The 112862-nt window shown below is 72.7% G+C and carries 103 protein-coding genes, 2 tRNA genes, 1 other RNA gene and 3 pseudogenes (2 of these 109 only partly in view); 61 read left to right on the plus strand and 48 right to left on the minus strand.

The annotated features are described in order from the left end of the window. Positions 1-608, minus strand: the 5' portion of a protein-coding gene (locus tag CPE01_RS10280) for an RICIN domain-containing protein (RefSeq protein ID WP_146806561.1). It extends 592 nt beyond the left edge of the window; the window shows 608 of its 1200 coding nt (coding positions 1-608); it begins with the start codon at positions 606-608; its stop codon lies off the left edge, out of view. A 254-nt stretch (positions 609-862) separates the two neighbouring features. Between CPE01_RS10280 and CPE01_RS10285 the strand changes: the two genes are divergently transcribed. Beyond that, a complete protein-coding gene (locus CPE01_RS10285; protein ID WP_146806562.1) occupies positions 863-1531 on the plus strand; it encodes a pyridoxine/pyridoxamine 5'-phosphate oxidase in 669 nt (222 codons plus the stop codon). Positions 1532-1604: 73 nt separating this feature from the next. Here the strand turns inward: CPE01_RS10285 and CPE01_RS17025 are convergent. Beyond that, positions 1605-3105: pseudogene (locus CPE01_RS17025) on the minus strand (non-reducing end alpha-L-arabinofuranosidase family hydrolase). 341 nt (positions 3106-3446) lie between these two features. Further along, positions 3447-3926, minus strand: a complete 480-nt coding sequence (locus tag CPE01_RS10295) for a GNAT family N-acetyltransferase (RefSeq protein ID WP_146806563.1) — start codon at positions 3924-3926, stop codon at positions 3447-3449. A gap of 126 nt (positions 3927-4052) precedes the next feature. Here CPE01_RS10295 and CPE01_RS10300 point away from each other — a divergent pair, with 126 nt between their 5' ends. The 3 genes from CPE01_RS10300 (at position 4053) to CPE01_RS10310 (ending at position 7085) form a co-directional block, all read left to right on the plus strand. Beyond that, positions 4053-4448, plus strand: coding sequence for a VOC family protein (locus tag CPE01_RS10300; protein ID WP_146806564.1), 396 nt, complete (start codon positions 4053-4055; stop codon positions 4446-4448). 145 nt (positions 4449-4593) lie between these two features. After that, positions 4594-6273: an NERD domain-containing protein gene (locus CPE01_RS10305; RefSeq protein ID WP_146806565.1), complete on the plus strand. Its 1680-nt coding sequence runs from the start codon at positions 4594-4596 to the stop codon at positions 6271-6273. Between the two features lie 167 nt (positions 6274-6440). Further along, on the plus strand, positions 6441-7085 hold the full coding sequence (locus CPE01_RS10310; protein ID WP_146806566.1) for a DUF6308 family protein: 645 nt from the start codon (positions 6441-6443) through the stop codon (positions 7083-7085). Between the two features lie 7 nt (positions 7086-7092). On the opposite strand, the gene CPE01_RS10315 is transcribed toward CPE01_RS10310, so the two are convergent. Next, positions 7093-9618 carry a DUF4268 domain-containing protein gene (locus tag CPE01_RS10315; protein WP_146806567.1) on the minus strand — a complete coding sequence of 842 codons (2526 nt, stop codon included), beginning with the start codon at positions 9616-9618 and terminating at the stop codon, positions 7093-7095. Between the two features lie 100 nt (positions 9619-9718). Between CPE01_RS10315 and CPE01_RS10320 the strand changes: the two genes are divergently transcribed. The 5 genes from CPE01_RS10320 to CPE01_RS10340 all read left to right on the plus strand — a co-directional run bounded on the left by CPE01_RS10320 (position 9719) and on the right by CPE01_RS10340 (position 17265). After that, positions 9719-11293: a type I restriction-modification system subunit M gene (locus CPE01_RS10320; protein ID WP_146806568.1), complete on the plus strand. Its 1575-nt coding sequence runs from the start codon at positions 9719-9721 to the stop codon at positions 11291-11293. Further along, positions 11290-12486 carry a restriction endonuclease subunit S gene (locus tag CPE01_RS10325; RefSeq protein ID WP_146806569.1) on the plus strand — a complete coding sequence of 399 codons (1197 nt, stop codon included), beginning with the start codon at positions 11290-11292 and terminating at the stop codon, positions 12484-12486. The genes CPE01_RS10320 and CPE01_RS10325 overlap by 4 nt, the downstream gene beginning before the upstream one ends. Continuing rightward, positions 12483-15530 (plus strand): type I restriction endonuclease subunit R, encoded by a 3048-nt coding sequence (locus CPE01_RS10330; protein ID WP_146806570.1) that lies wholly within the window; start codon positions 12483-12485, stop codon positions 15528-15530. Before CPE01_RS10325 ends, CPE01_RS10330 begins: the two co-directional genes overlap by 4 nt. A 278-nt stretch (positions 15531-15808) precedes the next feature. After that, positions 15809-16822 carry an HNH endonuclease gene (locus CPE01_RS10335; protein WP_146806571.1) on the plus strand — a complete coding sequence of 338 codons (1014 nt, stop codon included), beginning with the start codon at positions 15809-15811 and terminating at the stop codon, positions 16820-16822. 77 nt (positions 16823-16899) lie between these two features. Next, positions 16900-17265: a hypothetical protein gene (locus CPE01_RS10340; protein WP_146806572.1), complete on the plus strand. Its 366-nt coding sequence runs from the start codon at positions 16900-16902 to the stop codon at positions 17263-17265. Positions 17266-17594: 329 nt separating this feature from the next. Here CPE01_RS10340 and CPE01_RS10345 read toward each other — a convergent pair whose 3' ends face one another. The 6 genes and pseudogenes from CPE01_RS10345 to CPE01_RS10365 form a co-directional block, all read right to left on the minus strand. Continuing rightward, the gene (locus CPE01_RS10345; RefSeq protein WP_146806573.1) at positions 17595-18488 is read right to left on the minus strand and encodes an HNH endonuclease; all 894 of its coding nucleotides are present in this window, start codon (positions 18486-18488) and stop codon (positions 17595-17597) included. 134 nt (positions 18489-18622) lie between these two features. Further along, the gene (locus tag CPE01_RS10350) at positions 18623-18964 is read right to left on the minus strand and encodes a HepT-like ribonuclease domain-containing protein (protein WP_222592908.1); all 342 of its coding nucleotides are present in this window, start codon (positions 18962-18964) and stop codon (positions 18623-18625) included. Continuing rightward, on the minus strand, positions 18961-19236 hold the full coding sequence (locus CPE01_RS10355; RefSeq protein ID WP_246783864.1) for a nucleotidyltransferase family protein: 276 nt from the start codon (positions 19234-19236) through the stop codon (positions 18961-18963). The genes CPE01_RS10350 and CPE01_RS10355 overlap by 4 nt, the downstream gene beginning before the upstream one ends. Positions 19237-19254: 18 nt before the next feature. Further along, a pseudogene (locus CPE01_RS17030) lies at positions 19255-19593 on the minus strand (helix-turn-helix domain-containing protein); the annotation flags it as partial. A 97-nt stretch (positions 19594-19690) separates the two neighbouring features. Further along, positions 19691-20389 (minus strand): ABC transporter ATP-binding protein, encoded by a 699-nt coding sequence (locus CPE01_RS10360; protein WP_146806574.1) that lies wholly within the window; start codon positions 20387-20389, stop codon positions 19691-19693. Positions 20390-20405: 16 nt separating this feature from the next. Beyond that, a complete protein-coding gene (locus tag CPE01_RS10365; protein WP_146806575.1) occupies positions 20406-21500 on the minus strand; it encodes an ABC transporter permease in 1095 nt (364 codons plus the stop codon). 151 nt (positions 21501-21651) lie between these two features. On the opposite strand from CPE01_RS10365, the gene CPE01_RS10370 reads away from it, so the two are divergent. From CPE01_RS10370 to CPE01_RS10400, 6 genes are all read left to right on the plus strand, one after another. Next, complete coding sequence (locus CPE01_RS10370; RefSeq protein ID WP_146806576.1) at positions 21652-22962, plus strand: sensor histidine kinase; 1311 nt, start codon at positions 21652-21654, stop codon at positions 22960-22962. Then, positions 22959-23585, plus strand: a complete 627-nt coding sequence (locus CPE01_RS10375; protein ID WP_146806577.1) for a response regulator transcription factor — start codon at positions 22959-22961, stop codon at positions 23583-23585. The genes CPE01_RS10370 and CPE01_RS10375 overlap by 4 nt, the downstream gene beginning before the upstream one ends. A 378-nt stretch (positions 23586-23963) precedes the next feature. Further along, positions 23964-24737: a MerR family transcriptional regulator gene (locus CPE01_RS10385; protein WP_146806578.1), complete on the plus strand. Its 774-nt coding sequence runs from the start codon at positions 23964-23966 to the stop codon at positions 24735-24737. 79 nt (positions 24738-24816) lie between these two features. Then, complete coding sequence (gene merT, locus CPE01_RS10390) at positions 24817-25101, plus strand: mercuric ion transporter MerT (protein WP_146806579.1); 285 nt, start codon at positions 24817-24819, stop codon at positions 25099-25101. Between the two features lie 43 nt (positions 25102-25144). Continuing rightward, entirely contained in the window at positions 25145-25483 is a 339-nt protein-coding gene (locus tag CPE01_RS10395) for a rhodanese-like domain-containing protein (protein ID WP_146806580.1), read from the plus strand. Between the two features lie 22 nt (positions 25484-25505). Further along, positions 25506-25838, plus strand: coding sequence for a YnfA family protein (locus tag CPE01_RS10400; RefSeq protein ID WP_146806581.1), 333 nt, complete (start codon positions 25506-25508; stop codon positions 25836-25838). Positions 25839-25905: 67 nt separating this feature from the next. Here the strand turns inward: CPE01_RS10400 and CPE01_RS10405 are convergent, their stop codons facing one another. From CPE01_RS10405 to CPE01_RS10425, 5 genes are all read right to left on the minus strand, one after another. After that, positions 25906-26817, minus strand: coding sequence for a cation diffusion facilitator family transporter (locus CPE01_RS10405; protein ID WP_146806582.1), 912 nt, complete (start codon positions 26815-26817; stop codon positions 25906-25908). A gap of 52 nt (positions 26818-26869) precedes the next feature. After that, positions 26870-27508: a methyltransferase family protein gene (locus tag CPE01_RS10410; protein ID WP_146806583.1), complete on the minus strand. Its 639-nt coding sequence runs from the start codon at positions 27506-27508 to the stop codon at positions 26870-26872. Next, positions 27505-28221 carry a cation diffusion facilitator family transporter gene (locus CPE01_RS10415; protein WP_146806584.1) on the minus strand — a complete coding sequence of 239 codons (717 nt, stop codon included), beginning with the start codon at positions 28219-28221 and terminating at the stop codon, positions 27505-27507. Before CPE01_RS10415 ends, CPE01_RS10410 begins: the two co-directional genes overlap by 4 nt. After that, positions 28218-28604 carry an ArsR/SmtB family transcription factor gene (locus tag CPE01_RS10420; RefSeq protein WP_146806585.1) on the minus strand — a complete coding sequence of 129 codons (387 nt, stop codon included), beginning with the start codon at positions 28602-28604 and terminating at the stop codon, positions 28218-28220. Before CPE01_RS10420 ends, CPE01_RS10415 begins: the two co-directional genes overlap by 4 nt. Before the next feature lie 106 nt (positions 28605-28710). Next, entirely contained in the window at positions 28711-29265 is a 555-nt protein-coding gene (locus CPE01_RS10425) for a low molecular weight phosphatase family protein (protein WP_246783875.1), read from the minus strand. A 30-nt stretch (positions 29266-29295) separates the two neighbouring features. Here CPE01_RS10425 and dnaK point away from each other — a divergent pair, with 30 nt between their 5' ends. The 5 genes from dnaK (at position 29296) to CPE01_RS10450 (ending at position 35044) form a co-directional block, all read left to right on the plus strand. Further along, the gene (gene dnaK / locus CPE01_RS10430; protein WP_146806586.1) at positions 29296-31152 is read left to right on the plus strand and encodes a molecular chaperone DnaK; all 1857 of its coding nucleotides are present in this window, start codon (positions 29296-29298) and stop codon (positions 31150-31152) included. Continuing rightward, positions 31149-31784, plus strand: a complete 636-nt coding sequence (locus CPE01_RS10435; RefSeq protein WP_146806587.1) for a nucleotide exchange factor GrpE — start codon at positions 31149-31151, stop codon at positions 31782-31784. Before dnaK ends, CPE01_RS10435 begins: the two co-directional genes overlap by 4 nt. 58 nt (positions 31785-31842) lie before the next feature. Further along, a complete protein-coding gene (locus CPE01_RS10440; RefSeq protein WP_146806588.1) occupies positions 31843-32814 on the plus strand; it encodes a DnaJ C-terminal domain-containing protein in 972 nt (323 codons plus the stop codon). Positions 32815-32941: 127 nt separating this feature from the next. Further along, on the plus strand, positions 32942-33379 hold the full coding sequence (locus CPE01_RS10445; RefSeq protein ID WP_146806589.1) for a heat shock protein transcriptional repressor HspR: 438 nt from the start codon (positions 32942-32944) through the stop codon (positions 33377-33379). A 42-nt stretch (positions 33380-33421) separates the two neighbouring features. Then, positions 33422-35044 (plus strand): FGGY-family carbohydrate kinase, encoded by a 1623-nt coding sequence (locus CPE01_RS10450; protein WP_146806590.1) that lies wholly within the window; start codon positions 33422-33424, stop codon positions 35042-35044. 41 nt (positions 35045-35085) lie between these two features. Here CPE01_RS10450 and CPE01_RS10455 read toward each other — a convergent pair whose 3' ends face one another. Further along, complete coding sequence (locus tag CPE01_RS10455) at positions 35086-36096, minus strand: GlxA family transcriptional regulator (protein ID WP_146806591.1); 1011 nt, start codon at positions 36094-36096, stop codon at positions 35086-35088. A gap of 70 nt (positions 36097-36166) precedes the next feature. On the opposite strand from CPE01_RS10455, the gene CPE01_RS10460 reads away from it, so the two are divergent. From CPE01_RS10460 to CPE01_RS10475, 4 genes are all read left to right on the plus strand, one after another. Further along, positions 36167-37429 (plus strand): MFS transporter, encoded by a 1263-nt coding sequence (locus CPE01_RS10460; RefSeq protein ID WP_186811496.1) that lies wholly within the window; start codon positions 36167-36169, stop codon positions 37427-37429. A gap of 39 nt (positions 37430-37468) precedes the next feature. Beyond that, positions 37469-39751 (plus strand): SpoIIE family protein phosphatase, encoded by a 2283-nt coding sequence (locus CPE01_RS10465; protein WP_146806593.1) that lies wholly within the window; start codon positions 37469-37471, stop codon positions 39749-39751. A gap of 99 nt (positions 39752-39850) precedes the next feature. Beyond that, entirely contained in the window at positions 39851-40843 is a 993-nt protein-coding gene (locus CPE01_RS10470) for an ATP-binding cassette domain-containing protein (protein WP_146806594.1), read from the plus strand. Beyond that, positions 40840-41673: an ABC transporter permease gene (locus CPE01_RS10475; protein ID WP_146806595.1), complete on the plus strand. Its 834-nt coding sequence runs from the start codon at positions 40840-40842 to the stop codon at positions 41671-41673. Before CPE01_RS10470 ends, CPE01_RS10475 begins: the two co-directional genes overlap by 4 nt. Positions 41674-41753: 80 nt before the next feature. Here CPE01_RS10475 and CPE01_RS10480 read toward each other — a convergent pair whose 3' ends face one another. Beyond that, complete coding sequence (locus CPE01_RS10480; protein ID WP_246783865.1) at positions 41754-45008, minus strand: AfsR/SARP family transcriptional regulator; 3255 nt, start codon at positions 45006-45008, stop codon at positions 41754-41756. 124 nt (positions 45009-45132) lie between these two features. Between CPE01_RS10480 and CPE01_RS10485 the strand changes: the two are divergent. The 6 genes and pseudogenes from CPE01_RS10485 (at position 45133) to CPE01_RS10510 (ending at position 51851) form a co-directional block, all read left to right on the plus strand. Next, a pseudogene (locus CPE01_RS10485) lies at positions 45133-46003 on the plus strand (SDR family oxidoreductase). A 522-nt stretch (positions 46004-46525) separates the two neighbouring features. Beyond that, on the plus strand, positions 46526-46774 hold the full coding sequence (gene nrdH / locus CPE01_RS10490) for a glutaredoxin-like protein NrdH (protein ID WP_146806596.1): 249 nt from the start codon (positions 46526-46528) through the stop codon (positions 46772-46774). Between the two features lie 77 nt (positions 46775-46851). Next, complete coding sequence (gene nrdI, locus CPE01_RS10495; RefSeq protein WP_146806597.1) at positions 46852-47268, plus strand: class Ib ribonucleoside-diphosphate reductase assembly flavoprotein NrdI; 417 nt, start codon at positions 46852-46854, stop codon at positions 47266-47268. Further along, positions 47238-49385, plus strand: a complete 2148-nt coding sequence (gene nrdE / locus CPE01_RS10500) for a class 1b ribonucleoside-diphosphate reductase subunit alpha (protein WP_146806598.1) — start codon at positions 47238-47240, stop codon at positions 49383-49385. The genes nrdI and nrdE overlap by 31 nt, the downstream gene beginning before the upstream one ends. Before the next feature lie 50 nt (positions 49386-49435). After that, on the plus strand, positions 49436-50416 hold the full coding sequence (gene nrdF, locus CPE01_RS10505) for a class 1b ribonucleoside-diphosphate reductase subunit beta (protein ID WP_146806599.1): 981 nt from the start codon (positions 49436-49438) through the stop codon (positions 50414-50416). Positions 50417-50651: 235 nt separating this feature from the next. Further along, the gene (locus tag CPE01_RS10510) at positions 50652-51851 is read left to right on the plus strand and encodes a hypothetical protein (protein ID WP_146806600.1); all 1200 of its coding nucleotides are present in this window, start codon (positions 50652-50654) and stop codon (positions 51849-51851) included. Between the two features lie 38 nt (positions 51852-51889). Here CPE01_RS10510 and CPE01_RS10515 read toward each other — a convergent pair whose 3' ends face one another. Further along, positions 51890-52951 carry an endo alpha-1,4 polygalactosaminidase gene (locus tag CPE01_RS10515; RefSeq protein WP_246783867.1) on the minus strand — a complete coding sequence of 354 codons (1062 nt, stop codon included), beginning with the start codon at positions 52949-52951 and terminating at the stop codon, positions 51890-51892. Positions 52952-53115: 164 nt separating this feature from the next. Here CPE01_RS10515 and CPE01_RS10520 point away from each other — a divergent pair, with 164 nt between their 5' ends. Then, a complete protein-coding gene (locus CPE01_RS10520) occupies positions 53116-53907 on the plus strand; it encodes a phosphatase PAP2 family protein (protein ID WP_222592909.1) in 792 nt (263 codons plus the stop codon). Positions 53908-53977: 70 nt separating this feature from the next. Here CPE01_RS10520 and CPE01_RS10525 read toward each other — a convergent pair whose 3' ends face one another. The 5 genes from CPE01_RS10525 to CPE01_RS10545 all read right to left on the minus strand — a co-directional run bounded on the left by CPE01_RS10525 (position 53978) and on the right by CPE01_RS10545 (position 59133). Next, positions 53978-54541, minus strand: coding sequence for a TetR-like C-terminal domain-containing protein (locus CPE01_RS10525; protein WP_146806601.1), 564 nt, complete (start codon positions 54539-54541; stop codon positions 53978-53980). Continuing rightward, entirely contained in the window at positions 54534-55367 is an 834-nt protein-coding gene (locus CPE01_RS10530) for an alpha/beta fold hydrolase (protein ID WP_146806602.1), read from the minus strand. The genes CPE01_RS10525 and CPE01_RS10530 overlap by 8 nt, the downstream gene beginning before the upstream one ends. Before the next feature lie 74 nt (positions 55368-55441). Continuing rightward, positions 55442-56200, minus strand: coding sequence for a DinB family protein (locus CPE01_RS10535; RefSeq protein WP_146806603.1), 759 nt, complete (start codon positions 56198-56200; stop codon positions 55442-55444). 116 nt (positions 56201-56316) lie between these two features. Further along, a complete protein-coding gene (helR, locus tag CPE01_RS10540; protein ID WP_146806604.1) occupies positions 56317-58488 on the minus strand; it encodes an RNA polymerase recycling motor ATPase HelR in 2172 nt (723 codons plus the stop codon). A 189-nt stretch (positions 58489-58677) separates the two neighbouring features. Continuing rightward, complete coding sequence (locus CPE01_RS10545; RefSeq protein WP_146806605.1) at positions 58678-59133, minus strand: ScoMcrA-related endonuclease; 456 nt, start codon at positions 59131-59133, stop codon at positions 58678-58680. Between the two features lie 288 nt (positions 59134-59421). Between CPE01_RS10545 and CPE01_RS10550 the strand changes: the two genes are divergently transcribed. Together CPE01_RS10550 and CPE01_RS10555 are read left to right on the plus strand one after the other, a co-directional pair. Beyond that, positions 59422-60030 (plus strand): GNAT family N-acetyltransferase, encoded by a 609-nt coding sequence (locus CPE01_RS10550; protein ID WP_246783876.1) that lies wholly within the window; start codon positions 59422-59424, stop codon positions 60028-60030. 208 nt (positions 60031-60238) lie between these two features. Further along, positions 60239-60538, plus strand: coding sequence for a DUF1540 domain-containing protein (locus tag CPE01_RS10555; protein WP_146806607.1), 300 nt, complete (start codon positions 60239-60241; stop codon positions 60536-60538). 138 nt (positions 60539-60676) lie between these two features. Here CPE01_RS10555 and CPE01_RS10560 read toward each other — a convergent pair whose 3' ends face one another. After that, positions 60677-61549, minus strand: coding sequence for a phosphotransferase family protein (locus CPE01_RS10560; protein WP_146806608.1), 873 nt, complete (start codon positions 61547-61549; stop codon positions 60677-60679). Between the two features lie 112 nt (positions 61550-61661). Beyond that, a complete protein-coding gene (locus tag CPE01_RS10565) occupies positions 61662-62417 on the minus strand; it encodes a hypothetical protein (RefSeq protein ID WP_146806609.1) in 756 nt (251 codons plus the stop codon). A gap of 174 nt (positions 62418-62591) precedes the next feature. Between CPE01_RS10565 and CPE01_RS16905 the strand changes: the two genes are divergently transcribed. Continuing rightward, on the plus strand, positions 62592-66593 hold the full coding sequence (locus CPE01_RS16905; protein WP_186811497.1) for a sigma-70 family RNA polymerase sigma factor: 4002 nt from the start codon (positions 62592-62594) through the stop codon (positions 66591-66593). Positions 66594-66647: 54 nt separating this feature from the next. Here CPE01_RS16905 and CPE01_RS10575 read toward each other — a convergent pair whose 3' ends face one another. Together CPE01_RS10575 and upp are read right to left on the minus strand one after the other, a co-directional pair. Next, on the minus strand, positions 66648-67313 hold the full coding sequence (locus CPE01_RS10575) for an SDR family oxidoreductase (protein WP_146806611.1): 666 nt from the start codon (positions 67311-67313) through the stop codon (positions 66648-66650). Positions 67314-67413: 100 nt separating this feature from the next. Continuing rightward, on the minus strand, positions 67414-68049 hold the full coding sequence (gene upp / locus CPE01_RS10580) for a uracil phosphoribosyltransferase (RefSeq protein WP_146806612.1): 636 nt from the start codon (positions 68047-68049) through the stop codon (positions 67414-67416). A 90-nt stretch (positions 68050-68139) separates the two neighbouring features. Here upp and CPE01_RS10585 point away from each other — a divergent pair, with 90 nt between their 5' ends. After that, complete coding sequence (locus CPE01_RS10585; RefSeq protein WP_246783868.1) at positions 68140-68622, plus strand: nucleoside deaminase; 483 nt, start codon at positions 68140-68142, stop codon at positions 68620-68622. 12 nt (positions 68623-68634) lie between these two features. On the opposite strand, the gene CPE01_RS10590 is transcribed toward CPE01_RS10585, so the two are convergent. Then, complete coding sequence (locus CPE01_RS10590; protein WP_186811498.1) at positions 68635-69501, minus strand: NAD-dependent protein deacetylase; 867 nt, start codon at positions 69499-69501, stop codon at positions 68635-68637. A gap of 127 nt (positions 69502-69628) precedes the next feature. Here CPE01_RS10590 and CPE01_RS10595 point away from each other — a divergent pair. Continuing rightward, positions 69629-69718 (plus strand) — tRNA-Ser (locus CPE01_RS10595). A gap of 310 nt (positions 69719-70028) precedes the next feature. Here the strand turns inward: CPE01_RS10595 and CPE01_RS10600 are convergent. From CPE01_RS10600 to CPE01_RS10615, 4 genes are all read right to left on the minus strand, one after another. Continuing rightward, a complete protein-coding gene (locus CPE01_RS10600) occupies positions 70029-70937 on the minus strand; it encodes a diacylglycerol/lipid kinase family protein (protein ID WP_146806613.1) in 909 nt (302 codons plus the stop codon). Next, positions 70934-71668: a phosphatase PAP2 family protein gene (locus CPE01_RS10605; RefSeq protein WP_146806614.1), complete on the minus strand. Its 735-nt coding sequence runs from the start codon at positions 71666-71668 to the stop codon at positions 70934-70936. The genes CPE01_RS10600 and CPE01_RS10605 overlap by 4 nt, the downstream gene beginning before the upstream one ends. Continuing rightward, a complete protein-coding gene (locus CPE01_RS10610) occupies positions 71665-72429 on the minus strand; it encodes a phosphatase PAP2 family protein (RefSeq protein ID WP_186811499.1) in 765 nt (254 codons plus the stop codon). Before CPE01_RS10610 ends, CPE01_RS10605 begins: the two co-directional genes overlap by 4 nt. 185 nt (positions 72430-72614) lie before the next feature. After that, a complete protein-coding gene (locus tag CPE01_RS10615) occupies positions 72615-74090 on the minus strand; it encodes an MFS transporter (protein ID WP_146806616.1) in 1476 nt (491 codons plus the stop codon). Positions 74091-74198: 108 nt separating this feature from the next. Here CPE01_RS10615 and CPE01_RS10620 point away from each other — a divergent pair, with 108 nt between their 5' ends. After that, a complete protein-coding gene (locus CPE01_RS10620; RefSeq protein ID WP_146806617.1) occupies positions 74199-74831 on the plus strand; it encodes a TetR/AcrR family transcriptional regulator in 633 nt (210 codons plus the stop codon). Between the two features lie 40 nt (positions 74832-74871). Here the strand turns inward: CPE01_RS10620 and CPE01_RS10625 are convergent, their stop codons facing one another. Then, on the minus strand, positions 74872-76371 hold the full coding sequence (locus tag CPE01_RS10625; RefSeq protein ID WP_146806618.1) for an NAD-dependent succinate-semialdehyde dehydrogenase: 1500 nt from the start codon (positions 76369-76371) through the stop codon (positions 74872-74874). 321 nt (positions 76372-76692) lie between these two features. Next, complete coding sequence (gene phoA, locus CPE01_RS10630) at positions 76693-78111, minus strand: alkaline phosphatase (protein ID WP_146806619.1); 1419 nt, start codon at positions 78109-78111, stop codon at positions 76693-76695. Between the two features lie 341 nt (positions 78112-78452). Here phoA and CPE01_RS10635 point away from each other — a divergent pair, with 341 nt between their 5' ends. After that, entirely contained in the window at positions 78453-78902 is a 450-nt protein-coding gene (locus CPE01_RS10635) for a hypothetical protein (protein ID WP_146806620.1), read from the plus strand. 219 nt (positions 78903-79121) lie between these two features. Next, complete coding sequence (locus tag CPE01_RS10640) at positions 79122-79850, plus strand: DsbA family protein (RefSeq protein ID WP_186811500.1); 729 nt, start codon at positions 79122-79124, stop codon at positions 79848-79850. Between the two features lie 309 nt (positions 79851-80159). Here the strand turns inward: CPE01_RS10640 and CPE01_RS10645 are convergent, their stop codons facing one another. Then, positions 80160-81053, minus strand: a complete 894-nt coding sequence (locus CPE01_RS10645) for a L,D-transpeptidase (protein WP_246783869.1) — start codon at positions 81051-81053, stop codon at positions 80160-80162. 299 nt (positions 81054-81352) lie between these two features. On the opposite strand from CPE01_RS10645, the gene CPE01_RS10650 reads away from it, so the two are divergent. The 3 genes from CPE01_RS10650 (at position 81353) to CPE01_RS10660 (ending at position 85351) form a co-directional block, all read left to right on the plus strand. Next, on the plus strand, positions 81353-83242 hold the full coding sequence (locus CPE01_RS10650; RefSeq protein WP_246783870.1) for an AAA family ATPase: 1890 nt from the start codon (positions 81353-81355) through the stop codon (positions 83240-83242). A gap of 35 nt (positions 83243-83277) precedes the next feature. Further along, a complete protein-coding gene (locus tag CPE01_RS10655) occupies positions 83278-84237 on the plus strand; it encodes an Fpg/Nei family DNA glycosylase (protein WP_146806624.1) in 960 nt (319 codons plus the stop codon). A gap of 178 nt (positions 84238-84415) precedes the next feature. Further along, positions 84416-85351 (plus strand): LLM class F420-dependent oxidoreductase, encoded by a 936-nt coding sequence (locus CPE01_RS10660; RefSeq protein WP_146806625.1) that lies wholly within the window; start codon positions 84416-84418, stop codon positions 85349-85351. On the opposite strand, the gene CPE01_RS10665 is transcribed toward CPE01_RS10660, so the two are convergent. Next, positions 85339-86646, minus strand: coding sequence for a glycosyltransferase family protein (locus CPE01_RS10665; RefSeq protein WP_246783871.1), 1308 nt, complete (start codon positions 86644-86646; stop codon positions 85339-85341). The genes CPE01_RS10660 and CPE01_RS10665 overlap by 13 nt on opposite strands. A gap of 479 nt (positions 86647-87125) precedes the next feature. Here CPE01_RS10665 and CPE01_RS10670 point away from each other — a divergent pair, with 479 nt between their 5' ends. After that, positions 87126-88493: a uracil-xanthine permease family protein gene (locus CPE01_RS10670; RefSeq protein ID WP_186811501.1), complete on the plus strand. Its 1368-nt coding sequence runs from the start codon at positions 87126-87128 to the stop codon at positions 88491-88493. 135 nt (positions 88494-88628) lie between these two features. Here the strand turns inward: CPE01_RS10670 and CPE01_RS10675 are convergent, their stop codons facing one another. The 4 genes from CPE01_RS10675 to cspE all read right to left on the minus strand — a co-directional run bounded on the left by CPE01_RS10675 (position 88629) and on the right by cspE (position 90561). Continuing rightward, positions 88629-89246, minus strand: a complete 618-nt coding sequence (locus CPE01_RS10675) for a LytR C-terminal domain-containing protein (RefSeq protein ID WP_146806627.1) — start codon at positions 89244-89246, stop codon at positions 88629-88631. Beyond that, a complete protein-coding gene (locus CPE01_RS10680; RefSeq protein ID WP_146806628.1) occupies positions 89243-89539 on the minus strand; it encodes a type II toxin-antitoxin system VapB family antitoxin in 297 nt (98 codons plus the stop codon). The genes CPE01_RS10675 and CPE01_RS10680 overlap by 4 nt, the downstream gene beginning before the upstream one ends. 94 nt (positions 89540-89633) lie before the next feature. After that, positions 89634-90185 (minus strand): DUF2510 domain-containing protein, encoded by a 552-nt coding sequence (locus CPE01_RS16445; protein ID WP_186811502.1) that lies wholly within the window; start codon positions 90183-90185, stop codon positions 89634-89636. Positions 90186-90357: 172 nt separating this feature from the next. Beyond that, complete coding sequence (gene cspE, locus CPE01_RS10690) at positions 90358-90561, minus strand: transcription antiterminator/RNA stability regulator CspE (protein WP_146806629.1); 204 nt, start codon at positions 90559-90561, stop codon at positions 90358-90360. Between the two features lie 320 nt (positions 90562-90881). On the opposite strand from cspE, the gene CPE01_RS10695 reads away from it, so the two are divergent. Together CPE01_RS10695 and CPE01_RS10700 are read left to right on the plus strand one after the other, a co-directional pair. After that, positions 90882-91808 (plus strand): pseudouridine synthase, encoded by a 927-nt coding sequence (locus CPE01_RS10695; protein WP_146806630.1) that lies wholly within the window; start codon positions 90882-90884, stop codon positions 91806-91808. A 152-nt stretch (positions 91809-91960) separates the two neighbouring features. Next, positions 91961-92317, plus strand: a complete 357-nt coding sequence (locus CPE01_RS10700) for a TraR/DksA family transcriptional regulator (protein ID WP_146806631.1) — start codon at positions 91961-91963, stop codon at positions 92315-92317. A gap of 63 nt (positions 92318-92380) precedes the next feature. Here the strand turns inward: CPE01_RS10700 and CPE01_RS10705 are convergent, their stop codons facing one another. The 4 genes from CPE01_RS10705 to CPE01_RS10720 form a co-directional block, all read right to left on the minus strand. Further along, positions 92381-92893: a mycothiol transferase gene (locus tag CPE01_RS10705; RefSeq protein WP_146806632.1), complete on the minus strand. Its 513-nt coding sequence runs from the start codon at positions 92891-92893 to the stop codon at positions 92381-92383. Further along, positions 92872-93297, minus strand: coding sequence for a hypothetical protein (locus CPE01_RS10710; protein ID WP_146806633.1), 426 nt, complete (start codon positions 93295-93297; stop codon positions 92872-92874). The genes CPE01_RS10705 and CPE01_RS10710 overlap by 22 nt, the downstream gene beginning before the upstream one ends. Further along, complete coding sequence (locus CPE01_RS17035; protein WP_146806634.1) at positions 93294-93611, minus strand: matrixin family metalloprotease; 318 nt, start codon at positions 93609-93611, stop codon at positions 93294-93296. Before CPE01_RS17035 ends, CPE01_RS10710 begins: the two co-directional genes overlap by 4 nt. A 30-nt stretch (positions 93612-93641) precedes the next feature. Continuing rightward, positions 93642-93726, minus strand: a tRNA-Ser gene (locus CPE01_RS10720). Positions 93727-93867: 141 nt separating this feature from the next. Between CPE01_RS10720 and ffs the strand changes: the two genes are divergently transcribed. Then, an RNA gene (gene ffs / locus CPE01_RS10725) (signal recognition particle sRNA small type) lies at positions 93868-93964 on the plus strand. Between the two features lie 33 nt (positions 93965-93997). On the opposite strand, the gene CPE01_RS10730 is transcribed toward ffs, so the two are convergent. Together CPE01_RS10730 and CPE01_RS10735 are read right to left on the minus strand one after the other, a co-directional pair. After that, positions 93998-94669 carry a GNAT family N-acetyltransferase gene (locus CPE01_RS10730; protein WP_146806635.1) on the minus strand — a complete coding sequence of 224 codons (672 nt, stop codon included), beginning with the start codon at positions 94667-94669 and terminating at the stop codon, positions 93998-94000. A gap of 1 nt (position 94670) precedes the next feature. After that, positions 94671-95099 carry an Lrp/AsnC family transcriptional regulator gene (locus tag CPE01_RS10735; RefSeq protein ID WP_146806636.1) on the minus strand — a complete coding sequence of 143 codons (429 nt, stop codon included), beginning with the start codon at positions 95097-95099 and terminating at the stop codon, positions 94671-94673. Between the two features lie 132 nt (positions 95100-95231). On the opposite strand from CPE01_RS10735, the gene CPE01_RS10740 reads away from it, so the two are divergent. The 4 genes from CPE01_RS10740 to CPE01_RS10755 all read left to right on the plus strand — a co-directional run bounded on the left by CPE01_RS10740 (position 95232) and on the right by CPE01_RS10755 (position 100255). Next, positions 95232-95894, plus strand: coding sequence for a LysE family transporter (locus CPE01_RS10740; RefSeq protein WP_146806637.1), 663 nt, complete (start codon positions 95232-95234; stop codon positions 95892-95894). Between the two features lie 68 nt (positions 95895-95962). Next, a complete protein-coding gene (locus tag CPE01_RS10745) occupies positions 95963-98893 on the plus strand; it encodes a DNA polymerase III subunit gamma and tau (RefSeq protein WP_146806638.1) in 2931 nt (976 codons plus the stop codon). 55 nt (positions 98894-98948) lie between these two features. Next, positions 98949-99548, plus strand: coding sequence for a recombination mediator RecR (gene recR / locus CPE01_RS10750; protein WP_146806639.1), 600 nt, complete (start codon positions 98949-98951; stop codon positions 99546-99548). Positions 99549-99673: 125 nt separating this feature from the next. Next, positions 99674-100255, plus strand: coding sequence for a DUF5063 domain-containing protein (locus CPE01_RS10755; RefSeq protein WP_146806640.1), 582 nt, complete (start codon positions 99674-99676; stop codon positions 100253-100255). Between the two features lie 64 nt (positions 100256-100319). Here the strand turns inward: CPE01_RS10755 and CPE01_RS10760 are convergent, their stop codons facing one another. After that, positions 100320-101435 (minus strand): ABC transporter permease, encoded by a 1116-nt coding sequence (locus CPE01_RS10760; RefSeq protein ID WP_246783872.1) that lies wholly within the window; start codon positions 101433-101435, stop codon positions 100320-100322. Then, complete coding sequence (locus CPE01_RS10765; RefSeq protein WP_146806641.1) at positions 101432-102436, minus strand: ABC transporter ATP-binding protein; 1005 nt, start codon at positions 102434-102436, stop codon at positions 101432-101434. Before CPE01_RS10765 ends, CPE01_RS10760 begins: the two co-directional genes overlap by 4 nt. Before the next feature lie 284 nt (positions 102437-102720). On the opposite strand from CPE01_RS10765, the gene CPE01_RS10770 reads away from it, so the two are divergent. The 11 genes from CPE01_RS10770 to CPE01_RS10815 form a co-directional block, all read left to right on the plus strand. After that, positions 102721-103230 carry a hypothetical protein gene (locus CPE01_RS10770; protein ID WP_186811503.1) on the plus strand — a complete coding sequence of 170 codons (510 nt, stop codon included), beginning with the start codon at positions 102721-102723 and terminating at the stop codon, positions 103228-103230. An 88-nt stretch (positions 103231-103318) separates the two neighbouring features. Beyond that, on the plus strand, positions 103319-104266 hold the full coding sequence (locus CPE01_RS16450) for a hypothetical protein (protein WP_186811504.1): 948 nt from the start codon (positions 103319-103321) through the stop codon (positions 104264-104266). Next, the gene (locus CPE01_RS16455) at positions 104263-104916 is read left to right on the plus strand and encodes an ATP-binding cassette domain-containing protein (RefSeq protein ID WP_186811505.1); all 654 of its coding nucleotides are present in this window, start codon (positions 104263-104265) and stop codon (positions 104914-104916) included. The genes CPE01_RS16450 and CPE01_RS16455 overlap by 4 nt, the downstream gene beginning before the upstream one ends. Then, entirely contained in the window at positions 104909-106168 is a 1260-nt protein-coding gene (locus CPE01_RS10780; RefSeq protein ID WP_146806643.1) for a hypothetical protein, read from the plus strand. The genes CPE01_RS16455 and CPE01_RS10780 overlap by 8 nt, the downstream gene beginning before the upstream one ends. A 108-nt stretch (positions 106169-106276) precedes the next feature. After that, the gene (locus CPE01_RS10785; protein WP_146806644.1) at positions 106277-106762 is read left to right on the plus strand and encodes a TlpA family protein disulfide reductase; all 486 of its coding nucleotides are present in this window, start codon (positions 106277-106279) and stop codon (positions 106760-106762) included. Positions 106763-106867: 105 nt separating this feature from the next. Next, positions 106868-107338 (plus strand): DUF4395 domain-containing protein, encoded by a 471-nt coding sequence (locus tag CPE01_RS10790; protein ID WP_146806645.1) that lies wholly within the window; start codon positions 106868-106870, stop codon positions 107336-107338. A gap of 145 nt (positions 107339-107483) precedes the next feature. After that, positions 107484-108755 carry an aspartate kinase gene (locus CPE01_RS10795; protein ID WP_146806646.1) on the plus strand — a complete coding sequence of 424 codons (1272 nt, stop codon included), beginning with the start codon at positions 107484-107486 and terminating at the stop codon, positions 108753-108755. Continuing rightward, the gene (locus tag CPE01_RS10800; protein WP_146806647.1) at positions 108752-109804 is read left to right on the plus strand and encodes an aspartate-semialdehyde dehydrogenase; all 1053 of its coding nucleotides are present in this window, start codon (positions 108752-108754) and stop codon (positions 109802-109804) included. The genes CPE01_RS10795 and CPE01_RS10800 overlap by 4 nt, the downstream gene beginning before the upstream one ends. Positions 109805-109972: 168 nt before the next feature. Further along, on the plus strand, positions 109973-111385 hold the full coding sequence (locus tag CPE01_RS10805) for a sensor histidine kinase (protein WP_146806648.1): 1413 nt from the start codon (positions 109973-109975) through the stop codon (positions 111383-111385). Beyond that, positions 111373-112035, plus strand: a complete 663-nt coding sequence (locus CPE01_RS10810) for a response regulator transcription factor (RefSeq protein WP_146806649.1) — start codon at positions 111373-111375, stop codon at positions 112033-112035. Before CPE01_RS10805 ends, CPE01_RS10810 begins: the two co-directional genes overlap by 13 nt. After that, positions 112032-112862: the 5' portion of a DUF4097 family beta strand repeat-containing protein gene (locus CPE01_RS10815; RefSeq protein WP_146806650.1), read on the plus strand. 90 nt of this gene lie beyond the right edge of the window; 831 of the gene's 921 nt are visible here — the first part of the coding sequence; the start codon lies at positions 112032-112034; the stop codon falls past the right edge of the window. The genes CPE01_RS10810 and CPE01_RS10815 overlap by 4 nt, the downstream gene beginning before the upstream one ends.

The following is a 112862-nucleotide window of genomic DNA, read 5'->3' on the forward strand; positions in this document are numbered from 1 at the left end:
TCACCGGTGTTCAGTGCCCGGTACATGTCGACGAGGTGCACGCGCTTGCCGGCGTTGGCGCGGCTCGACACGATCCCGGGGATCGCGGAGTTGTAGGCCCGCACCTGCGCGTCACCCCACGAGATCGGGATGAGGGTCGCGACGAAGACGTCGGTCTGCGGGGACGTGCTGGTGATCTTGTCGATGACCCCGGCGAGCCGGTTCGGCGCGTTGGCCAGGTCGCGGTTCTGGCTGATGTCGTTGGTGCCGATGTGCAGCAGCACGGTCCGCGGCTGGTAGGTGCGCACCCAGCTGACGACGTTGGCGTCGATCTGGTCGATCCGCCATCCCCCGTGCCCCTCGTGGTCGTGGTCCCCGAGGCTGGCCGGCCCGTTGAAGGCCGACCCGACGAAGTCCGTGGTGTAGCCGCCCTGCGCCAGGCGCTGCCAGAGCCCGACGCGGTAGCCGCCGCCTGACGGGTAGCCCTCGGTGATCGAGTCGCCGAGGGGCATCACGCGCGTGCCCCCGTTGCTCTCGGCGGTCGCGGGCACCGAGGTGGCGACCGCGCCTGCCACCAGCGCGACGCAGAGCGTGACGGTGAGCAGCAGCCGTCGACCGATTCCGTGCATGACCTGCCTCCTGGAGATGGGTGCGCGGCGTCCTTCCGCCCGCCGCAGCGTCGCGGTGGCGCGAGCACGTCCTGCCCGGTGGGCGCCGTGCGGCCGGGATGTGAACGATCACACGACCGGCCCCGCTCACTGTCGCATCGGGTCGTCGCGTCCGCGATCGGTCCAATCGGTTAGGGGTGGGCTCACCAGACCGGTCCGGGCGCGACGTACGCTCGCCGTGGTCCGGCAGGGGCCCGCGAGCGAAGGGTGGCAGGGTGCGCAGCGAGTACTCCGGTGAGGGGCTGAGCGAGGACGGCCTGGCTCCGACACCTCTGCACCAGGTACGGGCATGGGTGGCCGACGCGCAGGCACGGCAGGCGGAGCACGGTGACGTCGTCGAACCCACCGCCCTGTCGGTCGCGACGGTGGACGCCGAGGGGCACGCGAACGTGCGCACCGTGCTCATGCGGTTCCTCGACGAGCGCGGGCCGGGGTTCGTCACCGGCCTCGGGTCCGCCAAGAGCCGGGAGATCGTCGCGACCGGTTCGGTCGCCGCCTCGCTCACCTGGCCGGCGATGTTCCGCGCGGTCCGGTTCCGCGGGCACGCGGTCCCCATCGGTCGCGACGAGATCGCCGCCTACTTCGCGACCCGACCCTGGGGGTCGCGGATCAGCGCGTGGGCGTCGGACCAGTCGCAGCCGGTCGCGGACCGGGCGACGCTCGTCGCCGCCTACGAGCGGTACGCCGCGCTCTACCCGGACACCGGGTCGGCCACCGACGTCCCGGTCCCCGACGACTGGGGCGGCTGGCGCATCGTGTGCGACGAGGTCGAGCTCTGGGCGGGCCGGCGCGACCGGCTCCACGACCGGCTCGTCTTCACGCGCGTGGCCGACGGCGACCTCGGCACCGCACACGCGTGGACGGTCCACCGCCGCCAACCCTGAGTGCTGGCCCGGACCCTCGTCGTCGTGCCGGAGGAGGGTGGGCCGATCGGGTCGACCCACCCTCCCCTGGCTGTCACCGCTGGAGCGTGAGCAGGCCCGGGCGGTAGGGCAGGTTGTTGTAGTCCGCGTTCACGTTCGGGTCACGGCCCTGGTACAGCAGCTGCAGGTTGCACGGGTCGATCGTCTTGGTCTGGTCGGGGTTGGACCGGACCAGATCGCCGTGGCTGATGTCGTTGGTCCACGTCGCGCCGCTGTTGGCCTTACCCGCGAACGGGTTGGACTCGGTGGCCGCCTGCGGCGTCCACGTGCCGTCGAGCCGGGAGGACGTGAACGAGCGGAAGTAGCGGCCCTGCGACCCCATCGCCTCGACGATCATCAGGTACTGGTCCTGACCCGCGACCTTGTAGACCTCCACGCCCTCGAACAGGTTGGCCGTGGTGTCGCTCATGATCGTCGTGTAGCTCGAGCCGAAGCTGCCCGGGAAGTTCCCGATGGGCATGCTCGCCCGGTAGATCTTCCCGTTGTCGCCGGCGAAGAACAGGTACATGTTCTGCCCGTCACCGATGAGCGTCTGGTCGATCGGACCGGTCCCGGATCCGGAGATGCTGCCCGTGAACAGCGGCTGCGGCGACGACCACGAGTTCACGTTCGTCGGGTCTCCGGTAGATGAACGGCCACTGCCCCCACTGGTAGGCCAGCACCCAGATGTTCTTGGGCGCGAAGTAGAACAGCGTGGGAGCGACCGTGCCCGACGGGAGCGCGTTCTGGCTCGCGGAAGCCATGTCCGACCAGTTGGTGAACGGGCTGAACGCCATCGAGCCGTAGCTGCCGTTCTCGACCTTCGACGCGTACACGAGGTGCTTGCCGTTGTGGACGACGTTCGTGAAGTCCTTCAGCGACGTCCAGCCCGACCTGGGCTGCGCGAGGGGTCCCGACGAGGTCCACCGGTAGCTCGACGGCAGCGAGCAGCTGCCCGTCGGCGGCGGCGTCTGGGTCGGGTTGGAGGTCGGCCCGCTGCCGACGCGGACCATCTGCCACTGCTGGTTGCTGCCGTTCCAGTCGGTGTACTGGACGACGTTCGCGCCGTCGGCGGTGGACGCCCCCTGGATCTCGACGGCCTTGCCGCTGTGGCGGGCGATCAGCTGGATGTAACCGTCGACGTCCTGGACGCTGAACTGCTGGTTCGGCGAGTTGTTGTCGGTCCACTGGATGACTGCGGCGCCGTCGGCGGTGGACCGCCCGCTGATGTCGAGGACCTTGCCCGACAGCCGCGACTTGAGCCGGTAGTACCCGCCGCCGGAGTCGACGAACTGCCACTGCTGGTTGGCGCCGTCGTTGCGCGACCACTGCGTGATGCGGGCACCGTCGGCGGTGGACTTGGCGTACACGTCGAGCACCTTGCCGCTGGTGCGGTTGACCAGCACGTACGACGCCGAGGTGTCGATGCTCGCTGCGGTCGCCGACGGTGCTGCGATCACGGCGACCGCACCGGCCGCGGCGACGCCCAGCGCGAGGAGCATCGCGGTCCTGCGTCGCGACGGGCTTCCTGGGGTTCCTCGTGTCACCTTGACCATCTCCCTTGTCCGCTCGCGAGTGGAATGAACCGCCGCCAGGGTGCAGAGCGAGGTGAGGGCAGGTGCCGTCGCGGGTGGGCCGAGCGGAGGCTCCGCTCGAGAGCACTGTCGACATCGTTGTCGCCCATGACCGTCTCCCGGTGACGATGGCAGCCATGTGAGCGCTACCACGACGATCCGGCCACTGTGGCACGCGGGCGACGCGTCCCGACCCCGTGCGAAACGATTGGCGCGCGCTCCGGCGGTGCCCCTCAGGACCTCGGGCAGGGACGGTCACCTGCCCCGACCGCCTGCGGCCTGCGGACCCGCGCGCTCCCAGCGGCCGACGATGCCGCGGCGGCTCAGTACCGCTGAGGCACCATGTCGTACGTGACCCACGGCGTCTGGGCGCCCAGCTCGTCGTACAGCGCGCGAGCGGTGACGTTGTCGGCCGCGGTGATCCAGCGGACGACACTCGCGCCGCGCTGCGCGGCGAGGTCGGACACCGCGCGCAGCAGCGCCGCGCCGACACCCGAGCGCCGGGCCGCCGGGTCGGTGAACAGGTCGTCGAGGAACAGCCCGACACTCCCGATAGACGGGCGCGCGAACGTCCGGACGTGGGCGAGCCCCACCAACGAGCCGTCGCGGGCTTCCGCGACCAGACCCGTCATCCCGTGCTGCTCGCCGACCACCCAGCTCCAGGTGGTGGCGACCGCGGCGGGGTCGTCGGGCAGCTGGTAGAACTCCCGGTACCCGGCGAACAGCGCGGCCCAGCCGTCGTGGTCGTCGGCCGTGACGCGCCGGACCGTCACGGGCGGTGGCGTGCTGGTGTCGCTGGTCATGGCGGACAGGGTGGACCGCAGCCCCCGCCCCCGGGAGACGATCCCGGCATTCGGGACGCGACGAGTCCTCCAGTGCGGTGCCGCGGCGACCTCGACCCCTCGTCGCCCGGGTGACACCATGGCGCGATGACGGCCCCAGCGGAGCCCGGCGACCTGCGGTTCGTGGGCGTGTCCCTGGACTGCGCCGACCCGGCCGAGCTCGCCGAGTTCTACCTGCGACTGCTGGGCGGACGCGTGCTCTGGAGCCGCCCGTCAAGCGTCGGCGTGCTCGTGCAGGGAGTGCTGCTCGTCCCGCAGCGCGTCGAGGGTTACCAGCCACCGTCGTGGCCCGGCTCGTCGATCGTGCACCTCGACCTCACGGCCGGTGACGAGCTGGACGAGCCGGCCGAGCGCGCCGTGGCGCTCGGCGCCAGGCTCGCCGACCCGCAGCCGGACCCGCGGTGGAGGGTCCTGCTGGACCCCGCAGGGCACCCGTTCTGCATCACTACGGTCGCGCCGCGGCCCGAGTTCCTGCAGGCCTGACGCAGCACCGGCGTGGCGTGGTCGACGAGGTATGCGGGAGCCGGCGTGACGAGCCTGCGGACGAGATCCTGCGACCTTCGCCCTCCGGCACCGACCGGTCCATGCCGATAGCAGGGGTGGACACTCACCTCAGGAGGTCACGGCCGTGGCGCGTACCTACCCCGAGTACCCCGCGTTCCCCGAAGACGGCGGGGCGGAGCAGACCGTCTGGCTGGCGTTGCGCGACCACCTGCCTGACGACGCGGTCCTGCTCGCGGGCACCGCGTTGCAGGACGGGGCGAAGGAACGCGAGATCGACCTGCTCGTCGTGTGGCCGGGCCTGGGGCTCGCTGCGGTCGAGGTGAAGGGTGGTCACGTCACGCGCGCTGACGGGCGGTGGTGGCAGGGCTCCGGTGAGGCGCGCCATGCGATCGACCCGGTCGGCCAGGTGCAGGACGCGAAGCACACGCTGCTCGCGCTGCTGCACCGGCACGGTCTCGCGGCGGCGCGGGCACGGGCCGCGCACCTCGTCGCGCTGCCGCACACGTTCGTCGCAGGGGACTGGGACGCACCGGAGCTGCCTCGCGCCATGCTGCTCGACCGGGGCGATGTCACGGACGGCGGGCGGGCCGTCCACCTCGTGCGTCGGGCGATCGACGAGCACGGGGCCGGGCAAGCTCGGCTCGACGAGCCGTCGGCCGAGGCCCTCGTCGAGTGGCTGACGGGCGGGTTCCCCTCGCAGTCCGAGTCGCTCGCGGTGGCAGCCCAGTACGAGGACCACCTCGACCGGCTGACTCGCGATCAGGCGCAGGCCATGCGCTACCTCGACGCGGTGCGCCGGGTGCACGTCGTCGGCGGGGCGGGCACGGGCAAGACGTGGCTGGCGCTCGAGCACGCCCGTCGTCGAGCGAAGGCGGGGGAACGGGTCGCGCTCATGTGCTACTCGCGTGGTCTGGCCCGGTACCTCGAGCGGATCACCGCGCAGTGGCCCGTGCGGGAGCGGCCGGCGTACGTCGGGCTGTTCCACGAGCTGCCGGTGCGCTGGGGTGCCGCGCCCGGCGACGACGCTGACCCGACCGACTGGGAGGAACGCCTGCCGCGCGACCTCGGGGAGCTGGCCGCGCAACGACCGGAGACCGACCTGTTCGACGCGGTCGTCGTCGACGAGGCGCAGGACTTCGGCGACGCGTGGTGGTCGGCGTTGCTGCGGTGCCTGCGCGACCCCGACGGCGGAAGGCTGACGGTGTTCTCAGACGACGGGCAGCGCGTCTTCCCGCGCTCGGGCACCGCACCGGTCGAGCTCACCGTCGTCGAGCTCGACGAGAACCTGCGCTCCACCAAGCAGATCGCCCAGCTGTGCGGTGCGCTGCACGAGGGCGTCACCCGCCCGCGCGGGTGGCCCGGCGCGCCGGTGCGTGTCGTGGACGTGCCGTTCGAGGACGCCGTCAGTGCCGCGGACGACGCCGTCGAGGCGCTGCTCGACGAGGGCTGGGAGCCCGGGCAGATCGCGCTGCTCACCACCGGGCGGCGTCACCCCATGCAGGTCGAGACAGTCGGGATGGCGGGCTACCAGGAGTACTGGGACGGGTTCTTCGCCGGTGAGGACGTGTTCTACGGGCACGTGCTGGGGTTCAAGGGGCTCGAGCGGACCGTCGTGGTGCTGGCGGTCAACGGGGTCCGGGACGCGGCGCGGGCTCGGTCGATGCTCTACACGGGGTTGTCACGAGCGCGTGTGTTGCTCGTGGTGGTGGGGCCGCTCGGGTACGTGGAGGAGATTGGCGGAGAGGCGGTCAGGAGGCGGTTGGGGGATGCCTGGGCGTGGGCGGCGGCGTCCTCGACCGGGTGAGAATCGCCCGGGCGGGCGCGCAGTCTCCTGAACCTCGTGTCCGCCGGCCGTGCCTCTGCGACGATGCGGGCACGGCGGGCGCGCGGAACACGTCGCGCTCGGCGCCGCTTTTCTCGCGTAGGTCCGCGAGGCGGCCTACGCATGGCGCTCAACGACGAGGAGACGGCGTGCAGATCAGCGAGCGACTTGAGGCCCTCCTGGCACCGGGGGACGAGCCGGTAGCGGTGGCGGCTCTCCGGCGCTACTTCGCGCCATTGCCGGCGGGCGGCTTCACGGGTGCCTACTTCGAGCGGCTCGGAGGCGGAGGGGACCGGCCTGACGTGGCCAACACGTTCACCTCTGACGACATCGTGGCCGTGTCGATGCTCTCGGTACCTGTCCCCGCAGCCGCGGCGCTGCAGCTCCTCGAGGCGCGTGGACCGGAGCTGAGCGACCTACTCGCGAAGATTCCGACGGACGTGGCGTTCGCCGAGCTCACGGCCGACGAGGTGGGCGACGTCTGGCCCGTGCGGGACGCCTACCGAGAGCTCCTGGCTGTCCCAGGGATCGGCGAGACCACCGCCACCAAGCTGCTCGCACGCAAGCGACCGCATCTCGTCCCGATCCTCGACGCCGTCGTCACTGCCGAGTTGTCCGTCGTCAAGGGCCGGTATTGGGTGCCGTTGCACGCATGGCTGACCGCGGACGGCCGCGCCCAGCACCGACGTCTCGAGGAGCTCCGTCTGGCGGCGGGGCTCGGGCCGGAGGTGTCGGTGCTGCGTGTGTTCGACGTGCTCGCGTGGATGCTCGGGAGCGGGTACGTGAACTCGTAGAACCCTGTCAGGTGAGCCCTCGCACGTCGCTCGTGTACTTCGGAAAGACCGTGGCGAAGAGCTCGGCAGTGCTCACGAGCCACTGTGCGAGGCGGGGGGCGAGGTTCTCGTCCCGCCAGTCCCCGTCATGCCGCAGCGCAACTCTGCTGGCCTTGTATGTGGGGTTTTCGTGCCACTCGAGCGTGGCTCCAAGTGCCTCCTCGATCTCCTCACGACGTGCGTGCAGTTGTGCGAAGAGCGCCTTGTCGTCCCGGATGTAGAAGGAGCACTGGACGCCCCCAGGGGCACGGGAGGCGAGCGAGAGCACGACGATGCAGCCGGGGACGCCGATATTGACGTCCACGGCGTCCTGGGTCGACGGGCTGGGCCAGTACCCGACGACCGTGCCCGTCGACTCGCCGAGGTCTCGCACCTTCTGGAAGAACGCCTGCCGTTGCGCGAGTAGTGGCCGTGTTCCGGCAGCCCGCCAAGCAGGCGCCTCGTCGGGGACGTCGAGCCCGACGAGGGAGGCGAGCTCGGCGGCGTCGATGAACTGCTCGGTGTCGGCACGTCCTTCAGCGTCGAATCTCAGGCCTTCGGCTTCGAGGAAGGCGCGAGGTTCCTCGCTACGGGCCGGGTCGAGCCACCGGAAACCGGGCGAGATGGTCCCGCCGGTCTGCAGGACGCGCCACGCTCCCTGCATGGGGTGCGTCGTGATGATCGCCGCAACCGGCTGAGGGTAGGAGCCTGCGACGAGCGCGACCTCCCCGTAGGACGTCCACCGGCCGGCGGGGATCTCGGCGACGATCGAGGCGACCAGCCGACGGGTCTCCGAGGGTTCCTCGACGCTCCCGCCTGTGAGGGCCTCGTTCGGTCCCGGCCAGAGCTGGATGATCTGCTCGGCCAGTGCCGCGCCACGCGCGTCGATCTCCGGCACGCTCCAGGTCTCGCTCGCAGAGACTTCGCGGTTCATGCGGAGGCCCGAGTCGGCGAGCATGGACCGCTTGGCGGAGAAGGGTCGGTTGCTCAGCTCGCTGTTGTAGCCGGTGAGCGTGAGGTTCCCCAGTGTGTGGACGACGCGCTCGTGCTCGGCCCTGACATCTGCGTCCTCGGGCAGCCCTGCGGCGAACTCCCGCAGGGCGGCGTCGGTCAGCGCCTGGGGCAGGACGTGCTCGATCGTGAGGTGCGCGGGGTCCACGGCTTCCTTGGAGCCATAGGACTCCTCGATCCACTGGAGGATGAGCTTCTTCTGCGCGGCGCGGCCCTGCCAGTAGAAGGCCACCACTCCGACGGCTCCGCGGATCTGTGCGTCGGTGGCGAAGTGCCGGCGCCCGCGCGACAGGTAGTCGCGTAGCGCGACGTCCACGGCAGGGGCGTCGGTGACCGCGCCGACGGCCTGAAGGAGGCTGCGGTTGAGTCCGGCGGTCGCGCGACCGACGACGATGCGTCGCACGAAGTACGACTCCAACGTCAGCAGGGCGTCGGCGACCTGGGTGGGCGTCGCGGTGCCCCCGGCTCGCCGGGCGAGGAGCGCCATGACGACGGGGTAGGCGGTGGTCGAGCCCCAGTCCCGGATGCGTTCGAGGCGCTGGCGGATCGCCGGGTCGGGCTCGCGTGACGGGTCGAGGATCGTCGCGAGGAGGTCGCCGAGAGCGGCGATGCGTCGCACCTCGGACTCGATCTGCTCCGGCCCCGTGAGCTTCTCCAGGCGCTTCTGCTGTCCCGCGTACGTGTCTGACTGCTTGGCGCGCTCGTCACGTTGGGCCAGGTCGAGCCAGAACAGCAGCTCGAGCTGGTCCGAGGAGAGCCTCTTCTCCAGCGGCAGCCAGACGGTGTCGTAGACGTCCTCGCCGCGCTCGCCGAGGCGCATGAACAGGTAGTTCTTCAGCAGGTCCGACTGGTTGAGCTGCAGGCCGGTGTTGTTGAGCGACTCGAAGATGCGGTGCGCGTTGTCACCGCGTTCGGCAGTCACGACGACGACGGCCAGCCCGTGGACGACGGCGTGCTCGATCTCCTCGAGGTCGTGGGGGTCGTCGGGGTCGTCCGCTGCCGCGATCTTGGCCCGGAAGTGGTTGTACGCGACGCCGATGCGATCGGGGCCGCCGGCATCCGGCGAGCGTGTCAGGACCGCCTTGTACGCCTCGCGGTCGGCCTGCGTGGGCAGCACCTTGGCGGGCTTGCCCTTGTCGTAGACGTTCGCCAGGTACTGGGCGTGGATGCCTTCGGCGCCCTCGGCGTCGCCGGTCTCGGTGAGGTGGTCGCGCAGCGCCGCGAGCAGGAGCGTGAGTGTCGTCAGCCGCTGCTGTCCGTCGACGACGAGCAGCTTCGACATCCCGACCGCGTTGAAGTCCGGACTGGTGGCCAGGACGAGCGAGCCGATGAAGTGGCTCGTCCCTGGCTCGGTGCGCCGGGTCGCGGCCAGCTCGACGACGTCGTCCCAGAGCTGGTTGAGCTGCTTCGTCCCCCAGGAGTACGTCCGCTGGTAGAGCGGCACCTGGTACTGCTTGCGGCCTTCCAGCACTGCGGCGAAGTTCGTCTCGGTCGCCTTGACCACGCGCGCCTCCGGCTCTCACCTCTGGACAAGCTGGCGCCACCGTAGCGCTCCCGGCGCCGTTTCCGCGGGCGTGTCGGCCAGGGGGGCTAAGGTCACCCGCATGAACCGCGAGACCCAGAGGGCAGAGCTGCACAAGACCATCTGGAGGATCGCGAACGACCTCCGCGGCAGCGTCGACGGGTGGGACTTCAAGCAGTACGTGCTCGGGTTCCTCTTCTACCGGTACATCTCGGAGAACCTCACCGACTACCTCAACGCGCTGGAGCACGAGGCGGGCAATTCGGACTTCGACTACGCCAGGCTGGCCAACCGTGACGTCGAGGACCCTGACCTCGCCCGGGACATCGTGGCGGAGAAGGGGTTCTTCATCCGGCCGTCGGAGCTGTTCGCGAACGTCCGAGCACGCGCGCCCCGTGACCCGAACCTCAACGAGACGCTGGACCGGGCCTTCCGCAACATCGAGGGGTCCGCCGTCGGGACGGTCGCGGAGAACGACCTCAAGGGCCTGTTCGACGACATCGACGTCAACTCGAACAAGCTCGGGCCCACGGTGGCCAAGCGCAACGAGCGGCTCGTCAAGCTGCTCGACGCGATCGGGGACCTCAACCTCGGCAACGGGTCGTTCACGGAGAACAAGATCGACGCGTTCGGTGACGCGTACGAGTACCTCATGCAGATGTACGCCTCCTCGGCCGGCAAGTCCGGCGGGGAGTACTACACGCCGCAGGAGGTCTCCGAGCTGCTCGCCCGCATCACCGTGGTCGGCAAGACCAGCGTCAACAAGGTGTACGACCCGGCCTGCGGGTCGGGGTCGCTACTGCTGAAGTACCGCAAGGTCCTCGGCAAGGACGGGGTCCGTCAGGGGTACTACGGCCAGGAGATCAACCTCACGACGTACAACCTGTGCCGGATCAATATGTTCCTGCACGACGTGAACTACGAGCACTTCGACATCGCGCACGGCGACACCCTCATCGACCCTGCCCACTGGGACGACGAGCCGTTCGAGGCGATCGTGTCCAACCCGCCCTACTCCATAAAGTGGGAGGGCGACGCGAATCCGCTGCTCATCAACGACCCGCGCTTCGCCCCGGCCGGCGTGCTCGCGCCGAAGTCCAAGGCGGACCTCGCCTTCACGATGCACATGCTCTCGTGGCTCGCCGTCAACGGGACCGCCGCGATCGTCGAGTTCCCCGGGGTGCTCTACCGCGGTGGGGCAGAGCAGAAGATCCGCAAGTACCTCATCGACAACAACTACGTCGACGCCGTCATCCAGCTCCCGCCCGACCTGTTCTTCGGCACGACGATCGCGACCTGCATCATCGTGCTCAAGAAGTCGAAGAACGACAACGCGGTGCTGTTCATCGACGCGTCCGCCGAGTTCGTGCGCGGCGGGAACAAGAACAAGCTCACGGAGGCGAACCAGGCGAGGATCCTGGAGGCGTTCACGGCGCGGGAGGACGTCGCTCACTTCGCCCGGCTCGTGGAGAACGAGGCGATCGGCGAGAACGGCTACAACATCTCCGTGTCGTCGTGGGTGGAGGCCGAGGACACCCGCGAGGTCGTCGACATCACCGAGCTGAACGCCCGCATCGCCGGCATCGTCGAGCGTCAGGCCGCGCTGCGCGCGCAGATCGACGCCATCGTCGCCGATCTCGAAGGTGCGGACGCATGAGCCGAGTTGATGACCTCATCGAGCGCTATGCGCCGGCCGGCGTTGCGTACAAGACGATTGGCGAAGTCGCGACATGCATCGCGGGCGCAACGCCGGCCAAGGGTGTCCCGGAGTATTGGGATAGTGGCACGATCCCCTGGATGAGCTCCGGCGAGGTGAACAAGGAAACGATCTTCTCAACGGAGCAGAAGATCACTCAGGCGGGCTACGAATCGTGTAGCACAAGGATGGTCCCCGCGAACGTCGTGGTCATCGCCCTTGCCGGGCAGGGAAAGACCCGCGGCCTGGTCGCCAGGACGCGGATCGCGCTCTGCACCAACCAGTCGCTGGCCGCGATAATCCCTGGCGACGAACTAATCGCAGACTTTCTCTGGCACTACCTCCGCACGCAGTACCACAGGTTGCGCGAAATTTCGTCTGGAGAAGGCACTCGGGGCGGCTTGAACCTTCAGATGATCCGCGCTTACTGTGTGCCGGTGCCGCCTCTCGAGGTGCAGCGGGAGATCGTGAGAGTCTTGGATGCCTTCACGGAGCTGGAGGCGGAGCTGGAGGCGGAGCTGGAGGCCCGCAAGCAGCAGTACGCCCACTACCGGGATAAGTTGCTGCTCCAGGGCGGGCATCGCTGGGCGTCATTGGGCGACATTGGTCGCGTTGCTATGTGCAAGCGCATCTTCAAGGCCGAGACTCGGCCTCACGGGCATGTCCCTTTCTTCAAGATCGGAACCTTCGGCGGCGAGGCGGACGCCTTCATTTCGAGGGAACTGTTTGACGACTATAGTGGTCGGTATTCGTTCCCGCGTGTGGGTGATGTGTTAATTTCTGCCGCCGGCACTATTGGGCGAGCCATTCCGTATGATGGACGGGATGCGTACTTCCAGGACTCCAATATCGTCTGGCTCGAACATGACGAGTCGACCGTCCTTAACGCATATCTTCGCCACTGGTACTCGGTCATTACGTGGCCCGTGACGGACGGTGGGACCATAAAGCGACTATACAATGACAGCATCCTGCGTGCGAGAATTGCGGTGCCATCTCTCGATGAACAGCGGCGGATCGTCGCAATCCTCGATCAGTTCGACACTCTCGTGAACGACCTGTCGTCCGGTCTACCCGCAGAGATCGAGGCGCGCCGGCAGCAATACGCGTACTACCGGGATCGTCTGCTGACGTTCAAGGAGGCTGTGGCGTGAGCGAGGGGTCGGGGAGCCGGTTCGAGCCGATCGCGCTGTCGTCGGAGTCGACGGTCGTCGCCCAGTTCGAGGCTGACCCGACCGAGGCGACGCGGTACCAGTCGGAGTCGGCGCTCGAGGCCGAGCTGATCCGGCTGCTGGTGGAGCAGGCGTACGAGTACCTGCCGATCACGTCCGAGGCCGACCTAGTCGCGAACCTCCGCGCCCAGCTCGAGGCGCTGAACCGCATCACGTTCACCGACAGAGAGTGGCAGCGGTTCTTCGCCGAGAAGATCGCGGGCGAGCGGGACGGCATCGTCGAGAAGACGGTCCGGATCCAGGAGGACCACGTCCAGCTGCTCAAGCGGGACGACGGCTCGTCGAAGAACATCGCGCTGCTCGACAAGACCCACATCCACAACAACCGGTTGCAGGTCATCAACCAGTACGAGGTGCCGGGCCGCGCTGCGGGCGCCGACGTGCCGGCGCAGCGCGCGAACCGGTACGACGTGACGATCCTCGTCAACGGGCTGCCGCTCGTGCATGTCGAGCTCAAGCGGCGGGGCGTCGACATCCGCGAGGCGTTCAACCAGATCAACCGCTACCAGCGGGACTCGTTCTGGTCAGGGTCGGGGCTGTTCGAGTACGTCCAGCTCTTCGTCATCTCCAACGGAACGCTGACCAAGTACTACTCGAACACCACCCGCGCCCAGCACCTCGACGAGCAGAGCAAGGGAAAGCGCGGCCGCAAGACGTCGAACTCCTTCGAGTTCACGTCCTGGTGGGCAGACGCCACCAACACGCCGATCACCGATCTCGTCGGGTTCACGCGGACGTTCTTCGCGAAGCACTCGCTGCTCAACGTGCTCACGCGGTACTGCGTGCTCACCGACGACCGCATGCTGCTCGTCATGCGTCCGTACCAGATCGCGGCAACGGAGCGGATCCTCAACCGCATCGAGACGTCCACGAACCTCAAGCAGCTCGGCACACCCGCGGCCGGGGGGTACGTCTGGCACACGACCGGGTCCGGCAAGACGCTGACGTCCTTCAAGGCAGCGCAGCTCGCGTCCAGGCTCGGTGATGTCGACAAGGTTCTGTTCGTCGTCGACCGCAAGGACCTCGACTACCAGACCAAGCGGGAGTACGAGCGGTTCCAGAAGGGCGCCGTCAACTCGAACACCTCGACGGCGATCCTCAAGAAGCAGCTCGAGGACCCGTCGGCCCGGATCATCATCACGACGATCCAGAAGCTGTCGACCTTCATCGCCAAGAACAAGGGCCACGCGGTCTACGACGGGCACGTCGTCATCATCTTCGACGAGTGCCACCGCTCGCAGTTCGGTGACATGCACACCGCTATCACCAAGGCGTTCAAGCGGTACCACCTTTTCGGGTTCACCGGGACGCCGATCTTCGCCGTCAACGCCGGCACCGGTGGGAACCCGGCGCTGCGGACCACCGCTCAGGCGTTCGGCGACAAGCTGCACACCTACACGATCGTCGACGCGATCAACGACAAGAACGTGCTGCCGTTCCGGATCGACTACGTCAACACAGTCAAGGTCGGCGCCGTCGTCGACAAGCAGGTGTCCGCGATCGACACCGAGCGGGCGCTGCTCGACACGTCCCGCGTCCGGCAGGTGACGCAGTACGTGATCGACCACTTCGACCAGAAGACCAAGCGCAACCAGACTTACGCCCTCAAGGACCGGCGCGTCGCCGGCTTCAACGCCCTGTTCGCCACAGCGTCCATCGAGGCCGCGAAGATCTACTACAACATGTTCGGCCGTCTCCAGGCGGACGTGCCCGAGGCGAAGCGGCTCAAGGTCGCTCTCATCTACTCGTACGCGGCCAACGAGGCCGAGGACGAGACCGGCGCCGGGCTGCTCGGCGAGGAGGAGTTCGAGACCGACCTCCTGGACCGCTCCTCGCGCGACTTCCTCGAGGACGCCATCCAGGACTACAACGACATGTTCGGGACGTCGTACGACACGAGCGCGGACGGGTTCCAGAACTACTACCAGGACCTGTCCCTGCGGATGAAGAACCGCCAGGTCGACCTGGTCATCGTCGTCAACATGTTCCTCACCGGGTTCGACGCCACCACGCTGAACACGCTGTGGGTGGACAAGAACCTGCGCGCCCACGGCCTCATCCAGGCCTACTCGCGGACCAACCGCATCCTCAACTCGGTCAAGACGTACGGCAACATCGTCTCCTTCCGGGACCTGGAGACCGAGACCAACGACGCGATCGCGCTGTTCGGCAACAAGGACGCCGCCGGCGTCGTGCTCCTCAAGCCCTTCGGGGAGTACTTCAACGAGTACGCCGACAAGGTCACCGAGCTGCGCGAGAGGTTCCCGGTGGGTCAGCAGATCCTCGGAGAGCAGGAGCAGAAGGCGTTCATCGCCCTGTTCGGTGCGCTGCTGCGGCTGCGCAACATCCTCGTGTCGTTCGACGACTTCGCCGGCAACCAGATCCTCTCGGACCGGGACCTGCAGGACTACCAATCCATCTACCTCGACCTCTATGCGTCCTTCCGCCGTACGGACCGCGCCGATCGCGAGGCCATCAACGACGACGTCGTCTTCGAGATCGAGCTCATCAAGCAGGTCGAGATCAACGTCGACTACATCCTCATGCTCGTCGAGAAGTACCGGGCCGCCAAGGGCAATGGCGAGGACAGGGAGATCAAGGCGGCCATCGACCGCGCCGTCGACTCCAGCCCGTCGCTGCGCAACAAGAAGGACCTCATCGAGGAGTTCGTCGACCGGGTGTCCATCGACGAGGATGTGGCCGAGGAGTGGCGCGCTTACGTCGCGGCCAAGCGCGAGACCGAGCTCCAACGGATCATCGCTGAGGAGAACCTCCGCCCCGAGCCGACCCGCGCCTTCGTCGACACCGCCTTCCGTGACGGACAGGTACGCGGAACGGGCACCGCCATCACCGAGATACTGCCTCCGGTCTCCCGGTTCGCGAAGGGCTCGAACCACGGTGCCAAGAAGCAGACGGTGATCGACAAGCTCACCGCGTTCTTCGACCGGTTCTTCGACCTGGCGTGACGCCCGGCTACCCCCGTCGCTTGGGCACCCTGGCCGTCAGGTGTCTCAGGCGCGGGGCCTCCGATGCCGCGGGGCTCACCTGTTCGAGGCCGAGCGCTCGCCCACAGAGGCCCGCGATCGCTCGACGCGCTACCGCGATCGGCCCGTCACGCCCGTGCCCGTCGCCTTGCCTCGCGCGCTTTCCTTGATCGCTCGAACGAGCGGCGTGGCTCGCCGTCTGTGCCCGGGTGTGTGCCGAATCTGCTCAAGCCCTCATGTGCATCTGACGACGACCAAGCATGTCCCGCGTGCTATATACCTCGGCTGACTACCTCGACCTCACGCCCGAGGACGCCCGCCGACAGTGGCTGTCGATCCTGGATCGCAGGCCGGTCGACCAGGGCAAACGGCAGGAGAACTTCAACCCCGTCGAGACGATCCTCTGCCTCGCGGCGATGTACCTCGTCGACAGCTCGCGGTTCAGCAATAAGGCTGCTGTCAACGCACCACGGCCGGTGCCGGAGCTGGCGCGGCTGTTCCGCCGCCCGCCCACGAGCGTCATCGCCAAGATGGACAACCTCGACGGGGCTCGGCCCAAGGGCAACAAGAACGACGTCCTCGTCGCTGCCGCACTGAGGAGCGACCCCCAGCACCTTGCCGCGGTGTACCGGGCGTGCCTCGCCGGCGCACGGAGCGTCGGCATCGACCCGGCGACTCTCCCGGACTTCCTCGGGATCGAGGACGGCGGGCAGGTCTGGCTGCTCGGGCAGGACGAGCTCGGGCCGAGCGTCCTCGAGCTTGCCGTCGAAGAGGCGCTCGGGACGTTCGCGGACGCCGGTTACGACGAGCGCGAGACCGAGCGGATTACGCTGGGCTCCGTCCGCGTCGGTCAGCACCGGTTCGCGCGCGCCGTCCTCGGTAACTGCGGCCATGCATGCGTCTTCTGCGGGTTTGCGGCACCGAGCGCCGGGCCGTCGCACTTACTGCGGGCCAGCCACGTGAAGCCCTGGCGGGATGCGACAAAGCGTGAGCGCCTGCACGTCGCCAACGGCCTCGCCGCCTGCCCCACGCACGACGCAGCGTTCGACCAGGGGCTGCTCACCATCGAGGACGACCTGCTCATCACCGTGGCACCGAGCCTCGCTCTCGACCGCGACCGCCGGCCGGAGGTGCAGCTGTACTTCGGCGCACCGCACCTGTTCGAGCGGGTGGCTCTGCCGCAGAGAGCGACGGTCATTGACGTGCAGTACGCGCGGTGGCACCGGGACCACGTCTACCGGCCAAGCGATACGACGGTGCCCGTGCGGAGGTGAGCGTCGTTGCATCGCCCGGCCTCGTTTTCACCTGTGTGCCCCGCCGCTCCCTTCTCCGACATCACTAGCCTGAGGTGATGCGTGGCGACGAGGTACGGGTGATCGAGGCGTTCACGGCGTGGCTCACAAGTGACGGCTGGACCGTGGAGCGAGAAGTCGATTTCTGTGACGTCGTCGCCCACCGCGGCACGACGACGCTCTATGCGGAGGCCAAGGGGCGGACGGCGGCCGTCGGTCTCGACGTCGACACCCTTTACGGTCAGCTGCTGCGGCGCGCCGACGTGGGTGCAGAAGGCGTCGTCTTCGGCGTAGTCGTCCCGGTCGAGTCGCGTGCTGCGGCGCTGCGGGTGCCGGAAGCAACGCGGCGCGCACTGCGAGTGACTGTGTACGTCGTGGACGCTCTCGGCCAGGTCGAGGTGGTCGAGCCGAGCCCCCTTACGTGAGGGGTGTTCGACCCCGTTCGTACCTTGCGCCTGGCGTGCCATCATCGTTCGGCGACGGCCTGACCCGTCCGCCGTACCCACCGTGCCGGTGGCGCACCGTGGCGGTGGCGCGTCCGGCAGGCACCGACGGTCCTCTTCCTCGAACGTGCAGTGATCGGACCACCCGCGGGAGTGCGACGCTCTCAGTCGCCCACACCGCCGGCGAAGGACCGGACCATGACCCCGAGCACCGGCTATGCCCGCTCATCCTCGAGGTACCTGGCCACGTCACGATGTCCCGCCACCATGGCGGCGATCCCTGCCGCCCTCCGAGGATCAGCGACTCCGCATCACCGCGTCCCTGCGAACTCCTTCCAGCGCGCCGCCAGCAGCTCCCGGTCGGGCCGGTCCTTCACCCGACCCGGCACCGTCAACGGCCGCCCCTGCATCTCTTGGAGGCCGTGCTTGAGCATCGGCCCGTCGACCTCCTCCATGAGGTCCCGGTCGATGTGCACGACATAGTCGGGCGAGATCCCGAGCATGTTCTGGTCGAATGCCGCGTGGTGAATCTTGCACAGCGCCAGGCCGTTGGGCGTCGTCGGGATGCCGCGCGCCGAGGAGTCGGGCGCGATGTGTGCGGCGTCGAGGAGCGACCCGTGCTTCAACGTGCAGACGGCGCACCGCGTCTCGTAGGCGAGCAGCACCCGGGTGCGGAACGCCGGCTGGTGCAGGCGCTGCTTGGCCAGGCGTAGGGCGTACGCGCGCTGGGGCTCGGAGAGCGAGCGCACGTCGCCCATGTACCGGAACGACTCGTCCAGGGCGATGAGGAAGGCGTTCTCCTCCGGCACGTCGTCGACGACGTAGACCGGGGCGATCGGCGTGTAGTAGTTCGGCGTCTCCTTGCGGAACAGGATCAGCGGCGCGCCCGTCTCGATCGCCGCGCGCAGCTTGCGGTTGTCGCCGCCGAACGGGTCGCCCGAGCGGTAGGCATAGTGCAGCAGGCCGTCGTCCGGGTCCTCAATGTCGTCGTACGGGCCGTGCGCTGACTGCACGATCGCGAGTGTCGAGGCAAAGCCTGCGGGATTGCGGATGCCGCGGGAGAAGTCGATCAGCGGGAGGTCTCGATCGCCCGTGCGGTAGCTCAGCAGCTCATGGCGGTGGAGGAAGCCGCCGTTGCGGTCGGCTCGTTCGTGCAGCCAGGCGATGATCTGCAGACGAAGGGCTGACTCGACGGCGGTGTCCACGGCCCCGAGCTCACCAGGTCGAACGGGTTGCGGCGGGGATCGCCACGCCGGACAGCATGGCGACGGTGCGTTGACGACGACCTGTTACGTGCAGGCAAGGGCTGAGTACGTCGCGCGGGCGGGGTCCGCTGTGCTCAGCGACCCCGCACGCGACGCACGAGTTCAGGGATGCGCCCCCTGAGCGTTGCCCACACGAAGTCCGCCTGGACCTTGTCATAGTGGTGCGCGACGAGGTTCCGCATCCGCTGGATCTTGACCCACTCGATCTCCGGGTACTGCTCCTTGAAGTCCTCCGGGAGGCGCTCCACCACGGTCGACACCTTGATGACGATGCGCTCGCCCGCGTTGCGCAGCAGTCGCCCGTGGGCGTCGTCGGCTAGGTACGCGTCCTCGCCGAGGTCGACGATGTGGGCGGCGTCGTCCGCCATCGTCGCCAGGTCGTCGAGCAGCCGCGCGACCTTGTCGTCACCTGTCACAACGGAACCGCATCGCGCCGAGCGTGGGTGCTCACGGCGCCGTGGACGCGCCCCGAGACCACGTCCACCTTGGCGCCGAGGAGCCGCTCGAGCTCGTCCGTGAGGTCGAGGACGTCCACGAGGTCGGTGCCGTCATCGAAGGTGATCATGAGGTCGATGTCGGACTCAGGGGTGTCGTCGCCGCGTGCTACGGACCCGATGACGTAAGCGTCGTGACCCCGGTGCCGCGCAACCGCGTCACGGACGGCTGCTCGGTGGCGCTGCAGCACCACGGACGGTCGCACACTCAGCGCAGCGTCGAGCCGGGACCGTGTGACAGCGCTCGCGCTGCGTCGACCGGTCTCCATGGCTGCGATCACCGGCTGCGCGACGCCGGACAGGCGAGCGAGCTCACGCTGCGTCAGGCCGAGGCGGAGGCGCCGAGCTCGGAGCTCCGCACCGTATCCAGAGGTCATGTACCGGACGATAGCGCTTCTGCTATCACGGTGCGCGAGTGACCGCTTGACCGGAGCATCCCCGCGACGAGCCACGGCCCCGACGTCGTCGCGGAACTGTCGAACGCCGCAAGGCATGCCGTTCCGCAGCCGCGACGTCGAGGCGGATGGGCACAGGGTCGTCTTCGAGACCATCACGGATGCGCTGGTCCGCGTAGGCCGCAGCGAGGCGGACTCAGCGTCGAGGAGGTGGCCGATCGAGCTGCGGAACGAGCCGGGGCCATCGGGGCACTCACGTCCCGACGGCCGACCGAGATGCTTCTTCCAGTCGTCCGTCGAGCATCCGGACGGTCCGGTCGACCGAGTCGAGTGTCGAGGAGTCGTGCGACACGACGAGTGTGGCCGCGTCGAGCTCGCGGGCAAGGCGCGTGATGAGGTCGATGACCTGGGTGCCGCGGGCGTGGTCGAGCGCCGACGTAGGTTCGTCGACGAGGAGGACCTGCGGGGCACCGATCAGCGCGCGGGCGATCGCCACACGCTGCCGTTGGCCGCCGGACAGCTGAGCGGGTCGCTTGTGCGCGTGGTCGCTCATCCCCACCTCGGCCAGGAGGTCCAGGGCCCGCGCTCGCAGGCCGGCGGGCCGGTCGCCGCGCAGGTGCGCGTGCAGCTCGAGCTGTTCGAGCGCGGTCAGGGATCCCAGCAGCTGGGGCGACTGGAAGACGATGCCGATCCGGCCGAGACGGGCTCGGGTGGCTGCCGCGACGGTGGTTGCCGGGTGGAAGACGACGTCCTGCCCGATCCGGACGGTGCCGGCCGTGGGCCGCGTGAGGCCGCCGGCCACGGCGAGCAGGCTCGACTTGCCGGAACCGGACGGTCCGAGCAGGGCGGTCGTCGTCCCCGACGGGATCGACAGGTCGAGGTCCTCGACGGCGGTGAGGGTCGAGTCGCCGTCGGGGTAGACGAGGGTGATGGCGTCCAGGTGCAGATCCATGGGGTTCCTCCGGTGCTCAGCGCGCGGCGAGAGCGGCGTGGGGGTCGATGGTGGTGATGCGCGCGACGGCCAGGACCGCGCCGACGAGGCCGAGGGCGACCAGGGCCGCACCGGGCAGCAGCGTCGTCGTGGCCGTGACGACCACCGGCACGGCGCCGGCCAGGAAGGTCGCGCCGGCGGCAGCCACCCCGGTACCGAGACCGACGCCGATGACGAGCACGAGGAACGCCTGGCCGATGGCGTCGCGCAGCAGGTAGCGGGTGGACGCGCCGAGCGCCTTGAGGACGGCGATGTCGCCGAAGCGGCTGATGGTCCAGACGGTGTAGAAGGCGCCGACCACCAAGGCCGAGATCCCGATCAGGAACGCCTGCATGGTCACGAGCGATCCGTTCTCGGACGAGAACGAGCTGATCGCGGCTCTCGCCTCGCCGACGCCCAGCGTGGTGGTGCCTGCCCCGGCGTCCGTGCGGTGGAGGGTGTCGTCGTCGACGTCGCCGGTGACCGCGACGACCGTCGCGGTCTGCCCCTCGTCGGACGCAGGTGTTCGCCCGCCGATCGTCTGCCAGTCCGCCAGGGCGACCCAGACGACGGGGGTGTGCGCGTAGGACGCGTCGACGTCCAGGACCGTCCCGATCTGCAGGTCGTGCCCTCCGAGACTCACGGTGTCGCCGACGGCGACCGACAGGCCGTCGGCCGCACCTCGGGACACCGTCGCCGTCCCGGTGATGGGCGCAGGCGTGTCGGCGGGCACCAGGGTCGATCGCGGCTCGACCCCGAAGGCGGTGACGGCGGCGGTCGTCGCCGCGGACTGCGCGCGTGTCGTGGCCACGCCGAGAAGCTCGGCGCCCTCGACCCCGGCCGCCGCGGACCAGGCGTCCCGCTGAGCGGAGGTGACGGTGGACGCGGTGAAGTCCGGGTCGTCGTCCGCCTCCGGCATCGCGAACGCGAGGTGGTCGACCGGCAGGTCCGTGACCGCCGATGTCGACTCCCGGGCCAGGCCCGCGGTCAGCGAGGAGAGGAACGCGACGAGGAACGCGATCAGCGCGATGACGACGAGCATGAGGGCGAAACGGCCACGGGCGTGGCGCAGGTCGCGCAGCGCGACGAACATGGGACCTCCTGGTCTGCGGCGTCCCACCAGCCTGCGCCGATCGACGGTCCGGTCCATCGGGCCCCGGGACGCACGTCGGCCGACGAAGGGTGGCCGCCGGGCTCCACCTTTCGGCCGATGCGGCGCGGCGGAGCCTGGCTACCGTGGCGACATGCGTGCGCAGACCCTGCCGGCGGTGACGCGTCGCCTGCTCGTCGGGCTCGACGTGCTGGTGGCCGGGCTCCTGACCGTGGCCGTCCTGCGCCCCGCCGACTCCGCCCGGCCGTGGGCCACCCTGCTGGCCGCCGCGGCGTTCGCGGCCCTGTACGCGACCGGGCGCGCCACGATCCGGGTCCACGAGGCACCCCTCGACGCAGGTCGCGGCCGGTGGTGGCCGGCGGGTGCGTGGATCGCGGCCCTGATCGTCGTCTGGACGATCCTCCTGCAGGTCAGCGACGGCGCGTTGTGGCTCGCCTTCCCGCTGATGCTGCTGCAGATGCACGTCCTCGGGCCGCGCGCCGGGGTGCTCGCCGTCGTCGTGACGACCCTCGTCGCCGCCGTCGACGGCATGCTGCAGCGCGCCCCCACGGACACCTCCATCGCACCGGCGCTCGGTCCAGCCGTCGGTGCGGCCGTGGCCGTGGCCGTCACCCTGGGGCTCGAAGCACTCGTGCGCGAGTCGCAGGAGCGGCAGCGGATGCTCGAGGAGCTCGCCCGCGCCCGCGACGACGTCGCCGCCGCCGAACGGGAGACCGCGGTCGCGACCGAGCGGGAACGCCTCGCCCGCGAGATCCACGACACCCTCGCGCAGGGCTACTCCGCGATCGAGCTCCTCCTGCGGGCAGCAGCACGGGACGTGGGACACGACGACGCCCGTGCGCACGCCTACATCGACCAGGCGCGCAGCACCGCGCAGGAGAACCTCGCCGAGGCCCGTCGGTTCGTCCGTGCGCTCGCGCCAACGGACCTGGACGGCGCAACCCTCGTCGCCGCGTTGCACCGCATCGCGGACCGGACCCAGGCCGCGGCGGTCGCCGCCCCGGTCGCGGACGACGGACCTGGGGACACGGCACCCGGGTCGCTGGTCGTGCGTGTCCAGACCTCGGGCGAGCCCCGAGCCCTCCCGCTCCAGGTCGAGGCCGCGCTGGTGCGCATCGCCCAGTCGGCCCTGGCCAACGTCGTCCAGCACGCCGCCGCCCGGAACGCCACTCTCAGCCTGACGTTCCTGTCCGACGAGGTCATCCTGGACGTGGTCGACGACGGGCGCGGCTTCGACCCGGACCGACAGCCGCCACCCGACCGGCCCGGCGGGTTCGGCCTCACCGCGATGCGCTCACGTGCACGCGAGCTCGGCGGCTCCCTCACGATCGAGACCAGCCCCGGCGACGGGACCGTCGTCGCCGTGCGCATCCCCGACCACGACGAGGACGAGACGGGGCAGGTCCCGCCCACGAGCGCACCGCAGCACCAGGAGGACCGGTGATCGACGTCGTGCTCACGGACGACCACCCGGTCGTGCGCGCCGGCCTCCGGGCGGTCATCGACAGCGAGCCGGACATGCACGTCGTCGAGGAGTTCAGCACTGCCGAAGCCCTCCTGGCCCACGTCCGCAGCGGCGGACGAGCCGACGTGCTCCTCCTCGACCTCCAGTTCGGCCCCGGCCGCCTGGGTGGCGCGGACGCCACCCGGCAGATCGTCCAGGCCGGTGGCCCACCCGTGCTCATCCTGACGACCTACGGCTCCGACTCCGACATCCTCACGGCCGTCGAAGCCGGAGCGACCGGGTACCTGCTCAAGGACGCCCCCACCGACGAGCTCGCCTCCGCCATCAGGGCCGCAGCGGCCGGATCAGTGACCCTCGGCCCGGCCGTGCAGGCGCGTCTGGTGGACCGCATGCGCCGCCCCGGCATCTCGCTCACGCTGCGCGAGCTCGAGATCCTCCGCATGGTCGCGCTCGGCCGCTCCAACGACGCCATCGCGCGCGAGCTCGTCATCTCCCGCGCCACCGTGAAGTCCCACCTCGCCCACGCCTACGACAAGCTCGGCGTCCAGTCGCGCACCGAAGCGGTCGCCCTCGCACGCGAACGCGGCCTGCTCCCGAGCTGACTCTCCTGTAGGCTCGCGCGCTTCTTGTCGGAGCGGCAGTCGCGTGACCTGCGGGTTCGCAGAGGTCTGTCGGACCCGACTTCGCACGAGAGTGGCGGAGTCTTCAGCGCACGGGAGCGAGAGCGTCCCGAAGGGCCGCCAGGGCGGTGGGTACCGCGGCGTACTAGACGTAGGCGCCCCGCTTCTCGCTGACGACCAGGCCCGCCTCGCGCAGGATCGTCGGGCGGTGGCTCACGGTGGGCTGGCTCCATCAGCAGGCCGCGTGAGCAACACCCGGCTGCGGCACCGTCGTCGCTCTCGGACCGGTTAGCGACCGCGGTGGTCCTCGATCCCGAGGGGTTGACCTTCGAGTCGAGTCGAAGGTCTACCGTCGCTGACATGACGTACCGGATCGCCGAGGTGGCCGAGCTCGTCGGGGTGCCGACCACGACGCTGCGCTACTACGAGGACATCGGCTTGGTGGCGACGCCGACGCGAGGCGCCAACGGCTACCGCACCTACACGGACGAGGACGTGCAGCGGCTGCGGTTCGTCACGGCGACCAAGAACATCGGGATCCCGCTGTCCGACGTCGCCGAGCTGGTGAAGGCCTACGACGTCGAGGACTGCTCCGTGGTCGCGCACCAGGTCGTGGAGATGGTCTCCGAGCGGCTCGCGGAGACCCAGACGCGCATCGGTGAGCTCGTCGCGCTGGCCGCCGACCTGCAGCGGGTCGCGGCCCGACTCGCCGTCGCGCCGGGTGCCGGGCCGTGCGGCCCGAGCTGCCCGTGCGCGACAGCGGCCACGCCGACGTCGACACCCGGTCGCACCTTCGTCGAGCTCACCCGCACGCCGACCCCGCCCGTCGGGTCGCCTGTGGCGTCGATCGCGTGCTCCCTGGACGGTGCGGACGTGCCCGGCCGGGTCGTGGACTGGCAGGCGCTGGTCCCGAGGGCCACGAGCCGGGAGCCGATCACGGGCGGCGTGGCGCTGACCTTTGACGCCTCGCCCGAGCTCGTCGCCGACGTCGCGCGCCTGGCAGCCGCCGAGCAGGACTGCTGCGCCTTCTTCACCTTCACCGTGCGCCTGACCACCGGCCGCGTTCGCCTGGAGGTCCAGGCCCCGCCGGAGGCCGCCGACGTCGTGGCCGCGATGTTCGGCCCGACCGCCTGACCCAGCCCACCGCTCGACAACCCCGGCGAACCCGCCGGGGTTGCGGTACCCCCTGCCCGACAGACCCGAGGAGCACACGATGACCGCACCCGACGACCTGACCACCACCCCGCAGCGCACTCCCGGACGCAAGGGCGTGCTCGCCGGCGCCGGGATCGTGCTGGCCTGCGCGATCGCCTGCTCGCTGCCGCTCATCCTCGCCGGTGGGCTCGCCGCGGGCGTGGGGGCTTTCCTCGCGGGCGGGGAGGGCGTGGCGCTCGGCGTCGTGCTGCTAGTCACCGTGGCCGTGGGTACGGCGATGTGGGTGCGCCGGCGCCGGGCGAAGGCCGCCGCAGCCACGGCCGGCGGTGGGTGCGGGTGCTGACCGACCCCGCGGCCCGATCGCATCGACTCGACAGGAGAACACCGTGCTCACCACGATCACCCGCACCGACCTGCAGGCTGCGCTCGAACGCGACGTCGTCGTGCTCGTCGAGGCGCTGCCCGCCGCGCACTACGACGATGCGCACCTGCCCGGCGCGCTCAATGTCCCCGACCGCCTGACCGCGCAGCTCGCCGAGCACCTCGCGCCCGACCGGGACCGGACCGTCGTCGTGTACTGCTCCGGTCCGGCCTGCGGCCGCTCGAAGGTCACCGCCGCGGCGTTCGCCGCACTCGGCTACACCGACGTGCGGGTCTACCCCGGTGGCAAGGCCGACTGGGCGGGCGCGGGCCTGCGGCTGGACACGGTGCAGCCGGTGCGCTGAGCAGCGAGCCACACTGACCACCATGACACTCGCGCGCTCCCTGCTGCTGTTCGCCGTCGCCGCGCTGGCCGAGATCGGCGGCGCCTGGCTGATCTGGCAGGGCGTACGCGAGCACCGCGGGGTCCTGTGGATCGGCGCCGGCGTCGTCGCCCTCGGCCTCTACGGGTTCGTCGCGACCCTGCAGCCCGACGCGAGCTTCGGGCGCATCCTGGCCGCCTACGGCGGCATCTTCGTCGCCGGGTCCCTGGCCTGGGGCATCCTCGTCGACCGCTTCCAACCCGACCGGTGGGACATCACCGGCGCCGTCATCTGCCTGCTCGGGGTCGCGGTCATCATGTACGCCCCACGTGGATAGACCGGGGCCGGCCGCAGCGTCAGCGTTGCGCAGCCGCCAGTTCGTCAGCGCCCCACGACAGTGCTGTTCAGGCGTGGCTGGCGTGCTCGTGGCGGCGGTGAGCACCTGACTCGAGCTGGAACGTGGAGTGCTCGACAGTGACGGGGAAGTGCTCGGCGATGCACTGCTGCAGGTCGTCGAGCATGCGTGCCGCGTGGCCGTCGCTGAAGCACTCGTCGGCCACGACGACGTGGGCGCTGAGCACCGGCAGCCCGGAGGAGATCAGGGAGGCGTGCAGGTCGTGGACCTCGTCGACGTGGTCGAGTTCGAGCAGGTGGTTGCGCACCTCGTCGAGGTCGAGGCCGGGCGGGGTGGACTCGAGCAGGACGGCGGTGGTCTCGCGCAGCAGCGTGAACGCCCGAGGGACGATCAGCACACCGATGAACAGGCCGGCCACCGCGTCGGCCTGCTGCCAGCCGGTGACGGCGATGACGATCGCGGCGACGATCACGGCGACCGAGCCGAGGGCGTCGTTGAGGACCTCGAGGAACGCGGCGCGCAGGTTGAAGTTCGCGGACCGCTGCCCGGCGAGCACGAGCAGCGAGGCGATGTTGCCGGCGAGGCCGATGACGCCGAAGACCACGAGCTCGGTCGAGGGGATCTGCGGCGGTTCGACCAGGCGTTGGACGCCTTCGATCAGGACGTAGATGCCGACGGCGAGCAGGATCGCGGCCTGGGCGAGGGCGGCCAGGACCTCGGCGCGGCGGTAGCCCCAGGTGCGGCGCGGGGTGGGTGGCCGCAGCGACAGGGACGCGGCGCACAGGGCGAGCAGCAGGCCGCCGGCGTCGGTGAGCATGTGCGCGGTGTCGACGAGCAGCGCGAGGCTGCCGGTGAGCCAGGCTCCGACGGCCTGGGCCAGCAGGATCGTCGCGGTGATCGCGAATGCGATCGCGAGGCGTGCGCGGTGGTCGGGAGCAGCGTGCCCGTGATCGTGTCCCATCAACGACCTTCACCTGGGGTCGGGCGTCGGTGTGGAGCGAGGGTCTGGGGCGTCACGCGGTGCGCTCCTCGGGGACGTGCGGGCGAAGCCGGCCGACAGCGGGCACGAATCGTCCGACCCGCGCGGCGTAGTGGGCGTAGCGCTGGTCGTGGGTGCTCAGCAGGTAGGGCTCTTCGACGGCGCGGACCTGCAGCTGGACCGCCGTGACGAGCGCAACGACGGCGAGGACAGAGAGCGCCGACGGCACCATCAGTGCGAGCCCCGTCAGCGCGGTCACCATCGCGGTGAAGATCGGGTTGCGCACGAGCGCGAACACGCCGCCGGTCACCAGGTCGGTGCGTTCGTGAGCGTCGACGCCGATCCGCCAGGACCGGCCCATCGCGCTCTGGGAGAGCACCACGCCCGCGAAGCTGGCGACGGTAACGGCCAGCCCGACGATCGGGACCCAGGTCGCGACGGCGAGCGTCACGTCGCCGGTGAGCTCGAGCACCGGGGCGAGTGCCGCGAGGACCAGGGCGACGACGAACAGCACGCCGCCCCACCACGGGGCAGATCCTGGTGCCCCGCTGATCCCGCGGAAGCCCGCTGAGCCCGTGCCGCGGCGCTGCTGCCAGCTGCGCCACCCGAAGATCACGGCGCAGCCCACCGCGTAGAGCGGCAGGGCGACTGCCGCCGCGGTGTCCGGGCTCATCGGGAACCGCCGTCCTTGTCGTCCGGGCCGCAGCAGCCGTCGTCACAGTGCGCGTCCTGGTCGCCGGTCAGCTGCGCCAGCGGCGTGCAGCACGCCTCGCCCTTCCACGCCTCGAGCCCTTCACGGACCGCGAAGCCCGCGATCACGACCGCGGCGAGCGGGTCCGCCCACCACCAGCCGAGCGTGCTGTTGAGCACCAGCCCGATCAGGAGCACCGCCGAGAGGTAGGAGCAGATGAGCGTCTGCTTGGAGTCGGCGATCGCGGAGGCTGAGCCGAGCTCGCGGCCGGTGCGGCGCTCGAAAAAGGACAGCGCCGGCATGACCGCAAGGCTCACCGCGGCCAGCACGATCCCGACCGTCGAGTGGTCGGGCTCAGCTCCACCCAGGACCGTGCGCACGGCGTCCACGGTCACGAAGAGCGCCAGGCCGAAGAACGAAAGCGCGATCGCCCGCATCGCGACCTTCTCGCGCGACTCGGGGTTCGGCGCGGCGAACTGCCAGGCGACCGCCGCGGCGGAGAGCACCTCGACGACCGAGTCCAGACCGAAGCCGATCAGCGCAGCGGACGAGGCGGCACGCCCCGCCGCGATCGCGATCACCGCCTCGACGACGTTGTAGGAGATCGTGGCCGCGACCACCCAACGGATGCGCTGCTGCAGCACCGCCCGGCGGGCGGCATCCAGCGGCCGCGGACCGATCGACAGGGTGCTCATGCCCCGCTCCGGTCCGCGGCACCTGTGCCGTATGTCGGGCACAGCGTGACCGCGTCCCCGGTGAGGGCGAGCAGCCGCTCGGCGGCGCTCAGCAGGTCCATCAACGCCTCAGGATGGTTCAGCACGAACATCGACGCCCGCCCCTGCGGTCGCGAGGTGACGAGGCCGCAGTCACGCAGGCACGCCAGATGCTTGGAGACGGTGGACTGTGCGAGCCCGAGGTGCTCGGTGAGGTCGACGACGCGGTGCTCGCCAAGGGCCAGGTGACGAAGGATGGTCAGCCGAGAAGGGTCGCTGAACCCGTGGAACAGACACGCTGCGGCTTCCAGTGCCAGGGCTTCGTCGACACCGTCCACATCGCCAGAGACCGTTGGTATCGTCATGCGGCGATGTTAGCGCTCCTGTCGGCGCGGAGACAACGGGTCCGGCTCGTAGCGCCGTCCGGTCGTGGCGCGGTGGTTCGTACACCGAGGTGAGCGGGCCCGATCGTCAAGCCCGCATCGTGCCGGTCAGCCGAGCTCGCGCTCCGGGTCCGGAAGGCTGGGTCTTCAACTCCGAGCTCGTCGAGAAGGTGGTGGACCTTGCGTTCGATCTCGTCGCGGACCCGGCGTCGTCGAGGTCGAGGTCGGCGGGGTCGTCGAGCTGCCAGTCCTCGTAGCGCTTGCCGGGGAAGCGCGGGCAGGCGTCGTCGCAGCCCACGGTGACCGAGACGTCGGCGGCGCGGACGATCTCGTCGGTCCAGGGCCTGGGGTACTCGCGGGAGATGTCGATGCCGCGCTCGGCCATCGCGGTGACCGCGGTGGGGTGGATCTGCTCGCCGGGTTCGGAGCCACCGGACCACCCCGGCGCCCAGGCGTCGGGCGACGGACGGGTGTGGTGGAGCTTCATCTCCACTGGCGCCCGCGGTGCACCGACGCCCGTGGGAATGTTCGGCGCCGGCGAGAAGTTGAGCCGGACAGACTCAAGTTTGCTGGGTTGAGCTTGCGAGTCCCGGGGGCCCGGGTGCAAGGTTGAGCGCAGCGGACTCAAGAGCGTCCAGAGCATCTGCACCACGATCGAAAGAAGGCACCACACATGGCACGAGCAGTCGGCATCGACCTGGGCACGACGAACTCCGTCGTCGCCGTCCTCGAGGGTGGCGAGCCCACGGTCATCGCCAACGCGGAGGGGTCGCGCACGACTCCGTCGGTCGTGGCGTTCTCCAAGACCGGCGAGGTCCTCGTCGGCGAGATCGCCAAGCGCCAGGCCGTCACCAACGTCGACCGCACCATCACGTCCGTCAAGCGCCACATGGGCACGGACTGGACGGTGGACGTCGACGACAAGAAGTACACGCCGCAGGAGATCTCCGCGCGTGTGCTCGGCAAGCTCAAGCGGGACGCCGAGGCGTACCTGGGTGAGCCCGTCACGGAGGCCGTCATCACGGTCCCGGCGTACTTCAACGACGCCGAGCGTCAGGCGACGAAGGACGCGGGCGCCATCGCGGGCCTCAACGTCCTGCGCATCATCAACGAGCCCACGGCGGCCGCGCTCGCGTACGGCCTGGAGAAGGGCAAGGAGGACGAGCTCATCCTCGTCTTCGACCTCGGTGGTGGCACGTTCGACGTGTCCCTCCTGGAGGTCGGCAAGGACGACGACGGCTTCTCGACGATCGAGGTCCGCGCGACGTCCGGTGACAACCGGCTCGGTGGTGACGACTGGGACAACCGGATCGTCGACTTCCTCGTCGCCGAGGTGAAGAACTCCTCGGGCGTCGACCTGTCGAAGGACAAGATCGCGCTGCAGCGTCTGCGTGAGGCGGCGGAGCAGGCCAAGAAGGAGCTCTCGTCGGCCACCAGCACCAACATCTCGCTGCAGTACCTGTCGATGAGCGAGAACGGCCCGATCCACCTGGACACCAAGCTCACGCGGGCGAAGTTCCAGGAGATGACGAAGGACCTGCTGGACCGCACCAAGGCGCCGTTCCACTCGGTCATCCGCGACGCGGGCATCAAGCTGTCGGACATCGACCACGTGGTGCTCGTCGGCGGCTCGACCCGTATGCCCGCGGTCACCGAGGTCGTCACGGAGCTGACGGGTGGGCGTGAGCCCAACAAGGGCGTGAACCCCGACGAGGTCGTCGCCGTGGGTGCCGCGCTGCAGGCCGGTGTCATGAAGGGCGACCGCAAGGACGTCCTGCTGATCGACGTCACCCCGCTGAGCCTCGGCATCGAGACCAAGGGCGGCGTGATGACCAAGCTCATCGAGCGCAACACGGCCATCCCGACGAAGCGCAGCGAGATCTTCTCGACGGCCGAGGACAACCAGCCGTCGGTGCTGATCCAGGTGTTCCAGGGCGAGCGTGAGTTCGCGCGGGACAACAAGCCGCTGGGCACCTTCGAGCTGACCGGCATCGCGCCGGCGCCGCGCGGCGTCCCGCAGATCGAGGTCACGTTCGACATCGACGCGAACGGCATCGTGCACGTGTCCGCGAAGGACCGTGGCACGGGCAAGGAGCAGTCGATGACGATCACCGGCGGCTCGGCCCTCCCCAAGGAGGACATCGAGCGCATGGTGCGCGAGGCCGAGGAGCACGCCGCCGAGGACAAGAAGCGCCGCGAGGACGCCGAGGCCCGCAACTCCGCCGAGCAGCTCGTCTACTCCACGGAGAAGCTGCTCGTCGACAACGCGGACAAGCTGCCCGAGGACGTCAAGACCGAGGTCCAGGAGAAGGTCGACGACCTCAAGAAGTCGCTCGAGGGCACGGACGCCGACGACGTGAAGGCCAAGACGACCGCGCTGTCGACCGCCGCGCAGAAGATCGGCGAGGCGATCTACAGCCAGGCGCAGGCCGAGACCCCGGCGGACGCCCCCGCGGGTGACTCCGACGCGTCGTCCGACGACGACGTGGTCGACGCCGAGATCGTCGACGACGAGGACGACAAGAAGTGACGGACCAGCCGACGACCCCCGGGCCCGAGCAGGGCCCGGGGGGCGGTTCCGACGAGGAGACGCCCCGCTTCACGGACAAGCGCCGCATCGACCCGGAGACCGGTCAGGTGCGTCAGCCGACGCCCGAGGAGGCCGTGATCGCCGAGGCCGAGGCCGCGGCGGCTGCGGGTTCCGGCGAGCAGTCGGATGCGCAGAGGCTCGCCGAGGAGCGGCTCGAGGAGCTGCAGCGCGCCAACGCGGCGTACTACAACCTCGAGCAGCAGTACTCGGCGTACGTGAAGCGTTCGAAGGCCGACGCGCTGGCCGCGCACGACCGTGGGGTCGCCGCGGTCGCGGAAGCCCTCATCCCGGTGCTCGACGACATCGAGCTGGCCCGCCAGCACGGTGACCTCGCCGAGGGCCCGTTCGCGTCCATCGCGGAGAAGCTCGAGGCCACCCTCGGGCGCTTCGGGGTCGAACGCTACGGGCAGGCGGGCGACGAGTTCGACCCCGCGATGCACGAGGCGCTCATGCACTCGCACTCGGCCGACGTCACGACGTCGACCGTGCAGACGGTGCTGCAGCCGGGCTACCGCACGAAGGACCGCATCCTGCGGGCCACGCGCGTCGCCGTCGTGGACCCGGAGGGGTGACCAGGACGACGACGAGCACGACGACGACGAGCACGACGACGACGAGGAGGGAGGCGCCGTGACCGGGCAGGACTGGCTCGAGAAGGACTTCTACGCGGTTCTCGGCGTCCCCAAGGACGCCGATGCGGCGACGATCAAGAAGGCGTACCGCAAGCTGGCGCGCGAGAAGCACCCGGACCACAACCCGGGGGACGCGAAGGCCGAGTCGGAGTTCAAGGACATCGGCGAGGCGTACTCGGTGCTCTCGGACCCCGAGCAGCGGCAGCAGTACGACCAGATCCGCGCCATGACGGGCGGTGCCCGCTTCACGTCCGGCGGCCGTGGGGCCGGTGGCTTCGAGGACATCCTCGGGGGCATGTTCGGCGCCGGGGCGCCGGGCGGCGGCAGCACCCGCGTCCGGTACTCGACCGGCGGCGGCGGTGGCTTCGAGGACATCCTCGGCGGGATGTTCGGGGGCGGGTTCCAGCGGGGCCCGCAGCCGGGCGTCGACCTGTCCGCGGCGGTCGAGCTGCCGTTCCGGCAGGCCGTCGAGGGGTCGACCGTCTCGCTGCAGGTCGAGAACCGCACGGTCAACGCGCGGATCCCGGCCGGCGTGCGCGACGGGCAGAAGATCCGGCTGCGCGGCAAGGGGCGTCCGGGCGAGCCCGGCGCTCCCGCGGGCGACCTCGTCGTGACCGTGCACGTCAAGCCGCACCCGGTGTTCTCGCTCGACGGGCGCAACCTCAAGATCACCGTCCCGATCGCGTTCGACGAGGCCGCGCTCGGTGCGACCGTCGAGGTCCCGACGCTCAACGGCGACACGGTGAAGGTCAAGGTGCCCGCGGGCACGCCGTCGGGCCGGACGCTGCGCGTCAAGGGCCGCGGGGTGCCGGGCAAGGACGCGAAGTCGAGCGGCGACCTCCTGGTGACCGTGCAGGTCGTGGTCCCGCAGCGGCTGTCCGACGCGGCACGCCAGGCGGTGCAGGCCTTCGGCATCGCGACGAGCGGCGAGGACGTCCGCGCGACCCTGATGGACCAGGCCCGCCGTTGAGTCCCTCCACCGAGCGCGGTAGATCCACCGCGAGCGCGGCGCTGCAGAGCCCGCGTTCGCGGTGGATCTACCGCGCTCGCGTGGTCGGGGACCGTGCGGGCGGAGGGCGCGGGTGCGAGGGGGTGCGATGAACGAGGACACGCCCGTGTTCGTCATCTCGCGGGCCGCCGAGCTCGCGGGCATGCACCCGCAGACCCTGCGCCAGTACGACCGGATCGGGCTCGTGTCGCCGCGGCGCACCGCGGGCCGCGGGCGGCGGTACTCGATGCGTGACGTCGTCACGCTGCGCACCATCCAGCGGCTCTCGCAGGACGAGGGCATCAACCTCGCGGGGATCAAGCGGATCCTCGAGCTCGAGATGCAGGTCGAGCGGCTCGAGCGCCAGGTCGACCACCTGCGCTCGCTCATCGAGCCCGGTCGCCGGGTCTTCACGGCCGACCCGCGCGGTGACGTGGTGGCCACCCGCCGCGCCCCACGCACGCCGCGCGTCGCCCAGCCGCCGCGGGCGATCACCGCGTCGACCGCCGCGGTCGTGCTGTGGCGCCCGACGCAGGGCGACGACTGACGTACCCGGCGGTCGTGCCCTGCGGCACGGCAGGATGCTCGCGTGAGCACCGCGCTGGGCATCGATGTCGGGACGACGCACACCAAGGTCGCGCTCGTCGACGTCGACGCACCGCGCACGCTCGCGTGCGCGTCCGCGCCCACCCCGCCGCCCGCTGACCTGCTCGCGCTCGTCGCGGACCTCACGCGCCGCGTGCTCGCGCAGGTGCCGTCAGCGCCCGTCCCCGGGGCGATCGGCGTCGCGTCGATGGCGGAGACGGGCGTCCCGGTCGGTCCCGACGACGAGCCGCGCGGCGACTGGCTGCGCTGGGACGGCCGACGCGCAGGGCGCCAGGCCGACGAGCTCGCGGCACGACTGGGCCGCGCGGAGCTGTTCGCCGCGACCGGGGTGCGCGCCTCGGCGAAGGTCCCGCTGGCGACGTGGGCGTGGCTGCGCGACGTCGCGTCCGGTCGTGGCGCGGGCGGCCCCGCGGGCGCCCGCGGTCCGACGAGCGCCGTCGACCTGGCGGGTGCCGCGCAGATGCCGAGCGCCCCGGCGGGCGCGATCGGGTCGCTGCACCGGGGTGGTCGTTGGGCGGGCGCGGCGGACCTCGTCGTGCTGGGCCTGGCCGGGCGGCTCGTCACCGACCACACGCTCGCCGGGCGCACCATGGCGTACCGGCTGGGCGACGCGCTGCCGGCCGGCGACGGTCTCCCCGCGGGGCTGCCCGCGGCGTTCGACGCCGATCTGCTGGCCGAGGTGGGCCTCGCGCCGCACCAGGTCCCGCACGTGCTGCGGCCGGGTGAGACGGTCCCGCTGCGCCGCGGTCCGCTCACCGAGGCGGGGCTGCTCGCGGGCACACCCGTGACGGTCGCGGGCCACGACCACGCCGTCGGCGCGTTCGCGGCGGGCGTGCGCGAGCCGGGCGACGCCGCGGACTCCGTCGGGACGACGGAGGTGGTGTGCACGGTGCTGACGTCCGACCCCGATCCGGGTCCGGTCGCGCAGGCTGGGATGAGCCTGGTGCGCACGGTCCGCGGCGACCGACCCGCCCTCGTCGCCGGCTCGTCGAGTGCGGGCGGCGCCGTCGCCGCCTGGCTCGCCCCGCTCGCGCCGGACGACGAGCGCGCCGCACTGCTCGAACGGGCGTCGGGCGTCGACGACGCGCTCGTGGCGCTGCTCGTCGGCGAGGGCCACCCCGCGGGCGGCGGGAGCGGGGCCGACGAGGCGTTCGTCGTGCTGCCCTACGTGCTCGGGCGGCAGACGCCCGCGCCGGACGCGTCCGCGACGCTCCGCGCGGTGGGTGCCGTGCCCGCGGACCCGGTCGACGCGCTGCGGGGCGTGCTGCTCGGCGCGGCGCTGCAGGCGCGCTGGATGCTCGACGCGCAGGCCGCGCTCGCGGGCCGGGTGCCCGCCCAGGTCCGGGCGCTCGGCCGGCCGATGCTCGTGAACCCCGCGTGGGCGGCGCTCAAGCGCTGGTGCTCGCCCGCGCCGCTGGACGTCGTCGCCGACGAGGAGGCGGTCGCCGCGGGTGCCGCGCTGCTCGCGGCCGAGCGCGCAGGGCTCGTCGGCCCGGCCCCGGCGCTCCCGGTCCTGCCGACCCCGCCCGACGACCTCGCGCCCGACCCCGCGGCCGTCGACCGCCGCCTGCAGGCGTTCGTCGCCGCAGCCCGCGCGACGTCCTGACCGGGACGCGCTCGCCCGTGCAGCGTCGCGACCGGCGGGCGTCAGGCGGTGGCGGCGGCCGCGAACGTGCGGCGGTAGTCGGACGGGCTCACGCCGACGAGGCGGTGGAAGTGCAGCCGCATGTTCGCGGCGGTCCCGAGCCCGCACTCCTGCGCGACGCGGTCCGTGCCCCACGCGGTGCGTTCGAGCAGCTCGCGCGCGCGGTCGACGCGCGCCGCGGTGAGCCAGCGCAGCGGTGACGCCCCCGTCTCCGCGGCGAACGCGCGCGCGAGCGTGCGCTGCGACAGGCGCGCGTGCCGGGCCAGGTCGGCGACGGTCAGCGGCTCGTGCAGGTGGTCGAGCGCCCACGCGCGCGTCGCCGCGAGCGAGGTCGCGGTGTGCGGCGAGGTGGTCCGCGCGATGAACTGCGCCTGCCCGCCGTCGCGGTGCGGGGCCGCGACGATCGCGCGCGCGACATGGTTGGCGACGGCCGCGCCGAGGTCGGTGCGGATCAGGTGCAGGCACGCGTCGATGCCGGACGCGACGCCCGCCGAGGTCAGCACGTCGCCCTCGTCGACGAACAGCACGTCGGGGTCGACGCGCACGCGCGGGTACTGCGCCGCGAGGCGGTCGGCGTACGCCCAGTGCGTGGTCGCGCGACGCCCGTCGAGCAGACCCGCGGCGGCGAGCGCGAACGCCCCGACGCAGATCGAGACGATGCGGGCGCCGCGGGCGTGCGCGGTGCGCAGCGCGTCGAGCACGTCGTCGGGCGGGGGCTGCCCGATCGTGTCGTAGGCGGGCACGATCACGGTGTCCGCGGCGACGACGTGCTCGAGCCCCGCCTGCGCGACGACCGGGAAGCCGCCCGTGGTGGCGACGGGTCCGGGCCGGCGGCCGCACAGCGTGACGCGGTAGTGCTCTGCGGTGCGGCTGAGGAGCACCTGGAACGGGATGCCGACCTCCATCGGCAGCGCCTCGGGCAGAGCGAGGACCGCGACGTCCCGCTCGCGCCGGGCCTCGGGCACGGGCGCGGGCAGCGGCGGTTCGACGAGCGGGGCGGTGCTCGGCCTCATGGCAAGAATCTAGCGCACAGTGGCAATCCTGCCGCTCGTCGGTCGGGCGCCAGGCCACCAGGGTGGACGCGTGACCTCGTCAGACGCCCTCGCCCGCCCGCTCGTCGGCCCGCGCGTCGACGGCCCGCGCCTCACCCGCAGGCTCGTCCCCGCGCAGTCGCTCTACACGTTCGGCATCTCGATCGACCTCACCCTCACCGGGATCGTCGGCGCGCACCTCGCCCCCACGCGCGCCCTCGCGACGCTCCCGTTCAGCCTCATGCCGGTGGTCGCGGCGGCCTCGACCTTCGCGCTCTCGCGGTGGATCGGGCGCAGCGGCTACCGGCGCGTGTTCGCGACCGCGCCGCTCGCCGCCGTCGCCGCGGGCCTCGTCTCGGCGTACGCGGTGCACGTCGGCTCGTTCGCGCTGTTCTGCCTCGGCACGGCGCTCGTCGGCGTGTACCAGGCAGGCGCCGGGTACTACCGGTACGCGGTCGCCGAGGCGAACCCGGCCGAGCGGGCGCGCGCGATCACGACGCTGCTCGCGGGCGGTCTGCTCGCGGCGCTCGTCGGACCGTTCCTCGCCACCTCCGTGCGCGACCTGGGACCCACCCCGCACGTCGCGTCGTACCTGCTGGTGGCCGCGTTCGCGGCGCTCGCGGTGGTGTGGAACGCGCGTCTGCCGCGCGACCTCGCGCACCTGACCGGGCCGGGTGCGGCCCACGACGACGCGCCGGCGGCCGCGCCGCGCTCGCGGCGCGAGCTGTGGACGCAGCCGGTCCTCGTGCTCGGCGTGCTGGCCACGGCGCTCGCCGCCGCCGCGATGAGCTCGCTCATGACGGCCGGACCGGTCGCGGGCATGGACATGGGCCACACCGAGAACCAGGCGGCGTTCTCCGTGCAGCTGCACATGATCGGCATGTACGCGCCCGGGCTGCTGGTCGCGCGGTGGATCGGGCGGCTCGGAGAGCGCAGGGTCGCGCTGCTCGGGGCGCTCGTGCTCGGCGCCGCCGGCCTCGCGACGCTGCGACCCGAGACCGTTTCGTTCGTCGTCGCGATGACGCTCGCGGGCGTCGGGTGGAACCTCGCGGGCAGCGGCGGTGCCGCGATGGTCGCGGCCTCCTACCGACCCGCCGAGCGCGGCCGGGTGCAGCCGGTCGCCGAGCTCGTCGCGACCGTCGCGGCGGTGGTCGGGTCGCTCGGCGCGGGCCTCGCGACGACCGCGACGGGCTGGCCGGTGCTCGGGGTCGCCGTGGCGGCCGCGTCGGCGGTCGTCGTGCTGGCGCTGGTCCGGCCCCTGCCCGTGCGGCCTCGTCGGGCCGGGCGTGACTCGGGTGGGGGTGGCGTGGGTTAGGTTGCACGTCGGGGACGGCCGACGAGGAGGTGCAGCCCGATGTCCGACGCTGTGCCGTCGACCGACCTGCTCGCACCCGGTGAGCCCGTCGACCTCGACAACTGCGCGCGTGAGCCCATCCACGTGCCCGGGTCCGTCCAGCCGCACGGAGTGCTGCTCGCGGTCACCGAGCCGGACCTCGTGGTGGAGCACGTGTCCGCGAACGTCGCCGACCTGCTCGGTCGCAGCGTCGACGACGCGCTCGGGTCGGACCTCGACACGCTGCTCGGAGCCGAGCCGGCCGAGCAGGTGCGGGCGCACCTGCGCACGTTCGGCAACCTCCGGCAGCGCAACCCGGTCGTCATCGTCGCCAGCACGCCGGCCGGACCGCTCGAGGTCGACGCGGTGCTGCACCGCGTGGTCGTCGGCGAACGCACCCTGCTCGTCGTCGAGCTCGAGGCGTCCACCGGCCCGCGGCCGTTCTCGTTCCCGAACACCTACCAGGCGGTGCGCGACGCGCTCGAACGCCTCAACGAGAGCCGCACGCTCCCCGAGCTGTACGACGTCGCCGCGCAGGAGGTGCGCGCGCTGACCGGGTTCGACCGCGTGATGATCTACCGGTTCGACGCCGAGTACAACGGTGAGGTCGTCGCCGAGGCGAAGCGCGCCGACCTCAACTCGTTCCTCGGGCTGCACTACCCCGCCTCGGACATCCCGCCGCAGGCCCGCGCGCTGTACGAGAAGAACTGGATCCGGCTCATCGCCGACGTCGGGTACGCCCCGGCGCCGCTCGTGCCCGGGATCGACGGCGCGACCGGGCAGCCGCTCGACCTCACGCACTCGGTGCTGCGCAGCGTCTCGCCGATCCACCTCGAGTACCTCGGCAACATGGGCGTCGCGGCATCCATGTCGATCTCGTTGCTGCGCGACGGCCGGCTGTGGGGACTGGTCGCGTGCCACCACTACTCCGGCCCGCACCACCCGCCGTACGGCGTGCGGGCCGCCGCCGAGTTCCTCGGGTCCTCGCTGTCGCTGCGCCTCGTGGCGCGCGCCGAGGAGGACGAGCTGCAGGCCGCGCTCGCGGCCGAGTCGACGCTCGTGCGCCTGCTCATCGCGTCGCGCGACGCGTCGCGCACGCTCGGGGACACGCTCGTCGGGCGGACCGAGTCCGGGGTGTCGCTGCTCGAGCTCGTGCCCGCACAGGGTGTCGTCGTGCTCGGCGACGACGCGTGGAGCGTCGACGGCGTCGTGCCGGACGACCCCACGCCGCTGCGGGCGTGGCTCGCCGCGCAGCCCGAGGACGTCGTGTCCCGCACCGAGCTCGCCGTGCAGGAGCCCGCGCTCGCCGCCGCGCTGCCCGGAGTCGCGGGGCTGCTCGCGGTCCGGATGCCGGAGGACCGCGCGATCGTGTGGCTGCGGCACGAGGCCGTGCGCGACGTCTCGTGGGGCGGCGACCCGCACAACAAGGCCATCGCGCGCCGCGAGGGCGACGAGGTGCGGCTCAGCCCGCGCAAGTCGTTCGAGAAGTGGACCGAGACGGTGCGCGGCACGAGCGCTCCGTGGACGCCGCAGGAGCTGCGCTCCGTCACCGACCTGCGGCGCCGCCTGCTCGAGACGCTCCTGCTGCGCACCCGCTGGGCGCTCGGTGCGGCCGAGACCGTGCAGCGCTCGCTCCTGCCCGCCGCCCTCCCGCACGTCGACGGGTGGCAGCTGCACGCGCGCTACGCACCGGCGCCCGGCGGCCAGGTCGGCGGCGACTGGTACGACGCGATCGAGCTGCCCGACGGGCGGATCGCGGTCGTCGTCGGCGACGTCGCCGGTCACGGGCTGTCCGCCGCCGCCGCGATGGGTCAGCTGCGCAACTCGCTGCGTGCGTTCCTGCTGCGCGGCGACGGCCCCGCCGACGCGCTGCGCTGGACCGACGTGGTCGCCCGCCGCACCATGGCGACCGACATGGCGACGGTCGTCGTCGCGGCCGTCGACCCCGCCTCGGGCGAGGTCGAGGTCTCGATCGCGGGCCACCCGCGCCCGCTCGTGCTCGACGCCGTGGGGGGTGCCGAGCTGCTGGACGTCACCGTGGACCGGCCGGTCGGCGTCGGGTCGGGTGAGCCGCCCACGCACCACTTCCAGATCGAGCCCGGCGGTGGGGTCGTGCTCTACACGGACGGTCTCGTCGACTCCCGCTCGACGAACCTGCGCGCCGGGCTCGCCCGCCTCGTCGGGGCGTTCACGCGCGAGGACCCCACGGTCCCGGTCGACATCGACGACGTGATCCGCGCGTGCAGCGACCCGTCGTCGGTCGACGACGTCACCCTGCTCCTCCTCTGCCGCGACGCCGACTGACCCCGACGCCTCCTGCCTGACCCGGTCCGTGTCAGCGGCGTGCGGGGCGTGTCGGTGGGGTGTCAGGGGCGTGTCGGCCGAGGCCGTCAGGGTGGCGGCATGACGACAGACCTGGTGATCGAGGCCGAAGGCCTGGTGAAGCACTACGGCGAGACGAAGGCGCTGCAAGGCGTCGACCTCGTCGTCCCCCGGGGCACCGTGCTCGGTGTGCTCGGACCGAACGGCGCCGGCAAGACGACGACCGTGCGCATCCTGTCCACGCTGCTCGACCCGGACGCGGGCACGGCCCGCATCAACGGTCTCGACGTCGTGCGCGACGCCGAGAAGGTCCGGCACATGATCGGTCTGACCGGCCAGTACGCGTCGGTCGACGAGGACCTCACGGGCCGGCAGAACCTCGTGCTGTTCGGCACGCTGCTCGAGCTCGGCCGCGCCGGAGCGCGAGCCCGCGCCGCCGAGCTGCTCGAGTGGTTCGACCTCGCGGACGCCGCCGACCGGCCCGCGAAGACGTACTCCGGCGGCATGCGCCGCCGCCTCGACCTGGCCGCGAGCCTCGTCGGCCGGCCGGACGTGATCTTCCTCGACGAGCCGACCACGGGCCTCGACCCCGCCAAGCGCGAGGCGATGTGGGACGTGGTGCGCTCGCTCGTCACCGACGGCTCGACGGTGCTGCTGACGACGCAGTACCTGGAGGAGGCCGACGCGCTGGCCGACGAGATCACGGTCGTCGACCACGGCCGCGTGATCGCGCACGACACCCCCGACGGGCTCAAGCGGATCGTCGGCGGCCAGACGCTCGAGGTGCGTCCGGCGGACCCGAGCCGCCTGCCGGAGACCGCGCAGATCCTCTCGCAGGTCAGCACGGGTGCCGCGGCCGACGAGATCCGCAAGGGGATGCTCGCGGTCCCGGTGGCCGGTGACGCGGCCCTCACCGAGACGGTCGCGCGGCTGGGTGCCGCGGGCATCGCGGTCACGGAGCTCTCGCTGCACCTGCCGAGCCTCGACGAGGTCTTCTTCAGCCTGACCGGCCACACGGCGGACGACGGGTCCGCCACCGGCCCGGACGCGACCAGCAAGGAGGTGGCGGCATGACCACCACGACGCTCGGACCGACGACCACCGACCGCACCCCGCGCGTGCCGGCCGCCGCAGCTGCGCGCCGACCGTTCCCGCTGGTCCGGCACTCGGCGGCGCTCACCAAGCGCTCGCTCATCAAGACGTGGCGCACGCCCGAGGCGCTGATCGACGTCACGCTGCAGCCGATCATCTTCCTGGCGATCTTCGCGACGATCTTCGGCAACGCGGTCGCGGGGAGCACGGAGGACTACCTGCAGTTCCTGCTGCCGGGCATCCTCGGCCAGACGATCGCGATGGGCGCGATCGCGATCGGCGTGAACCTCAACACCGACATGGAGAAGGGGATCTTCGACCGCTTCAAGTCCCTGCCGATCCCGCGGTCGGCGCCGCTGCTCGGCGCGGTGCTCGGCGACGTGGTGCGGTACGTGATCGTCGCGGTCGTCACGATCGCGACGGGTTACGCGATGGGCTTCCGGATCGCGACGAGCCCGCTCGAGGCGGTCGCGGGCTGCCTGCTCGCCGTGCTGTTCGCGGTGTGCCTGTCGTGGGTCAGCGTGTGGGTCGGGATGGTCGTGCGCACGTCCGGTGCGGTGCAGGGCGTGATGTTCCTGCTGGTCATGCCGCTGTCGTTCGGCTCGAACGTGTTCGTGCAGACCGACGACCTGCCGACGTGGATGCAGGGCTTCGTCGACGTCAACCCGCTGACGCACCTCGTCGACTCCATGCGCGGCCTGTTCCTCGGCCTGCCGGTCGGCGACCACGTGTGGTGGACGCTCGCGTGGTGCGTCGGCCTGGTCGCGGTGTTCATGCCGCTGGCGCTGCGGGCGTACCGCCGCAAGGTCTGACGACGGGACGAGAGCCCGCGCTCACTCGGCGCGGGCTCTCGTCATCCGTGCGCGCGGGCCCGCGTGCTCGACGAACGGCCTCAGCGCGGCGCCGCAAGACCCAGGAGCGGGAGCGACAGGGCGAGGATCGCCCGGCTGACCTCGGACGCCGGCCGCGGGCGCAGCTCGTCGGCGCGGGCCCGCCCGCGAGCCCCCGCGAGCTCGCTCGCGAGCGACCGGCCGTGCCCGACCAGCAGCGCGATGCTCGACACGCTCGCGCCCATCCGGGTGCCGAGCGCCCACAGCTCGATCGCGGTCTCGTCGTCGTCGCCGCGCCACGCGAGCAGCTCGGCGCACCCGAGCGCGAACGCACCCACGACGGGCATGTCGCCCAGGTCGAGCAGGTCGGCGGCCGCGGCGGTCAGCGCGGCGACGACACCGGCGTCGACCCTCGCGCGGCGGCCGGCGTCGGTGTCGTCGAGCGCCGCCTGCAGCAGCACGACGACCGCCGACGTGCGCAGGACGATGCGCGCCTGCGGCGCGGACGACTCGTCGTCGGTGACCATCCGCACGGCGCGCATCGCGTGGTCCACCGCGGTCCCGCGGTCCGCGTCGCCCAGCGCGACCATCGCGAGCCCGAGGTAGGCCTGCGCGCGGTCCATGGGCTCCGCACGAGACGAGGAGACGACGTCGTGCAGGGCCGCGAGCCCGTCGTGATCACCCTCGGCGGCGCGCTGCACATCGAGCAGGACCCGCAGGCTGCGCGCGTCCTGCACGGCGCCGACGAGCTCGAGATGGTGCACGCTGCGCTCGAGCCACATGACGGCGTCGTCGCCACCACCGTGGGCGGCCGACCACTGCGCGACGCCCTGGGCCGCCATGCCCATGCCCCAGTGGTCCCCGAGGTGCTCGAACAGCGCGAACGCCTCATGCGCGTCCTGCACGGACCCGGCCGGCTCGCCGCTGTTCTCCCGCACCGCTGCGCGCAGGAACAGCCCGAGCGCGCGCGTGTGCTCGTCGTCGTGCCCGGCGAGCACCTCGGCGGAGCGCTCGAGGGCCTCGAGGTCGTTCGACGCGAGCGTGGGCACGGCCTGGGCGAGCGCGGCGGCGCCCGGGCTGATCTCGTCGGCCTGCTCACGCATCAGCCGGCGCAGCACCCGCCCGGCGAGCGAGGGCAGGCGCAAGGTCGAGGTGATGCCACCGTTGACCGCGGTCTGCAGCATGACGGACGTGGCGAGGTCGCCGTGCGGGAGCGGCCGCCCGGACGCCGCGCCGACGAACAGCGCGGAGCGCCGGCGGGCGGCGGGGTCGTCCACGTGCACGAGCCGCGACGCCCACGTCACGACCTCCACGTGCATGCCCCGGACCGTCCACCACTGGAACAGCGCGGCCGCGACCTGCACGGCGGAGGGCTCCTCGTCGTGCTCGAGCGCCCAGCGCAGCGCCGCGACCAGCGACTCCTGCTCGTCGGAGCACCGCGCGAGGGCCGCGAGCTGCCCCGGCCCGAACATGCGGTCCGCGAGGTCGACGGCTTCGCGCGTGGCCCACGCGACGAGCCCGGCCATGGCGTCGTCGCGGTGCCCCGAGGCCTCGAGCCGGGCGTCGCCGTACTCCCGGACGGTCTCGAGCATGCGGTACCGCGCGGGGCCGGAGCCGGTGTCGTCGAGCACGAGCAGGGACTGGTCGACGAGGTCCGCGAGCCCGCGGCGCGCGTCCGGCACCCCGGCGATGCTCGCGGCGAGCGCGGCGGTGAACGAGCCCGGCACCACGGCGAGCCGTTCGAGCAGCGCGCGTTCGTCGTCGGGCAGCAGGTCGCGGCTCCAGTCGACGAGCGCCCACAGGCTCGCGTGCCGCTCGGGCAGGCCGCGCAGCGCGTCGTCGAGGAGCGTGAACCGGTCGGTGAGGCCGTCGAGCAGGTCCTGCACGGGCATCGAGCGCAGCCGCGCCGCGGCGAGCTCGAGCGCGAGCGGCAGGTTGTCGAGGCGGTGGCACAGCGCGAGCGCCTGCTCGTCGTCCCACACCATCCCGGGCCGCGCGGCCTGGGCGCGCGCCCGCAGGAGCGCGAGGGCGTCGTCGTCGGGCAGCGCGAGCAGGCGGTGCACGCGTTCGCCGACGAGGCCCAGCGGCGCGCGTGAGGTCGCCAGGACCGTGACGTCGGGCGGGACCACCTCGAGCAGGTCCGCGACGACGCTCGCGGCCTCGGCGAGCACGTGCTCGCAGTTGTCGAGCACGACGAGCCCGCTCAGGTTCTGCGCCGCGGCGCGCAGGCGGTCGCGCCGCGGCAGGACGCGTCGCTCGGCGTTGACCTCGGGGAGCGTGGGGACGGTCTCGGAACCACCGAGCTCACCGAGCACGGCGGGCAGCACGTCGTCGGCGGACCGCAGTCCCGCGAGCTCGACGACGCGCACCTGCTGCCCGGCCTGCGCCACGCCGCGGGCGACCTCGGCCGCGAGCCTGGTCTTGCCCGCGCCTCCCGTCGCGACGACGGTCACGACCGGCGCCTCCTGGAGCGCGGCGGTCACGGCCGCGACGTCCGCGTCGCGTCCGACGAGCGGCGTGGGCGGGCGACGCCACGCGGAGGGCAGGTGGGCGAGGGGCGACGAGGCCGGGCGAGCAGGCGTGTGCCCGGCGGCCAGGGGCGTCGCGGTGGGTGACGACGAGGTCGCGGGCGCGCTCGTCGGGCCGAGCTCGCCGCGCAGCAGGGCGACGTGCGCGTGCGCGACGACGGGCGACGGGTCCGTGCCGTACCGCTCGGCGAGGTCGCGCCGCAGCGACTCGACCACCTCGAGCGCCTCGGCGTCGCGGCCCTGTGCCGCCAGGACGCGCACGAGGAGGGCGACCGACGGCTCGTCGGGCGGCGTGCGGGTCGCGAGCTGCCGCAGGTCGGACTCGTCGTACGGGCCGCCGGCGCGCAGCGCGACGCGCGCGGCGACGTCGGCGGTCTCGGCGAGCAGACGCACGGCGGCGACGTCGTCGGGGGCGGCGGGCAGGAGCGCGCGGGCGCGGCGCGCGTGCTCGGCCGCAGCGGCCAGGTCGTCGGCGTCGAGCGCTGCGCGTGCCGCACCGACGAGCGCGCGCGCCTCGTCGGCGTCCACCGTCAGGTCGTCGGAGGGCAGCCGGTACCCGCCCGGGAGCGTCTCGACACGCAGGCCGAGCCGGCGCACGCGGGAGACGAGCGCCTGCACGGCACCCTGCTCGTCGTCGGGCGGGGCGCCGTCCCAGACGGCCTCGACGAGCGCGCCCACCGAGACGGCGCGCCCGCGCGCGGCGACGAGCTCACGCACCACGGCGGACAGGCGTTCGCCGCGAACGGGCCGACCGTCCAGCGCGAGCGGTCCGAGGGTGGTGACGTGCACGCACCCAGCATCCCTCACGCGTCTGTCACGGCGGGAACGGTGCGGCGGGAAAGGTTCGCAGGGCTGTGGCGTTGACGCTGACGAGCGACCCGGGCCGCGGGTCGCCAGCGCGAGGAGGATCCGCATGTCTGTCGTCGTCACCGGGGCCACCGGCCACCTGGGCCGGCTCGTCGTCGAAGGTCTGCTCGAGGCGGGTGTCGCGCCCGACGAGGTCGTGGCGGGCGGGCGGCGCACCGAACGTCTCGCGGACCTGGCCGGACGCGGCGTGCGGGCCGGTCGTCGACTACGACCGGCCCGAGACGCTGGCCGAGGCGTTCGCGGGAGCGCACACGCTCGTGCTCGTCTCGGGGTCGGACGTCGGCCGGCGGATCGCGCAGCACGGCGCGGCGATCGACGCGGCCAAGGCCGCGGGGGTGCGCCGCGTGGTCTACACGAGCGCGCCGCACGCGGACACCTCGTCGCTCGTCGTCTCGCCCGACCACAAGGCGACCGAGGAGCTGCTCGCGGCCTCGGGCCTGGCGGTGACCGTCCTGCGCGACAACTGGTACACCGAGAACTACCTCCCGGCGCTGCAGCAGGCGGCGGCGACGGGCGAGATCGTCTCGTCGACCGGGGACGGGCGCGTGGCGTCGGCGAGCCGCGCGGACTACGCGGCGGGTGTCGTCGCGGTGGTGACGGGTGAGGGGCACGAGGGCCGGACGTACGAGGTCTCGGGCGATCACGCGTGGACGCACGACGAGCTCGCGCAGGCGGCGGCGCAGGTGCTGGGTCGCCCGGTCGTGCACCGGCGCGTGACGGCCGACGAGCAGCGCGCGGGCCTGCTGGCGGCCGGGCTCGACGAGGGGACCGTGGGCTTCCTCGTGGCGCTCGACCAGAACACCGCCGCGGGCGAGCTCGCGGACGCGACCGACACGCTGCGCACCCTCATCGGGCGCCCGACGACGCCGCTGGTCGACGGCCTGCGCGCGGCGTGGACGGCGGCTCGGTCCGCCTGACCGGTCACCCCGTGTCCGCTCCGTGGACGCGCGTCGGCGTGTCGCGGATCGCCTCTCGGCGTGTCTTCGCAGGTGCCCGGGGCGGTCCGCGGCCGGGGTGGTGCGGGGTGAGCGGACATATCGGGAGGGACCCGGGCGTTCCGCCTGTGGACGGCGCTGGGGACGAACGGGGCCTCGATGTGGACGGCCTGTGGGCCGCCTGTGGGCCGAACCACACCGATGTCGTTCCTGCCCCACGAACATGCAGGCCAGGAGCCGTGTCAGTGCCCGTGGGTACTGTGGACGAGTCATGCACGGGGTGAAAAACGACACGGATGTAACACAACACCTAGTGGTTGGTTGCAGTGTCAGGCACTAGGTGTAGTGTCTTCATCACGCGATCGACCGGGGAGTCGAGCGGCCGGCGGAGGCCCTGAGAAGGGCCCGGCGGAGGCTCGGTCGGGATGGTCCCCGAGGGTCCGGTAGAGGCGTCACCAGCACCAGTTCCACTGAGTTATCTCTGAGTCTCCGGGGAGAGGCACCATGACGATCACGGTCTACAGCAAGCCGGCCTGCGTGCAGTGCAACGCGACCTACCGTGCTCTCGACAAGCTCGGTGCCGAGTACACGGTCGTGGACATCAGCGAGGACGCGGATGCTCGTGACTACGTGATGTCGCTCGGCCACCTGCAGGCTCCCGTGGTCATCGTGGACGGCGATCACTGGTCGGGCTACCGCCCCGACCGCATCAAGGCGCTCGAGCAGCGCCTGCAGGCCGTCACCGTCGCCTGAACAGCCGCCTCCCGGCGGCCACACCGGCCCTCACGGGCCGGCCGGAAGCCAGCGTCCGACCCGCGCAGGAGGCCGTGATGAGCTCGCTCGTCTACTTCTCCTCGGCGTCGAACAACACCCACCGCTTCGTCGAGAAGCTGGGCCTTGCCGCCCAGCGGATCCCCCTGCGCCCGACCGAGCCGTTCCTGCACGTCACCGAGCCGTACGTGCTCGTCGTGCCGACGTACGGGGGCGGGAACGAGGGCGGTGCGGTACCGCGGCAGGTCGTGAAGTTCCTCAACGACGCGACCAACCGCAGCCTGCTGCGCGGCGTCATCGCCGCGGGCAACACGAACTTCGGCGAGGCGTACTGCATCGCGGGGGACATCATCGCGGCCAAGTGCCACGTCCCCTACCTGTACGGCTTCGAGCTCATGGGAACGAACGAGGACGTGCACCGCGTCCGCGAGGGATTGGAACGGTTTTGGCAGCGACAGTCACTGATTTCCGCGTAGACACGTCAGGGCTGGACTACCACGCCCTCAACGCGATGCTGAACCTGTACAGCGCCGACGGGAAGATCCAGTTCGACAAGGACCGCGAGGCCGCGCGCGCGTACTTCCTGCAGCACGTCAACCAGAACACGGTCTTCTTCCACGACCTCGAGGAGAAGCTCGAGTACCTGGTCGAGAACAAGTACTACGACCCGGCCGTGCTCGCGCAGTACGACCGCGCGTTCGTCAAGACGCTGTTCCAGTACGCGTACTCGAAGAAGTTCCGCTTCCAGACGTTCCTCGGCGCGTTCAAGTACTACACGTCGTACACGCTCAAGACGTTCGACGGGAAGCGCTACCTGGAGCGCTTCGAGGACCGCGTGTGCATGGTCGCGCTCGCGCTGGCCGAGGGGGACGAGGACTTCGCGACCTCGCTGGTCGACGAGATCATCTCCGGCCGGTTCCAGCCTGCGACCCCCACGTTCCTCAACCTCGGCAAGGCGCAGCGCGGCGAGCCCGTCTCCTGCTTCCTGCTGCGCATCGAGGACAACATGGAGTCCATCGCGCGCGGCATCAACTCGGCGCTGCAGCTCTCCAAGCGCGGCGGCGGCGTGGCCCTGCTGCTGTCGAACATCCGCGAGCACGGTGCGCCCATCAAGCACATCGAGAACCAGAGCTCGGGCGTCATCCCCGTGATGAAGCTGCTCGAGGACTCGTTCTCGTACGCCAACCAGCTCGGTGCGCGCCAGGGCGCCGGTGCGGTGTACCTGCACGCGCACCACCCGGACATCTACCGGTTCCTCGACACCAAGCGCGAGAACGCCGACGAGAAGATCCGCATCAAGACGCTGTCCCTCGGCGTCGTGATCCCGGACATCACGTTCGAGCTCGCCAAGAAGAACGAGCCGATGTACCTGTTCTCGCCGTACGACGTCGAGCGCGTGTACGGCAAGCCGTTCGCGGACATCGACGTCACCGAGAAGTACTACGAGATGGTCGACAACGCGTCGATCCGCAAGACCAAGATCAGCGCGCGGGAGTTCTTCCAGACGCTCGCGGAGATCCAGTTCGAGTCGGGCTACCCGTACATCATGTTCGAGGACACGGTGAACCGGGCCAACCCGATCGAGGGCAAGGTCACGCACTCGAACCTGTGCTCGGAGATCCTGCAGGTCTCCACGCCGTCGACGTTCAACGAGGACCTCTCGTACGACCACGTCGGCCGCGACATCTCCTGCAACCTCGGTTCGATGAACATCGCGCTGTCGATGGACTCGCCGGACCTCGGCAAGACCGTCGAGACCGCGATCCGCGCGCTGACGGCCGTGTCCGACCAGACCGACATCGAGTCGGTCCCGTCGGTCAAGCGCGCCAACCGCGGCGGCCACGCGATCGGCCTGGGCCAGATGAACCTGCACGGGTACCTGGCGCGCGAGCGGATCTTCTACGGGTCGGACGAGGGCCTCGACTTCACGAACATCTACTTCTACACGGTCGCGTACCACGCGATCCGTGCGTCGAACCTGCTCGCGCAGGAGCGGGGTTCGTCGTTCTACGGCTTCGAGAAGTCGAAGTACGCGACCGGCGAGTACTTCACCAAGTACATCGAGAAGGAGTGGGCGCCCCGCACGCAGCGCGTGGCTCAGCTCTTCGCCGACGCCGGCGTGCACATCCCCACGCAGGACGACTGGCGTGAGCTCGCCGCGCTCGTCCAGGAGCACGGCCTGTACAACCAGAACCTGCAGGCGGTCCCGCCGACCGGCTCGATCTCGTACATCAACCACTCGACGAGCTCGATCCACCCGATCGCGTCGAAGATCGAGATCCGCAAGGAAGGCAAGATCGGCCGCGTGTACTACCCGGCGCCGTTCATGACGAACGACAACCTGGAGTACTACCAGGACGCGTACGAGATCGGCTACGAGAAGATCATCGACACCTACGCCGAGGCCACGCAGCACGTGGACCAGGGCCTGTCGCTGACGCTGTTCTTCAAGGACACCGCGACCACGCGTGACCTGAACAAGGCGCAGATCTACGCCTGGCGCAAGGGCATCAAGACGATCTACTACATCCGCCTCCGCCAGCTCGCTCTGGAGGGGACGGAAGTGGAGGGTTGCGTCAGCTGCATGCTGTGACGCTCTGACCTGCGGTTATTGCCCAATCTTGACGAAGTGTGAGTGAGAACATGACCCCGACGGGGAAGCTGAAGCTGGTCGACCGGGTCTCGGCGATCAACTGGAACCGACTCCAGGACGACAAGGACCTCGAGGTCTGGGACCGCCTGGTCGGCAACTTCTGGCTGCCGGAGAAGGTGCCGGTCTCGAACGACATCCAGTCGTGGGCCACGCTCACCGAGGCCGAGAAGACGATGACGACGCGCGTCTTCACCGGCCTGACGCTCCTGGACACCATCCAGGGCACGGTCGGCGCGGTCAGCCTCATCCCCGACGCGCTCACGCCGCACGAGGAGGCCGTCTACACGAACATCGCGTTCATGGAGTCGGTGCACGCCAAGTCGTACTCCTCGATCTTCTCGACGCTGATCTCCACCAAGGAGATCGACGAGGCGTTCCGCTGGTCGGAGGAGAACCCGAACCTGCAGCGCAAGGCCGAGATCGTCCTGAACTACTACCGGGGCGACGAGCCGCTCAAGCGCAAGGTCGCCTCGACCATGCTCGAGTCGTTCCTGTTCTACTCGGGCTTCTACGCGCCCATGTACTGGGCGTCGCGCGCCAAGCTCACCAACACGGCCGACCTGATCCGCCTGATCATCCGCGACGAGGCCGTGCACGGGTACTACATCGGCTACAAGTTCCAGAAGGGCCTCGAGCTCATCACGGAGGCCGAGCGCGCCGAGCTCAAGGACTACACGTTCGAGCTGCTCTTCGAGCTGTACGACAACGAGGTCGAGTACACGCAGGACCTCTACGACGAGCTCGGGCTGACCGAGGACGTCAAGAAGTTCCTGCGCTACAACGCCAACAAGGCCCTCATGAACCTGGGCTACGAGGCGCTGTTCCCGCGCGACGAGACCGACGTCAACCCGGCGATCCTCTCGGCCCTGTCGCCCAACGCCGACGAGAACCACGACTTCTTCTCCGGCTCTGGCTCGTCCTACGTGATCGGCAAGGCCGTCAACACGGAGGACGACGACTGGGACTTCTGATCCCGGCACTCCCGCACCACACGACGACGGCTCCCGCCGCCCACCCGGGCGGTCGGGAGCCGTCGCCGTTCCCGGGACCGGGGCGCCTCGCCGGCAGACGCGGCACGCTCCGTCGGCCCGTCGTGAGCCGGTACCGCCGAGCGGTTGGACCCTCCGGGCGCGTCCCCTTGTAGCGGCGGGGCCGCGCTGTGGCTACCGTCGAGATGACCAGGTGCCCAGCGAGGGGGTCGGGACCGTGCGTGCTGTCACTCGGGTGTGTGCGGGCGTGGTGCTGGCGGTCGGGCTCGTCGGTGGGGCTTCGGCGGGCGCACCCGCGGCGTGGGCGTCGCCGGTCGTGGACCTCGGCGACGACGACCAGATCGCGCTCACGCGAGAGGACGACTCGTACACCGGGACGCTGACGGTCACGAATCCCGAGAGCTCGGCGATCGAGGTCCTCTTCACGGTGAAGGGCTGCACCGCCGACGCCGAGCCGGGCAAGGTCGGTCCGGGCCGGCAGGAGTCGATCGACCTCAGCGTGAGCGGGTGCGAGCTCGCCGCGACCACGACGGGGACGCTGCAGGTGGGCGAGGAGAAGATCCCCGTCTCGTTCGACGTCACGGAACCGGCGGACCTGTCGGTCCGGGTCGTGGTGTGGCCGTTCGTCGTGGCCGCGGCCCTCGCGGCCCTCGCGCTGCTCGTCGTCGGTGGCCGGTTCGACGACGCCCATCGCGACGAGACGGGCGGACCTACCCTCAGGTCCCCGGTGGCGGGGCTCAGCGCGTCGTGGTCGGCCGACTCGTGGGCGACCAACATCACGCTCGTCTCCACGGCCGTCGTCGCGCTGTTCGGGGTCGCCGAACCCCTCACCGCGCTGCTCGGGAGCGAACCCGAGCAGGCGGTCGCACACGTCCTGGTCGCGGGACTCGTGGCGTCCCTGCTCACCTTCGTCTCGGGCGCGGTCATGAAGGCGGTCAGCGCCGGCGACGACGTGACGGTCGGGGCAGCGATGCTCGGCGGGTGGCTGACGCTCACGGCCGCTGCGGGACTGCTCGGCAGCGTGACGGTCGCGCTCTGGGACACCGACGAGCTGCGGCTGCCCGTGGCCCTCACGTGCGCGGCCCTCGTGGCCGTCGCGATCTGGTACGTCATCTCGACGCTCGGCGGAGCGCTCACCACGCTGACGCCGGCGCCGCCTGTTACGGCGGACGCGACGACCGCGCTCGCTGCCGTGACCGCCGTCCCGACGAACGGCGACCCGGCTGTCTGGGCGCGGACGGTGGTCACCTACGCGGGCGCACTTGCGAAGGAGCTCGCCGCGCCGACCGTCGGGTCTCGGCTCCTCGCGAGTCAGACGGTGGCCGGCGGGACCGACGAGCCCGTTCCGCCTCCGCCCGTTCGCACGGCGCCCGCGTTCCTGTCGCGGGGTGTGCAGCGGCGCTCGGCGGTGCTGTAGAGCCGCGACTCGCGGCCGCGCGGACTCCTCGGCGCGCGTCAGCAGGCGCTGTAGCGGTGGCCGGGCTTGCCCGGTGGGACGAGGTCGCGGTCGCGCAGGATCGTCAGCGGTGCGCGGTCGGGCAGGCCGCACACCTGCGCGAACGTCAGGTCCGCGTCGTCGAGGGCTTCGGGGTACTCGATCTGCAGGACGTGCGTGCCGTAGACGTCGGTGTAGGCGGCGCACTCGTCCCAGGCCGCGCACGACTCGGTGACGGCGAAGTCGAAGCCGAGCCGGTCGTGCGCGAACCGGCTGATCTCGGCGGCGTTCTTCTGCGCGATGGCCAGTCCGGAGGCATGGGCCAGGTCGACGTAGGCGGCGGCGAGCGCGTGAGCGCCGGCCTTGTCGATCGCCGTGAACCGGGTCCAGGTGTCGAGGTTGTCGATCTCGACCGCGTCGAAGCCGTGCCGCGCGCAGCCGGTCACGACCGGACCGAGGATCGCCAGGATGCCCGCGCGTTGCGCTGCCGTGGACGGGTCGAGCACGTACTCGTCGGGCCAGTCCGGGTCCACGACCAGGTCGCCGTGCTTGTCGTGCAGGAGCAGGTCCTGGTGCTTGCGCCACATCGAGGCGTCCCCGGGCTGCGTCTGGAAGCCGTTGACGTAGCAGATGTTGTACGAGCCGGACAGCGGCGTCGCCGTGGCGTCGCGCGCGACGACGTCGATGGCGCGCGTCGTCCCGCCGACGCGGACGGTCGGCGACGTGCCGCCGAGCTGGTAGTCGAACACCCCCGACGTGGGCGGCAACGTGATCTCCGGGGCCGGAGCCGGATCCGGGGCGGGGGCCGGCGCGGGTCCGGGGGCGGGTGCGGCGGTCGGGCGCGCGGCAGGAGCGGACGGTGCGGTGCCCGCGGTCGGTGCGGCCGTGGTCGGAGGCGTGGCGACGGCCGTGGCCGCAGCGGTCGGCGGTGCGCTGGGCGCAGAGGGCGCTGACGGCTCGGCGGTGGTGGTCGTGCCGGCCGTCGGGGCCGAGGGTGACGGCCGGGCCTCGTCGTCCCCGTGCGTGCACGACGCCAGCAGCAGGGCGACGACGACGGGGAGGGCAAGGACTGCGGGCCGCACGAGGCCTCCGGGGTGGTGGCGAGCCCGTCCGACCGACGGGTCCCGGCGAGTGTAGGCACGTCGGTCGGACGACGAACCTGTCGGCGCGCCACGGTCGGGTGGCAGGGTGGCTCCCGGGCGGGTGGTGGCGTCGCGTGCCTGCCGGGTCCGTGCGGAGGGGACGCGTGGCGGAGCAGACAGCACGACGAGACGAGACGCGCACGCCCGCGCACCGCTGGCGTCGGCTCGCGATCGAGGTGCTGCTCCTGCTCGTCGGCGCTGTGCTGTTCTTCCGCGTGCACCACCTGGTCGGGACGGACCTGGCCCGCGCGACGCAGAACGCCGAGCACCTCATGTCCCTCGAGCGTGCGGTGGGCCTCGACATCGAGCTCGGGGCGAACCGGTGGCTCGCGGGCCAGCCGGTGCTCGTCGCCGCGTCGGTCCTCTACTACCGGCTGTACTACGTCCCGCTCGCGGGCGTGCTGGTGTGGCTCCTGCTGCCGCGCGCGGACACGTACCGCGTGCTGCGCGTGACGATCCTCGTCGTCGCCGTCCTGGCGCTGCTGTGCTACTGGCTGCTACCGATGTCCCCGCCACGGTTCGCGATGCCGGGGATCGTCGACATCGTCGCGGAGAACGACCCGGTCGCCGGTGAGGGGACGCGCGACCTCGCGAGCGGCGAGAACCACTTCTCGGCGTTCCCGAGCATGCACGTGGGGTGGTCCTCGGTGGCCGCGTACCTGGTGTGGTTCACGCTGCGGCGCGAGCATCCGCGGGCCGCGTGGCTCGCGTGGCTGTTCCCGGCGGGCATGGTCGTCGTCGTCATCGTGACGGGCAACCACTACGTCCTCGAAGTCGTCGGCACGGCGGTGGTGCTGACGCTCGCGCTGGTGGTCACGCGCCCGTGGGCACGGACGACGAGCACCGCCGACGCACGGGACGGCGGTCGACGGGCCGACGGCGCCGCAGCGCGCTGACCTGCGGCGTCACCGCCGCCCACGCGAGGGCTCGCAGGTGCGGAACCGCGTGGCGTGGCCCGGTCGTAGGTCAGCGCCCGCGCAGCGCGTGGTCGGCGGCGGTGACGATCCAGGCGAAGCTCGCGTCGAGGTCGGTGTCGAGCTGGAACCCGCCCGCGGCCTCGAGGACGGCGAAGCCGTGGAACAGGCTGCGCAGCATCCGCAGCGCGTGGATCCTGTCCTCGGGTGCCACGGGGTAGCCGACGAGCACCGCGGACAACGAGTCGAGCACCCGCGCGCTGGCCGCGACGAGCTGTTCGTCGGGCTCGTCGGCGTCGATGCGGACCGTCGCGGCGTACCGGCCGGGGTGCGCGACGGCGTAGCTGCGGATCGCGCGGGCGGCGGCGTCGAGCGCGTCCTTGCCGGCGCGACCCTGCAGCGCGTCGCGCAGCGCGCCGCCGAGCTCGGTGAGCGCGAGCACGGCGATGCGCCGGCCCAGGTCCGCCTGGCCGTCGACGTGCTTGTAGAGCGACGGGGTGCGGACGCCCAGCCGATCGGCCAGCACGCTCATGGTCACGTTCGGGAGCCCGACCTCGTCGGCCAGCGTGGCGGCGGCCGCGACGACGACCCCGCGGTCCAGCCCGGCCCTAGGCACGCGCGTGCGCCCGCAGGAAGGAGAGCACCAGGGCGGCGGTCTCGTCGGGGAACTGGGCGTGCGGGTAGTGCCCGGCGCCGTCGACGACCTCCAGCCGGGCGAGCCCGGCGGGCATCGCGGCGACGATCGCCTCGCCCTCCGCGCGCGGGTCCGCCCAGTCCGGGTCGAGCGAGCCCTCGACGACGAGCACGGGGCACCGCACCTTCGCGAGCTGCTCGTGGGCGTCCACGGCGGGCGTGGCCATGCGCCGCATCGCGCGCATGCGGCCGGGCTCGCGCAGGTTCTCGGCGTTGCGCCGGAGCTGGTCGTCCCAGTCGGCGGGGCGGCGCCCGGGGTAGGCGACCTCGAGGTACTTGTGCCACCACCTGACGCTGCCGAGCGCGCCGGTCAGGAGCAGCCGCAGCATGCCGGTGCGGTACCGGCCCACTCGCAGGTCGCCCAGGCTCATCGCCTGCTTGCGGGTGAACGGCGCGAGCTCGACGATCCCTGCGACGAGCTCGGGCGCCTGCGCCGCGGCGATCGTCACGGCTCCGCCGGACAGTGAGTGCCCGACGAGGACGGCCTGACCGCCGCCGAGGTGGCGGACGAGTGCGAGCAGGTCGCCGGCGACGGCGGTTCGGCTGTAGGTGGGCCACGTGTCGCTGGACTCGCCGCAGCCGCGCAGGTCGATTGTCGCGACGCGGTAGCCGGCGGTGACCAGCTGGGGTGCCATGAAGCGGTAGGCCGCGCGGTTGTCCCCCATGCCGTGCGCGAGGACGACGAGCGGGCCCGTCCCGGTGACGTCGTAGGCGAGGGTGCCGCCGTCGACGGTGAGGTGCTCGGTCATGCTGGACTCCCTGGCTAATGCGGTTAGCCGTAAAGCTAATAGCGTTAGCCAGCGTCGTCAAGCGCAGCCGCGCGTCAACCGTTCGTCGAGGCCGCGTCCGACTCGATCGCCGCCAGGTCGCGCACCGCGTACCGGTGGTGCTCCCACTCCTCCTCGAGGATCGTGTGCAGGCACGAGAGCGTCGTCTCGGGGTACTCGGGCGCCCATGGGTTCGCCCGGACGGCCTCGAGCTCGTCCGCCGTCACGTTCGCGATGAAGTCACGCACGAGCGCGACGTGCTCCGCGCGTGAGGCCAGCACCTCGTCGTACGTGGGGTGCTCCGACGAGAACACCGACGGGTCGTGGCCGTCGGACTCGTACTCGGAGTTCGGCACGCCGATCGGGTCGTACGGCTGCTCCACCCCGAGCACCGCCTTGCGCAGCCACACGTCGGTCGCCATCACCAGGTGCCGCAGCGTCTGCGCGAACGACCACTCGCCGTCCACCTGGACGTCCACCGATCCGGGCGGCATCGCGGCGGCCCGGTCGAGCGTTGCCGCCCACGTGCGCTCGACCGCGTCCCACGCGAAGCGCAGGCCCTCGGGATCGGCTGCGCGGCGCAGCTCGCGGCCCGGGAACCGCTTGTCGAGCTCGGCGTCGACGAACGCCACGACGTCGACGCCGTTGACCAGGAACGGCTCGCTGAGCCACGGTGCGTCGAGTTCCGCCCCCTGCAGCTCGACGCCGCGCATCACGGCGCCCGACAGGTCGGAGCGGACGAACCGCGCCCCGGACAGGTCGGCGTCCACGAACTGCGCGCCACGGAGCTGAGCGGACCGGTCGAACGTGACCACGGATGCCTCCCTGAGCAGGTGTCGCACCGTCGTCCGGCGGCCCCGCCACTCTCGCGAACCCCCTCACACCCGTCAACCCCGCGCCCCGGCACCACCCCCGACAGGGCTGATCGAGGTCAGGTGAGGAGGACGAGCTGGCGGGTGGCGCGGGTCATCGCGACGTAGCGGTCCACGGCCGCCTCGATCCCCGCGGCCTCGGCCGGTGCGGGGGTGGGCTGGGGGCCGGGCGGGGAGGGTTCGACCAGGACGACGAGGTCGAACTCCAGGCCCTTGGCGAGCTCGGGCGTCAGCGATCGCACGCGCGGCGAGTCCGGGAAGGTGGGGTCACCGATCACGCACGCGACCCCGTCGTCGTGCGCCGCGAGCCAGGACGACACGACCGACGCGAGGTCCCGCACCCGCCCGTGCACCACGGGCCGGCCGGTGCTGCGCACGGACGTCGGGACGTTCGCGTCGGGCAGGACCGCGCGGATCACCGGCTCGGCCTCGCGCATGACCTCGGCGGGCGTGCGGTAGTTGATGCTCAGGGACGTCATCCGCACGTCGGTCAGCCCGACGCGCGCGAGCCGATCGGCCCACGACGAGGCGAACCCGTGCCGGGCTTGCGCGCGGTCGCCCACGATCGTCAGGCTGCGCGACGGGCAGCGCGCGAGCAGCATCTGCCACTGCGCGTCCGTGAGCTCCTGCGCCTCGTCGACGACGACGTGCGCGAACGGCCCGGCGAGCGGGTCCGCCGGCGCGTCGGGGAGCGCGCCCGGGTCGACGAGCGCGTCGCGCAGGTCGCCGCGCCGCAGCATGCTCATGACCTGCAGCTCGGAGTCGTCGGACTCGACGAGCCGGTCGACGACGTCGTCCATGGCGGCGCGCTCGGCCGCCTCGGCCGCCGCTGCCCGGCGCCGCCGCGCGGGTGCGGACGCGTCGCCGAGCCGTCGGCGGGCGGCGTCGAGCAGCGGCAGGTCGTCGAGCGTCCAGGCCCAGGGGTCGTCGCGCTGCAGGAGCGCGACCTCGTCGGGCGTCAGGTGCGGTGCGCACACGCGCAGGTAGGCGGGGACGGACCACAGGTCGGCGACGAGGTCGGTCGCCTCGAGCAGGGGCCACGCGCGGTGCAGCGCGCCGACGAGGTCACGGTCCCGCGCGAGCGCCGCGCGCAGGCGGTCGGCGGGCACCTCGTCGTCGTCCACCTTGGCGACCAGGATCTCGACGAGCTCGTCCCACACCTGCTCGCGGGCCTCGTTGTGCGGCGTGCCGGGCTCGGCGGCGTCGAACGCGTCGGCCCAGTCCGACGGGCTCACCCACAGGTCCGCCCACGGCGTCTCGACGAGCATCCCGTCGCGCGGCGGCCGCTCGGAGAACCGCACCGCGGGCTCGATCGCGCGCACGAGGTCCGCCGACGCCTTGAGCCGGGCGACCGCCGCGTCCCGCTCCGGGACTGCCGTGGCGCCCTCGGGGACCAGGTCGCGCAGCGTGCAGGTGCGCACGCCCTCCTCGCCGAGGCTCGGCAGCACGTCGGAGACGTAGTCGAGGTACGGCTGGTGCGGCCCGACGAACAGCAGTCCGCCGCGCCGGTGCCCGAGCCGCGGGTCGGCGTACAGCAGGTAGGCCGCGCGGTGCAGCGCGACCACGGTCTTGCCGGTCCCGGGACCGCCGTCGACGACGAGCGGGCCGCGCGACCCGGCGCGGATGATGGCGTCCTGGTCCGCCTGGATCGTCCCGAGGACGTCGCGCATCTGCGCGGAACGGGCGCTGCCGAGCGACGCGATGAACGCCGACTGGTCGTCGAGGGCCGCGTGGTGGGCCAGGCCCTCGGGCGTGAACACCTCGTCCCAGTAGTCGGTGACCCGCCCGCGCGTCCACCGGTACCGGCGCCGGCTGGTCAGGCCCATCGGGTTCGCGTGCGTCGCGGCGAAGAACGGCTCCGCGACGGGTGAGCGCCAGTCGACGAGCAGCCTGCGCCCGGAGGCGTCGGTGAGCCCGAGCCGTCCGACGTACACCGTCTCGTCGTCGGCGCCCACGGCGCGCCCGAGGCACAGGTCCAGGCCGAACCGGCGCAGCAGGTGCAGCCGCGCGGTGAGCCGGTGCACCTCCTGGTCGCGCTCGAGCGCGGCGGTCCCGCTGCGGCCGGGTTCGCGGCGCGCGGCCGCCAGGCGGCGGGTCAGGTCGTCGACCTGCTGCTCGAGGCTCGTCGCGATGGCCGCGAAGTGCTGCTCGTCGCGCTCGATCAGCGCGGGGTCGGCCTTGGCGGACAGCCGCTCGGGGAGGTCGAACGCGGTGGTGGGGAGGACGGGCACGTCATCAGCTCCGTGGTCCGCGTGCGCTCGGCGCGCACGGCAGGGGTCGGGGGCCGACGAGTCTGCGCCGTGAGGGGGGCCTTGCCGCAAGACCCCTGTGCCGCTATACCTTGAAAGTGGAGAGCACCGGACGTGCTCTCCTTTCTCGTTCCCCGGGCCTGATCGGGCGTCAGGGTGCGGTCGTCGGGCTCAGCCGCAGTAGTCGCAGATCCCAGTGCCGGGCAGCGTCGTCGAGCACGTCGGGCAGATGGCGGCGACGCGCTCGGGTGCGGCCGTGCTGCGTCGCGTCGAGGTGGCACGTGGGGTGGTCGCGCGGGACGCGGCCTTCGCACGGGCCGACGAGCGGGCCGCGCTGCGCACCGCGGCGGTGGGCTCGGTGACCTCGAAGCCGCGCTTGCGGACCAGGGTGACCGCGGCGGCCAGGCTCGCGGTGATCTCGTGCGCGGGGGCCAGGCGTCCGGTGCCGAAGCGGTGCGCGACGCCGAGCACGGCGGGCAGGTCGTACGAGGTGCCGCCGTGCACGATCGCGTAGTCGTCGTTCGCCGTGAACCCGTAGACCCCGAGGAAGTCGTCACGGCCGCGGGTGTCGTACTCCGCGATCGACTGGAGGATGTGCTGACGCGTCACGCCGGAGAAGGTGGCCACCCCTCGAGCCTACGACTCCCGCAGCCCGTCCCGATCGGGGCGGAGGTCCGCCGTCGGCCCGGGGCAGGTCGGTCGGTGCGTGCTGAGCAGCGGGTTCGGCAGCGCGCCCAACCCGGCCGACGAGCGTCGCGTGAACTGCAGCGACGCATCTCACACAGCCAACTCCTCACCAGCACGCGCACCCGTCGATCCGTAGGGCTGAAGGCCCATGTGCGACAAGGGGGACGCACGGGACGATGTGCGCGAGATGGACGCGCGTCCAAGAGCGGAGAGGGTGTCGTGAGTGTGATGGGGGCGGCCACGGGCGCCGACATGCCCGACGTCGCGAACGTGCTCGGCGAGGCGTTCGAGGACGACCCGGTGATCCTGAGCATGGTCGGCGAGGGCCCGGGCCGCCGGGAGCGCGCGACCCACTTCTTCACCGCCCTCCTGCGCGCCGAGCTCGGCTGCGGGGTCGTCGTGGACGTCGCACGCGACCTCGGTGGCGCGGTGATCGGCGCCGCCGTGTGGGAGCAGCCGCAGGCGCCGAGCGCGACCCTGCCCGCGCTGCTCGGTCAGACCCGCACCTTCGTCCGCGCGTTCGGCGTCACCGGCATCCCGCGCGCTCTCACGACGAGGGCCGCGCTCGCCCGCTGCCGGCCGACGTCCCCGCACTGGTACCTCGGTCAGATCGGCGTCGCGGCGTCCGCGCGCGGGGTCGGCGTGGGCTCGGCGCTGCTCGCGCACCGGCTGCGGCACGTCGACGACGCCCGCAGCGGCTCGTACCTCGAGTCCTCGACCGAGCGGAACCGTGCGCTGTACCTGCGGCACGGGTTCGAGGAGCACGGGGTGATCGCCGGGGTCCGCTCCGCCGAGCCCGTCGCGATGTGGCGCGAGCCTGCGGCCGCGGGCGTCTGACCGCCCGCACGCACGCGGCGCGCTGACCTCGCGAGACGCGCTCGTCGGTCGCATTACGCAACGACCCTGTGCGCAAAAACCGGCTCTGACCTGCGGCATCGCCCCGGTCGGAGTGCTGGCGTGATCTGCGTCACGGGTCTACCGTCGGAAGACGACGAGCCCCGCAGCTCGGCACCGTCCACCTGGACCCGTCCCCCGGAGGCGCACCATGACCGACCTCATGGACATGCCCGCCATCGCCGAGTGCTCGGTGGCCGGCTGCTCCTACAACGACCACTCGCACTGCCACGCCGCGGCGATCACCGTCGGCGGCACGAGCGGCGACGCGCAGTGCACCACGTTCATCCCGCTCACCGTCAAGGGCGGACTCGACAAGGTGCTCAGCCACGTGGGCGCGTGCCAGCGCCCCGAGTGCGCGCACAACTCGCACCTCGAGTGCACCGCGGAGTCCATCCGCGTGGGCGGCGGCCACGACCTCGCCGACTGCCTCACCTTCGCGCCGCGCTGACGGCCCAGCGAGTCGACACCCTGCCGGATCCCCTCCCGCGGGGTGTCGTCGCGTCTGCGTACGACGCGCCGCACGGGACGACGACGAGCGTCACCTGACGGCGGACCTCACCTGACGACGGGCCCCGTCGCGGGACTCCTAGTGCGCGACGCGGATGAGGTCGCGGATCAGCTCGGCCGCGTCCTCCACGAGCTCGCTCTCGCCCGTGACCAGGTTCGGGTCGGCGCGGCGCGTCGACGTCGCCTCCGTGAGCGCGTCGAGCGGGGAGACGGGGCTGCGCACGACGAACGCCGCGAGCAGCGCGCGCGCCGCCTGCGAGTAGTCGCCGCCCGCGTCGACGGCGACCTCGCCCAGGATCAGGGCGGTCAGCGCGACGTCGAGCTCGGCCGAGCCGGCGCGTGCGTTCGCCCAGTCGACGAGCGTCGGGCCGCGCGTGTCCGAGAGCACGACGTTGCCGGGGTGCAGGTCCAGGTGCACGACGACGGGCCCGGACGCGACGAACGGCCACCGCGCCTCGTCGCACGGCTCGTCCGCCGCCGCCGGGACCGCGTGCAGGCGCGTGTGCAGGTCGACCAGGACCTGCGCGGCCTCGCCGATGGGGATCTCGCCGGCGGCGAGCGCCTGCAGCAAGGTCGGGCCGTGCAGCCGCTCCATGAGCAGGTTCGGGCCCTCGCTGAGGAAGACCGTCGGCACCGGGAAGCCGTGCGCGGCGACGTGCTGCAGGATGCGCGCCTCGCGCGCCGCGTCATGACCGTTGCGGTAGCGGCGCAGCACGTACTCCTCGTCGAGCGCGTACACGTCGGCGCTGGCCCCGGTCGCCAGCAGCGGGCCCGGGTCCTCGAGCGTGAGCACGCTCGCGTCGGGTACGGGCCGGTGCGCGCGCGTCGGGGCGAGCGGCGCGGGGTGCGGGTGCGGCATGCCCGCCGGGGCGGGCCCGGCCTCGCCGCCGCGCTGCTGCTCACCCTGCGGTTGGGAGGCAGAGTCGTGCGAGGCGATGCCGGAGGGGGTCATGCATCGAACATAACGCCGATGTCGGCATCTGGCCCGGCCGACGACCGTCCAGGTTCGCGACACGCCGAGCGTGACGCGTGACAGCCGCCGCGACGCTCGCCCGAGCGTCGCGTCAGGGTCGGGCGAGCTGGCTCAGGCGTCGTGTCGCGGCCTCGTGCGTCGCGGCCACCGGCTCCACCCAGCAGCGCAGCGGACGGCGGGTCACCTCCTGGATCCCGAGCCCGACGACGTGCTCGTCGACGAGCACGCGCAGCCGCGCGGTCGGCTCGTCGTGCTCCTCGTCGTCGTCCAGCAGCACGACGAACACCCCGCTGCCGAGACTCGCCATGGCGCGAGCCGGGCCGAACACCTCCCGCAGCGACGCGCCCACGGCCGCGGACCGCGCGAGCCGGCTCAGGCCGTCGGGCGCGCCCGCGGCGACGTCGATGACGAGCAGCCGACCGGTCGGGCCGTCCGGCGGGTAGCACTCGGCGAGCCGCAGCCGCAGGTAGTCCGCGGCGGGCAGCCCCGAGCCCGCATCGAGGCCCAGCGCGAGCGCGACGCCGCCCGCCTGGGCGTCGGCCCAGCCGGTGCACAGCGCGCGCAGCACCTCGAGCGGCGGCTGGGCGCCGGTGGTCGTGCGGTACAGGCACGCGAGGTCGTCGATGGTCTCCGCGACGCCGACGCCCGCGTCGCCACGCGCGTACCCGAGGCGCGCGGCGGCGGGCACCGGGTCGTCGCGCAGCAGCAGGGCCAGCGCGAGGTCGTCGACGGTCGGGTGGTACCAGTCGGAGGGGCGGCGCCACACGGAGGCGACGCTCTCGTCCCGCCATCGCTCGAGCAGACGCGACGGCTGGCTGGGCAGCAGAGGTCCGGTCTCGGTCGTCACGTGCGATGAGAGAGGCCGTCCGACGAGGTGTGACGCCGGTTTGCAACGTTTCACCCGGTCGGAGCAGCGCCCGGCGTGTGCTGAGTGATTCCTGCTCGTCCGTGCGGTATGTCACCCTGGTACCGGTTCGAAGCGGAAGGGCCGCGCGAATGGCGTTCCGAGGACGGGGTACGGGTGGAGGCGCAGGCGGCCGTCGCGCGTAGCGACGCTGAGCTGATCAGTGCTGCCCGCGCGGGCGACGAGAGCGCCTTCGCCGGTCTGTACGAGCGTCACGCCGCCGCCGCGACGATCGTCGCCCGCCGGTACACCGACGACCACGCGGACGCCGACGACGTCGTCGCCGACGCGTTCACCGCCGTGTACTCCGCGCTGCGCCGTGGCAACGGGCCCGACGAGGCGTTCCGCGCCTACCTGTTCACCGTCGTGCGCCGGACCGCGAGCGTGCGCCGCGAGGGCGCGCGGCGCGTGCGACCCACCGACGACCTCGCGACCCTCGAGGCGGGGACCGCGCTCGCGGGCACCGCGGAGGAGCCGGCGCTCGAGGGGTTCGAGCGCGGCGTCGTCGCGCGCGCGTTCCACTCCCTGCCCGAGCGCTGGCAGGCCGTCCTGTGGCACACCGAGGTCGAGGGCCTGACGCCCGCCGAGGTCGCGCCCGTGCTCGGCCTGACCGCCAACGGGGTCGCGGCGCTCGCGTACCGGGCGCGCGAGGGCCTGCGGCAGGCGTACCTGCAGCAGCACCTGCGCGACCCGCTCGACGAGGGCTGTCGCGCGGTCGCGAGCTCGCTCGGCGCGTACGTGCGCGGCGGGCTCGGTGCGCGCGAGAGCGGCAAGGTCGACAAGCACCTCGAGGACTGCGGCGAGTGCCGCGCCCTGCTGCTCGAGGTCGGGGACGTCAACCATGGCATGCGCGCGGTCATCGCGCCGCTCGTGCTGGGCCTCGCGGGGATCGGCGCCCTGTCGTCCGGGCTGCCCATCGGTGGTGGCGCGCTCGTCGGTGCGGGTGCGGCGGCGGGCGCTGGTGCGGGCGCGTCGGGTGACCCGGGCACGGCCGGCGGAGCGACGGGTGGCGGGGGTGCGGGCGCCGGCGGGGGTGCGGCCGCGGGCGGTGCTGCCGGTGGTGCCGCGGTCGCCGCCGGGAGCGGTGGCGCGGCAGGTGCCGGGGGACTGGCGGCGCTCCTGGCGAGCATCCCGGCCGGGGTGGCCGCCGGGGTCGCGGGTGCCGTCGTCGTCGCGGCCGTGGCGGTCGCCGTGGTGCTCGGGCTCGACGACACCCCGCAGCAGATCGTCGAGGCGGACCCGCTGCCGACCGTCACCGTGACGACCACCCCCGCGCCGACCGGCTCCGCGAGCGCCGGCCCGACGCCCGGCCCGACGACGAGCAGCACACCCGCGCCGGCGCCCAGCACGCGCGTCGTCCCGCCGGGCGGCGACCTGACGACCGACCCGACCTCCGCCCCCACCGCGGAGCCGACGGGCGAGCCGACGTCCGAGCCGACGTCCGAGCCGACGAGCCGGCCGACGTCCGAGCCGACGAGCGACCCCGAGCCGACGCAGGAGCCGACGAGCGAACCCACGACCGAGCCGACGACGCCGCCGCGCGCACCCGAGGTCGTCGTCTCGCTGCCCCCCGCGGGGCTGGTGCTGACCGGTGGGCTGTCCGCGCAGGAGCTCGTGATCACGCTGCGCAACGAGGGCGAGCAGGCCGCGCTCGGTCTGGAGGCCGAGCTGACGCTGCCCGACGGTGTGCGCCTCGACGGGATCGAGGGCGCGGCCGTGCGGGTGCTGGACGCGACGAGTGGTGGCGGCACGGCGCTGGGCGCGGCCGACCCGGCAGGCACCGGGCTCGCGGGGACGACGCTCGAGGGCTCGATCTTCGCGCCGGGTGGGTGGCCGCCGGCCGCGGGCGTGCCGGCGGCCGAGGACTGGACGTGCCGGGGCGTGCGGACGCAGGTCGCCACGTGCACGCTCGCCGAGCTGCCCGGCGGCGACGCGGCGCGCCTGGTGGTGCGCGTGAGCATCGACGAGGAGTTCGACGAGGACGACGCCCCGGTCGGGCTCGTCGTGACGGGACCGGGCGTGGACTACCGCCCGCCGCCGATCGACGTGCACGTCACGCCGAGCCCCGCGCGGCTCGCGGTGTCCCGGCTCCAGGAGCCGGTGTCGCTCGTCGCGGGACGCGAGCGTGACGCGACGTTCGCGCTGGTCAACGCGGGACGCTCGGCGGCGACGCGCGTCGAGGCCGACGTGCGGCTGCCCGACGGGGTCTCGTGGACGGGTCGGGTCGCGGCGCCCTGGACGTGCGCGACGCCTGCCAGGGCCGTGCTGTCCTGCGCGGCCGACGGCGTGTCCGGCCGCGCGGCCGTCCCGCTGACGCTCGGGCTCGCGGTCGAGCGCAGCGCGACGCTCGACGCGATCCCGCTCGTGCTGCGCCCCTCGCCGACGTCCGCCGGGGCCGACGAGGTCGTCCCGGCGACCCTCGCGCAGCCCGCGACGCTCGCGCTCGCCGGCACGGACCTGGCCGTCTCCGGCGGTCGGACCAGTGCGCTGACGCTCACGGCGTCGAACACCGGTGACCTGGACTCGGAGCCCGTCTCGCTCGACGTGCGGCTCCCGCAGGGCGTCACGTGGACCGGGGACGACGAGCTGGCGCTGTGGGCGTGCGCCGCGACCGAGGCCGACGAGGTGCGGTGCGACGGCCCCGCGCTCGCGGCGGGCGGCAGCGCGGACCTCGAGCTCACCGTGCGGGCCGCGGCGGGCACGGTCGGCGCGCTGGCGGACGTCGTCGTGACGGCGACGGCACCTGACGCGGATGCCGCCGAGCCGCTCGCGCTCGCCGCGACCGGGCGGGCGCCCGCGCTCGCGGTCCAGGGCGCGTCGGTGGTGCTGCAGTCCGACGACGCCGGTCAGCTCGCGTTCGCGGTCGAGGTCGAACGCCCCGACGAGGGTGCGGCCGACGCCGCGGACGTGCTCGCGCGCGTCGCCCTGCCGGGCAACCTCGTCGTCGACCTGACGCAGGCCGCCCTGCCGGTGCCGGGCGAGTGCACCCCGGACACGGGCGGACGCGCGGTGGAGTGCCGCTGGCCGGGGATCGCGGCCGGTGAGCTCGCCGAGGTGCTGCTCCCGGTGCGCTCGACGTACTCCGCGAGCACCGCGGTGCGCATCGAGGCGACCGCGACCGGTGTCGCGAACCCTGCGACGGCGACGGCGTTCGTCGCCGGGCGGTCGGGCGGGCTGGCGGAGCGGTTCACCACCGGCACGGGCGGCTGGGAGGTCACCGAGGCGGGCGGCGCGGTGCTCTCGTGCGACGCGACCAAGGCCGCGTGCAAGAAGGCGCTCCAGGGCTCGTCGGACAACAACTCGCAGACCATGCTCCCGATCGACGAGGCTCCGGCGAAGGGTGTCCAGCGGGCCTCGGTCCCGGTGTCGTCGAGCACGACCGTGACCGTGCCGGAGGGCCGCGAGATCGCGTTCGCCGGCCTGTACTGGTCCGCGGTGCGCGGCAGGACGGACTCGTGGAGCGGGTCGCTCTCGCACGCGCTGCTGCGCGGCCCGGGCGGCGACTACGTGCCGGTCACGGGCGACCCGACGCAGCGCACCGACAACGTGTCGCGCGCCTACTACTCGGCGTTCGCCGACGTCACGAGCCTGGTGCGCGCGCACGGCGGCGGCACCTGGTCGCTCGCCGACATGGCGGTCAGCGCCACGCGGAACGACAAGGACCCGACGTACTACGGCGGGTGGTCGCTCGTCGTCGTCTACTCCGCCCCCGGCGGCTCGCGCGTGACGGTCTATGACGGCGGGCTGTGGGTCGGCACGTCGACGCCGCCGCCCGCGTTCCGGTTCGCCGCCCCGGCCGGCTCGACCGCCCGCGTGGGCGTGGTCGGCTGGGAGGGCGACCGCTCGCTCACCGGGGACCGCATGCGGCTCGGCGGGCTGTGCACGAGCGCGGTGACGGACCTGGTGCCGCTGCGCGCGGACGGGTCGAAGGGCGACGCGGCCAACGCGTTCGACTCCTCGGCGGTCGGGTGGCGCTCGTCGTCGTCGCTCGGCATCGACGCCAAGGGCTTCGTGCCCGCGAAGCTGCCGTGCGAGGTCTCGTCGCTGACGCCCAGCACGTCGGGCGACCAGTACCTCGTCGGGGCGATCACGCTGCGCTCGGAGCCGGTCGAGCCCTGACACCGCGGCCCGGCGCGTGCGTCGGGTGGTGCGCTCGTCGCCGCGTGCGGGAGGTCAGTCGGTGCGCTCGGTGGCCGCGACGACGGCCGCGTCGACGGGCACGACGCCCGAGACCAGCTCGAGCGTGAGGCCGGCCGTGGCCGGCTGCTCGAGCAGCGACGCGACCACCGCCGCCACGTCCTGCCGCGGGACGGCCCCGCGCGGGACCGACTCCTCGAGCAGCACCTGACCCGTCGGCTCGTCGTCCGTCAGCCGCCCGGGACGCAGGATCGTCCAGTCCAGGTCCCGCTCCCGCAGGTCCCGCTCGCTCGCCGCCTTGGCGCGCAGGTACGCCGCGAACACGTCGTCGGTGCCCGCGGGCGGCTCGGTGTCGACGCCCATCGACGAGATGAGCACGTAGCGGCTGACCCCCGCCTGCTCGGCGGCCTCCGCGAGCAGTGCCGCGGCCGCACGGTCCACCGAGTCCTTGCGACCCGCGCCGCTGCCCGGTCCCGCACCGGCCGCGAACACGACCGCCTCGGCGCCCGTGATGGCGCCCGCGACGTCCGCGACGTTGCACCGCTCGAGGTCCAGGACCACCGCCTCGGCACCGTCCGACGTGACGTCGTCGACCTGGTTGAGCGAGCGGATCAACGCGATGGGCACGTCCCCGCGCGCAGCCAGCACCCGACTGAGGTGTCGGGCCACCTTCCCGTGACCGCCGGCGACCGCGACTCGCATGCGGACCACGGTAAGCAGCGACCGCCAGGACGGCGACCGCAGACTCACGACGACGTTCGTCGGCCTGTGAGGACGACGTCCCGCCGTGGCGGACGGACGGTCAGACGACGCCGTACAGGCGGTCGCCCGCGTCGCCCAGGCCGGGGACGATGTACGCCTTCTCGTTCAGGCGCTCGTCGACCGCCGCGACGACGACCTGCACGTCGGCGCGGTCACCGACGAAGTCCTCGACGACCTTCAGGCCCTCGGGCGCCGCGAGCAGGCACACGGCCGTGACGTCGTGCGCGCCGCGCTGCAGCAGGTAGTCGATCGCGGCCACCAGCGTGCCGCCCGTCGCGAGCATCGGGTCCAGCAGGAAGCACTGGCGGCCCGACAGGTCCTCGGGGAGACGGTTCGCGTACGTGATCGCCTCGAGCGTCTCCTCGTCGCGCTGCATGCCGAGGAAGCCGACCTCCGCCGACGGCAGGAGGCGCGTCATGCCGTCGAGCATCCCGAGCCCGGCGCGCAGGATCGGCACGACCAGCGGGCGCGGCTGCGCGAGCTTGGTGCCCGTGGTGACCGCGACGGGGGTCTGGATCTCGACCTCACGCGTGCGCACGTCCCGCGTCGCCTCGTACGCGAGGAGCGTCACGAGCTCGTCGACGAGGAGCCGGAAGGTGGCTGACGGAGTGCCCTGGTCCCGCAGGACCGTGAGCTTGTGGGCGACGAGCGGGTGGTCCGCGACGTGCAGGCGCATGCCCGCAGGTTACTCGCCGGTCCGCGCGTCCGTGCAGGACGCCCCGTTGTGGGTGTGGTCCGACGAGGGGCGGTGCGCCATAGTGACGCCATGTTCACCAGCGGCCGGCCTGTGGAGCCCGCCGACGCCTGGGCGATGGGGCTCGCGCTCGACGAGGCACGCCGCGCGATCCGCACGGGGGACGTCCCGGTCGGTGCGGTGGTGATCGACCCGACGGGCGTCGTCGTCGGACGCGGTCGCAACGCCCGCGAGGCCGACGACGACCCCACCGGGCACGCCGAGGTGCGCGCCCTGCGCGCGGCGGCCGAGACCCTGCGCCGCTGGCGGCTCGACGACTGCACGCTCGTCGTGACCCTCGAACCGTGCCTCATGTGCGCGGGCGCGACCGTGCTGGCGCGCATCCCGCGGCTCGTCCTGGGCGCGTGGGACCCCAAGGCCGGCGCGTGCGGGTCGCAGTGGGACGTGGTGCGCGACCGGCGGCTCAACCACCGCGTCGAGGTGGTCGGTGGCGTGCGCGAGGACGAGTGCGGGGCGCTGCTGCGGCACTTCTTCGAGCTGCAGCGCGAGGAGTGACCGCCTCGTTGGTCACGCGCCGGTGTGCGGTGACGGCAGCACCTGCGCGAGCTCGTCGAGCGTCTCCGACGTCCCCGCGTTCAGCGTGACCGTCGCGTAGCGGTCGCCGCGCGTCGCGCCACGGTTCACGACGACGACCGGCTTGCCCGCCTGCGCCGCGTGCCGCACGAACCGCAACCCCGACTGCACGGTGAGCGACGACCCCGCGACCAGCAGCGCATCCCCCTCGTCGACCAGCGCGTACGCGCGATCGACCCGCTCCCGTGGCACCGTCTCCCCGAAGTACACGATGTCCGGCTTCAACATCCCGCCGCACACCGCGCAGTCTGCGACCCGGAAGTGGCTCGTCGCCTCGATCACCGCATCCGCGTCCGGCGCGATCTCCACGTCCCCGACCGCGCCGACCTCCTCGACGAAGCCCGGGTTCAGCGCCTCCAACCGGTCCGCGAGCTCACGCCGGCTGATCACCGTGCCGCACTGCAGGCAGATCACGCGGTCGTAGCGGCCGTGCAGGTCGATCACGCGCCGCGACCCCGCCGCCTCGTGCAGCAGGTCCACGTTCTGCGTGATGATCCCCAGCACCACACCCCGCTGCTCCAGCGCGACGAGCGCCTTGTGGCCCGTGTTGGGGAGCGTGCGGTGCACGTGGCGCCAACCCACGTGGTTGCGCGCCCAGTAGTGCCGTCGGAACGCGTCGTCGCCCACGAACTGCTGGAACGTCATCGGTGTGCGCGGCGGTGAGTCCGGGCCGCGGTAGTCCGGAATCCCCGAGTCCGTCGAGACGCCCGCACCCGTCAGCACCGTGAGCCGGTGCCCCGCGAGCGCGTCGACCACGTCGCCGAGCGAAGCGGTCGTCACGGGGCGTGCGTCGGTGCTCACGCCTCCACGGTAGGCCCGGTGCTGCGGGCTCGCCGGTGTGGTGGCGCGCTCGCCGGTGCCGGTCCCTGGCCTCGGCGTGGACCCGGATTCGGTGCATCGGCCCCGACCGGGTACCCTTCTGCACCGAGGTAGCGTGTCCGAGCGGCCTAAGGAGCACGCCTCGAAAGCGTGTGTGGGTGAAAGTCCACCGTGGGTTCAAATCCCACCGCTACCGCCACCCGAAGGGCCCCACCCGCGTGATCGCGCGGCTGTGGGGCCCTTCGTCGTATCCGGGTCATAAGGGCAGGGTCAGCCGGCCTCGGGTGCGAGGGCGTCGAGAGGGGTGAGCTTGTCGCGAGCATCGAGGTATCCGGCCGCACGCGCGTGTTCCAGTCGGTCGAAGACACTCGAGCAGGCCGACGTTGAACGCCGCCGCGTCTGACGCGATGTTCCGATACCGGGCGAGCGCGGCATCCCACGTTTCACTTGCGGCAGCGCTCGGAGCCATGACGGCTACCCAGTCCGCGTGGGGCTGCGCGCAGGCCGTCCTAGGCGTTGGTGGCGAGGACTCGGACCGGCAGGGCGCCCGGGCGGACGTGGAACTCGAGCAGGCGGTGCTCGCCGACGGCGTCGCCGTCGAGCTGGACGGCGGTGGGGTGCCGCGCGGACACCCGGTAGCCGGTCGACTGGTGGCGTTCGAGGTGCTCGTGCGCGCGGCCCCCGGTGAGGACGGTGCGGATCGTGCGGATCCAGCCGGGTAGGCCGCTCGGGGCGATGACGGCGGCGTCGAGCAGCCCGTCGTCGAGCTGGGCCTCCGGCATGAGTTCCATGCCACCGGTGAGCGTCCCGCTGTTGCCGATGACCACGGCGCGGACGGTGCGGGAGGTGGCACGGCCGTCGCGGGGCTGCACGCGTGCGGTGAAGCCGCCGCGCGCAGCGGCCTTGACGCCGGACACCAGGTAGGCGGGCCAGCCGAGGACGCCCTTGAGTCGCTCGTCGGCGTGGGCCATGGTCTCGGCGTCGAGTCCCATGCCCGCCATCACCAGGAAGACGTGCTCGTCGTCCGAGCCGTCGAGCTTCAGCGCGCCGACGTCGATGCGCGACGTGCGGCCGTCGAGCACGACGGCCAGCGCGTCCTCGAGGCTGTCGACGGGCAGGCCCAGCGCGCGGGCGAGCAGGTTCCCGGTGCCGGCCGGCAGCAGGCCGAGCGGGACGTCGCCGCCGGCGAGTGCCTCGGCGACGGCGCGGACCGTGCCGTCCCCGCCGAGCGCGCACACGAGGTCCGCGCCCTGCTCGAGCGCCTCGCGTGTCTGCCCGCTGCCCGGGTCCTCGACGGTCGTCTCGATCCACAGGGGCGGCTCGAGCCCGCGCGCCGCGCAGGCCTCGTCGATCACGGCTCGGATCTTCTCGGCGTCGTCGAGCTTGGACGGGTTGGCGACGACGGCGAGCTGGGTCATCGGGTGCGCTCCTCGAGGCGATCGGTGGCGGGCTCGTCGTCGGGGAGCGGCGTGCGGCGCAGGTAGTTCCACGCGAGCACCGTGCAGACGAGCCCGTTGAGCACGCCGACGACGACGTCGCTGACGTGGTGCATCCCGCGGTACAGACGCGAGTACACGACGAGCATGGGGAGCGCGATCAGGATCACGGTGAGGGTGACCCGCAGCCAGGTGCGTTCGATGCGTTGCGCCATCAGCGCGAACGTCACGTACAGCGCGGTCGAGGCGCCCGAGTGCCCGCTCGGGAAGCTCGAGGTGGGCGGTGCCTCGTCGAGGGCTTCGACGTCTGGTCGTTCCCGGCCGACCACGAGCGCGGAGAGCATGAACACCGAGGCCTGCGTGGCGACGGCGATCGCGGGTACGACCGCGTACCACCACTGTCGGGTGCGCCACCACACGGCCGCGACGACGACCAGGCAGACCCCGATGATGATCTGGGTGTTGCCGATGGTGCTCCCGAACGCGGTCAGCTGGTCGAGCAGCTCGGTGCGACGCGCCACGAACCACTCGTTGACGGCGACCTCACGCTCGCCGAACGTCGCCAGCGGACCGACGAGCAGCAACCCGATCCCGACGACCACCGCCCACAGTCCGACGGCGGGCACGCCCACCCGCAGCCCGAGGTCGCGCCCGAACTCGGTGCCCGTCGGCGCGGACTGGTCGTTCGCGTACCGGTCCAGGTCGAGCCTCATCGTGCCTCCTGGGTCGAGTGGACGGACGAGCCGGTGGGCGCGGAGTCATCCGGGGACCAGCCTCGGTACCCGAGGTAGGACGCCAGCACCAGCCCCACGCCCAGGACGGTGCCCGCGAGCACGTCGGACGGGAAGTGCGCGCCCAGCAGCACGCGGTCGAGCGCGGTGAGCACGACGAGCAGACCCGTCCCGGTGACCGCGAGCGCCTTGGCCGCGCGCGTGCGCAGCAACGGCCACACGAGGACGACGAGCACGGTCGACCAGGCGGCGGTGGTCGAGGCGTGGCCCGAGGGGAAGGAGTAGCCCGAGGCGTGCGAGAGCGGCTCGTCCAGCACGGGCCGGGCCAGCCGGGCGACCTCCTTCGCGAGGTTCGCGAACCCCCAGGCCCCGAGCGCCGTCGCGAGCGCCCACCAGGTCCGGGTCTTCATCCCCGTGCGCCACCACACGAGCAGGCACGCACCGACGACCACGACGACGATCCGACGGCCCTCGAACGCCCACTGCCAGGCGTTCAGCGCGTCGACGAGCGCCGGGTGCTGCGACGCGAACCTCACGGCGGCGTGGACGGTCCGCTCGTCGAACCGCACGAGCGGCTCCCACGCGTCGCGCACGAACAGGCCCACCGCGAGCACCGAGGCCGCCGTCGCAGCCGCGGCCGCGGCGGCACGCAGCAGCCTGCGCGCGCGGCCCGGACCGGACGCCGACGCGCCTGCGGACAGCGGTTCCGGGCGGCGACCGGAGCGCAGGAGGGTGCGGCTCATCTGCGAAAGCGTGCCACGGGAGCCCCGACCCGGCTCGTCGAGCGGGGTCGAGGTCCCCCGGGCCGCTCGGCCGGCCGAGACCGGGCCTGCGTCGAGCATCGCCAGTCGCCCGACCCGGCGAGTGGGAGCAGCGACGCACGACGAAGGCCCCGCTCGGTGAGGCGGAGCCTTCGTCGTGCCGGACGTCAGTCGAGGGCCAGGGCCAGCTCGCGTTCGGCCACGGGCTCGACCACCTGGGGTGCCGGGCGGGCGGGCCGGACGAGCAGCGCGAGCAGGACGACGGTCACGGCCGTCAGACCCGCGCCGACGAGGAACGCGCGCTGCGCCCCGACGACGAACGCGTGCTGCGCGATCTGCGCGACGGTCGACCCGACGGGCCCGGCCGCACGCGCCGCGGACTCCGCGACGGTGACGAGCACCGCGAGCCCGAGCGCGCCGCCGATCTGCTGTGCGGCGTTGAGGAGCCCGGAGGCGGCTCCGGCGTCACGCGGGTCGACGCCCTGCAGCCCCGCTGCGGTGAGCGGGACGAACGCGAGGCCGTTGCCGATCCCGAACAGCAGGAGTGCGACGAGGATCTGCGGGTAGCCGGAGGCGGCGTCCAGACGCGACAGGAGCACGAGGGCGACGGTCGTGATCGTCAGCCCGACGACCATGAGGCCGCGGGTGCCGACCTGCTCCATCAGACGCGCACTGACCTGCGAGAACACCAGGAGCATGACGGTGATCGGCAGGAACGCGATGCCCGTGGCGAGCGGCGTGTAGCCGAGGATGTCCTGCAGGAACTGGGTGAGGAAGAAGAACAGCCCGGTCATCGCGGCCATGAGCAGCAGCCGTCCGACGAGCGCCGCGGAGCGCGTGCGGTCGCCGACGAGCCGCAGCGGCGTGATCGGTGAGGGTGCGCGCAGCTCGGTGAGCACGAACGCGATCAGCAGGACCGCGCCGATGGTGAACGCGGCGACCGTGCGCGGCGCGGACCACCCGTACTCGGCGGCCTCGATGAACCCGTAGACGAGCGCGGTCATGCCGATGGTCGAGGTGAACGCGCCCGTGAGGTCGAACCGGCCGGGGTGGCGGCGCGTCTCGGTGAGGACGGCGCGGGCGAGCAGGACCAGGCCGATGCCGATCGGCACGTTGACGAACATGACCCACCGCCACGAGGCCCACTGCGTGAGCATCCCGCCGGCGATCAGGCCCAGCGCGGACCCGCCGATCGAGACGGCGGAGAAGTAGCCGAGCGCACGGGCCCGCTCACGGCCCTCGGGGAAGCGGCCCATGAGCAGCGCGAGCGCGGACGGTGCCGCGAACGCCGCGCCGACGCCCTGCGCCGCGCGGGCGGCGAGCAGCACGCCCGACGAGCCGGCGAAGCCGCCGACCAGCGAGGCGAGCGTGAACAGCGCGATGCCGGCGACGAGCACGCGGCGCCGGCCGAGCAGGTCGCCCGTGCGGGCGCCGAGCAGGAGCAGCCCGCCGAACGCGAGCGTGTAGGCGTTGAGCACCCACGACAGGCCGGTGGGTGTGAAGTCGAGCGCGCGCTGCATGTCCGGCAGCGCGACGTTCACGATCGTCATGTCCAGCACGAGCATGAGCTGGGTGGTGAGGATGGCGGCCAGGACGAGCACGGGCGATGCGGTGCGGGTTCTGGGGGACGCGGGCGCGATCATGCGGACCTCCGCGGTCTATGATGTCGTTGAAGCGGAGGGAGCCTCCGCTGTCAATGGACTATACGGAGGGTGCCTCCGTTTACGCAAGACGTGTGCGACGATCCCTGCATGCCGACGACCGTGCATGCCGACGACGAGGAGCGACAGGTGAGCCAGGACGGGGCAGCGGTCCGGCCGTTGCGCGCCGACGCCGCGCGCAACCGCGCCAAGATCCTCGACGCCGCCACCGCCGCGTTCGACGAGCAGGGCACCGAGGCCTCGCTCGAGGACATCGCGCGGACCGCCGGAGTCGGCGTCGGCACGCTGTACCGGCACTTCCCGACGAGGCTCGACCTGATCGAGGCCGTCTACCGCTCGAGCCTCGACGCGTTCGTCGCGCGGGCCGACGCGCTGCTCGCCGAGCACCCGGCGGGCGAGGCGCTCGACGCGTGGGTGCTCGGCTTCGTCGGCTACGTGATCCGCAAGCGCGGCATGGCCGACGCGCTCAAGGCCGGGCTCGGACCCGAGGCGATGCAGGTCATGGGCGAAGGCCGCACCAAGCTCGAGGGCGTCGCCGCGCGCCTGATCGCCGCCGCGCAGGCCGAGGGGTCGATCCGCACCGACCTCGAGCCCGCCGACCTCCTGCGCGCCGTCTCCGGCGTGTGCCTCGCGGGTGCCGAGTCGATGGACCGCGAGCGCACCGAGCGCGTGCTGCGCCTGGTCCTCGACGGCCTGCGCTGGACCGCCCCGGCTCCCGCCTGACCCACCGGCCCCGGCCGCCCTCCGCCGGCCCGCAGGCCGGCTACGCGAACGGGTCGGCGGTGAGCGTGTACTTCGTCTCGAGGTACTCCGTGATGCCCTCGGCGCCACCTTCGCGCCCGAGCCCCGAGTACTTCCACCCGCCGAACGGCGCCGCGGCGTTCGACACGACGCCCACGTTGAGCCCGAGCATCCCGGTCTCGAGCCGCTCGATCATGCGCTGCCCGCGCGCCAGGTCCCGCGTGAACACGTAGGAGACCAGGCCGTACTCGGTGTCGTTCGCGAGCCGCACCGCCTCGTCCTCGTCGTCGAACGGGACGATCGCCAGGACCGGCCCGAAGATCTCCTCGCGCATCAGACGCGCGTCGGCCGGGACGTCCGACAGGACCGTCGCGGCGTAGAACGTGCCGGGACCCTCGAGCCGCGAGGCACCCGTGCGCACCGTCGCGCCGCGCTCCACGGCGTCCGTGACGAGCTCGTCGGCCTTGGCGACCGCGTCGTCGTCGATCAGCGGACCGATCGTCACGCCGTCCTGCGTCCCACGCCCCGTCCGGAACGACGAGACCCGGTCGGTGACGCGCCGCGCGAACTCGTCGGCCACCGAGCGGTGCACCAGGAAGCGGTTCGCGGCCGTGCACGCCTGCCCGATGTTGCGGAACTTCGCGGCGATCGCGCCGTCGACCGCGGCGTCCAGGTCGGCGTCGTCGAACACGAGGAACGGCGCGTTCCCGCCGAGCTCCATCGACGTGCGCAGCACCCCGCCCGCCGCGAGCTCGAGCAGGCTCTGCCCCACGGGCGTCGACCCGGTGAACGACAGCTTGCGCAGGCGCGGGTCGCGGATGACCGCCTCCGAGACCGGACCCGTGGCCTTCGTCGTGATCACGTTGACGACGCCGTCCGGGACGCCCGCCTCCTGCAGGAGCTGCGCGACGAACAGCGTGGTCAGCGGCGTGAGCGACGCGGGCTTCACGACGACCGTGCACCCGGCGGCGAGCGCCGGTGCGATCTTGCGCGTGGCCATCGCGAGCGGGAAGTTCCACGGCGTGATGAGGAAGCACGGGCCCACGGGATGCTGGCTGACGATCATCCGCCCGGTGCCCTCGGGGTTCGGGCCGTAACGGCCCTGCACGCGCGGCGCCTGCTCGGAGAACCAGCGCAGGAACTCGCCCCCGTACGTGACCTCCGCGCGCGACTCCGCGACCGGCTTGCCCATCTCGATCGTCATGAGCAGCGCGACGTCGTCGGCGCGGGCCATGAGCAGGTCGAACGCGCGCCGCAGGATCTCGGCGCGCTCGCGGGCGGGCGTGCGGGACCACGCGGGGAACGCCTCGACGGCGGCGTCGAGCGCCGCGGTGCCGTCCTCGACCGTCGCCGAGGCGACCTCCTTGACCACCGACCCGTCCGACGGGTCGTGCACGGTGAACGTCCCGCCGTCGGACGCCGCCCGCCACTGCCCGCCGATCAGCAGCCCGTCCGGGACGCCCGCGAGCAGCCGTGCCTCCCCGCCCGCTGCCTCCCGGTCCGCCGTCGTCTGGTCACTCATGGGACTCCCCCGTCACCGATCGCTGGCCTCCCGATCGTAGGTCGCCCCCCTGCCCGCCGCCCGCGCCGCCGGAACCGAACCCCGCGAGCGCGGTAGATCGAGCCCGAGCGCGGGTCTCCCACGAGCGCGCTCGAACGGGATCACCCGCGCTCGCGGCCGGCTCGGCGCGCCGCCCGGAGCGACGTCCCCGCCACGGGCATCGGTGCCAGGACCAGGCGAGCGCGGGTGATCGGTCACGAGCGCGGGTCGGAAGGGACAGCGCTCGCGCCGGATCACCCGCGCTCGTGCCGGGTCACCCGCGCACGGGGGTGACCCCGTGGGTCAGCGGGGGCGGGCCTTCGGGTCGAGGCGCAGGGCGTCGCGCATCGTGAAGAACAGGTCCGTCTGGTCCGTCAGGCCGACGACGTTGGCGGCCCACGGCCCGTACGCGGCGACGCGGAGCTGGCTGCCGGTGTGCTGCTGCGAGCCGCCCGCCTCCGAGGTGCCGTACGCCACGGTCATGTTCTTGCCGTCTGCCGTGATCAGCGTGCGGGTCAGGCCGGGCGTCGTCGAGCCGCCGGACACGATCTGGCTCGAGTGGGCGTGGTCGGCCGTCACGACGACGAGCGTGTCGCGGTGCTTCTTGGCGAACGCCAGGGCGACCTGCACGGCCTCGTCGAGGTCGACCGTCTCACCGATCTGGCCGCACGGGTTCGCGGCGTGGTCCTGCTTGTCGATGCTCGCGCCCTCGACCTGCAGGAAGAAGCCCTTGCGGGCGCGCGGCTCGTCGAGCAGGTCGATGGCCTTCGCGGTGAGCTCGGCCAGCGTCGGGGCGGAGCCGTAGGCGGGGTTCGGCGTGCAGCGCACCGCCGGCTCGCTGCCCCCGGTGCGGGTCGCGAGCGGCCCGGTCCAGCGCACGGGCAGGTTGCCCGACGCGAACAGCCCGAGCACCGGACGCTGCTGGTCCGCCGAGCGGACCTTCTTCAGGCCCTCCTCGTCGGTCACCACCTGGTACCCCCGCGCCTGGGCCTGCTGCAGGAGCGTCTTGCCCGCCCACGCGCCGGCGACCGCGGTCTCGCCGAACGACTTCGCCCCACCGCCGAGCGTGACGTCCGCGCGGGTGGCCAGGATCTGCTCGGAGATCGAGCCCAGGCCGCCGTTCTCGAGCGCGTTCGTCGGGCAGGTCTTCGTCGTCGCGACCGGGCCGTAGCAGGACCGGCTCGTGACGTGCGACGCGAGGACGGCGGGCGTGGCGTCCTGGATCTCGGCCGTCGTGACGTTGCCCGTCCGCAGGCCGTTCGCGCGCGCGAGCTCGAGGATCGTGCGCTGCGGCGCGCCCGTGACGTCGACGGAGACCGCTCCGTTGTACGACTTCGTGCCCGTGGCCCACGCGGTGCCCGACGCGGCCGAGTCGGTGACGTAGTCCGGCTTGCCGTCCGCCTTGTCGAGCGCGTACGTCGTGTACTGGCCGGTCAGCGGGAGGGCGTCGATGCCGGCGAACCGGCCGGCGGCACCCAGCGCGTAGTTGCGCGCGACGGTGATCTCCGAGTCACCCATCCCGTCGCCGACGAGCAGGATGACGTTGCGGGCATGACCGCCGACGAGCTGCTGGCGCAGCTGGCGCGTCTGGTCGCCCGAGATGCGGCGGGCGTCGCCGTGGCCGGTCAGGTCCGCGGTCGCGGCCCAGCCCGCGGCGCCGCCCGCGGTCAGGGCGAGCGCGATCGTCGCGACGGCTGCGGGGCGCAGCATGCGTGTCCTCATCAGGAGACTCCTCGATGACGTGGTGGCCCGGCGGTGCGCGCGGGCACGACGAGTCCACTGACGCCAGGTGGCGTCCGGGTGACGTGCGCGCGAGCGCGCGACGACGGTCCGACCAACACCCCGAGCCGGCCGCGCGAGCGCGCGTGATCGGCCGCGAGCGCGCGTGATCGGGCGCGAGCGCGCGTGATCGGGCGCGAGCGCGGTCCGGCCCGACCCGCGTTCGCGCCCGTTCGACCGCGCTCGGCCCGGGCTTCCTCGCTCGGGACGTGTCGACGGACCGTCCGTTGCGCGGGTCGTCGGAAGCGCCCGCGGGGCACAGGGTGCGGGTCTACGCTCGCGGCGTGTCCGGCGGTGGCTCGCGTGCTCGCCTCCTGGCGGCGCTCGCCCTGGTGTGGGTGGCGTCGCTCGTGCGGCTGCGCGCGCTCGCCGAGACGTGTCTCCCGCCCGAGACGCTCGAGCGGCTCACGCTGCACCTGACCTCGGTGGCGCGTGCCGTCGGGTGCGCGCAGGACCAGGGCGGGTCGCCGCCGGTGCTGCGGGCCGCCGTGCTGGGTGTCGCGGCGCTCCTGCCGTTGCTGCTGCTGACCGAGCTGCTGCGCGCGGCGCCGGTCGCGCTGCTCGTCGTCCCGTGGCGGGCGTTCGTGCGTCAGCTCGTCGGGATCCTGCCCGAGCCGGTGCTCGTGCCGGCTCTCGCCGACGCGCGTCGGGCTCCCTCGTCGTACGTGTCGGTGCGGTCCGCCGTCGGGCACGTCGACGCCTGGTCGCACCGGGGACCGCCGCGGCTCGTCTGAGCCCGCGCCGTCCATCCCCGTACGTCCGACCACAGGAGCTTCGCCATGCCGTCATCCCCGTCCCAGTCGACCCCGCAGCCGTCCTCGCGTCCGTCCTCTCAGGCGTCCGCGCGTCCCACCCGTGACCAGCGCCGAGAGCTGGCGCGGCAGCAGGCACGTGAAGCACGTCTCCGCCAGGAGCGCGCGGCCCGGCGCACGCGCGTCGTCGTCATCGGCGTCGTGGTCCTCGCGGTCCTCGGGCTCGTCGCCTCGATCGCGTTCGCGGCGGTGCGCGCGCGTGAGGGTCGCGTCAACGCCGCCGACGTGCTCTACCCGGGCGACACCCCGGCGCTCACCGAGGTCACCGTCCCCTCGACCGCCGACCCGACCACGGGCGCCATCCCGGTGAGCGCCGCGGGCGTCGGGGAACGAGGCGACGGAGCCACCGTGGACGTCTACCTCGACCCGATGTGCCCGTGGTGCGGCGTGCTCGAGCGCACGAACGGCGAGGATCTCGCCGAGCTCGTCGCGCAGGACGGCGTCACGGTCGTCTACCACCCGGTCGCGATCCTGGACGACGTGTCGCAGGGCGGCGTGTACTCGACGCGTGCCGTGAACGCGCTCGGCGTGGTCGCCGACCGCGCGCCCGAGGCGTTCCCCGCGTTCCTCACCGCGCTGTTCGCCGAGGGCACGCAGCCGAAGGAGGGCACGACGGGCCTGGACGACGACGCGCTCGCCTCGCTCGCCGGGGACGTGGGCGTGCCCGACGACGTCGTCGAGACGCTCACCGCACGCACCGACTCCGGCCGGACGTTCGCCGGGTGGGCCGCGGCGACGGCTCCGCTCATCCCGCCGAACAGCAGCGGCCGCGCGGTGACCCCGACGGTCCTCATCGACGGCCAGCGCTGGGAGGGCGACTTCACCGTCCCCGGCACGCTCCGCGCCGCCATCGAGTCCGCCCACCGCTGACCCGCCCTCCCACGAGCGCGGGTGGTCGGGCCCGAGCGCGGGTGATCGGGCGCGAGCGCGGTGCTCTCTGACCCGCGCTCGCGTCCGTTCTACCGCGCTCGCGGGTTGGGGCACTGCTCGCGTGGGCTTGATCGCGAGCGCGGGTGTTCGGGCCCGAGCGCGGGTGATCGGGTGCGAGCGCGGTGCTCTCCGACCCGCGCTCGCGCTCGTTCTGCCGCGCTCGTGGGTGGGGGGTCGGCGTGGGTGTGTCGCGCTCGTGACGTGGGGGTCGGTCTGGGTGTGCCGTGGTCGCGGGTGGGCGGGCCCGGGTCAGGTGATGAGGACCAGGGTGCCTGCGGGGACGCGGTGCCACAGGACGTCGAGGACGTCGTCGGAGACGCGGATGCAGCCGTTCGAGACCTCGCCGCGCGAGCGCAGTGTCGTCGTGTGGAACGCGGTCGCGGACGTCCCGGTGCGCTTGTCGTAGTCGTCCATGGTCTCGCTCTGCGTCGAGAGCAGGATGACGCGCGGGGTCGTGGTCCCCGGCTGGTCCCAGAACGTGCCGACGACGAACTGCGGCGCCGTCGGGGTGGGACGTGACGACGAGCCGGTGGCGAGCACGGGGTGGGTCGTGACGTCGCGGCCGTCGTCGATCGTCACGGTCTGCGCGGCCCGGTCGACGGTCACGCGCCAGTCCGTGCCTGCGCGTGCGGTGTCGGACGCGCGGACCCACGCGGTGCGGCCGTTGACGCGCGTCGGGTCCTGGCTGGGGAGCGCGCCGCGCGCGGCGACCATCACGCGCAGCCACCCGTCACGCGCGTCGACCACGGGCACGACCGTGCCGACCCCGAGCGTCCGCGCGGGCAGCACGCCCACGGGCTCGCCGTCCGGTGCGTCGTAGGCCGCGGTGTCCCGCACGACGAGCGCGGTCCGCCACCGGCCGAGCGACGGGTCGTCGTTCTCGAGCTGGGTGAGGCCGTCGAGCCCGAGCAGCCCGGGGACCACGTGCACCGGGTCGATCGTCGTGAGCGTCGACAGGTCCGGGCGCGGTTCGGGGGAGGGGGCCGCGGACTTGGCGACCGTGACGTCGTCGTGCACGACGACGACCGCCGCCTCACCCGACGAGGTCGGCGGCGTGGCCGGGGCAGCGCACCCGGCCATCAGGACGACGAGCAGCGCGGCGGCCCAGGGGTGCGCGCATCGGTGCTGCGTCGTGACCTGCACGGATCCTCCTCGTCGTGCTGGGCCTCGCCCGAGGTGCCCGGGATGTCCTCTCATCGTGCCTCACCGAGCGCGGGCGCACCCGGACGTCCGAGGATGCCGCGGTGCGGTCGGCGAGGCCGGGGACCGCGGGCCTGCGACGGGACGAGGACCGTTGACTAGGCCGTTCGGGTGGTCCGAAATGTCCGATCTTGCGGTCATCCCGACCCGGCCGGACGATGGGCGCACGTGGCGCCGTTGACGTCACCGAGCGCGCGTGCCCGCCGGCGCCCGCGTCCCCGACCGACGACGAGGAGACCGACGTGGCCGAGGAGCTGATCTCTCCGATCCGGCAGGGCGCTCACGACATCGCGGTCGAGCGCGAGCGCATGCGCCGCCGCCGCGTGTACCGGCTCGCGGCGGTGATCCTGCTCGCCGAGGCGTGGGTCATCACCGCGGCGCTGCTGGACCGGCCCGTGCTGCCGCGGCTGCCCGCGATGGACCCGTTCCTCGTGACGATCGTGATCTTCTTCGCGGCGATGCTGCTCATCGTCGTCCTCACGACCGTCGGCACGTCGCGGTCGCCGCACCTGGTGTACCGGCCCGAGCAGGTCGACGTGCGGCTCGACGACGTGATCGGCATCGACCCGGTCAAGGAGGACGTGCGCCGCTCGATCGACCTGTTCCAGACGCACCGCCGGTTCGCCGACCAGATGGGCGGCACGCCGCGGCGCGGGCTGCTGTTCGAAGGGCTGCCCGGCACGGGCAAGACGCTGACCGCCAAGGCGATGGCCGCCGAGGCGGGAGTGCCGTTCCTGTTCGTCTCCGCGACGTCGTTCCAGTCGATGTACTACGGGGCGACGGCCCGCAAGATCCGCGCGTACTTCCGCGCGCTGCGCACCACCGCGCGGCGCGAGGGCGGGGCGATCGGGTTCATCGAGGAGATCGACGCGATCGCGCTGCGGCGCGGCGGGATGCTCGGCGCCGCGCCGTCGGGGGTGCCGTCGGCGGCGTCCGCGTGCGTGTCGTCGTCGTCCGGTCCGCTGCCGGGCCTGCGGGGGACGACGACGAACGCGGTCATCTCGGAGGGCACCGGCGGGGTCGTCAACGAGCTGCTCGTGCAGATGCAGTCGTTCGACGAGCCGACAGGCCTCGACAAGCTCGTCAACCGGATGATCGCGGCCGTGAACCTGCTGCTCCCGGGGCACAAGCAGCTCAAGCAGCGCCGACCGGGCCGTGCGCCGATCCTGCTCATCGCCGCGACGAACCGCGCCGACTCGCTCGACCCGGCACTCCTGCGTCCCGGCCGGTTCGACCGGCACCTGACGTTCTCCGCGCCCGACGCGCACGGTCGTCGGGCGCTCGTCGACCACTTCCTGGCGCGCCGCTCGCACGAGGTCTCGCTCGACGACCCGGTGCTGCGCGACCGCATCGCGGCGGCGACCAACGGCTGGACGCCCGTGATGGTCGAGCACCTGCTCGACGAGGCACTGGTCAACGCGCTGCGCCGCGGCTCGACCACGATGTCGTTCCACGACGTCGAGCAGGCGCGCATCACCGAGATGGTCGGGATCGGCCAGCCCGTGCGGTACACCGAGGCCGAGCAGCGGCTGATCGCGACGCACGAGGCCGGGCACGCGACGGTCGCGTGGCTCGTCGCGCCGAACCGCACGCTCGAGGTGCTGACGATCATCCGCCGCGGCGACGCGCTCGGCCTGCTCGCGCACAACGACTGCGAGGAGGTGTGGACGCACTCGCAGTACGACCTGCAGGCGCTCGTGCAGATCGCGATGGGCGGGTGGGTCGCCGAGGAGCTGTTCTACGGGCACACGTCGACCGGCCCCGCGAGCGACCTGGCCGCCGCGACGCGTACCGCCGCGCAGATGGTCGGCGCCGCGGGGATGACCGGTTCGCTCGTGTCGTTCCTCGCGGTCGACCGCGACCTGGTCTCCGCGGTGCTCGCCGACCACGCCTCGCGCGAGCAGCTCGAGGGCGTGCTCGACGAGGCCCGCTCGAGCGTGCGGCGTCTGCTGTCGCGCAACCGGCACCTCGTCGAGGCGCTGCGCGACGCGCTGCTGGAGCGGCACGAGCTGATCGGGCCGGAGATCACCGACGTGCTCGAGCGTGCGCAGTCGATGGCGGAGGTCCGCGCGGCGCGGCCCGTCCTGGCCCAGGCGGTGGCCGGCCGGATCGGCACCAGCCCGGCCGCCTGACCCTGCCCGGACGGGCGCGCGGTTACCCTGCGGGCGTGCCCGAAGGTCATACGGTCCACCGCATCGCCCGCCAGCTCGACGCCGACCTCGTCGGACGGACCCTGCGCGTGAGCTCGCCGCAGGGCCGGTTCGCGGCCGGCGCCGCGCGGCTCGACGGCCAGACGCTGACCCGCTCGTCGGCGGTCGGCAAGCACCTGTTCCTGGAGTTCGCCGGCGGCGACGTGCTGCGCGTGCACCTGGGCCTGTACGGCGCGTGGGACTTCTACGGGCGGCTGTCGTCGATCGTGCCCGGCGAGTCCGCGTGGGGGTCGCTGGGCGCGCCGCGGCTGCGCCGCGCGGTGCGCATGGGCGAGGACGAGCGTGAGTCACCGGCCGACGAGGGCGGGCTCGTCGCGGGCGTCCCGCACGACGACGCACTGTTCCCGCCCGAGCCCGTCGGCCAGGTGCGGGTGCGGCTCGCGACCGACGAGACCGTGGCCGACCTGCGTGGGCCGTCGGCGTGCGAGGTGCTCGACCCGGCGGAGGCCGAGGCGGTCGTCGCGCGGCTCGGACCGGACCCCGCCACCGAGACCGACCTCGAGGCCGCGGGCGCCGAGATGGTCCGGCGTGTGCGCACGCGCGGCGTCCCGGTCGGCCAGCTGCTCATGGACCAGGCGGTCGTCGCGGGGATCGGCAACATCTACCGCGCCGAGCTGCTGTTCCGTGCACGGCTCGACCCGTGGACGCCCGGCAAGCAGGTGCCGCACGACGTCGCGCTCGGGCTCTGGGAGGACTGGGCGCGGCTGCTGCCCGACGGCATCGCGACAGGCGTGATGATCACGCGCGAGGACCTGAGCCCCGACGAGCGCCGCCTGGCGCTGACCGACAAGATGCTGCGCCACTGGGTCTACGGCCGCGCGGGATTGCCCTGCTACCTGTGCGGCACACCGATCACCGTCGAGGACATGGCGACCCGCAAGCTCTACCACTGCCGCACCTGCCAGACCCGCCCCTGACCCTCGTCGCCCGGGCCCGGCGACCCGCCGGCCGCGCGAAGTCGTCAGAAGCAGGGTGGGTCGTCAGCAACACCTGACGACCCCGAGTTCTTCTGACGACGTCGCGGGGTGCTGACGACCCCGTGCCAGCGGTGAGAGGCGGGGCGGGTCGGGGGCTCGGGCACGGCATGATCGGGGGATGGATCTGCGAGTGTTCACCGAGCCCCAGCAGGGGGCCACCTACGACGACCTGCTCCGCGTCGCGCGCGCCACCGAGGACCTGGGCTTCGACGCCTTCTTCCGCTCCGACCACTACCTCGGCATGGGCACCGACGGCCTGCCCGGCCCGACGGACGCGTGGACGACGCTCGCCGGCCTGGCGCGTGAGACGAGCCGGATCCGCCTCGGCACGCTCGTGTCGTCGGTCACGTACCGCTACCCGGGCATCCTGGCGATCCAGGTCGCGCAGGTGGACCAGATGTCGGGCGGGCGCGTCGAGCTCGGCCTCGGCACCGGGTGGTTCGAGGCGGAGCACCGCGCGTACGGCATCCCGTTCCCGGCGAAGCGGTTCGGTCTGCTCGAGGAGCAGCTCGAGATCGTGACGGGCCTGTGGGGCACGCCGGTCGGCGAGAAGTACGGCTTCGCGGGTGAGCACTACACGCTCGAGGACTCGCCGGCTCTGCCGAAGCCCGTGCAGCAGGTCGGTGGCCGTCCGGGTGTCCCGGTGATCGTCGGCGGCAACGGCCCGGTGCGCACGCCCGCGCTCGCGGCGCGGTTCGCGAGCGAGTTCAACCTGTCGTTCCCCGCGTTCGACACGGTCGCGGACAAGTTCGCACGGGCCCGCGCGGCGTGCGAGGCGGTCGGCCGCCCGGCCGACGACCTGGTGCTCTCGGCGGCGTTCGTGCTGTGCGTCGGCAAGGACGAGGCGCAGGTCGCGCAGCGCGCCGAGGCGATCGGCCGTGAGCCCGACGAGCTGCGCGAGCACGGCCTGGCGGGGACGCCGGGTGAGGTCGTCGAGCGCCTCGCGTGGCTGCGCGAGCAGGGCGCGACGCGCGTCTACCTGCAGGTGCTCGACCTGGCCGACCTGGACCACCTCGAGCTGGTCGCGAACGAGGTCGCGCCTCAGCTCGGCTGAGCGTCGCGCTGGTGCTTGAGCCGCGGTTCGGGCACCAGCGCACCCTCGTCGGACGACCCGACGACGGACACCGCGTAGTGCGGGGCGCGGGCCTCGCGCACCAGGTCGAGCACGACGAGCGCCGTGAGCACGACGAGCGCGAGGTTGCGACCCGCGAGCAGCAGCGTCATCGCGACGCCCTCGCTGGTGATCTGCGGGTAGCCCCACGGGAAGATGAGCTGCGTCGCGCCGGCGATCGCGGCGACGAACCACGCGGTCGCCCGCCAGCCCGGCAGACGCAACGCGAGCGCGACGGCCACGGGCGGTGCGATCCACCCGATGTACTGCGGTGACCCGACCTTGTTGAGCACGATCAGCAGCGTCGCCACCAGCAGAGACCCGCGGACCAGGAGCTGGGCGCGTGCCGTGTCGTCGGACCACAGGCGCGGGCCGAGGCGCCGCGCGCACCACCACAGGAACAGCCCCGCGAGCGCGATCCCGACGACGAACAGCACGCCGAGCGTGTCCGACGCGCCCTGCGCTCCCGGTCCGTGCACCTCCCACGTGATGAGCTCGGCGTTGAGCTCGACGTTCACGTCGCGGTCGACGAGGCTCGCGAGCACCCACGGCGTCGCGCCGACGGCCTCGATCTGCAGCCCGCGCTCGTCCTGCTCGGTGAGGAACGACAGCAGGTGCTCGCGCCCGCCGGCGAGCACGACGAACGCGACGACGCCCGCGCACACGAGCGCGGCGGGCAGGACCACCTCGCGCCACGGGCGTCGGACCACGACGACGAGCGCGAGCAGCAGCGCGCCGGGCGCGGCCTTCACCCAGGCGCCCGCGGTCAGCAGCGCGGACGCCACACGCGGGTGGCGCAGCGCGACGACGAGCGCCCCGATCACGACGGGCGCGACGACCGCGTCGAGCCGCCCCATCGCGACCGGGCCGAGCAGCGCCGTGAAGCCGATCCACCACCACGCACCCGCGGTGGTGCGCTCGATGTGCCGGTGCCCCACGACCCGCGGCGCGTGCAGCAGCGCCACGAGACCCACGGCGTTGAACGCCGTGGCCCACAGGCTCCACGCGAGCGCGTACCCGGACGTGCTGTCCGCGCCGCCCGTCGCCGCGGTGAGCATCGGCACGAGCGCCCCGACGGGGTACACCCACGGCCCGTCCAGGACGGGCCACGTGCCCTGGTGCAGGCCCTGCCACATCCACCAGCGGTACAGGTCGAGGTCCCAGAACGTCTGGGCAGGTCGCAGGTACACGCCGAGCACCAGCAGCCACGCGTGCACGACGAGGAACGCGAGCCACACGGTCGGCGTGGAGCGGAGCAGGCGGTGCAGCGGGGCCTCCGTGCGGGCGGGCCCCGTGGTGCGTGGGGCGGTGGCGGGCGGTGACTAGTCCAGGCGCTCGACGGGCGGGATGACCACGCCGGACTGCGGACCCGTCGGCGGCATGATCGTCGGCCGGTTCGCGCCCCCCCCGCTCTCCCTCGTCGCCTGCCTCGGTCTCGTCGAGCGCCGGCGGAGCCACGGGTTCGGTGGCCTTCACCGGGTCGGGCGCGCCGCCCGAGACCACGTGATGGGGCACCGGCGGGGTGAAGGTCTCGTCGTTCTCGGACATCTCGGCCTCCCGATCGCAGCGGACGTTACCGCACGACGATGTCACGTGGGCGTTTGGCCTGCGCGTCGAACGCGGACCACTACCCTCCGTCACGGGGGTCGAGGCGGTCGTCGACCGCCTCCGGGTGGCAGCGAGCCGGACGACGAACCGGCGCAGGAGGAGGACTGACGTGGCGGCTGAGGTCGACCAGCGCGGACGCTGGTTCGGGTGGACGGTGCACGGTGACGGCAAGACCATCTCCCCAGGTGCGGTCGTCGCTCCCGACGAGCGCCTCTCGTGGCCCCGCACCATCGGGATCGGCATGCAGCACGTCGTCGCGATGTTCGGCGCGACGTTCCTGGTGCCGCTGCTGACGGGCTTCTCGCCGCAGACCACGCTGTTCTTCTCGGCGATCGGCACGCTGGGCTTCCTCCTGATCACGCGCAACCGCGTGCCCAGCTACCTCGGGTCGAGCTTCGCGTTCATCGCGCCGATCGCCGCCGCGAGCGCCAGCGGGGGCCAGCAGGTCGCCGTCGGCGGGATCCTCGTCACCGGTGTCGCGCTCGCGCTCGTCGGCCTGGTCGTGCACGTCGTCGGGACCCGGTGGATCGAGCTGACGATGCCGCCCGTGGTGACCGGCACGATCGTCGCGCTCATCGGCTTCAACCTCGCGCCGGCCGCGTGGGGACAGAACGAGGACAGCGGCTTCCGCGCGGCGCCCGTCACGGCGCTGTGCACGCTCGGCGCGATCATCCTGTGCTCGGTGCTGTTCCGCGGCATCCTCGGCCGCCTGTCGATCCTCGTCGGTGTCCTGATCGGGTACGTGGTCGCGGTCATCCGCGGCGAGGTGAACTTCGAGGCCATCGGGCAGGCCCAGTACGTCGGTCTGCCCGAGTTCGTCACGCCGCGCTTCGAGGTCGGCACGCTCGGCCTGTTCCTGCCCGTGGTGCTCGTCCTCGTCGCCGAGAACATCGGCCACCTGAAGTCCGTCACGGCCATGACCGGGCGCGACCTCGACGACGTCACCGGTCGCGCGCTGTTCGCGGACGGTGTCGCCACGACGCTGGCGGGCGTCGGCGGTGGTTCCGGGACGACGACGTACGCCGAGAACATCGGCGTCATGGCCGCGACGCGCGTGTACTCGACGGCCGCGTACTGGGTCGCCGGCTTCACCGCACTGCTCCTGGCGCTCTCGCCGAAGTTCGGCGCGGCGATCGCGACGGTCCCGCCCGGCGTCATCGGCGGTGCGGCCACGCTGCTCTACGGGATGATCGGCCTGCTCGGCGCGCGCATCTGGATCCAGAACAAGGTCGACTTCTCCGACCCGGTGAACCTGACGCCCGCCGCGGTCGCGCTCGTCATCGGCATCGCCGACTTCACGTGGCACTGGGGCCAGCTCACGTTCACGGGCATCGCGCTCGGCACGGCCGCCTCGATCGGGATCTACCACCTCATGCGGGTCATCGCGCGGTGGCGCGGCACGACGCACGAGCCCGCGTCGCCGGCGTCCGCACCGGGCGGTGACGAGCACGCGGTCGAGGAGGCCGCGGCGCACTGACGCCTCGCACGACGAACGCCGCGGGTCGGCTCCCTGATCGGGGGTCGGCCCGCGGCGTTCGTGCTGTGCTCGCTGGTGCTGTGCTCGCTCGTGCTGGTGCGGGTGCCGTGCGCGGTCCGTGTGGTGGGCGGGTCGTCAGCCCTCGGTCGCGGGCGCCTGCGTCGTCGCGGCCGCCGTCGGCACGGGTGTGCAGCCCTTGGGTGCCACGAGCGGGGTCTCCGGGTCGAGGGTCACCTCGTCGGCGGGCAGCGGAGCTGTGAACTGCGAGCCGAGCGTGATGTCGACCTCCGCGGTCTTGCGACCGTCGAGCACGAGCACCGGGTCGCTCACGTGCGCGGCGACCGTGTACGCGGCGGCGATCCCCGAGACGCCGAACGAGATCTGGGCGGTGCCGGCGAACGCCGGCTGGTTGCCGGTCTCGCCGGCCGCGAACCCGCGGTCGGTGAACGCCTTCTGCGTGCTGGCCGCGAGGCCACCGGTGTTCGTCGAGTTGTAGACGTTGAGCGTGATCTCGCCGTAGGGGACGGGCAGCGCGCCCTCGGGCGGGCACGGGAACGCGCGGTACGTGGGCGTGGGAGTCGGCTTCGCCTGGAACTCCTCCTCCACGAACGGCAGGCTCAGGCTGCCGGTGTAGACCGCGGCGGCACCGAGGCCGATCACGGCGAGCGCCGCGAGCAGCACGCCGAAGACCACGGCCTGGCGCTCGCGCATGTGCCGGCGTCGCAACGCCCGCGCGCGGTCGGCGTCGCTCACTCGATCACCAGCACCCGCGCGTGCAGCACAGGACGCTGCTGCAGAGCCGCCCGCACCGCCCTGTGCAGGCCGTCCTCGAGGTACATGACCCCCTTGAACTGCACCACGTGCGCGAACAGGTCGCCGTAGAACGTGGAGTCCTCGGAGAGCAGCGCGTCCAGGTCGAGCGTGCGCTTGGTGGTGACGAGCTCGTCGAGCCGCACCTGGCGCGGCGGGACCTCAGCCCACTGCTTCGCCGTCTCGAGCCCGTGGTCCGGGTAGGGCCTGCCCTCGCCCACCGCCTTGAAGATCACGGGGACACTCTAGAGGGCGAGCCGCCGTTCGCCGGACCTTCACCCGCCGCCCGTCGACCCCTTCGGGTGACTTCGGCCGACGACGCCGCAGCCGTCACGTGGTGGTCTGGGTCGCGTCGGCGATCGAGTGCCTGCCCGCGGAGTCGACCGACAGCGCCAGCCGGATGGTGCCGGTGGTGCCGTCGTCCCAGCGCGCCGTGCCCTCGCACGTCAGCACGAGCACGAGCTCGCCCGAGGGCGGTCGCTGCAGGTCCGCGCGCTCGTCGGCCACGACGAACACGTCCGTGACGTCCGCCAGCGCGACGTAGCCCGCCGGCAGGTCGCGGTGCGAGAGCTCGACGGCCTCGTCGACGACCTGCTCGCACGTCACGGTGCGCACGCTCGAGGCGAACTCCTCCTTCTGGGACTGGCTGAGCCAGACGGGGAGGGCGATCGCGGCGAGGATCCCGAGGACGAGCAGCGTCACGACGACGATCGCGACGACGATCAGCGCGGTCTTGCCCGCGGACCGCGACGAGCCCCTGGGCGCGTTCGGGTCCATCGTCACGACCGGCGAGACGTGCTCGGTCCACTGCGTGCCGTCGAACCAACGCATCGTCGCGGGGTTCTGCGGGTCCGGGTACCAGCCGGGCTGGGTCGTCGTCATGGCGTCCTCGTCGTCGGACGCCGTCGGGCGCGACGTCTGGGGTACACGTCGGCACGCAGGCCAGGCGGGTTGAGGACGGGTGGGGACCTCGCTGAGGCCGGTCCGGTCCCGGAGTGCGGTCGGGGACGACGAAGGGCGGGTCCCCCGCAGGGAACCCGCCCTTCGCAGGCCGTCAGAGAGGCTGGATGTTCGAGGCCTGCGGGCCCTTCTGGCCCTGCGTCACCTCGAACTCGACCTTCTGGTTCTCCTCGAGCGAGCGGAAGCCGCTCGTCTGGATGGCGGAGTAGTGGGCGAAGACGTCCGGTCCACCGTCGTCGGGGGCGATGAAGCCGAACCCCTTCTCGGCGTTGAACCACTTCACGGTGCCAGTTGCCATGCGGCCGTTCACTTCCTTGCAGCGGGACGACCCCGGCGGTGCCGGGACCGGTGATCACGGTCTCGTCGTCTGGAGTCCGCCGGGTCGTGCGAGGAGGCGGCGACAAGCGAGGCACTGCGACTACGCGCACCACCGTAGCGGCGGGTGAGCGGTCAAGGGGAGAGGTTTCGTCGGACTCGTTCCCCGGCCGACGCGCGTCGTGCGGCCTGCCGCGGGCGCGTCGCGTGACCGCGGCGGGATCGTCGGGCGGCCGCCTGACGCTCGTCGGGTGCTGGTCGTGCGCTCGTCGTACCCGTGCCACGCCGCCGTACGATCGGCGCGTGCCACCCCGCTCCCCGCTGCCGGCGCGGCACGGTCTTGCCGCCGCGTGGGTGCGCACGCCCGACCGTGACCCCGCGCAGCCGGCCCCCTGGCCGACGATGGGCGCCTGGTTGCGGCAGCGGTTCCCCGAGCACGTCGACGTGGCCGCGATGCTCGCCGACGGTCGGTTCGTCGACGACGACGGTCGCGCCGTCCGCGACCACGACCCCTACCGCCCGCACCGGTTCGTATGGTTCCACCGCGACCTGCGCGACGAGCCCGACGTGCCCGGCGAGCTGCACGTCGTGCACCGTGACGAGCGGCTCGTCGTCGTCGACAAGCCCCCGTTCCTCTCGTCGATCCCCCGCGGGCGGCACGTGCGTCAGAGCGTCGTCGTGCGTCTGCGCGCCGCGCTGGACCTGCCCGAGCTCTCCCCGCTGCACCGCCTCGACCGCGTCACGTCCGGCCTGCTCATGCTCGCGACCGAGCGGCGCTGGCGCGGGCCGTACCAGAGCGTCTTCGAGCGCCGTGAGGTGAGCAAGACGTACTGGGCGCTCGCGCCACTGCGCGACGACCTGGCGCTGCCCGTGGTGGTGCGCAACCACATCCGCAAGGAGCGCGGCGACTGGCAGGCGCGCGTCGTGCCCGACGCCCCGGTCAACGCCGAGACGCTCGTCGAGCTCGAGTCGTCGGTCGGTGACGGCCTCGGCGTCTACCGCCTCACGCCGCGCACGGGCCGCACCCACCAGCTGCGCCTGCACCTGCTGGGCCTGGGCATCCCGATCGTCGACGACCCGCTCTACCCGGTGGTGTGCGACGTCGCCGTCGACGACTTCGCCCACCCCCTGCAGCTCCTCGCCGGCGAGCTGTCCTTCACCGACCCCCTGGACGGCACTCCACGCCACTTCCGCAGCACCCGCCACCTCCCCCTGCGCGCCGAGCCGTGAGCCCGCGTCCGCGCGTGACGTCGTCAGCCGTCCGCGCGAGGTCGTCAGCTTTCCGTGATGTCGTCTGCTCCAGCTGACGATCCCGCCCGTACCTGACGACGTCGCGAGACGGCTCCCTGCGCGCGTCACCGGGCGGTGCGAGGGTGACGTTCATGGAGCGTGGTCCGGAGGCCGACGAGGTGCGTGCACGGTTGCTCGCGATGCGCGCGGACGCGCTGGACCGGGCGGTCGGGCTCGGCGCCGCGAAGTCCGACCTCGTCGAGGCGTCCTGGGGCGCCAACATCGACGACGAGCACGACCCCGAGGGCCAGACCATCGCGTTCGAGCGCGCCCAGGTCGACGCGCTCGCGGCCGACGTGCGCCGCCGCCTCGCGGAGGTCGACGCCGCACTCGACCGACTCGCCGCCGGGACGTACGGCACCTGCGTCGTCGGGGGAGAGCCGATCGACCCCGAGCGCCTGCGCGCGCGGCCGACCGCGACCACGTGCGTCGAGCACGCCGCGCAGTGAGCGGCACCGCCTCTCAGCGTGCCGTCGGGTGAGCGCGGCTGCCGCCCAGCGCGTGGCTGCCGCTCAGCGCGCGGTCCGGTCGAGCACGCCGCGCAGGTAGGCCGCCTGGCCCGCGTGCTCGAACGCGTCCCCGAGGATGCTGACCAGGCGGACGCCGAGAGTCACGGCCGGGTCCCAGCTCTCGTCGACCACGACGTCCAGGTCGTCGTCGGCCAGGCGCTCGACGTACGCGAGCGACGCCGCGGTGGCGTCCGCCAGGTAGCCCAGCAGGAGCTCCGCGGGCGCGACCACCTGCGCCACCTCGTCGGACGTGTGCCCGTACCCGATCGCGGAGTCGTCGAACGGGAGCGCGAACCGCTGCGACCACCCGCGCGACGTCCACACCTGCTCCGTGCCGGCCAACGGCGCGACCTGCCCGTCCTGCTCGCGCGCGATGTGCCACGCGAGCCACGCGAGCGTGTTCGCGTCCGGGTCGAGCCGTCGTGTCAGGGCAGCCTCGTCGGCGCCCTCGATCGCACGCCGCACCAGGTCCTCGATCCGCCCGAACCCGTCCGTCAGGACGTCCTTCGCCTGCATGGCACCTCCACTGTCGTCGGGCGCTCCACGGTAGGCCGCCCGCCCCGGCCGCGCCGCGGGTCAGTACAGCTAGCCGGCACGACAGCCTCCAGCGTCGCGGTCCCGTCGCCGTCCGTCGGTGCGGACCCGAGCACGAAGGTCCGACCGTCGGCCACGAGCACGACATCCACGGACCTCACCGGCGACGCCGCAGCATCACCCTGGTCGGCACATCCCGTTGACGCGTTCTCCACCTTGACGGTCACGTTGTCACCAGCCGCAGCGCTGGTCGACGAGAGCGCGAGCGTCGGCAACGCACACTGCTCCTCCGACTGCGAACAGCCAGCCATGACGAGGACTCCGGCGATGACGCCCATGAGCCCCCAAGCGCGGTAACGGATCATCGTCCGGCTCTCCTCTCTCACGGGAACAGCGCGTTCATGCCGCGCAGATCGCCTGGGCCCAGCTTGCGCTGGCCCGACTCACAACTACCGCTGTAGGGCTTCATGACCTGCAGGGACGACCGGTCCACGTGGTTCAGGCCGAAGACGTGACCGGCCTCATGAGTGGCAACACCTTCGAGGTCATCCCTGCTGCTGCGGCCGCTGGCGGAGGTCGTTGCGCCAAGGCATCGTCCTCGACCGACTCGGTGGCTGACGGGCTTGGCACCTGGGGCGCTGCAACGAGACGGGGCCCGGCCAATGGCCGGGCCCCGTCTATGAACGATGACGCGGGACATCGATGAACGATGTCCCGCGTCATCACACGGCGGAGGATGGGGGATTCGAACCCCCGAGGGCTTGCACCCAACACGCTTTCCAAGCGTGCGCCATAGGCCACTAGGCGAATCCTCCAGGTGCGCTCGCCGGGGTGACCCGACGGACCGCGGGTAGGAGTCTAGCCGAGGAACACCGATGCCCTGGCCGCATGCTCGTCGGGCCCGCGCTCGCCGCCGGCGGGTGCGGAGCGCCGGACGCCCTGGGCTATCCTTGGCGGCAGACCCCTCGTGCGGCGTCATCTCGCTGAACTCCCCCAGGGCCGGAAGGCAGCAAGGGCAGGTGAGCTCTGGCGGGTGCACGGGGGGTCCTTGCGTACCCGGACGACGACGCGCGTCGTGGCCGTCCGCTACACGCGCAGCGCGGGCGGTTCCAGCGCCGCGACGATCGCGTCCCACTCGGGGCCCGCGGGCGGGGTGCCTTCCGAGAGCGTGAAGTACTCGGTGAGGAACGCGCGCAGCGGGGCGGTCGGCAGGAGCCAGGTCCCGTCGCTCTCCACGCCGGTGAGCCGCTCGCCTGACGCGCACAGCGCGAGCAGGAGCAGGCCGGGCACGCGCGGACCGCCGGGGTGCATCGCGGGCTGCGCGTAGGGCAGCGGGATGATGCGCGCGCCGTGCCGACGGTAGAACCGCAGGCGCGCGGTCGGGTCGCCGTGGGCCTCGGAGCCTGCGTGGACGGCGGGGTCCTCGACCTCGGTGACGACGAGCCACGGGTCGAGCTCGGTGCGCCACGCGTCGATCGCGCGGTCGAGGAGCACGCTGCCGACGCCCCCGCCCCGTTGGCCGGGCGCGATGGCCAGGTAGGCGAGCAGCAGGACGCCGGTCGTGGGGAACCACTCGGCGAGCGCGGCGCCGCGCAGGCCGTCGTCGTCGTGGGCGACGACGAGGCGCAGCGTGCCGTCGGCGAGCATCGCCTCGAGCGTGGGCAGGTCCGCGAGCTCGTCGTCGGGGAACGACGGGCGCAGCACCTGCGCGTGGACGACGGCGAGCTCGTCGGGGCTCGTCGTCGTCCGGATGCGCATGTCAGGCTCCGCGCAGCGCGAGGCGGGTGAAGGTCTGGGCGGCGCCGGCCTCGCGCTTGAGGCGGCGGACCAGGGAGTCGAGCGACGCGGGGTCGCTGACGAACGCGTGCAGCAGGTAGTCGTAAGAACCGGTGACGTGCACGGCGTCGCGGACCTGCGGGAAGCTCTGCGCGAGCGCGGCGGTGAAGGCCTCGTTCGTCGTGCGCTCCGCGAGGCGCACCTCGATGAACACCTCGAGCCCGGCGGGCGTCGGTTCGGCGTTGGTGCCGCGGACCACGGTGAAGCCGGCGATCACGCCCTCGGCCATGAGGAGGCGGACGCGCGCGGCGGCGGCGTTCGCGGAGAGCCCGACGCGGGCGCCGAGCTCGCGGTAGGGGAGGCGTCCTTCAGCAGTCAGCTCACGGAGAATGGCATCGTCGATCGCATCCATGACGACGATTCTCGCAGTCGGCTGCGCGTTTCTCGCCGTGAAGTGCCCCCCGGACGGCGATTGTCACAGTGTGACGGTGCAGACAGTCGCTGTGACCTGCGGTGATGTCTCCGGGTGGGCGACCATGCCCGCATGCTCGACGCCTCCCCCGTCCTGTCCGCCGCCGCGCTCGGCGTCGTCGCAGGTCTCTCGGTCGCGGTTCCCGTCGGCCCCGTCGCGGTGCTGATCGTGCGCGAGGGGCTCGTGCGCGGGCGCCGCGCGGGGCTCGCCGCCGCGGCCGGTGTGGCGAGCGTCGACCTCACCTACGCGATGGTCGCGGTGCTGCTCGGCGCGCAGGTCAGCCGCGCGCTGGACGGGTGGGAGACGTGGCTGCGGGTGGGTGGTGCGGTGGTGCTCGCCGTCGTGGGGCTCGTCGGGCTGGCGCGGTGGTGGCGGGGACGGTCGGCGGGCGTCGGGCCGGGTCCGGGGGCGGCCGCGTCCGACGAGGCCGGCGACGGCACGGTGCGCGCGGCGCGGGTCTGGGCGCGGTTCGTCGTCATCACGCTGCTCAACCCGGCGACCGCGCTGATCTTCGCGACCGTGGCCGTCGGCCTGGCGGGGCGGCTGGTCGCCGGGCCGGGGGCGCTCGTGGCGTTCGCGCTGGGCGCCGGGACGGCCTCGCTCGCGTGGCAGTGCGTGCTCGGGCTCGCGGGCGCGTGGGCGGGTGGACGGCTCGGCGCGCGCTGGCAGCACTGGTCCGCGCCGGTCGGCTCGGGGCTCGTCGTGCTGCTCGCCGCGTGGGTGGCCGTCGCCTGACCTGCGCGGGTCCCGACCGGTGTGCACGACGGTCCACCACTGTCAGCGCGGGCGTCTAGGGTTCGGGGGTGACCACAGCGCTGTACCGCCGCTACCGGCCGGAGACGTTCGCCGAGGTGATCGGTCAGGACCACGTCACGGCGCCCCTGCGGCAGGCGCTGCGGAGCGGTCAGGTGAACCACGCGTACCTGTTCTCCGGGCCGCGTGGGTGTGGCAAGACGACGAGCGCGCGCATCCTCGCGCGCATCCTCAACTGCGCCCAGAACACCGAGGCCAGCCCCACCGACACCCCGTGCGGGCAGTGCCCGTCGTGCGTCGAGCTGTCGCGTGGGGGCCCGGGGAGCCTGGACGTGGTCGAGATCGACGCGGCGAGCCACGGTGGCGTCGACGACGCGCGTGAGCTGCGGGAGCGCGCCACGTTCGCCCCCGCGCGTGACCGGTTCAAGATCTTCATCCTCGACGAGGCGCACATGGTCTCGAACCAGGGCTTCAACGCCCTGCTCAAGATCGTCGAGGAGCCGCCGCCGCACGTGAAGTTCGTGTTCGCGACGACCGAGCCCGACAAGGTCATCGGCACCATCCGCTCGCGCACGCACCACTACCCGTTCCGCCTGGTCCCGCCGGACGTGCTGCTGCCGTACCTCGAGGAGCTGTGCGAGCGCGAGCGCGTCCCCGTGGGTGGCGGCGTGCTGCCGCTCGTCGTGCGCGCCGGCGGCGGGTCCGTGCGGGACACGTTGTCCGTGCTCGACCAGCTGATCGCCGGTTCCGACGCGTCCGGGATCGAGTACGAGGGCGCCGCCGCGCTGCTCGGCTACACGCAGGCGTCGCTGCTCGACGACCTCGTCGACGCGATCGCCGCGGGCGACGGCGGCTCCGCGTTCCGCGTGGTCGAGCGCGTGATCGCGACGGGCCACGAGCCGCGCCGGTTCGTCGAGGACCTGCTCGAGCGGCTGCGTGACCTCATCGTCATCGACGCCGCGGGTGAGGCCGCCGGCGCCGCGCTGCGCGGCCTGCCCGCCGACCAGCTCGCCACGATGCGCGTGCAGGCGGCGCGCCTGGGCTCGGCCGAGCTGTCGCGCTCCGCGGACCTCGCGAACGCCGCGCTGACCGAGATGACGGGCGCGACCTCGCCGCGCCTGCACCTCGAGCTCCTCATGGCCCGCCTGCTGCTTCCTGCCGCGGACGACGAGCGCGTCGGCCTCGCGGCACGCCTCGACCGGCTCGAGCGCGGGCTGCCCGCGGGTGCCACGCCCACGCCCACGGCCCGGCCCGCCTCGTCCGCCCCTGCGTCGCACGACGAGGTCGGGCCGGCGGAGCCCGTCCTGCTGCCGACGGGCGTGCGCGGTGCCGACTCCGCCCGCGCAGCACTCGCGGCTCACCGCGCGGCACAGATGACGGGAGCGGGGCCTGCGGCCTCGGCAGGACCGTCCGAGTCGCGGCCCCAGGAGCCCGAGCCGGCCGGCCCGACCTCGCCGCCGAAGCTGGCCGTGGTCCCGAACACCCCGACGCCCGGCCCGATCCCCGCCACGTCGCCCGAGCCGCCAGCAGCGGCCTCGTCCGCACCGCAGACGCACGACGTCGTCGAGGAGGCCGGTGCACCCGCGCCCGCGGACGACGCACCCGCATCCTCCGGTTCGACGCCGTCGGCACCGGCCGAGGCGGCGTGGCCCGAGGTCGCCCTGACGCCTGGCGAGGGTCCGACGGCCGAGGTCCCGGCCGCCGGTGAGCCCCTGCGCGCGCCCGCCGCCGGCGAGGCAGCCGACGGGCCGGCGCGGCCCGAGCCGGTGGACGAGCAGCCCTCGGCCGCGGCAGCGGCGCCCGGACGTGCCGACGAGGACGAGTCCGCCCCGGTGTCGGATGCCGCGAGCGACGCCCCGGCCGACGCGGAGGCGCCGTTCGTCGCCGTCCCCGCCGCGGCGCACTCCGAGACCGAGACGCTGCGGCGCCGGTGGCCCGAGGTCCTCGACACGGTCCGGTCGCTGCGCCGCGTCACGGGCGCGCTCGTCGACCCCAACAACGCTCAGGTGGCCGAGCTCGACGCGACGACGCTGCGCCTGGCGTTCACCACCCCCGAGCTCGCGAACGCGTTCCGCAACGGCCCGCACGCGGACGTCGTGTCGCGCGCCGTGCACGAGACGCTCGGCTTCCAGGTGCGGGTCGAGGCGACGAGCGGGGATCCGCGCGCCGCCAGCGCGCCCGCCGCGGGCGGCCAGCACGCTCCCCGCGCGGCCCAGGGCAGCCAGCCGAGCGGTCGCGCGTCGCGTCCTCGCCCCGACGCCGCCTCGCCGGCCGCCGAGGGCGACGACGAGGAGGGCCACCGAGCCGGCCGACCCGCTGCGTCCGCGGGCGATACGCCCAGCACCGGCGCCTCGGCTCCGACTGCTCCGACCGCCGATGCTCCGGCCGGTGCCGCGTCGGCCGCATCGGCGGCGGACGCTCCCGCTGCGGCGCCCCGGGTCTCGTCGTCCGTGCACTCCGACTGGGAGCCGCCCGAGGAGCCCGACGACCCGTGGGCGTCGGCCCCCCGGGAGCCCGAGGCCCCGGCGCCCGCGACGGCCACCCGCACCGCTGCTCGCCCCGAGGCGCCTGGCCCCGCCGCGACGCAGGGGCCCGCGCCCCGGCCCGCCCACACCGTTCCGGGCGTGATCTCGCCCGAGGACGCCGCGGCGTCGTGGGACGTGCCTGCGAACGGTCGTCCGGCCCCCCGCCCGGAGGCACGTCCGGCCGACGCGCGCGCGAGTGCGCCTGGACGACCGGCACGCGAGCTCAGCGCCGCGGCCGAGTCGGCCGTCGCGCGAGCCCAGCGCCTGGCCGCCGCTGCCCCACGACGCAGCACGCCGGCGCCGCGAGCGGCAGCGCCCGCCGCGCCCGTCGACCCGTACCTCGACGCGTCGCCCGACGACCCGGACATGGCCTCCTCGGGACTCGTCGGCGCGCCGCTCGTCGCGCAGATCCTCGGCGGGACCGTCATCGACGAGCAGGTCGACGACGGTCGCTGAGGACGACCGTCGGTCCCGCAGCGGAGGAGCACCCGGTTGCACGTAGGCTGAGCGCGTGTACGAGGGCGCGGTCCAGGACCTGATCGACGAGCTCGGGCGGCTGCCCGGCGTCGGTCCCAAGAGCGCGCAGCGCATCGCCTTCCACCTGCTCGCGGCGGACCCGGCCGATGTGCGCCGCCTCGCCGACGCGCTGATCGAGGTCAAGGCGCGCGTGCGGTTCTGCGACACCTGCGGCAACGTCGCGCAGGAGGAGGAGTGCCGGATCTGCCGTGACCCGCGGCGCTCCCCGAACGTCCTGTGCGTGGTCGAGGAGGCCAAGGACGTCGTCGCGATCGAGCGCACGCGGGAGTTCCGAGGCAGATACCACGTGCTCGGCGGGGCGATCAACCCGATCGCGGGCGTCGGCCCGGACGACCTGCGCATCGCCCAGCTCATGCGCCGCCTGGCGGACGGTGCCGTCACCGAGGTCATCCTCGCCACGGACCCGAACGTCGAGGGCGAGGCCACGGCGACCTACCTCGCGCGGCTCCTGCTGCCGATGGGCCTGACGGTGAGCCGGCTCGCGTCGGGGCTGCCCGTCGGCGGGGACCTGGAGTACGCCGACGAGGTCACGCTCGGCCGCGCGTTCGAGGGTCGTCGCCGCCTGTCGGCCTGACACGCACGGCTGCGGCAGCTCGCGGAGCCCGGCGGGCCGTGTCTGCCGGGACCGGCATCCGGACGTTCGTCGTCCGCGGGCGGGTCTCGGGTGACACGGGCTCCCCGGTCGCGGACGATAGGACCATGGCACGCAACCCGGCAGCCCGCCCGCCCGACGACGACCTGCGCTCGATCGCCGACTCGATGGCGGAACAGTCGCGCGCGTACCTGACCACGGTGACGGAGGTCGCCGCGGGCGCGAACCCGGAGGCGGCGCTGCCCCTGCTGCTGCTCGCGGTCTCGGACCTGCTCGCGGAGGGCGCCCGGCTCGGCGCGATCACGGACGTGGTGCCCGCGGAGCGGTTCGAGCCGGACGTCGGCCCGGACCCGGACGTCGAGCCGCTGCGTGCGGGCCTGGCGAACTCGTTCGAGGGGATCGACGAGTACGCCGAGGTGATCGACCCGCTCCTCGGTGCGGAGGTGGGCCCGGCGACGGTGTCGGGCGACCTCGTCTCGATCGCGGGCGCGCTGGCCCAGGGTCTGCGGCACCACGAGCGCGGCGGCGTGCTCGAGGCCCTGTGGTGGTGGCAGTTCTCGTACCTGTCCGACTGGGGTGAGCGCGCGTCGAGCACGCTGCGCACGCTCCAGGTGATCCTGGCGCACCTGCGCCTGGACGTGGACGACGACGTCGCGACCGAAGCGGAGTACGACGCGCTGCAGCCCTGACCCAGACGACCGAGCCCGGCCCCGGGTATCCGGGACCGGGCTCGACGGCTCGACCGTCGGTGCGTCAGGCGACGCGTGTGCCGCGTGGCAGTGTGCGTTGCGGGATCGACAGGCGCCGGACCGCGACGACGTACCCGATCGCACCGAGCAGCACGTTGAACCCCAGGCCCCACGGCCACACCGCGTGCTCGCTGCGCACCGCCTCGAACTCCGAGCTGTCGGCCCAGCACTCGTCGACCTGGCCGCTGGCCCCGGCGCGCACCTCGCGCACCACGTCACGCATCCCGCGCAACGGGTCGGTGCCGTCGTCGTCGGCGTTCGTGCCGGCGCCGTCCGCGACGATCACGAACGGGTTGACCGCGAGCAGCCACCACGTGGACTGGGTGTTCGCGACCCAGCGCTCCTCCTGCGTCCACACGCACTGCACCTCGTCCTCGCCGTTCCACGACGACGGCATCCCGTAGACCCGCACCTCCTGGTACGACGAGACCGACTGGTACGTCAGGCCGAAGAGCAACGGCGCGATGAACGTGACCGCCGCGACGACGATGAACGTGAGCACGGTCGAGCCCGCGCTGCGGGAGACCAGCGCGGACATCCCGAGCCCGATCGCGCAGACCGCGACCAGCAGCACCGCGATGATCGCCACCACGCGCAGCAGCGACCACCACGGCGTCGGGCCGGCGCCGGTCGCGAGTGCGAGGAACGGCAGGCTCAGCACCAGGAACGCGCACGCCGCCGCCCATGCGGCGAGCAGCTTGCCGAGGGCGATCTCGGCGGAGGTCAGGAGCGTGACCTGCAGCGTCGCGAGGGTCCCGGCGTTGCGGTCGCCGTTCACGGACGTCGAGCTGAGCGTCGGCGTGACGAGCAGCCCGAGCCCGAGCACCAGGAACGTCACCGCGGCGAACAGCAGGGGCCCGGACTGGCTGCGGTCGGCGGTCACGTCGTCGAAGTCGAAGATCCGACGCGTCGCGCCGAACAGCAGCAGGGTGATCGCGCCGACCACCACGGTCCAGACGACGAGCGCGACGACCCAGCGCGTCGAGCGCACGCGCTGACGCAGCTCGAGCGCGGCGACGGTGCGCACGCCGTGCCACGAGAGCGCCCACCGGCCGCGGACCTTGACCGTGGGCGGTGCGGTGGCGCCGTCGGGCGCGGGGACCTCGATCATCTGCGTCATCGCCGCTCCTCCTCGAGTGCCAGGTAGGCGCGCTCCAGCGCACCGGACGCGGGGGACAGCGAGACCAGCGGGACGCCCGCGGCCACCGCGTCGCGCACGAGTCGCGCCGCTCCCTCGTCGCCCTCGATCGTCAGCAGCACGCCACCCGGCTGCTCGCGCGGCGGGGTGTGCGGGTCCTGCTCGTCGTCCGGCTGCCAGGACGCACCCACGGACGTGAGCCACCCGGTGAGCGCGGCGTAGGACAGCGCGCGCACGTGCCACGTGGAACGGTCCGTCGCCGCGAGGCCCGCACCGCCGAGCTCGCTCGCACCTGCCGCGCGACCGCGCGAGACGAACACGACGTCGTCGGCCATCTCCTCGAGCTCGGACAGGATGTGGCTCGACACGAGGACCGTGCGGCCCTCCTCCGCGAGCCGTCGCAGCAGGATGCGCAGGTCCACGCGCGAACGCGGGTCCAGCCCCGAGGCCGGCTCGTCGAGCAGCAGCACCTGCGGGTCGTGGACGAGCGCACGGGCGAGGCCGAGCCGCTGCTTCTGCCCGCGGGACAGCACCGAGGCGGGACGGTCCGCGTACTCGGTCAGGTGCACGGTCTCGAGCAGCTCCGTCGCCCGGGCACGCGCGCGCGCCGGGTCGATCCGGTACGCCGCCGCGAACGTCTGCAGCACCTCGCGCGCCGTGAGCGAGTCCCACGTGCCGAACGCGTCGGGCATCCAGCCGGTCCGCGCCCGCGCCGACGGCCCCTCGACCACGGGGTCGAACCCCGCGACCTGCACCTCGCCCGAGTCCGGGACGAGCAGACCCGCGAGCACCAGCAGGAGCGTGGTCTTGCCGGACCCGTTCGGGCCGACGAGCGCCGTGACGGCTCCCGAGCGCGCCGTCAGGCTCACGCCGTCGAGCGCGTGCACCGCGCCGAACGAGCGCTTCAGGTTGCGCACGACGATGCCCGGCGGCGGTGGTGCGGAGGCGGGCGGCGGCGCCGGCGCCGCGGTGGTGTCGGTCATGGCGCCGACGCTAGAGCCGCAGCGGTCGCCGCCGAGTCGTCCCGAGGGTGGACATGCCTCGCCCGCGGCGTCGACCTCAGGGGGACACCCGCCCGTGCGTGTCGCGCCGTGTGCGCGGCGTGTCGCAGGTCCCGGGGGCCGGCGACGGGCGAAACGCCTGCGGGCCGACCGCGGGCGGCGCTACGTTCACGAGTGCCACGCCGACCAGGCCGATCGCCCGAGGTGTGGTCGCTGCTCGCGCGCAGGGGGGAATTCCGGATCCATCGTGAGTGATCGGAGTGATCGTGAGGGTGAAGAGACTGATCAGTGTCGGCGTCGTGTCGCTCGGGCTCGTGCTCGGGACGGGGCTGTCGGCTCAGGCGGTGAGTGACGACAACTCGGCCAGTGTCCCTGGCGGAGGGACCATCACGTCGAACATCTGGCGTGGGTCGTTGTCGTCGAGCGGGAACACGTACCGCTGGGACTACCAGGTCTCGGCTGTCTACAGCGGAGCGCAGACGGTGACGTCGATCCGCACGAAGTGGACTCTGGGCGCGTGCATGCAGAACAGCGCGTCGTTCACGATCGGCGTCTCGGTCGACGGGTTCACCGTCGGTGCCGGATCGAGCTGGACGTGCGGAGACGTGACGGCGTACTGGACGAACACCAACGGGGCGAAGTCGTCGAGCTGGCGGTCGACCGCCGTCGCGGCGCCGTCGAAGTACTACCAGTCGAACTCGATCTGGGGCAAGAACGTCGCACGCGTGTACACCAAGGGGTACGCGCAGCCCAAGGAGGTCACCGCGTCGGTCTGACGACCACGCGATCGCACGTGACCTGACCACGGCCGCCGCCCGGGGTGCACCTGTGCCTCGGGCGGCGCTGCAGGGGGAGACCCGCTCTATGCCCACGTCCATGAAGGTGTCGAAGGTGCGCGCTCTGTGCGCCGCACTCGTCGGCACGTCGCTCGTCGCCTCGTGCGCCTCGGCCACCGGGCACGAGGGAGCCACCCCGCAGGTGGTCACGGTGCCGCCACGTGCGGGCGCCGAGATCTACGTGTACGCCCCGTGGGAGCAGCAGCTCACGTCGTACGACCCCCAGGCGGGCGAGGTCGTCGCCACGAGCAGCGGGGAGGACTTCTTCTACTACGCGTTCGGCACGCCCAGCCCGCTCTACACGGCCGGGAGCTCGAGCGCGCTGGGGTTCGCGGTGCTCGAGGTCGGTCGCACCAGCGTGCGGACGGTCGCCACGGTGGGCTCCGACGAGGCGGTCTTCCCGCTCGCGACCGACGGCGTGCGCTCGTTCTTCGTCGTGTACTCCTACAGCCGGCCCGGTGTGGAGTCCGGTCGGCGGATCGTCCGGCTGGAGGGCGACGGGTCGTGGCAGACGTACGCCAGCTTCGCCGGGCCGAGCGAGCTCGTCGACAAGGGCGTCCTCATCGGCGACCAGCTCTTCTACTCCGTCTACGACCCGGCCAAGGACGTGCACACGGTGTTCAGCCTGCCCGCCGACGACCCGGGGGCGGCGCCGACCCTCGAGCGCGGCGGGCTCGGCTCGGGGGAGCTGTACGCGTTCGGCGGCCACCTGCTCGTCTCGGACGGGACGACGATCGTGGGCGGCCCCCGCGACTACCGCTGCGCGAGCCTGTGCTGGTTCTACGACGACCCCGCGGTCCTGGCGCAGATCACCACCGAGGGCGCCGATCTCGTGCTCTCGGTGAGCGACGCGGCCACGGGCGAGGAGCTCGGCCGCGCGCCGAGCGTCGTCGGCTTCTCGTTCGAGTCCGGGACGCTGGTCGCGTACACGCGCCACGGCGTGCAGGACATCGACCTCACGAAGGAGGGCGCGTGACGGCGAACGCGACGAGTGACGTCCACCGGGACCGGGCGGCGGCATCCGGCGCGGCGCTCGACGCCGTGACGAAGCGCTGGGGAGCGGTGCGGGTGCTCGACGGCGTGACGTTCGAGTTCGAGGCGGGTGTCACGTACGTCGTCTCCGGCCGCAGCGGGGCCGGCAAGACCACCCTGCTCAACCTGCTCGCCGGCTACGTGCGCCCTGACGGAGGGACGATCCGCGTCCCGGAGCAGGTGGGCTACCTGTTCCAGGACGACATCCTCTTCTCCGGGCTCACCGCACGCGAGAACGTCCTCCTGCGCGCAGGCCTCCACGCACCCGGCGGGGAGGTCAGGAGCACGGTCGACCACTGCCTGGAGGCGGTGGGGATGACGCGACGTGGCGACGAACGCGTCGCGGTGCTCTCAGGCGGGGAGCGTCAGCGTGTGCAGCTGGCGACGGTGCTCGCGGGCACACCTGACCTGGTGCTGCTCGATGAGCCGACGGCATCGCTCGACCCGCACACCAGGCGCCACGTGGCCACGCTCCTCGCCGAGGTGTTCGCGCACGTCACGTGCGTGGTCGTCAGCCACGACGAGCGGTTGGCCGACGAGATCGGAGACGTCGAGCGACTCGTGCTCGAGGACGGAGAGCTGACCCATGCCTGAGGCCACCGCAGTGGCCGTCGTCGGCCCCGACGAGCCGGTCGACGACCGCGCCGTCTCACGGCTGGTGACGGGCAGGGCCTCGAAGCACCTCCGGTACGCCTCGGTCGCGCTGGGGGGCACGCTCGTGCTCGTGGTGGCGATGCTGACGCAGCTGCAGCAGCAGCTCGGCTCGGTGGTCGACAACTTCACCGCGAACCGGAACGTGCACTACATCGCGGCGACCTTCCGCACGGGCCAGGTCGCGACGGGGACCGGGGCGCTGCGCTTCGCGGACGTCGACCGTGTCGCACAGGTGGCGAGCGACGCGGCGAGCGGTGCGACCCAGGCCGTGGGCCGGTACCGCATCCCGTTCGGCCTCACCGCGTCGGACGGCATGACGTACTTCGTCGACGGACTGTCCTCCGGTGGCGCCGGGCTGCTCGCCCGGCAGTCGCTGCCCGACGGTGTGGCGGTGGGCGGTACCGCCGCGCTCTCCGGTGCGCAGCTCGACGTCCCGGTCGTGCACGGCGAGGACGGCGGCATGTCGAGCGACCGGCTCGAGCAGGTCCGGCTCGACATCGAGCCCCTGGCCCCCGGTGCACCCGTCGCGGTGTTCGAGACGGTCGATCCTGCTCGGCTCTTCGTCGACGAGGCGACGTTCGCCAGGCTGGTCGCCGTCGTGGGCGACGGTGTCGACTGGCAGACCTTCCGGGACCAGCACGACGGTGGTGCGAACCCGTACGGCTTCGAGGCTGTCGCGGCGGTCTACGTGCACGTGGACGACCTCAGCGACGTGGACCGGGTGGGACGCGCACTCGAACGGGCGGGCTACAGCACGTCCTACACGCTGCGGGCGTTCGACGACCTCGCGGGAAGCATCTCGGGTGGCCGCGCCGTGGGTCTGGGGCTCATGGCTGCTGCCCTCGCGCTGTGCCTGGTCCTGACGTTCACGAATCTGCAGTCGTACCTCAACCTCGCGCATCGTGACATGGGGATCCTGCAGCACATCGGCTACCCCGCGGCGCGCGTCCGGCGCGTCTACCGGATCCGGCTGGCGTCGGTGGTCGCTCAGGCGACCGTGCCCGCGGCCGTGCTCGCGGTCGCGGCGGCGATCGCGCAGTACTCGGGCAGGCCGTGGCTGCTGGCGGTCGACCTCGGCCTCGTGCTCCTGCTCGCGGGCGCCCTCTTCGCTGTCGTGTCGCTGGTCCAGGTGCCCCGGCACGTCAACCGTCCGGTGCTCGCCCTGCTCAAGCTGGATCGTCAGTTCGACTGAGGCGGCCGCGCGCGCGGTAGCGCACCTCGGGCTGTGCGGGATGTGAGACACCCATTACCCGGACCGCATCGCTCGGGTTAACGTGGCCCCCGGAACCGGGAGGGCGTCATGTCGAAGGTCGTGCTCGTGTGCGCGCTCCTCGTCGTCGCCGCTCTCCTCGGCTGGTGGTGGCAGACGCGCAGCGGCCGGTTCCGGGCGGCAGAGCCCACCGCGGCGCCGCTGGGGCGCGGCGCAGCCGCCGATGCGGGTGCCGTGACGACGCCGGCGCGCGAGATCCTGACCAGCGCCGACCTGGTGGCGCCGCTCGGACGACGCGCGACGTTCGTGCAGCTCTCGAGCGAGGTCTGCGCGGCGTGCGTCAGCACCCGGCGAGTGCTGGGTGCCCTGGCGTCGGAGCACCCGGGTGTCGTGCACGTCGAGATCGACGCCGCGGACCGCCTGGATCTCGTGCGGCGGTTCTCCGTGCTGCGGACGCCGACGACGCTCGTGCTCGACCACGACGGTGTGGTCGTCGGACGGATGACCGGCGGGACGGACCGCCGCCAGGCGCTCACCGCGCTCGAGTCCTGTCCGGACGTGGCACCGGCTCGCTGAGCCGCACCGGCCGCGCACCCGCCGGCCCTCCCCCAGCCGACCCGGACGGGTCGCGCTCGCCCTGACCTCCCCCGGTCGACGATCCCTCCCACCCCAGGAGTCCCCATGACCCTCTCCGAGACCCCGAACGCCACCACGCCGAACGCGCCCGCGGACATCGACCCGCGCGGTCCCCGGTTCGGTGCCGGCGTCACCGCCGTCCTGCTTGTCGTCGTGCTGCTGCTCGGCGGGTCCGCGGCGACGATCCTGCTCGCCGTGGTCGCCGCGAGCTTCGCGCTCGGTGCCGTCGGCGGCACGGGCGCGACGTGGCAGGGCTGGCTGTTCCGCACGCTCGTGCGTCCGCGCCTCGCGCCGCCGAGCGAGCTCGAGGACCCGCGCCCGCCGAAGTTCGCGCAGCTCGTCGGCCTGGTCATCACGACGCTCGGCGTCGTCGGCGGGCTGCTGGGCGTCACGTGGGCCGTGCCGCTGGCTGCGGCGTTCGCGCTGGTCGCCGCGTTCCTCAACGCGGTCTTCGGGCTGTGCCTCGGGTGCGAGATGTACCTGCTGGGCGTCCGCCTGCGCACCCGCTCGGCCTGACGGCGGCCGGCGGGACCGCACGTCGTCGTGCCCGCATCCTGAAACCGCTGGCGTCCGCACCGCGGGCGTGCCTACCATCCGTGCGACCAAGAGGACCCGGCGGGCCGTTGAGACAGACGGCGACCGGCGACAGATGGAGCAGCACGTGGCACTTGTCGTGCAGAAGTACGGCGGTTCGTCGGTAGCGGACGCCGAGAGCATCAAGCGGGTGGCCAAGCGCATCGCCGCGGCGAAGCGGGCAGGTGACGACGTCGTGGTCGTCGTCTCGGCCATGGGGGACACGACCGACGACCTCCTGGACCTCGCGAAGCAGGTCTCGCCCCTTCCTCCCCAGCGGGAGATGGACATCCTCCTCACGGCGGGTGAGCGCATCTCCATGTCGCTGCTGGCGATGGCGATCAACGGGCTCGGCGTGAAGGCCAAGTCCTTCACGGGCCAGCAGGCCGGCGTCATCACCGACGCCGTGCACGGCAAGGCCCGCATCGTCGACGTCGTCCCGACGCGCGTGCGCGAGACCGTCGAGAAGGGCCAGGTCGCGATCGTCGCCGGGTTCCAGGGCGTCACGGAGTCGACGAACGACGTGACGACGCTGGGTCGCGGCGGCTCGGACACCACGGCGGTCGCGCTCGCGGCCGGCCTGGGCGCCGACGTCTGCGAGATCTACACCGACGTCGACGGCGTGTTCACCGCCGACCCGCGCATCGTCCCGACCGCCCGCAAGCTCGACCGCGTCTCCTACGACGAGATGCTCGAGCTCGCCGCGTCGGGCGCCAAGGTGCTCATGCTGCGCTGCGTCGAGTACGGCCGGCGCTACTCCGTCCCCATCCACGTCCGCTCGTCGTTCTCCCACCGCACGGGCACGCTGGTCACCAACGAGAAGAACGAGGACCCCACCGTGGAGCAGCCGATCATCGCGGGCGTCGCGCACGACCGCTCGGAGGCCAAGATCACCGTCGTCGGCGTGCCGGACGTCCCCGGCAAGGCCGCGCGGATCTTCCAGGTCGTCGGCGACGCCGGCGTGAACATCGACATGATCGTGCAGAACGTGTCGGCCGCCGCGACGGGTCTGACGGACATCTCCTTCACCCTGCCCGCCCTCGACGGCACCGCGGCGCTGAGCGCGCTGACGGAGCGTCAGCCGGACATCGGCTACCAGTCGCTGCAGTTCGACGACTCGATCGGCAAGCTCTCGCTCGTCGGCGCGGGCATGAAGTCGCACCCGGGCGTCTCCGCGAAGCTGTTCGCGGCGCTCGCCGACGCGGGCATCAACATCGAGATGATCTCGACCTCCGAGATCCGCCTGTCCGTGGTGACGCGGGCCGACGAGCTGGACGACGCGGTGCGTGCGGTCCACACGGCGTTCGAGCTCGACGCCGACCAGGAGGAGGCCGTGGTGTACGGGGGTACCGGACGATGAGCGGGCTGAACGTCGCCGTCGTCGGCGCGACCGGGCAGGTCGGGGCGGTCATGCGCCGCCTCCTCGACGAGCGCGACTTCCCCGTCGCGTCGATCCGCTACTTCGCCTCGGCCCGCTCGGCCGGGCGCACGCTGCCGTGGCGCGACCAGGAGGTCGTGGTCGAGGACGTGGCGACCGCCGACCTGTCGGGTATCGACGTCGCGCTGTTCTCGGCCGGCGGCTCGACGTCCAAGGAGCACGCCCCGCGCTTCGCCGCGGCGGGCGCGATCGTCGTCGACAACTCCTCCGCGTGGCGCCGTGACCCGCAGGTCCCGCTCGTCGTGTCCGAGGTCAACCCCGACGCGCTCGACGAGATACCGCTCGGCATCGTCGCGAACCCGAACTGCACGACGATGGCCGCGATGCCCGTGCTGCGACCGCTGCACGAGGAGGCCGGCCTGCGCCGCCTCGTCGTCTCGACCTACCAGGCCGTCTCCGGCTCGGGCCTGGCCGGTGCGCAGGAGCTCGACTCGCAGATCCGCGCGGCTGTGGAGCAGGACACGCTCGCGCTCGTGCACGACGGCTCCGCGGTCACCTTCCCGGACCCGGTCAAGTACGTCGCGCCGATCGCGTTCGACGTCGTCCCGCTCGCGGGCTCGATCGTCGACGACGGCCTGAACGAGACCGACGAGGAGCAGAAGCTGCGGCACGAGTCGCGCAAGATCCTGTCGATCCCGGACCTGCTGGTGTCCGGCACGTGCGTGCGCGTCCCGGTGTTCACCGGTCACTCGCTGTCGGTCAACGTGGAGTTCGAACGGCCGCTGTCGCCCGAGCGCGCGCGTGAGCTGCTCGCCGACGCGCCCGGCGTCCAACTCGAGGACGTCCCGACGCCGCTCAAGGCCGCCGGTGCGGACCCGTCGCTCGTCGGTCGTATCCGGGCCGACGAGGGTGCGCCCGAGGGCCGCGGCCTCGCGCTGTTCATCAGCAACGACAACCTGCGCAAGGGTGCGGCGCTCAACGCGGTCCAGATCGCCGAGCTCCTCGCCGCCCGTCTGCCGGCGCGCGCCTGACCCGACCCCCCATCGCGACCCAGCGGTCGCTCCGCCCCCGTCACGGGAGCCGGGGCGACCGCTGGCGCGTCATGGGGGCGGGCCGAGCGGGTGGTCGGGTTCTCCCTACTCCAGGTTCGGGGGTGGGCGGGATGTCGATGACCAGCGGCGACGGCCTAACTTCGTGGCATGACCTCACAGCTCGCGCCGGAGCCGGTGCCCCGACCGATCGCCCCCGAGGCGGACCGGCCCACCCTCGGGCAGGCCCATCCGCCGACCACCGACGACATGGCGGCCGTCGCCCCCGCGCTCCTCGGCGGGCGCGAGCTCGCGCTCGCCCCGGTATCCGAGGCGTCCGGCCGGGCGCTCGCCCAGGTGGTGATCGGGTGGCCGTGGCTGCTCTTCTTCGGCATCCTCGCCATCGTCTGGGTCTCGACGAGCGCCGGACTGGTGTTCGCGTTCGGCATCGGACTGCCGATGCTGGTGCTCGGCCTCGTCGTAGCCCGCTGGTTCGCCCGCGTCGAGCTCGCCCGCATCGGCGTGCAGACCGGCCTGCGGATCCTGCCGGCCGAGCCGCGCCGCGGCGGGCCGGGCTGGTGGTCGCGGTTCTTCGCGCCGCTGCGCGACAGCCGCGCCTGGGCCGCCACCGGCTACGCCGCACTCTCGACGCTCACGGCGCCGCTCACGTTCGGCGTGACCTTGACGCTCGCCGGCGGCGGGCTCGCGGCGATCTTCTCCCCGGTGTACGGCACCGGGCCGGTGCTCGAGGAGTACCTCGGCTGGCCGCGCGGTCTGCTGTGGCTCGGGCTGGTCATCGGCGGCCTCGCGTGCATGTGGCTCGCGGCGCTCGTCGCGCAGTCCGGCACGCTGCTGCAGGTGCGCATGGCCCGGGGCATGCTCGGGTGCTCGCGCACGCAGCTGCAGGTCGCCGTGGCCGACGAGGCCCGGGCGCGCGCCGAGGTGCGTGCGGCGCACGTCGAGCAGACGCGCAGCCTCGTCGTGGGGGCCGCCGACGAGGAGCGCCGACGGATCGAGCGCGACCTGCACGACGGTGCGCAGCAGCGCCTCGTGGCGCTGGGCGTGGAGCTCGGCGCCGCCAAGCGCCGCACCGCGACCGACCCGCAGGCCGCCGCGGACGCGCTCGACCGCGCGCACCGCGAGGTCCAGGAGACCCTGGCCGAGCTGCGTGACCTGGTCCGCGGCATCCACCCCGCCGTCCTCACCGACCGCGGCCTCGACGCCGCGCTGAGCGCGCTCGCGTCGCGCAGCACCGTCCCCGTGACCGTCCGGACGCCCGACGACGACACGTTGCGAGCGTGCGGCTCGTCCGCCCAGGCCGCCGCGTACTTCGTCGTCGCCGAGGCGCTGACCAACGTCGCCAAGCACGCGTCGGCGACGAGAGCGAGCGTCGACGTGGCCTGCACCGCCGGTCGCCTGCGGCTCGTCGTGCACGACGACGGGCGCGGCGGTGCCGTGGCGACGCCGGGCAGCGGGCTCGACGGCCTGCGCAGCCGGGTCGCGGCGCTCGACGGCACGTTCGACCTCGCCAGCCCCGCCGGGGCCGGCACGACCCTCACCGTGGAGATCCCGTGCGCATCGTGATCGCCGAGGACTCGGTCCTCCTGCTGGACGGCCTGACGCGGCTGCTGACCGACGAGGGGCACGAGGTGGTCGGCTACCGCACCGCCGACGAGCTCGTCGCGCACCTCGGTCCCGACGCCACGGTGCCGGACCTCCTCGTGACGGACGTGCGCATGCCGCCGTCGCACACCGACGAGGGCCTGCGCGCCGCGATCCACCTGCGCAGCCTGCACCCCCGGCTCCCGGTGCTCGTGCTCTCGCAGTACGTCGAGCAGCGCTACGCCCGCGAGCTGTTCGCGGGGGACGTGCGCGGTCTCGGCTACGTGCTCAAGGACCGCGTCACGGACGTCGACGAGCTGCTCGACGCGATCAACCGCGTCGCGTCGGGCGGGACCGTCATCGACCCCGAGGTGGTCGCGCAGATCATGGCGCGCGCGACCCGCACCGGGCTCGAGCTGCTCACCCCGCGGGAGCACGAGGTCATGGCGCTCGTCGCCGAAGGCCGCTCCAACTCCGCGATCGCCGAGCGCCTGTTCATCGGGCTGCCGGCCGTGGAGAAGCACGTCACCTCGATCCTCACGAAGCTCGGGCTCCCGCCCGACTCCGACGACCACCGTCGCGTGCTGGCCGTCCTGCGCTGGCTCGAGCACCGACCGAACGGAGAGTCATGACCACCGTCCTGGACCAGCCCACCGGCACCCCGCCGGTTCCCACGCGGCGACCGCCGCTGTCACCCGGCGGGCGGGCGCTCGCGTGGGTCGGCGGCAGCATCGGCGTCGTCCTCGCCATCTGGTCGTCGCTCAGCGTCGCGAGCCTCATCGCCCGTGAGAAGACCACCGACGAGGCGACGCACGAAGCACGAGACGTCGTCGAGCTCGTCGCCGACGGCCGGGTCGCCGTGGCCGCGGCACCGCCCGGGTCCGACGAGGTGCACGTCGACCGTGAGGCGCGCTTCGCCTTCTCCGAGCCGCGCTACTCGACCACGCTGACCGACGACCGCCTCGTCGTCTCCTACCGCTGCAGCATGAGCTGGGTGTTCACGTGCGACACGTCGCTCGACGTGACGCTGCCGGCCGGCACGCAGCTCGTCGTGCGGAGCTCGTCCGGCGACGTCCGCGTCGCGGGGATCGTGGGCGACGTCGACCTGAGGACGAGCGACGGCAAGGTCGACGCCCGAGACCTCGGGGGCGACGTGATCGCCCGGTCCAGCAACGGCGACGTGGTCGTCGTCGACGCCGCCGGCGCGGTGCTGGCGACCACGAGCGACGGGTCCGTGACCGTCCGGGGCGCCGCGTCCGTCGAGGCGAGGTCGAGCAACGGCCACGTCGAGGTCGAGGACGTCGCGGGCGACGTGGTCGCACGTTCGAGCAACGGTCGCGTCGAGGTCGCGAACGCCCGCAGCGACATCACCGCCACCTCGAGCAACGGCGACGTGCGGGTGTACGGCACGGGCGAGCCCGTGGCGCTCGACATCGACACGTCGAACGGCGGCCGGAAC

The organism is Cellulomonas persica, from assembly GCF_007989825.1.
Lineage (GTDB): Bacteria > Actinomycetota > Actinomycetes > Actinomycetales > Cellulomonadaceae > Cellulomonas > Cellulomonas persica.

What these genes read in the sequence shown, in the direction of transcription:
- CPE01_RS10405 (WP_146806582.1), bottom strand. Translation starts at nt 26,817, where the DNA reads ATGGGACACGATCACGGGCACGCTGCTCCCGACCACCGCGCACGCCTC.
- CPE01_RS10530 (WP_146806602.1), bottom strand. Translation starts at nt 55,367, where the DNA reads ATGACCGAGCACCTCACCGTCGACGGCGGCACCCTCGCCTACGACGTC.
- CPE01_RS10780 (WP_146806643.1), top strand. Translation starts at nt 104,909, where the DNA reads ATGCCTGAGGCCACCGCAGTGGCCGTCGTCGGCCCCGACGAGCCGGTC.
- CPE01_RS10400 (WP_146806581.1), top strand. Translation starts at nt 25,506, where the DNA reads ATGACACTCGCGCGCTCCCTGCTGCTGTTCGCCGTCGCCGCGCTGGCC.
- CPE01_RS10410 (WP_146806583.1), bottom strand. Translation starts at nt 27,508, where the DNA reads ATGAGCCCGGACACCGCGGCGGCAGTCGCCCTGCCGCTCTACGCGGTG.
- CPE01_RS10785 (WP_146806644.1), top strand. Translation starts at nt 106,277, where the DNA reads ATGTCGAAGGTCGTGCTCGTGTGCGCGCTCCTCGTCGTCGCCGCTCTC.
- CPE01_RS10415 (WP_146806584.1), bottom strand. Translation starts at nt 28,221, where the DNA reads ATGAGCACCCTGTCGATCGGTCCGCGGCCGCTGGATGCCGCCCGCCGG.
- CPE01_RS16450 (WP_186811504.1), top strand. Translation starts at nt 103,319, where the DNA reads ATGCCCACGTCCATGAAGGTGTCGAAGGTGCGCGCTCTGTGCGCCGCA.
- CPE01_RS17035 (WP_146806634.1), bottom strand. Translation starts at nt 93,611, where the DNA reads ATGTCCCGCGTCATCGTTCATAGACGGGGCCCGGCCATTGGCCGGGCC.
- CPE01_RS10600 (WP_146806613.1), bottom strand. Translation starts at nt 70,937, where the DNA reads ATGACCCAGCTCGCCGTCGTCGCCAACCCGTCCAAGCTCGACGACGCC.
- phoA (WP_146806619.1), bottom strand. Translation starts at nt 78,111, where the DNA reads ATGAGGACACGCATGCTGCGCCCCGCAGCCGTCGCGACGATCGCGCTC.
- CPE01_RS10790 (WP_146806645.1), top strand. Translation starts at nt 106,868, where the DNA reads ATGACCCTCTCCGAGACCCCGAACGCCACCACGCCGAACGCGCCCGCG.
- CPE01_RS10335 (WP_146806571.1), top strand. Translation starts at nt 15,809, where the DNA reads ATGTCCCGCGTGCTATATACCTCGGCTGACTACCTCGACCTCACGCCC.
- CPE01_RS10300 (WP_146806564.1), top strand. Translation starts at nt 4,053, where the DNA reads ATGACGGCCCCAGCGGAGCCCGGCGACCTGCGGTTCGTGGGCGTGTCC.
- dnaK (WP_146806586.1), top strand. Translation starts at nt 29,296, where the DNA reads ATGGCACGAGCAGTCGGCATCGACCTGGGCACGACGAACTCCGTCGTC.
- CPE01_RS10585 (WP_246783868.1), top strand. Translation starts at nt 68,140, where the DNA reads ATGTTCACCAGCGGCCGGCCTGTGGAGCCCGCCGACGCCTGGGCGATG.
- CPE01_RS10385 (WP_146806578.1), top strand. Translation starts at nt 23,964, where the DNA reads ATGACGTACCGGATCGCCGAGGTGGCCGAGCTCGTCGGGGTGCCGACC.
- CPE01_RS16445 (WP_186811502.1), bottom strand. Translation starts at nt 90,185, where the DNA reads ATGACGACGACCCAGCCCGGCTGGTACCCGGACCCGCAGAACCCCGCG.
- CPE01_RS10660 (WP_146806625.1), top strand. Translation starts at nt 84,416, where the DNA reads ATGGATCTGCGAGTGTTCACCGAGCCCCAGCAGGGGGCCACCTACGAC.
- CPE01_RS10610 (WP_186811499.1), bottom strand. Translation starts at nt 72,429, where the DNA reads ATGAGCCGCACCCTCCTGCGCTCCGGTCGCCGCCCGGAACCGCTGTCC.
- CPE01_RS10575 (WP_146806611.1), bottom strand. Translation starts at nt 67,313, where the DNA reads ATGCGAGTCGCGGTCGCCGGCGGTCACGGGAAGGTGGCCCGACACCTC.
- CPE01_RS10605 (WP_146806614.1), bottom strand. Translation starts at nt 71,668, where the DNA reads ATGAGGCTCGACCTGGACCGGTACGCGAACGACCAGTCCGCGCCGACG.
- CPE01_RS10615 (WP_146806616.1), bottom strand. Translation starts at nt 74,090, where the DNA reads ATGATCGCGCCCGCGTCCCCCAGAACCCGCACCGCATCGCCCGTGCTC.
- CPE01_RS10445 (WP_146806589.1), top strand. Translation starts at nt 32,942, where the DNA reads ATGAACGAGGACACGCCCGTGTTCGTCATCTCGCGGGCCGCCGAGCTC.
- CPE01_RS10465 (WP_146806593.1), top strand. Translation starts at nt 37,469, where the DNA reads ATGTCCGACGCTGTGCCGTCGACCGACCTGCTCGCACCCGGTGAGCCC.
- nrdF (WP_146806599.1), top strand. Translation starts at nt 49,436, where the DNA reads ATGACCCCGACGGGGAAGCTGAAGCTGGTCGACCGGGTCTCGGCGATC.
- CPE01_RS10475 (WP_146806595.1), top strand. Translation starts at nt 40,840, where the DNA reads ATGACCACCACGACGCTCGGACCGACGACCACCGACCGCACCCCGCGC.
- merT (WP_146806579.1), top strand. Translation starts at nt 24,817, where the DNA reads ATGACCGCACCCGACGACCTGACCACCACCCCGCAGCGCACTCCCGGA.
- cspE (WP_146806629.1), bottom strand. Translation starts at nt 90,561, where the DNA reads ATGGCAACTGGCACCGTGAAGTGGTTCAACGCCGAGAAGGGGTTCGGC.
- CPE01_RS10560 (WP_146806608.1), bottom strand. Translation starts at nt 61,549, where the DNA reads ATGACCCCCTCCGGCATCGCCTCGCACGACTCTGCCTCCCAACCGCAG.
- CPE01_RS10765 (WP_146806641.1), bottom strand. Translation starts at nt 102,436, where the DNA reads ATGACCGACACCACCGCGGCGCCGGCGCCGCCGCCCGCCTCCGCACCA.
- CPE01_RS10730 (WP_146806635.1), bottom strand. Translation starts at nt 94,669, where the DNA reads ATGCGCATCCGGACGACGACGAGCCCCGACGAGCTCGCCGTCGTCCAC.
- CPE01_RS10365 (WP_146806575.1), bottom strand. Translation starts at nt 21,500, where the DNA reads ATGTTCGTCGCGCTGCGCGACCTGCGCCACGCCCGTGGCCGTTTCGCC.
- CPE01_RS10325 (WP_146806569.1), top strand. Translation starts at nt 11,290, where the DNA reads ATGAGCCGAGTTGATGACCTCATCGAGCGCTATGCGCCGGCCGGCGTT.
- CPE01_RS10740 (WP_146806637.1), top strand. Translation starts at nt 95,232, where the DNA reads ATGCTCGACGCCTCCCCCGTCCTGTCCGCCGCCGCGCTCGGCGTCGTC.
- CPE01_RS10700 (WP_146806631.1), top strand. Translation starts at nt 91,961, where the DNA reads ATGGAGCGTGGTCCGGAGGCCGACGAGGTGCGTGCACGGTTGCTCGCG.
- CPE01_RS10420 (WP_146806585.1), bottom strand. Translation starts at nt 28,604, where the DNA reads ATGACGATACCAACGGTCTCTGGCGATGTGGACGGTGTCGACGAAGCC.
- CPE01_RS10470 (WP_146806594.1), top strand. Translation starts at nt 39,851, where the DNA reads ATGACGACAGACCTGGTGATCGAGGCCGAAGGCCTGGTGAAGCACTAC.
- CPE01_RS10550 (WP_246783876.1), top strand. Translation starts at nt 59,422, where the DNA reads ATGGGGGCGGCCACGGGCGCCGACATGCCCGACGTCGCGAACGTGCTC.
- CPE01_RS10425 (WP_246783875.1), bottom strand. Translation starts at nt 29,265, where the DNA reads ATGCTCTGGACGCTCTTGAGTCCGCTGCGCTCAACCTTGCACCCGGGC.
- CPE01_RS10370 (WP_146806576.1), top strand. Translation starts at nt 21,652, where the DNA reads ATGCGTGCGCAGACCCTGCCGGCGGTGACGCGTCGCCTGCTCGTCGGG.
- CPE01_RS10360 (WP_146806574.1), bottom strand. Translation starts at nt 20,389, where the DNA reads ATGGATCTGCACCTGGACGCCATCACCCTCGTCTACCCCGACGGCGAC.
- CPE01_RS10755 (WP_146806640.1), top strand. Translation starts at nt 99,674, where the DNA reads ATGGCACGCAACCCGGCAGCCCGCCCGCCCGACGACGACCTGCGCTCG.
- upp (WP_146806612.1), bottom strand. Translation starts at nt 68,049, where the DNA reads ATGCGCCTGCACGTCGCGGACCACCCGCTCGTCGCCCACAAGCTCACG.
- CPE01_RS10705 (WP_146806632.1), bottom strand. Translation starts at nt 92,893, where the DNA reads ATGCAGGCGAAGGACGTCCTGACGGACGGGTTCGGGCGGATCGAGGAC.
- CPE01_RS10555 (WP_146806607.1), top strand. Translation starts at nt 60,239, where the DNA reads ATGACCGACCTCATGGACATGCCCGCCATCGCCGAGTGCTCGGTGGCC.
- CPE01_RS10320 (WP_146806568.1), top strand. Translation starts at nt 9,719, where the DNA reads ATGAACCGCGAGACCCAGAGGGCAGAGCTGCACAAGACCATCTGGAGG.
- CPE01_RS10295 (WP_146806563.1), bottom strand. Translation starts at nt 3,926, where the DNA reads ATGACCAGCGACACCAGCACGCCACCGCCCGTGACGGTCCGGCGCGTC.
- CPE01_RS10735 (WP_146806636.1), bottom strand. Translation starts at nt 95,099, where the DNA reads ATGGATGCGATCGACGATGCCATTCTCCGTGAGCTGACTGCTGAAGGA.
- nrdH (WP_146806596.1), top strand. Translation starts at nt 46,526, where the DNA reads ATGACGATCACGGTCTACAGCAAGCCGGCCTGCGTGCAGTGCAACGCG.
- CPE01_RS10760 (WP_246783872.1), bottom strand. Translation starts at nt 101,435, where the DNA reads ATGACGCAGATGATCGAGGTCCCCGCGCCCGACGGCGCCACCGCACCG.
- CPE01_RS10340 (WP_146806572.1), top strand. Translation starts at nt 16,900, where the DNA reads ATGCGTGGCGACGAGGTACGGGTGATCGAGGCGTTCACGGCGTGGCTC.
- CPE01_RS10620 (WP_146806617.1), top strand. Translation starts at nt 74,199, where the DNA reads ATGCCGACGACCGTGCATGCCGACGACGAGGAGCGACAGGTGAGCCAG.
- nrdI (WP_146806597.1), top strand. Translation starts at nt 46,852, where the DNA reads ATGAGCTCGCTCGTCTACTTCTCCTCGGCGTCGAACAACACCCACCGC.
- CPE01_RS10800 (WP_146806647.1), top strand. Translation starts at nt 108,752, where the DNA reads ATGAGCGGGCTGAACGTCGCCGTCGTCGGCGCGACCGGGCAGGTCGGG.
- CPE01_RS10805 (WP_146806648.1), top strand. Translation starts at nt 109,973, where the DNA reads ATGACCTCACAGCTCGCGCCGGAGCCGGTGCCCCGACCGATCGCCCCC.
- CPE01_RS10625 (WP_146806618.1), bottom strand. Translation starts at nt 76,371, where the DNA reads ATGAGTGACCAGACGACGGCGGACCGGGAGGCAGCGGGCGGGGAGGCA.
- CPE01_RS10455 (WP_146806591.1), bottom strand. Translation starts at nt 36,096, where the DNA reads ATGAGGCCGAGCACCGCCCCGCTCGTCGAACCGCCGCTGCCCGCGCCC.